At 70.9% G+C, this 114,002-nt stretch carries 96 protein-coding genes and 1 tRNA gene (1 of these 97 cut by a window edge); 47 read left to right on the forward strand and 50 right to left on the reverse strand.

The window, feature by feature from the left end:
* The 7 genes from BKK80_RS29560 to BKK80_RS29590 all read right to left on the reverse strand — a co-directional run.
* Window positions 1-619, reverse strand: partial view of a tripartite tricarboxylate transporter substrate binding protein gene (locus tag BKK80_RS29560; protein ID WP_236903830.1) — the 5' portion only. 377 nt of this gene lie to the left of the window's left edge; only the first 619 of its 996 coding nucleotides appear in the window; the start codon lies at window positions 617-619; its stop codon lies off the left edge, out of view.
* Between the two features lie 14 nt (window positions 620-633).
* Window positions 634-2,103, reverse strand: a complete 1,470-nt coding sequence (locus tag BKK80_RS29565) for an MmgE/PrpD family protein (protein ID WP_083384466.1) — start codon at window positions 2,101-2,103, stop codon at window positions 634-636.
* Window positions 2,104-2,250: 147 nt separating this feature from the next.
* Entirely contained in the window at window positions 2,251-3,255 is a 1,005-nt protein-coding gene (locus BKK80_RS29570; RefSeq protein ID WP_071019136.1) for a tripartite tricarboxylate transporter substrate binding protein, read from the reverse strand.
* Window positions 3,256-3,338: 83 nt separating this feature from the next.
* Window positions 3,339-3,953: a YbhB/YbcL family Raf kinase inhibitor-like protein gene (locus tag BKK80_RS29575; protein WP_083384465.1), complete on the reverse strand. Its 615-nt coding sequence runs from the start codon at window positions 3,951-3,953 to the stop codon at window positions 3,339-3,341.
* On the reverse strand, window positions 3,950-4,663 hold the full coding sequence (gene leuD, locus BKK80_RS29580; protein WP_157903366.1) for a 3-isopropylmalate dehydratase small subunit: 714 nt from the start codon (window positions 4,661-4,663) through the stop codon (window positions 3,950-3,952). The genes BKK80_RS29575 and leuD overlap by 4 nt, the downstream gene beginning before the upstream one ends.
* A complete protein-coding gene (locus tag BKK80_RS29585) occupies window positions 4,660-6,057 on the reverse strand; it encodes a 3-isopropylmalate dehydratase large subunit (protein WP_071072384.1) in 1,398 nt (465 codons plus the stop codon). The genes leuD and BKK80_RS29585 overlap by 4 nt, the downstream gene beginning before the upstream one ends.
* Window positions 6,054-6,968, reverse strand: a complete 915-nt coding sequence (locus BKK80_RS29590) for an isocitrate lyase/PEP mutase family protein (RefSeq protein WP_084545808.1) — start codon at window positions 6,966-6,968, stop codon at window positions 6,054-6,056. The genes BKK80_RS29585 and BKK80_RS29590 overlap by 4 nt, the downstream gene beginning before the upstream one ends.
* A 198-nt stretch (window positions 6,969-7,166) precedes the next feature.
* On the opposite strand from BKK80_RS29590, the gene BKK80_RS29595 reads away from it, so the two are divergent.
* Window positions 7,167-7,979, forward strand: coding sequence for a GntR family transcriptional regulator (locus tag BKK80_RS29595; protein WP_071072386.1), 813 nt, complete (start codon window positions 7,167-7,169; stop codon window positions 7,977-7,979).
* Between the two features lie 155 nt (window positions 7,980-8,134).
* Entirely contained in the window at window positions 8,135-9,307 is a 1,173-nt protein-coding gene (gene dinB / locus BKK80_RS29600; protein WP_071019130.1) for a DNA polymerase IV, read from the forward strand.
* 86 nt (window positions 9,308-9,393) lie between these two features.
* On the opposite strand, the gene BKK80_RS29605 is transcribed toward dinB, so the two are convergent.
* Window positions 9,394-10,329: a LysR family transcriptional regulator gene (locus BKK80_RS29605; RefSeq protein ID WP_071022398.1), complete on the reverse strand. Its 936-nt coding sequence runs from the start codon at window positions 10,327-10,329 to the stop codon at window positions 9,394-9,396.
* A gap of 269 nt (window positions 10,330-10,598) precedes the next feature.
* Between BKK80_RS29605 and BKK80_RS29610 the strand changes: the two genes are divergently transcribed.
* Complete coding sequence (locus BKK80_RS29610; RefSeq protein ID WP_071072388.1) at window positions 10,599-11,525, forward strand: DMT family transporter; 927 nt, start codon at window positions 10,599-10,601, stop codon at window positions 11,523-11,525.
* Window positions 11,526-11,670: 145 nt separating this feature from the next.
* Here BKK80_RS29610 and BKK80_RS29615 read toward each other — a convergent pair whose 3' ends face one another.
* From BKK80_RS29615 to BKK80_RS29625, 3 genes are all read right to left on the reverse strand, one after another.
* The gene (locus BKK80_RS29615; RefSeq protein WP_071072391.1) at window positions 11,671-12,528 is read right to left on the reverse strand and encodes a ProQ/FinO family protein; all 858 of its coding nucleotides are present in this window, start codon (window positions 12,526-12,528) and stop codon (window positions 11,671-11,673) included.
* A gap of 114 nt (window positions 12,529-12,642) precedes the next feature.
* Window positions 12,643-13,362, reverse strand: coding sequence for a GntR family transcriptional regulator (locus BKK80_RS29620; RefSeq protein ID WP_071019125.1), 720 nt, complete (start codon window positions 13,360-13,362; stop codon window positions 12,643-12,645).
* A gap of 3 nt (window positions 13,363-13,365) precedes the next feature.
* A complete protein-coding gene (locus BKK80_RS29625; RefSeq protein ID WP_071072393.1) occupies window positions 13,366-15,162 on the reverse strand; it encodes an IlvD/Edd family dehydratase in 1,797 nt (598 codons plus the stop codon).
* A gap of 252 nt (window positions 15,163-15,414) precedes the next feature.
* On the opposite strand from BKK80_RS29625, the gene BKK80_RS29630 reads away from it, so the two are divergent.
* Window positions 15,415-16,437: a tripartite tricarboxylate transporter substrate binding protein gene (locus BKK80_RS29630; protein WP_071072395.1), complete on the forward strand. Its 1,023-nt coding sequence runs from the start codon at window positions 15,415-15,417 to the stop codon at window positions 16,435-16,437.
* Between the two features lie 53 nt (window positions 16,438-16,490).
* On the opposite strand, the gene BKK80_RS29635 is transcribed toward BKK80_RS29630, so the two are convergent.
* Window positions 16,491-16,826 (reverse strand): antibiotic biosynthesis monooxygenase family protein, encoded by a 336-nt coding sequence (locus BKK80_RS29635; RefSeq protein ID WP_071019119.1) that lies wholly within the window; start codon window positions 16,824-16,826, stop codon window positions 16,491-16,493.
* Window positions 16,827-16,932: 106 nt separating this feature from the next.
* Window positions 16,933-17,577: a LysE family translocator gene (locus BKK80_RS29640; protein ID WP_071019117.1), complete on the reverse strand. Its 645-nt coding sequence runs from the start codon at window positions 17,575-17,577 to the stop codon at window positions 16,933-16,935.
* Between the two features lie 128 nt (window positions 17,578-17,705).
* On the opposite strand from BKK80_RS29640, the gene BKK80_RS29645 reads away from it, so the two are divergent.
* The 10 genes from BKK80_RS29645 to BKK80_RS29690 all read left to right on the forward strand — a co-directional run bounded on the left by BKK80_RS29645 (window position 17,706) and on the right by BKK80_RS29690 (window position 29,744).
* Window positions 17,706-19,037, forward strand: coding sequence for an aminotransferase-like domain-containing protein (locus BKK80_RS29645; protein WP_071072397.1), 1,332 nt, complete (start codon window positions 17,706-17,708; stop codon window positions 19,035-19,037).
* 153 nt (window positions 19,038-19,190) lie between these two features.
* A complete protein-coding gene (fdnG, locus tag BKK80_RS29655) occupies window positions 19,191-22,259 on the forward strand; it encodes a formate dehydrogenase-N subunit alpha (RefSeq protein ID WP_156811456.1) in 3,069 nt (1,022 codons plus the stop codon).
* 10 nt (window positions 22,260-22,269) lie between these two features.
* The gene (gene fdxH / locus BKK80_RS29660) at window positions 22,270-23,214 is read left to right on the forward strand and encodes a formate dehydrogenase subunit beta (RefSeq protein WP_071019109.1); all 945 of its coding nucleotides are present in this window, start codon (window positions 22,270-22,272) and stop codon (window positions 23,212-23,214) included.
* Window positions 23,201-23,842, forward strand: a complete 642-nt coding sequence (locus BKK80_RS29665; protein WP_071019108.1) for a formate dehydrogenase subunit gamma — start codon at window positions 23,201-23,203, stop codon at window positions 23,840-23,842. Before fdxH ends, BKK80_RS29665 begins: the two co-directional genes overlap by 14 nt.
* A 54-nt stretch (window positions 23,843-23,896) precedes the next feature.
* The gene (fdhE, locus tag BKK80_RS29670) at window positions 23,897-24,838 is read left to right on the forward strand and encodes a formate dehydrogenase accessory protein FdhE (RefSeq protein WP_071072399.1); all 942 of its coding nucleotides are present in this window, start codon (window positions 23,897-23,899) and stop codon (window positions 24,836-24,838) included.
* Window positions 24,828-26,258, forward strand: a complete 1,431-nt coding sequence (gene selA / locus BKK80_RS29675; protein WP_071072401.1) for an L-seryl-tRNA(Sec) selenium transferase — start codon at window positions 24,828-24,830, stop codon at window positions 26,256-26,258. The genes fdhE and selA overlap by 11 nt, the downstream gene beginning before the upstream one ends.
* Window positions 26,255-28,222 (forward strand): selenocysteine-specific translation elongation factor, encoded by a 1,968-nt coding sequence (gene selB / locus BKK80_RS29680; RefSeq protein ID WP_071072403.1) that lies wholly within the window; start codon window positions 26,255-26,257, stop codon window positions 28,220-28,222. Before selA ends, selB begins: the two co-directional genes overlap by 4 nt.
* Window positions 28,223-28,318 (forward strand) — tRNA-Sec (locus BKK80_RS36795).
* Window positions 28,319-28,824: 506 nt separating this feature from the next.
* Window positions 28,825-29,124 (forward strand): hypothetical protein, encoded by a 300-nt coding sequence (locus BKK80_RS29685; protein ID WP_071019100.1) that lies wholly within the window; start codon window positions 28,825-28,827, stop codon window positions 29,122-29,124.
* 302 nt (window positions 29,125-29,426) lie between these two features.
* Window positions 29,427-29,744: a hypothetical protein gene (locus BKK80_RS29690; protein ID WP_071019098.1), complete on the forward strand. Its 318-nt coding sequence runs from the start codon at window positions 29,427-29,429 to the stop codon at window positions 29,742-29,744.
* 478 nt (window positions 29,745-30,222) lie between these two features.
* Here BKK80_RS29690 and BKK80_RS29695 read toward each other — a convergent pair whose 3' ends face one another.
* Both BKK80_RS29695 and BKK80_RS29700 read right to left on the reverse strand, forming a co-directional pair.
* Window positions 30,223-30,480: a hypothetical protein gene (locus BKK80_RS29695; RefSeq protein ID WP_071072405.1), complete on the reverse strand. Its 258-nt coding sequence runs from the start codon at window positions 30,478-30,480 to the stop codon at window positions 30,223-30,225.
* A gap of 239 nt (window positions 30,481-30,719) precedes the next feature.
* Window positions 30,720-30,932 carry a hypothetical protein gene (locus tag BKK80_RS29700; protein WP_156811455.1) on the reverse strand — a complete coding sequence of 71 codons (213 nt, stop codon included), beginning with the start codon at window positions 30,930-30,932 and terminating at the stop codon, window positions 30,720-30,722.
* Window positions 30,933-31,397: 465 nt separating this feature from the next.
* Between BKK80_RS29700 and fdhD the strand changes: the two genes are divergently transcribed.
* The 8 genes from fdhD to BKK80_RS29740 all read left to right on the forward strand — a co-directional run bounded on the left by fdhD (window position 31,398) and on the right by BKK80_RS29740 (window position 42,357).
* On the forward strand, window positions 31,398-32,219 hold the full coding sequence (gene fdhD, locus BKK80_RS29705; RefSeq protein WP_071019095.1) for a formate dehydrogenase accessory sulfurtransferase FdhD: 822 nt from the start codon (window positions 31,398-31,400) through the stop codon (window positions 32,217-32,219).
* Window positions 32,220-32,392: 173 nt separating this feature from the next.
* A complete protein-coding gene (locus tag BKK80_RS29710; protein WP_071019093.1) occupies window positions 32,393-33,520 on the forward strand; it encodes a transglutaminase-like domain-containing protein in 1,128 nt (375 codons plus the stop codon).
* 865 nt (window positions 33,521-34,385) lie between these two features.
* The gene (locus tag BKK80_RS29715; protein ID WP_071072407.1) at window positions 34,386-35,630 is read left to right on the forward strand and encodes an efflux RND transporter periplasmic adaptor subunit; all 1,245 of its coding nucleotides are present in this window, start codon (window positions 34,386-34,388) and stop codon (window positions 35,628-35,630) included.
* Window positions 35,631-35,645: 15 nt separating this feature from the next.
* Complete coding sequence (locus tag BKK80_RS29720) at window positions 35,646-38,828, forward strand: efflux RND transporter permease subunit (protein WP_071038606.1); 3,183 nt, start codon at window positions 35,646-35,648, stop codon at window positions 38,826-38,828.
* Window position 38,829: 1 nt separating this feature from the next.
* Complete coding sequence (locus tag BKK80_RS29725; RefSeq protein WP_071038607.1) at window positions 38,830-40,347, forward strand: efflux transporter outer membrane subunit; 1,518 nt, start codon at window positions 38,830-38,832, stop codon at window positions 40,345-40,347.
* A 170-nt stretch (window positions 40,348-40,517) separates the two neighbouring features.
* A complete protein-coding gene (locus BKK80_RS29730) occupies window positions 40,518-40,763 on the forward strand; it encodes a hypothetical protein (protein WP_071019085.1) in 246 nt (81 codons plus the stop codon).
* 239 nt (window positions 40,764-41,002) lie between these two features.
* A complete protein-coding gene (locus BKK80_RS29735) occupies window positions 41,003-41,578 on the forward strand; it encodes an AAA family ATPase (protein ID WP_071072409.1) in 576 nt (191 codons plus the stop codon).
* Between the two features lie 107 nt (window positions 41,579-41,685).
* The gene (locus BKK80_RS29740; protein WP_071072411.1) at window positions 41,686-42,357 is read left to right on the forward strand and encodes a DUF2459 domain-containing protein; all 672 of its coding nucleotides are present in this window, start codon (window positions 41,686-41,688) and stop codon (window positions 42,355-42,357) included.
* Here the strand turns inward: BKK80_RS29740 and BKK80_RS36800 are convergent.
* From BKK80_RS36800 to BKK80_RS29765, 6 genes are all read right to left on the reverse strand, one after another.
* The gene (locus BKK80_RS36800) at window positions 42,346-42,498 is read right to left on the reverse strand and encodes a hypothetical protein (RefSeq protein ID WP_156811454.1); all 153 of its coding nucleotides are present in this window, start codon (window positions 42,496-42,498) and stop codon (window positions 42,346-42,348) included. The genes BKK80_RS29740 and BKK80_RS36800 overlap by 12 nt on opposite strands.
* Window positions 42,499-42,689: 191 nt before the next feature.
* Window positions 42,690-43,940, reverse strand: coding sequence for an alanine transaminase (gene alaC / locus BKK80_RS29745; protein WP_071038610.1), 1,251 nt, complete (start codon window positions 43,938-43,940; stop codon window positions 42,690-42,692).
* Between the two features lie 77 nt (window positions 43,941-44,017).
* Complete coding sequence (locus BKK80_RS29750) at window positions 44,018-44,575, reverse strand: 2-thiouracil desulfurase family protein (protein ID WP_071019078.1); 558 nt, start codon at window positions 44,573-44,575, stop codon at window positions 44,018-44,020.
* A gap of 80 nt (window positions 44,576-44,655) precedes the next feature.
* A complete protein-coding gene (locus tag BKK80_RS29755; protein WP_071038612.1) occupies window positions 44,656-45,714 on the reverse strand; it encodes a porin in 1,059 nt (352 codons plus the stop codon).
* 346 nt (window positions 45,715-46,060) lie between these two features.
* The gene (locus tag BKK80_RS29760) at window positions 46,061-46,975 is read right to left on the reverse strand and encodes a LysR family transcriptional regulator (protein ID WP_071019075.1); all 915 of its coding nucleotides are present in this window, start codon (window positions 46,973-46,975) and stop codon (window positions 46,061-46,063) included.
* 41 nt (window positions 46,976-47,016) lie between these two features.
* Window positions 47,017-47,394 (reverse strand): MerR family transcriptional regulator, encoded by a 378-nt coding sequence (locus BKK80_RS29765; RefSeq protein ID WP_071072413.1) that lies wholly within the window; start codon window positions 47,392-47,394, stop codon window positions 47,017-47,019.
* A 164-nt stretch (window positions 47,395-47,558) separates the two neighbouring features.
* Between BKK80_RS29765 and BKK80_RS29770 the strand changes: the two genes are divergently transcribed.
* On the forward strand, window positions 47,559-48,017 hold the full coding sequence (locus BKK80_RS29770) for a hypothetical protein (RefSeq protein ID WP_071019072.1): 459 nt from the start codon (window positions 47,559-47,561) through the stop codon (window positions 48,015-48,017).
* Between the two features lie 26 nt (window positions 48,018-48,043).
* Here BKK80_RS29770 and BKK80_RS29775 read toward each other — a convergent pair whose 3' ends face one another.
* Entirely contained in the window at window positions 48,044-49,429 is a 1,386-nt protein-coding gene (locus tag BKK80_RS29775) for a DUF1501 domain-containing protein (protein ID WP_071073417.1), read from the reverse strand.
* 37 nt (window positions 49,430-49,466) lie between these two features.
* On the reverse strand, window positions 49,467-51,098 hold the full coding sequence (locus BKK80_RS29780; RefSeq protein WP_071072415.1) for a DUF1800 domain-containing protein: 1,632 nt from the start codon (window positions 51,096-51,098) through the stop codon (window positions 49,467-49,469).
* Between the two features lie 358 nt (window positions 51,099-51,456).
* Here BKK80_RS29780 and BKK80_RS29785 point away from each other — a divergent pair, with 358 nt between their 5' ends.
* Window positions 51,457-52,842 (forward strand): amino acid permease, encoded by a 1,386-nt coding sequence (locus tag BKK80_RS29785; RefSeq protein WP_071019068.1) that lies wholly within the window; start codon window positions 51,457-51,459, stop codon window positions 52,840-52,842.
* Between the two features lie 47 nt (window positions 52,843-52,889).
* On the opposite strand, the gene BKK80_RS29790 is transcribed toward BKK80_RS29785, so the two are convergent.
* Entirely contained in the window at window positions 52,890-53,837 is a 948-nt protein-coding gene (locus tag BKK80_RS29790; protein ID WP_071019066.1) for a bestrophin family protein, read from the reverse strand.
* A 186-nt stretch (window positions 53,838-54,023) separates the two neighbouring features.
* The gene (gene pdxR, locus BKK80_RS29795) at window positions 54,024-55,508 is read right to left on the reverse strand and encodes a MocR-like pyridoxine biosynthesis transcription factor PdxR (RefSeq protein ID WP_071072417.1); all 1,485 of its coding nucleotides are present in this window, start codon (window positions 55,506-55,508) and stop codon (window positions 54,024-54,026) included.
* Between the two features lie 267 nt (window positions 55,509-55,775).
* On the opposite strand from pdxR, the gene BKK80_RS29800 reads away from it, so the two are divergent.
* A complete protein-coding gene (locus tag BKK80_RS29800; protein ID WP_071072419.1) occupies window positions 55,776-56,984 on the forward strand; it encodes a benzoate/H(+) symporter BenE family transporter in 1,209 nt (402 codons plus the stop codon).
* A gap of 81 nt (window positions 56,985-57,065) precedes the next feature.
* Here BKK80_RS29800 and BKK80_RS29805 read toward each other — a convergent pair whose 3' ends face one another.
* From BKK80_RS29805 to BKK80_RS29820, 4 genes are all read right to left on the reverse strand, one after another.
* Complete coding sequence (locus BKK80_RS29805; RefSeq protein ID WP_071019061.1) at window positions 57,066-57,383, reverse strand: zinc ribbon domain-containing protein; 318 nt, start codon at window positions 57,381-57,383, stop codon at window positions 57,066-57,068.
* A 128-nt stretch (window positions 57,384-57,511) separates the two neighbouring features.
* Window positions 57,512-58,744, reverse strand: coding sequence for a formamidase (gene fmdA / locus BKK80_RS29810; RefSeq protein WP_071019059.1), 1,233 nt, complete (start codon window positions 58,742-58,744; stop codon window positions 57,512-57,514).
* A gap of 126 nt (window positions 58,745-58,870) precedes the next feature.
* Window positions 58,871-59,383, reverse strand: coding sequence for an AmiS/UreI family transporter (locus BKK80_RS29815; RefSeq protein WP_071019058.1), 513 nt, complete (start codon window positions 59,381-59,383; stop codon window positions 58,871-58,873).
* A gap of 435 nt (window positions 59,384-59,818) precedes the next feature.
* Window positions 59,819-60,979 (reverse strand): helix-turn-helix transcriptional regulator, encoded by a 1,161-nt coding sequence (locus BKK80_RS29820; RefSeq protein WP_071019056.1) that lies wholly within the window; start codon window positions 60,977-60,979, stop codon window positions 59,819-59,821.
* A gap of 252 nt (window positions 60,980-61,231) precedes the next feature.
* Between BKK80_RS29820 and BKK80_RS29825 the strand changes: the two genes are divergently transcribed.
* The 4 genes from BKK80_RS29825 (at window position 61,232) to BKK80_RS29840 (ending at window position 67,578) form a co-directional block, all read left to right on the forward strand.
* The gene (locus BKK80_RS29825; RefSeq protein ID WP_071072421.1) at window positions 61,232-63,952 is read left to right on the forward strand and encodes an ATP-binding protein; all 2,721 of its coding nucleotides are present in this window, start codon (window positions 61,232-61,234) and stop codon (window positions 63,950-63,952) included.
* Window positions 63,949-65,289, forward strand: coding sequence for an EAL domain-containing response regulator (locus BKK80_RS29830; RefSeq protein ID WP_071038618.1), 1,341 nt, complete (start codon window positions 63,949-63,951; stop codon window positions 65,287-65,289). The genes BKK80_RS29825 and BKK80_RS29830 overlap by 4 nt, the downstream gene beginning before the upstream one ends.
* A 152-nt stretch (window positions 65,290-65,441) precedes the next feature.
* A complete protein-coding gene (locus BKK80_RS29835) occupies window positions 65,442-66,410 on the forward strand; it encodes an aminomethyltransferase (protein ID WP_083384461.1) in 969 nt (322 codons plus the stop codon).
* A gap of 4 nt (window positions 66,411-66,414) precedes the next feature.
* On the forward strand, window positions 66,415-67,578 hold the full coding sequence (locus BKK80_RS29840) for a glycosyltransferase (RefSeq protein WP_071019051.1): 1,164 nt from the start codon (window positions 66,415-66,417) through the stop codon (window positions 67,576-67,578).
* Window positions 67,579-67,628: 50 nt separating this feature from the next.
* Here the strand turns inward: BKK80_RS29840 and hpnA are convergent, their stop codons facing one another.
* Window positions 67,629-68,630: a hopanoid-associated sugar epimerase gene (hpnA, locus tag BKK80_RS29845; RefSeq protein ID WP_071038619.1), complete on the reverse strand. Its 1,002-nt coding sequence runs from the start codon at window positions 68,628-68,630 to the stop codon at window positions 67,629-67,631.
* Window positions 68,631-68,803: 173 nt separating this feature from the next.
* Between hpnA and ispH the strand changes: the two genes are divergently transcribed.
* Genes ispH through BKK80_RS29875 form a run of 6 tightly spaced genes read left to right on the forward strand, consistent with a single transcriptional unit; the run spans window position 68,804 to window position 75,481 of the window.
* Window positions 68,804-69,799 (forward strand): 4-hydroxy-3-methylbut-2-enyl diphosphate reductase, encoded by a 996-nt coding sequence (gene ispH / locus BKK80_RS29850; RefSeq protein WP_071019046.1) that lies wholly within the window; start codon window positions 68,804-68,806, stop codon window positions 69,797-69,799.
* A gap of 17 nt (window positions 69,800-69,816) precedes the next feature.
* Window positions 69,817-70,980 (forward strand): adenosyl-hopene transferase HpnH, encoded by a 1,164-nt coding sequence (gene hpnH / locus BKK80_RS29855; protein WP_071019044.1) that lies wholly within the window; start codon window positions 69,817-69,819, stop codon window positions 70,978-70,980.
* Between the two features lie 5 nt (window positions 70,981-70,985).
* Entirely contained in the window at window positions 70,986-72,170 is a 1,185-nt protein-coding gene (gene hpnI, locus BKK80_RS29860; protein ID WP_071019042.1) for a bacteriohopanetetrol glucosamine biosynthesis glycosyltransferase HpnI, read from the forward strand.
* Window positions 72,167-73,600, forward strand: coding sequence for a hopanoid biosynthesis associated radical SAM protein HpnJ (gene hpnJ, locus BKK80_RS29865; protein ID WP_071019041.1), 1,434 nt, complete (start codon window positions 72,167-72,169; stop codon window positions 73,598-73,600). Before hpnI ends, hpnJ begins: the two co-directional genes overlap by 4 nt.
* Before the next feature lie 32 nt (window positions 73,601-73,632).
* A complete protein-coding gene (gene hpnK, locus BKK80_RS29870; RefSeq protein ID WP_236903998.1) occupies window positions 73,633-74,448 on the forward strand; it encodes a hopanoid biosynthesis-associated protein HpnK in 816 nt (271 codons plus the stop codon).
* Between the two features lie 7 nt (window positions 74,449-74,455).
* A complete protein-coding gene (locus BKK80_RS29875; protein ID WP_071072424.1) occupies window positions 74,456-75,481 on the forward strand; it encodes a lysylphosphatidylglycerol synthase domain-containing protein in 1,026 nt (341 codons plus the stop codon).
* A gap of 56 nt (window positions 75,482-75,537) precedes the next feature.
* On the opposite strand, the gene BKK80_RS29880 is transcribed toward BKK80_RS29875, so the two are convergent.
* Complete coding sequence (locus tag BKK80_RS29880) at window positions 75,538-76,176, reverse strand: MlaC/ttg2D family ABC transporter substrate-binding protein (RefSeq protein WP_071019036.1); 639 nt, start codon at window positions 76,174-76,176, stop codon at window positions 75,538-75,540.
* 287 nt (window positions 76,177-76,463) lie between these two features.
* On the opposite strand from BKK80_RS29880, the gene hpnN reads away from it, so the two are divergent.
* Both hpnN and BKK80_RS29890 read left to right on the forward strand, forming a co-directional pair.
* Entirely contained in the window at window positions 76,464-79,196 is a 2,733-nt protein-coding gene (gene hpnN / locus BKK80_RS29885; RefSeq protein ID WP_084545810.1) for a hopanoid transporter HpnN, read from the forward strand.
* 26 nt (window positions 79,197-79,222) lie between these two features.
* Window positions 79,223-80,038: an MlaA family lipoprotein gene (locus BKK80_RS29890; RefSeq protein WP_071019034.1), complete on the forward strand. Its 816-nt coding sequence runs from the start codon at window positions 79,223-79,225 to the stop codon at window positions 80,036-80,038.
* 49 nt (window positions 80,039-80,087) lie between these two features.
* On the opposite strand, the gene BKK80_RS29895 is transcribed toward BKK80_RS29890, so the two are convergent.
* Window positions 80,088-80,765 (reverse strand): TetR/AcrR family transcriptional regulator, encoded by a 678-nt coding sequence (locus tag BKK80_RS29895; protein ID WP_071019032.1) that lies wholly within the window; start codon window positions 80,763-80,765, stop codon window positions 80,088-80,090.
* A 94-nt stretch (window positions 80,766-80,859) separates the two neighbouring features.
* Here BKK80_RS29895 and BKK80_RS37605 point away from each other — a divergent pair, with 94 nt between their 5' ends.
* Window positions 80,860-83,148, forward strand: coding sequence for an NAD(P)/FAD-dependent oxidoreductase (locus BKK80_RS37605; protein WP_083384459.1), 2,289 nt, complete (start codon window positions 80,860-80,862; stop codon window positions 83,146-83,148).
* The gene (locus tag BKK80_RS29905; RefSeq protein ID WP_071072426.1) at window positions 83,145-84,122 is read left to right on the forward strand and encodes an alpha/beta fold hydrolase; all 978 of its coding nucleotides are present in this window, start codon (window positions 83,145-83,147) and stop codon (window positions 84,120-84,122) included. Before BKK80_RS37605 ends, BKK80_RS29905 begins: the two co-directional genes overlap by 4 nt.
* Window positions 84,123-84,174: 52 nt before the next feature.
* On the opposite strand, the gene BKK80_RS29910 is transcribed toward BKK80_RS29905, so the two are convergent.
* The 5 genes from BKK80_RS29910 to BKK80_RS29930 form a co-directional block, all read right to left on the reverse strand.
* Window positions 84,175-85,161, reverse strand: a complete 987-nt coding sequence (locus BKK80_RS29910) for a TonB family protein (protein ID WP_071072428.1) — start codon at window positions 85,159-85,161, stop codon at window positions 84,175-84,177.
* A 192-nt stretch (window positions 85,162-85,353) separates the two neighbouring features.
* Window positions 85,354-86,448, reverse strand: a complete 1,095-nt coding sequence (locus BKK80_RS29915; RefSeq protein WP_071072430.1) for a CaiB/BaiF CoA transferase family protein — start codon at window positions 86,446-86,448, stop codon at window positions 85,354-85,356.
* A 14-nt stretch (window positions 86,449-86,462) separates the two neighbouring features.
* Entirely contained in the window at window positions 86,463-87,440 is a 978-nt protein-coding gene (locus BKK80_RS29920) for a tripartite tricarboxylate transporter substrate-binding protein (protein ID WP_071072433.1), read from the reverse strand.
* Entirely contained in the window at window positions 87,437-88,621 is a 1,185-nt protein-coding gene (locus tag BKK80_RS29925) for an acyl-CoA dehydrogenase family protein (protein ID WP_071072435.1), read from the reverse strand. The genes BKK80_RS29920 and BKK80_RS29925 overlap by 4 nt, the downstream gene beginning before the upstream one ends.
* Before the next feature lie 14 nt (window positions 88,622-88,635).
* On the reverse strand, window positions 88,636-90,189 hold the full coding sequence (locus BKK80_RS29930) for an AMP-binding protein (protein WP_071072437.1): 1,554 nt from the start codon (window positions 90,187-90,189) through the stop codon (window positions 88,636-88,638).
* Window positions 90,190-90,288: 99 nt separating this feature from the next.
* Here BKK80_RS29930 and BKK80_RS29935 point away from each other — a divergent pair, with 99 nt between their 5' ends.
* Together BKK80_RS29935 and BKK80_RS36805 are read left to right on the forward strand one after the other, a co-directional pair.
* Window positions 90,289-91,191, forward strand: a complete 903-nt coding sequence (locus BKK80_RS29935; protein WP_071019018.1) for a LysR family transcriptional regulator — start codon at window positions 90,289-90,291, stop codon at window positions 91,189-91,191.
* A gap of 322 nt (window positions 91,192-91,513) precedes the next feature.
* On the forward strand, window positions 91,514-91,717 hold the full coding sequence (locus tag BKK80_RS36805; RefSeq protein WP_084084975.1) for a hypothetical protein: 204 nt from the start codon (window positions 91,514-91,516) through the stop codon (window positions 91,715-91,717).
* 12 nt (window positions 91,718-91,729) lie between these two features.
* On the opposite strand, the gene BKK80_RS29945 is transcribed toward BKK80_RS36805, so the two are convergent.
* The 4 genes from BKK80_RS29945 to BKK80_RS37045 form a co-directional block, all read right to left on the reverse strand.
* Window positions 91,730-94,168 (reverse strand): CHASE2 domain-containing protein, encoded by a 2,439-nt coding sequence (locus tag BKK80_RS29945; protein ID WP_236903831.1) that lies wholly within the window; start codon window positions 94,166-94,168, stop codon window positions 91,730-91,732.
* Window positions 94,158-95,852, reverse strand: a complete 1,695-nt coding sequence (locus BKK80_RS29950) for a FecR family protein (RefSeq protein WP_162287361.1) — start codon at window positions 95,850-95,852, stop codon at window positions 94,158-94,160. Before BKK80_RS29950 ends, BKK80_RS29945 begins: the two co-directional genes overlap by 11 nt.
* Before the next feature lie 4 nt (window positions 95,853-95,856).
* The gene (locus tag BKK80_RS29955) at window positions 95,857-96,567 is read right to left on the reverse strand and encodes a response regulator transcription factor (RefSeq protein ID WP_071019013.1); all 711 of its coding nucleotides are present in this window, start codon (window positions 96,565-96,567) and stop codon (window positions 95,857-95,859) included.
* Between the two features lie 142 nt (window positions 96,568-96,709).
* The gene (locus BKK80_RS37045; protein ID WP_071038626.1) at window positions 96,710-96,892 is read right to left on the reverse strand and encodes a hypothetical protein; all 183 of its coding nucleotides are present in this window, start codon (window positions 96,890-96,892) and stop codon (window positions 96,710-96,712) included.
* 804 nt (window positions 96,893-97,696) lie between these two features.
* Between BKK80_RS37045 and cysK the strand changes: the two genes are divergently transcribed.
* The gene (gene cysK / locus BKK80_RS29965) at window positions 97,697-98,614 is read left to right on the forward strand and encodes a cysteine synthase A (RefSeq protein ID WP_071019010.1); all 918 of its coding nucleotides are present in this window, start codon (window positions 97,697-97,699) and stop codon (window positions 98,612-98,614) included.
* 98 nt (window positions 98,615-98,712) lie between these two features.
* Here cysK and BKK80_RS29970 read toward each other — a convergent pair whose 3' ends face one another.
* The 6 genes from BKK80_RS29970 to BKK80_RS29995 form a co-directional block, all read right to left on the reverse strand.
* Window positions 98,713-99,405, reverse strand: a complete 693-nt coding sequence (locus BKK80_RS29970; RefSeq protein ID WP_083384456.1) for a phosphorylase — start codon at window positions 99,403-99,405, stop codon at window positions 98,713-98,715.
* The gene (gene shc, locus BKK80_RS29975) at window positions 99,393-101,426 is read right to left on the reverse strand and encodes a squalene--hopene cyclase (protein ID WP_071072439.1); all 2,034 of its coding nucleotides are present in this window, start codon (window positions 101,424-101,426) and stop codon (window positions 99,393-99,395) included. The genes BKK80_RS29970 and shc overlap by 13 nt, the downstream gene beginning before the upstream one ends.
* Window positions 101,427-101,617: 191 nt before the next feature.
* Window positions 101,618-102,385, reverse strand: a complete 768-nt coding sequence (hpnD, locus tag BKK80_RS29980; RefSeq protein ID WP_231908095.1) for a presqualene diphosphate synthase HpnD — start codon at window positions 102,383-102,385, stop codon at window positions 101,618-101,620.
* 378 nt (window positions 102,386-102,763) lie between these two features.
* Complete coding sequence (locus tag BKK80_RS29985; RefSeq protein ID WP_236903834.1) at window positions 102,764-103,336, reverse strand: BON domain-containing protein; 573 nt, start codon at window positions 103,334-103,336, stop codon at window positions 102,764-102,766.
* Window positions 103,337-103,473: 137 nt separating this feature from the next.
* Window positions 103,474-103,677: a cold-shock protein gene (locus tag BKK80_RS29990; RefSeq protein ID WP_008650922.1), complete on the reverse strand. Its 204-nt coding sequence runs from the start codon at window positions 103,675-103,677 to the stop codon at window positions 103,474-103,476.
* Window positions 103,678-103,994: 317 nt separating this feature from the next.
* Window positions 103,995-105,290: an Hsp70 family protein gene (locus BKK80_RS29995; RefSeq protein ID WP_071072441.1), complete on the reverse strand. Its 1,296-nt coding sequence runs from the start codon at window positions 105,288-105,290 to the stop codon at window positions 103,995-103,997.
* A gap of 238 nt (window positions 105,291-105,528) precedes the next feature.
* On the opposite strand from BKK80_RS29995, the gene BKK80_RS30000 reads away from it, so the two are divergent.
* From BKK80_RS30000 to BKK80_RS30010, 3 genes are read left to right on the forward strand one after another with little or no spacing between them, the layout of a single operon-like run.
* Window positions 105,529-106,515: a Bug family tripartite tricarboxylate transporter substrate binding protein gene (locus BKK80_RS30000; protein ID WP_157903428.1), complete on the forward strand. Its 987-nt coding sequence runs from the start codon at window positions 105,529-105,531 to the stop codon at window positions 106,513-106,515.
* 45 nt (window positions 106,516-106,560) lie between these two features.
* Window positions 106,561-107,760 carry a CaiB/BaiF CoA transferase family protein gene (locus BKK80_RS30005; protein WP_071019003.1) on the forward strand — a complete coding sequence of 400 codons (1,200 nt, stop codon included), beginning with the start codon at window positions 106,561-106,563 and terminating at the stop codon, window positions 107,758-107,760.
* On the forward strand, window positions 107,757-108,650 hold the full coding sequence (locus tag BKK80_RS30010) for a citryl-CoA lyase (protein ID WP_231908093.1): 894 nt from the start codon (window positions 107,757-107,759) through the stop codon (window positions 108,648-108,650). The genes BKK80_RS30005 and BKK80_RS30010 overlap by 4 nt, the downstream gene beginning before the upstream one ends.
* 69 nt (window positions 108,651-108,719) lie before the next feature.
* Here BKK80_RS30010 and BKK80_RS30015 read toward each other — a convergent pair whose 3' ends face one another.
* The 3 genes from BKK80_RS30015 to BKK80_RS30025 all read right to left on the reverse strand — a co-directional run bounded on the left by BKK80_RS30015 (window position 108,720) and on the right by BKK80_RS30025 (window position 111,874).
* Complete coding sequence (locus BKK80_RS30015; protein WP_157903368.1) at window positions 108,720-109,958, reverse strand: GGDEF domain-containing protein; 1,239 nt, start codon at window positions 109,956-109,958, stop codon at window positions 108,720-108,722.
* 147 nt (window positions 109,959-110,105) lie between these two features.
* On the reverse strand, window positions 110,106-110,834 hold the full coding sequence (locus BKK80_RS30020) for an IclR family transcriptional regulator (RefSeq protein WP_071019001.1): 729 nt from the start codon (window positions 110,832-110,834) through the stop codon (window positions 110,106-110,108).
* Window positions 110,835-110,896: 62 nt separating this feature from the next.
* The gene (locus tag BKK80_RS30025) at window positions 110,897-111,874 is read right to left on the reverse strand and encodes a LysR substrate-binding domain-containing protein (RefSeq protein WP_071072445.1); all 978 of its coding nucleotides are present in this window, start codon (window positions 111,872-111,874) and stop codon (window positions 110,897-110,899) included.
* A 199-nt stretch (window positions 111,875-112,073) separates the two neighbouring features.
* On the opposite strand from BKK80_RS30025, the gene BKK80_RS30030 reads away from it, so the two are divergent.
* Together BKK80_RS30030 and BKK80_RS30035 are read left to right on the forward strand one after the other, a co-directional pair.
* Window positions 112,074-113,291 (forward strand): MFS transporter, encoded by a 1,218-nt coding sequence (locus BKK80_RS30030; RefSeq protein WP_071018999.1) that lies wholly within the window; start codon window positions 112,074-112,076, stop codon window positions 113,289-113,291.
* Between the two features lie 3 nt (window positions 113,292-113,294).
* Window positions 113,295-113,951, forward strand: a complete 657-nt coding sequence (locus BKK80_RS30035; protein WP_071072447.1) for a DNA-3-methyladenine glycosylase — start codon at window positions 113,295-113,297, stop codon at window positions 113,949-113,951.
* The last annotated feature ends 51 nt before the right edge of the window (window positions 113,952-114,002 follow it).

The following is a 114,002-nucleotide window of genomic DNA, read 5'->3' on the forward strand; positions in this document are numbered from 1 at the left end:
CGATCTGGCCGCCCATGACGGCGTTCAGCGTCTCCATGCCGCTCTTGTAGTGCACCACCGTGACCGGCACGCCCAGCGCCTGGCGCATCATCTCGGCGACGAAATGGCCGGTGCTGCCGAGCCCGGCGGTGCCGAAGGCGATGCCGCCCCTGGCCTTGGCATAGGCCTGCAGCGACTTCAGGTCGTTAAAGGACGCGCCCGCCGCGGCGACGATCACCGAGGGCGCCGAGCTGATGCTCGCCACCGGCACCAGGGCGTCGTCGGCATAGGGCATGCGGGCACGCAGCAAGGCGTTGGACACCGCGCCATTGCCCGCAACCAGCAGGGTGTAGCCGTCCGGCGCGCTGCGCGCCACCAGCTCCGCGCCGATCAGCCCGCCGGCGCCCGGCTTGTTGTCGACGATCACGCTCTGGCCCAGCTGGCGCGCCAGCGCCTTGGCCAGCAGGCGGGTATTGGTATCGCCGGCGCCGCCGGCCGAGAATGGCAGCACCAGCCGGATCGGCCGCGCCGGCCAGGCCGCCTCGGCCCGCGCCGGCGCGCCGCGCAGTCCGGCCAGCGCCAGCGGCAGCAGCGCCACCATCCCCAGGCAGGCACGCCTTCTGTTCAGGGTCGTCGCCATGGTCCGCTCCCGGCTCATGCGAAGGCGGCGCCGACCGGCGGCGCCAGCAGGGCCATCAGTTCGCGCACGTCGCCGAGCGTCTCCAGTCCGGCCACCATCTGCTCGATGGCCTGCTGGCGGGCGGGCGCGACCAGGCCGTCGGTAAGCGCGCGGAACTTGGCGGCGACCTCCGCGTTCGACTGCGGCGCCTCGATCGCGCGCGACGCGCGCCGCTGCACTTCGATGCGCTGGCCGTCGGTGAAGGTCACCGCCAGACGCACGCGCCCGCGCGCCTGGGCACCGCCGGCGTCGAGGGCCGCGTCGTGGCGCACCTCGATGCGGGGCAGCAGCGCCCACACATCGTCGGCATCGATGCGCGCGGGGGTGAACTGTGCCACCAGCGCGGCGCCGTCGAGCACCGCCACGGCGAGCGCGTAGCCGATGTGCATCTGCGCGCCGATCGGCGTGAACGGGCGCTGCGGCGGCCACCAGCCGTGATGGTAGACCGCATGCGTGACGTCGACCTCGATGCGCGCGATCTCCGGCGCGCGCAGCGGGCGCTGCGCGCCGACGTCGAACAGCGCATCGAGCGGGGCGTGGATGCCACCCATGGCCGCATAGGGCTTGATCACCATGCGCTCCACTTCCCAGCGCTCGCCGAGGCCGTCGGCAAGCTGGCCGGCATCGGGCGCATGGCCCTCGCCGAAGGTCGAGAGGAAGCCGCCGTACTCGCGCTCGAACACACGCTTGATGCCGGTATAGCCACCCGCCGCCAGCAGCGCCGCGTAGAGGCCGTTGCGCGCCGCGAAGCCGTGGTGCATGCGCTTGCTCATGGCCTCGTACTGGGCCGCCATCAGGCCGGCCGACTGCGTCGCGGCCAGGCCCAGCGCATCTTCGAAGCGGGCCGCGTCCAGCCCCAGCAGCTTGCCCACCGCGGCGGCCGCGGCGTGGGTGCCGAACACCGCGCCCGAATGCCAGCCGCGCGACAGCATCTGCGCGCCGTGCAGGGCCAGCCCCACGCGCGGGCCGACCTCGAAGCCGGCCATGGCCGCCTCCAGCAGGCCCGCCCCGCTCACCCGCGGCTCTCCTTCCGCCGCCGCCCACAAGGCCGGCAGCACCAGCGAGGCGCTGTGCAGCGGCGCGAGCGGATGGTAGTCGTCCAGTTCGAAGCCCTGGATGAAGGTACCGTTGAGCAGGGCCGCCCCCGGCGCGCTGGTGCGCGCGCCCCAACCGACGATGGTGCGGTCGCCCTCGCCTTCGGTACGGCGCACGATGCCCGCCGCGACGCGCGACCAGGGCAGCTGCGCGCCGACGATGGCGCAGCCGATGCCGTCCAGGATCAGGGCCTTGGCGCGTTCGCGCGCGCTGGCGCTGGCCTGCTCCAGGCGGAAGCCGGCCAGCCAGTGGGCGAGGCGCCCGGTCGGCCCGGCCGGATCGGTGGCCGCCTGGCCGGTGGCGCCGGCGTGCGCCGGGGCGGAACCCGGTACGGAAGAATGGGAGGTCATGGCAGGTCCTTGCGAGTGAGCGGGTGAGCGGGTGAGCGGGTGCGCCGGCGAGCGCACCCGGGATTCGACGTCCGTGCCCGACCCGGGGCCGGCACGGCAGACGTGTTCCGGTCGAGCGTTGCATCGAGCGCTCGATCAAGCGGACCTTCAGTCGAGCGGATAGTGCTTGACCAGCTCCGCGACGTGCGCGCTGTCGCGCCGCACTTCCTCGGCGAACTCGGCCGGCGTGTTCGCCACCGGCTCGGCACCGGCGTTGGCGATCGCCTTGCGCACGTCGGCGTCCTTGACCGCTTCGCGCAGCGCCGCGACGATGCCCTGCGTGATGGCGGGCGGCGTCCCCTTGGGCGCAAACAGGCCATACCAGGTCACCGAGCGGAACTGCGGATAGCCGGCCTCGGCCGTCGTCGGCACATCGGGCAGCGCCGCCGCACGGCGGTCGCCCTGCGTGGCCAGGATGCGCAGCGTGCCGGCCCGGTGGTGCGGCAGCGCGCTGGCGATGCTGGTGAGAGCCATGTTCACGTTGTTGGCGACCAGGTCGGTGACGATGGCGCCGGTACCTCGGTAGTTGACGATCACCAGGCGCGGCAGGCCCGCCTCGTCGGCAAGCTGCTGGCCGGACAGCCGCGCCAGGTTCTCGCCCGTGCCGAGCGAGCACTGCGGCGCGGTGCGGCAGTAGCGCACCAGCTCGCCGAAGGTCTTGACCGGCAGCCTGGCACTGACCACCACCGCGGCGGGCGACTGCGAGACAGCGCTGACCGGCTCCAGCCGGGCGAGCGGGTCGACACCCTTGAGGCTGGGCGTATAGCGCGTCGCCAGCAGGCCCGGCACCTGCAGCAGCAGCGTATAGCCGTCGGGACGGGCCTCCATCACGCGCCGCGTGCCGATCAGGCCGTCGGCGCCCGGCAGGTTCTCCACCACCACCGGCTGCCCCCACATCGCGCCGAGCTGGCGCGAGACGGCCCGGGCGGTGGCGTCGGTGCCGCCACCCGCGACATAGGGCACCACCAGGGTCACCGGACGCTGGGGCTTCCACGGCGCGGCGGGCGCCGCCTCGGCGCTCGCCAGCGCGGGCGCCGCCAGCAGGGCGGCGACGGCCGCGCCCAGGGCGAGCCGTCGCGCCGGCCGGCGCGGCTTCGGGTCTTGTATCGACATCTTGTCTCCTGTCATCGTCTTGTCGTCGGATCCTCATGGATCCTGCTTGTCCTGCTTGTCCTGCTTGTCCATCGCGCCGCCGGTCAGGCTGGCGCGCCCACTGCCCGGGCCCGCCAGTCACGCTGGAACACGCCATCGAGCCGGCCGCGCGCCATCGCATGCGCACGCAGCCACGGCCGCAGCGCATCCGCCGCCAGCCCGGGCGGCGGCGGCGCCGACAGCGCGAACAGCTGGAACACATAGCGGTGCGGGCCGTGGCCGGGCAGCGGGCGCGGTCCGTCGTAGCCGGTGCCGCCGAGGCCGTTGCGCGCCAGGACCACGCCCTGCGGCGCGCGGCCCGGCGCCAGGGCGCCCTCGGGCAGCCCGTTCACCGCCGCCGGGCCCCAGGCCAGCGCGTGCGCGATGGCGTGCGGCAGCGGCACGTCGGGGTCTTCCACCAGCAGCAACCAGTGGCTGGCACCGGCTGGCAATGCCCGCCAGCGCAAGTCCGGCGACAGGTTGCCGCCCACGCCCCGGCCGGCGTGGCGCAGCGCCAGGCTGGCACCGGCGGCGAAGCTGTCGCTGTGCAGCGCCAAGGCTGCCGGCAGCGCCGCCAGCACCGGGTCCGCCTGCGCCAGCGTGGCGTCGCCGGCATGGCGGCCGCGCAGCAGCAGCCCGATCCAGCGCAGTACCCAGGGATGGCGCATGTCCGCCGTCATGGCAGGCTCCGCGCCTGCGCCTGCGCCTGCGTTGCCGGGGCTGGCGGCGGCACCTGCCCGTCCGCCCGCCCTGCCATCTGCCCTGCCATCTGCCCTGCCACCTGCCAGGCCCAGGGCCGGCGGCTGCGGTCCTGCTGCTGCCAGGCGCGGATGGCGGGATCGTCCTGCAAAGTCAGCCCGATGTCGTCCAGCCCGAGCAGCAGCGCCTGGCGCCGCAGCGCGTCGATCGGGAAGGGACTGGCCACGCCGTCGGGCGCGGTCAGCGTGGCGGCCTCCAGGTCCACGCGCAGCGGTGCGCCGCCGGCGCACTGCGCGGCCAGGGCCTGCACGGCTTCCAGCGGCAAGCGGATCGGCAGCACACCGTTCTGGAAGCAGTTGCTGTAGAAGATGTCGCCGAAGCTCGGCGCGATCACGCAGCGCACGCCCATGCCCATCAGCGCCCACACCGCGCCCTCGCGCGACGAGCCGCAGCCGAAGTTGGGCCCGGCCAGCAGGATGGGCGCGCCGCGGAAGGCGGCCTGGTTGAGCAGGCAGCCCGGGTCCTCGCTGCCGTCCTCGCGGTAGCGCAGGGCCTCCAGCGCCCAGGGGCCGAGCTGGTCGCGCGCCAGGCTGGTCAGCCGCTCGATGCGGACGATGACATCGGTATCGACGTTGGCGAGCATCAGCGGCACGGCGGCGCCGCTGACCACGGTGAAAGGCTGCAGGCTCATGCAAGGCTCCTGACATCGGTGATGCGGCCGGTGACGGCGGCGGCCGCGGCCATCGCCGGGCTGGCCAGGTGGGTGCGCGCCCCGGGGCCCTGGCGGCCGACGAAGTTGCGGTTGGAGGTGGATACCGAGCGCTGTCCCGGCGGCACCTGCTCGCCGTTGGCGGCCACGCACATGCTGCAGCCGGGCTCGCGCCAGCTGAAGCCGGCCGACTCGAACACCTCGCGCAGGCCTTCGGCCTCAGCCGCCGCCTTGACCGCCACCGAGCCCGGCACGACCCAGGCGGTGACGCCGGGCGCGACGCGGCGCCCGCGCAGCACCGCGGCGGCGGCGCGCAGGTCGGACAGGCGCGAGTTGGCACAGGAACCGATGAAGACCCAGTCCACCGGCGTGCCGGCGATCGGCGCGCCGGGCTCCAGTCCCATGTAGGCGAGCGCGTCGGCATAGGCCTGCGCGGCGGCGCCGGCGGCCGCCGGCACGGGGATGCGCGCGTCCACCGCGATGGCGTGCTCCGGGCTGGTGCCCCAGGTGATGGTGGGCACGACCTCGGCCGCGTCGATGCATTCATCGCGGTCGAAGACCGCGCCGGCGTCGCTGGCCAGGGTGCGCCATGCCGCCGCCGCCTGCTCGAACGCGGCGCCGGCCGGCGCATAGGGACGGCCGCGCAGCCAGTCGATGGTGCGCTCGTCCGGGGCGATCAGCGCGAAGCGCGCGCCCAGCTCGACCGCCAGGTTGCACAGGGTCAGCCGTGCCTCCACCTCCAGCGCGCGCACGGCGCTGCCGGCGAACTCGATGGCATGGCCGGCCCCGGCCGCCGCGCCGAAGCGGGCGATCAGGTGCAGCGCCAGGTCCTTGGCGCTGACGCCGGGCGCCAGCGCGCCTTCGCAGCGGATACGCATGCGGCGCGGCTTCTGCAGGCGCAAGGCCTGCGTGGCCAGCGCATGCGTGCTCTCCGACGAGCCGACGCCGAAGGCCAGCGCCCCGACCCCGCCATTGGTACAGGTGTGGCTGTCGCCGCAGACCACGGTCAGGCCGGGCAGCACGATGCCGAGTTCGGGGCCGCTCACGTGCACGATGCCCTGGCCGGGCTCGCCGAGATCGAACAGTGTCACGCCGGCCGCGGCCGCGCGCTCGCGCAGCGCGCTCCACAGCCGCGCGCCGGGCAGGTAGGTGGTGCCGTCGCGCCCGGGCTGGCTGGACACCGCGTGGTCGGGCGTGGCGAAGACCAGGGCGGGGTCGTGCAGCGGCAGGCCGCGCGCCGCCACCTCGGCCAGCGCCGGCGGGCCGGACAGGTCGTGCAGCAGGTGGCGGTCAATGTGCAGCAGCGCCCAGCCGTCGCCCAGTTCGCGCACCACATGCGCATCCCAGAGCTTGTCGAACAGCGTGGCCGGGTTCATGCCGGCCTCGCGGCGTCGCTGCTGCCGGGGGTGGCGGGAGCAATGGCGAGCGCCGGTGCACCCGCATTGAAGCGCTGGCGCAGGGCGTCCCACTCGTCGGCGCCGAAGCGGCGGAAGGTCTGCGCCACGCCCGCCGACACCGGCGGCGCGCTGTGCGTCGCCTTCAGTTCCGCCAGCGCGCGGTCGCCCGCCTCGATCGCGGCCTTCAGCATCAGGCCCGGCAGGATGGCCAGCTTGTAGCCCATGGCCTCGGCCTCGTGCAGGTCGAAGATCGGCGTGCGTCCGCCGGGCACCACGTTGAGCAGGCAGGGGCCCTGCACGCGGGCCGGTACCGCGGCCACTTCCTCCAGCGTCTGCGCGGCTTCGACGAAGGCCATGTCGGCGCCGGCGGCGAGCGCCGCCTTGGCGCGCCAGATGGCCTCGTCCAGGCCCAGCACGGCGCGCGCGTCGGTGCGCGCGATGATGACGAAATCCGCCGTGCGGCGCGCCTGCGCCGCCGCCCGCACCAGCGAGACGAAGGCTTCGCGCGAAACCACCTCCTTGCCGTCGAGGTGGCCGCAGCGCTTGGGCGCGACCTGGTCCTCGATATGGATGCCGGCCACGCCGCGGCTCTCGTACTCGCGCACGGTGCGCGTCACGTTCAGTTCGTTGCCGTAGCCGGTATCGGCGTCGGCGATCAGCGGGATGGCGATGGCGCGCGCCATCACCGCGGCGTTCTCCACCATCTCGCTCAGGGTCAGCAGGCCGAAATCGGGAAAGCCGCGCGCGGCCGAGGTCCCGGCTCCGGTCATGTAGGCGGCGGCGAAGCCGGCCTGCTCGATCAGGCGCGCGCCGATGGCGTCATAGGCGCCCGGCGCGATCAGCATGCCGGGTGCCTGCAGGCGCTGGCGCAACAAGGTGGCGGGGTGCATGGTGCGGGCGGTCTCCTCTTGCGGGTAGGCGAATGCCCCCGGGACGGGGGACCGGGGCAGCGTGTGCCTCTCGCCTGTGTTTATGTGTTTATATTCTAATAACAACTAACCAGCAAGGTCAACCGGAACCGGGCGGAGCGGCCAGGGATCCGCGCCACCCTTGTGCTATGCTCCCCGACGCCACCGATCCATCACCCCATGCCCCGCAACACCGCTGACGCAACGCCCGCCCCGCTGCCCCGCATCCCTGGTACCTCCCTGCACCGGCAGCTCTTCCTGGTGCTGCGCGACGAGATCTCGCGCGGCGTCTACGCGCAGACCGGCGCGCTGCCCAAGGAAGAGGCGATCTGCGAGCGCTTCGGCGTCTCGCGCATCACGGTAAGGCGCGCGCTGGCCGACCTCGCCGCGCTCGGGCTGGTGGAGCGGCGCCACGGCCTCGGCACCTTCGTGCGCGCCGGCACGCCGGCGGGGCGCAGCAGTCCCAGCCTGGGCATGATCGACAGCCTGCGCCGCGCGGCGCTGGAAACCGAGGTCGAGGTGCTCGAGGTGGCCCAGGCCGAGCCGCCGCCGGATATCGCCGCGCTGCTGCAGCTCGCGCCCGGCGAGCACGCCGTGCATGCCCTGCGCCTGCGCAGCCTGCAGGGCGAGCCGGTCATGCTGACCGACGCCTGGGTGCCGGCCGCGCTGGGCAAGCGGGTCTCGGCGGCAGCGCTGCGCAAGCATGCGCTGTTCGAGATCCTGATGGCGCAAGGGGTGAAGTTCGGCCGCGTGGTGCAGGAAATCAGCGCCCAGGCTGCCGATCCCCGCTGTGCCCGCTGGCTGCGCACCGAAGTCGGCGCGCCGCTGCTGAAGCTGGTGCGCCTGCTGCACGATCCCGCGGAGCTCCCGGTGCAGCACCTGACGGTGCTGCTGTCGCCGGAACGCAGCCGCATCCTGATGGACATCCCCTCCGAGAAGATCAACACGCTGAGCGCGGGACAGATCGTCCACGATATCGGCCGGCAGGACTGAGTGCGCGGCGCGGCCGGCGCGGGCACCAGGGCGTTGGGCCAGGTCCTATCGTCCAGCGGGGAAATTTCCCATATACTGTATATTCATACAGTCAATTGGAAGCCGTGGCCGCATGCTGCCACGCACCCCTCCGCCCGCCTCGCCGCCCAGCCGTCATGCTGTCCGCCACCCGCCGCATCGCCCACCTCGACATGGACGCCTTCTACGCGTCGGTCGAGCTGCTGCGCTACCCCGAACTGCGCGGCCAGCCGGTGGTGATCGGCGGCGGGCGCAATGCCGTGCCGGAGGTGCTGGCCGACGGCAGCCGCCGCTTCGCGCGCCTGCGCGACTACGTCGGACGGGGCGTGGTCACTACCTCGACCTACGAAGCGCGCGCCTTCGGCGTGTTCTCCGCCATGGGTATGATGAAGGCCGCCCAGCTCGCCCCGGACGCGATCCTGCTGCCGACCGACTTCGAGGCCTACCGCCACTACTCGCGCTTGTTCAAGGCGGCGGTGGCGCGCTTCACCGACCAGATCGAGGACCGCGGCATCGACGAGATCTACATCGACCTGAGCGCGGTGCAGGGCGAGGCCGCCGAGGTTGCCGGGCGCATCAAGCAGGCCGTGCGCGAAGCCACCGGCCTGAGCTGCTCGATCTGCGTGGCGCCGAACAAGCTGCTGGCCAAGATCGGCTCCGAGCTGGACAAGCCGGACGGACTGACGCTGCTGCGCATGGAAGACGTGCCGCTGCGCATCTGGCCGCTGCCGGTACGCAAGGTCAACGGCATCGGGCCCAAGGCGAGCGAGAAGCTGGCCGCGCTGGGCATCGGCACCGTGGGCGAGCTGGCGCGCGCCGACCTGGGGCTGCTGCAGGAGCATTTCGGCCGCAGCTACACCGCCTGGCTGGCGCAGACGGCGCAGGGCTTCGACGAGCGGGCCGTGGTGGTCAGTTCCGAGCCCAAGTCAATCAGCCGCGAGACCACCTTCGAACGCGACCTGCACCCGCGCCGCGACCGCCCGCTGCTGTCGGAAGCCTTCACGGGGCTATGCCTGCGCGTGGCGGACGACCTGCGGCGCAAGGGCTATGTCGGGCGCACCATCGGCATCAAGCTGCGCTATGACGATTTCCGCACGGTGACGCGCGACCTGACCCTGCCGGAGCCCTCGGCCGACGGCGCGGCCATTCGCCGCGCGGCCACCGAATGCCTGCGCCGCGTGCCGCTCGACCGCAAGCTGCGGCTGCTGGGCGTGCGCGTCAGCGCGCTGCTGCCGGTGGAGGAAGCGGCGGGGCTGGCAGCGCTGCCGATCCAGGCCGAACTGCCGTTCGACGCGGCGGACGGCGGCTGAGCCGGGCCGGCGCACGGCCATGTACGCCACGGGCCGGCCGCACACCCCGGCCTTTCTCCCCTCTGCCTTTCTCCCCTGGCCGCCGCTCAACGCGGGGCGCGCAAACGGGCATCCAGGAAGTCGATCAGCGCCCTGACCTTGGGCGGCAGGAAGCGGTTGGGCGGATGCAGCAGCCAGACCGTGCCCACGTAGGCGCGCGCCTCCAGGGTCCAGTCGGCCAGCACGCGCACCACCTCGCCCCGCTGCAGCGCCTGCGCGGCGGCGAAGTCCGGCAGGCTGGCGATGCCCAGTCCCTGCTGCGCCGCCTCCAGCCGCGCGCTGGCGTGATTGGCGGCATAGCGCCCGCGCACCTCCACGCTCACCGGCGCCGCCGCCTCGGCCGGCGCCGTGCGGCGGAAGCGCCAGCGCTTGTCATCGGCCGTCTCGCCCAGGAACAGGCAGTCGTGCGCGGCCAGCTCGCGCGGATGGCGCGGCTCGCCGCGCGCGGCGAGATAGGCGCGCGATGCGCACAGCACCCACTCGACGCGGCCCAGGCGCCGGCCGGCCAGGCCGGGTGGCGGCTGGTCGGTCAGGCGGATCACCAGGTCGAGGTCGTCGTCGAGCGGATCCAGCGTGGCATCGGAAAACACCAGCCGCAGGTCCACATCGGGACAGGCGCGCAGGAAATCCGGCACCAGCGGATGGATCACGGTCTTGGCGTAGGCGGTCGGCGCGCTCAGGCTGACGCGCCCGGCCGGCCGCGCCGCCAGGGCGCCGGCCGCATCGACGGCGCCGGCCGCCGCGCCGACCAGCTCGCGGCAGTGGCGGTAGACCTGCTCGCCCGAGGCGGTGACACGCACCTTGCGTGTCGAGCGCTCCAGCAGGCGCGTGGCCAGCGCATCTTCCAGCCGCTTGATCTGCCGGCTGACCGTCGACGGCGTGGTGCCGAGCTGGCGCGCCGCCAGCGAGAAATTGCCGGCATCGACCACGCGGGCGAACACGGCCATGTCGGGCAGCAGCGCAAACAGCTCGTTGGGGTTCATTGCGGGTTCCTTGGCGGATTCTTTGCCGCTGTATGCGCCGATGCGTGCGCCGATGCATGCGTCGATGCGCTTTCCAGGGACGCGCGCGCGCCGGCAGGGCGGGCCGATCTGTGCGAGACAGGCATAAAAGATTTGCACCACGACCGGATTATCACCATCGATGCAATACAAGACAATGCTCTCCGTCCGCCCGCCTGCGCACCCGGCGGCCGGCCACGTTCCCGCGCCATCGCGCGTCCTCCGATCCTGCCCTATCCGTCCTGCCTGCCATGTCCGCCAGAACCGCCACCGCCTCCCTGCTGCCCGACCTGATGCTGCTGACCGTTGCCGCCGTCTGGGGCAGCAGCTACGGCGTGGTCAAGGACGCGCTCGCCGTCTATCCGGTGCTGGGCCTGCTGGCGCTGCGCTTCGGCCTCACCTCCGCGCTGCTGCTGCCGGCGCTGCGCCACCTGCGGCACTGCGACGGCCGCACCGTGGCCGGCATGCTCGGCACCGGCGTGCTGCTGCTGGCCATCTTCCTGTGCGAGACCTTCGGCGTGATGCAGACCCAGGCCTCCCATGCCGCCTTCCTGATCAGCCTGTGCGTGGTGCTGACGCCGTTCGCCGAGTGGCTGCTGCTGGGCCGCATGCCGGCGCGGCGCGAGTGGGCTGCCGTGGCGCTGTCGCTGCTGGGCGCCGCCCTGCTCACCGGCGGCTCTCTGCGCCTGCAGGCCGGCGACGTGCTGATGCTGGCCGCGGCCCTGCTGCGCGCCGTCATTGTCTGCGTGACCAAGCGCATGATGCGCGAGCGCGCGGGCCGGGCCGTGCCGCCCGCGCTGCTGCTGACCGCCGTGCAGTCGGGCGTGGTCGCGCTGGGCAGCGCGGCGGTGCTGCTGGGCGTGCCCGCCCAATGGCAGGCGCTACCGGCGCCAAGCCTGCATGCGGGCTTCTGGGCCAGCGTGGTCTACCTGGTGGGGGCCTGCACCTTGTTTGCCTTCTTCGCGCAGAACTACGCGATCCGGCGCAGCCAGCCCACCCGCGTGGCGCTGCTGATGGGCAGCGAGCCCGCCTTCGGCGCCCTGTTCGCCTGTCTGTGGCTGGGCGAACGGATCGCGCCGGCGGGCTGGGCCGGCGGCGCGCTGATCGTCGGGGCGTCGCTGCTGGCGACGGTGCGCTGGCGCCGCCTGCCGCGGGCCGGCCTGGCGCTGGAATCCTGACTTGAGGGGTGCCGCGCGGCCGGCGGGCACGAGGCAATCGTGCCGGGGCAGCGGTAGAAGGAAAGGCGGGACCGCGGCAAAGGGCGGTGCCGTGCCGCTGTGCCGCGCGACAGCCAAGAGCGCCGCCTGCGGCGCCCTTGCGCGATCAGGCCGAAGTGGAGGTGGGGGTGGAGGTGGAGGTGGCCTCGAAGACAGCCGGTTCGCCAGCGGCGGCAACCGGTGCGTCTGCCACAGATGCCACAGGTGCCACGGACTCGGCGGCCACCGGCTCTGCGGGCATCGTTTCGGTCTGCGGCTGCGCGGCCGGCGCGGCTTGCGCGGGCTGAGCCGCGGCTTCCTGGCCTTCCACCGGCTGGCCTTCGGCCGGCTTGCCGCCCGCCTGGGCCGGGCGACGCTGGCCGCGCGCGCGGCGCTCGCCACGCTCGCCGCCCTTCTCGCCGCCCTTCTCGCCGCCCTTCTCGCCGCCGTTCTCACCACCCTTGCCGCCGCCCTTGCCACCACGCGGGCGGCGCGCGGACAGCCACTTGGCGCGCTGGGCCTGTGCCGCCGTCACTTCGCCGGCCGCGTTGCCTTGCAGGTCGACGCGTGCCGCGCCGGCCACCATGCAGGTCCAGTAGCGGCTGCCCTGGCACCAGGTGGCGAGCGCTTCCTTGATCTGCGCTTCATCCAGGCCCAGCTTGGCGGACTGCTGCACGAGGTCGTGCATGATGCCCAGCTTGAGGGGCAGCTTGGGCTCGGGCTTCTTGGGGAAGGCCTTGGGGAAATGCTTCTGCAGGCGCCGGATCGCTTCGATCACCGGGTCGACCGGCTCGGCCTTGGCCTTGCCCTCGGGACGGCCCTTCGCTTCCGGGCGGCCCTTCGCTTCCGGGCGTGCCTTGGCATCCGGGCGCGCCTTGGCCTTGGCTGGCGGCTTGCCCTGCTGCGCCGGCTTGGCGGCGGCCGCGTTCTGCTTGGCCTGTGCCACGAGTTGCGCCTTCAAGGCGGCAAGTTGTTCGAAACCCATAGTGCGTCTGATCGGAAAACAGACGCCCATTCTAGCAGGCTGCCGCGACCTTCCGCCCTGCCACCGGCCGGCCCGGCCGGCACCGGTGGCGCGGGCCACCGGTGCGGCAGATGCTCAGCGCGTGAGCGCGCCGCCGGCGCGCTCACGCTGGGCGGCGAGGTAGGCGTCACGCGAGGGCTGCAGGTGCTGCCGGCACAACGCGACCAGCTCCTCGCGGCGTCCCGCGCGCAGCGCGTCGATCATGGCCCAGTGTTCCTGGCGCGCGCGCTCGCGGTAGGCAGCGGTGGCCAGCGAGCCGAAGCGGATCGGATGGGTGCGCCGCGCATACTCGGCGATGGCCTGCAGCAGCACGGTGTTGCCGGCCAGTGCAAACAGCTCGCGATGGAACTGCTGGTTGATGCGGAAGACCGCGTGCGCATCGCCTGCGGCGACGGCGGCGTCATGGCGCCGCTGCACCGCCACCAGCGCCTGCAGCCGCACCGGCGGCACGGGCAGCGGGATCAGCGCGGCGGCCTGTGCTTCCAGCAGCTCGCGCAGGCCGAACAGTTCCACCACTTCTTCCGGCTCGAAGGCGCGCACCAGCGCGCCGACATTGCGCCGGCGCTCGACCGCGCCCATCTGTTCGAGCGCGGACAGCGCCTGGCGCACCACATGGCGCTTCAGGCCGAAGCGCTCCATCAGGTCGTCCTCGACCAGGCGCTCGCGCGGATGCAGGCGCCCGAAGACGATGTCCTCTTCCAGGGCGTCGATGGCACGCTGCAGCGCATCGGGCACGTCGGGTGCATCGGACGCGTCGGGTGCGTCGGGTGCACCGTCCAGGGCTTGGTCCGCCATCGCTCAGCGCTCGCGCGGTACCGTGTCCACGGTGCCGCCGGCCCGCAGGAAGTCGAAGTCCACGCCCTGGTCGGCCTGCGTCACGGTTTCCAGGAAGAGCTTGCGGTAGCCGCGCTCGGCGCGCGGGCGCACCACCGGTTGCTCGGCCGCCCGGCGCGCCAGTTCCGCGTCGTCGACCAGCAGCGCCAGCTCGCGCCGCGCCACCGACAGGCGGATGCGATCGCCGCTGCGCACCAGGGCGAGCGGTCCGCCGATGGCGGCCTCCGGCGTCACGTGCAGCACGATGGTGCCGGCCGCGGTGCCGCTCATGCGGCCGTCCGACACGCGCACCATGTCCTTGACGCCGGCCCGCGCCAGCTTCTTCGGGATCGGCATGTAGCCCGCCTCGGGCATGCCCGGCGCGCCGGTGGGGCCGATGCGCTTGAGCACCAGGATGTCGTCGGCCTTGACGTCGAGGGCCTCATCGTCGATGCGGTGCGCCATGTCCTCGGCGTCCTCGAACACGACCGCTCGCCCCTCGTGCTCCATCAGGGCGGGGTTGGCCGCCGACTGCTTGATGATGGCGCCGCCCGGCGCCAGGTTGCCGCGCAGCACCGCCAGGCCGCCGGCCGGGTAGATCGGCTCGGCGCGGCTGCGGATGACCTCCTGGGCGAATGGCGGCGGCGCGGCGTCCAGCTCCTCGCCCAGCGTGCGGCCCGACACGGTCAGCGCATCGAGGTGCAGCAGGGGCCGCAGCTCGCGCAGCAGCGCCGGCATGCCGCCCGCCTTGTGGAAGTCCTCCATATAGTGCTGGCCCGAAGGTTTCAGGTCGACCAGCACCGGTGTCTCGCGGCTCATGCGGTCCAGGCCGGCCAGGTCGATGTCGATGCCGAGGCGGCCGGCGATGGCGGTCAGGTGCACGATACCGTTGGTCGAGCCGCCGATGGCCAGCAGCACGCGCAGCGCGTTCTCGATCGACTTGCCGGTCAGGATGCGGTCCGGCGTCAGGCGCGCGGCCGCCATCGCCACCGCGGTGGTGCCGGTGCGCTCGGCCACGCGGATGCGGTCGGCCGTGACCGCGGGCGCCGAGGCGCCGCCCGACACCATGATGCCCATGGCTTCGGCCAAGCACGCCATGGTGCTGGCCGTGCCCATCACCGAGCAGGTGCCGACGCTGGCCACCAGCTGGTTGTTGACGTCGGCGATCTCGGTGCCGTCGATCTCCTCGGCACGGAAACGGCCCCAGTAGCGGCGGCAGTCGGTACAGGCGCCGACGCGCTCGCCGCGGTGCGCGCCGGTCAGCATCGAGCCGGTCACCAGCTGGATCGCCGGCACGCCGGCCGACGCCGCGCCCATCAGCTGGGCCGGCACGGTCTTGTCGCAGCCGCCGATCAGCACCACCGCGTCCATCGGCTGGGCGCGGATCATCTCCTCGGTGTCCATCGACATGAGGTTGCGCAGGTACATGCTGGTGGGCGCCGAAAAGCTCTCATGCACCGAGATGGTCGGGAAGTCCACCGGCAGGCCGCCGGCCAGCATGACGCCGCGCTTGACCGCCTCCACCAGCTGCGGTGCGTTGCCGTGGCAGGGGTTGTAGCTGCTGCCGGTGTTGACGATGCCGATCACCGGCCGCGACAAGGCGTCGTCGGTGTAGCCGGCGCCCTTGATGAAGGCCTTGCGCAGGAACAGCGAGAAGCCGGTATCGCCGTAGTTGGTCAGCCCCTTGGCCAGGCCCTCCGCCGATGGCTGTGATCCACCACTCTCTTGCGATGAATCCTGGGATGAGGCCGGAGGGACGGGGGGACGGTCGGACGAAGACATCCGTGATCTCCAATAATATTATTGATAATCTCGGGCGAGAGCATAGCCTGCGTGGCTGCGCGTGCGCAAGCCCGGCAACGGCCTCGGTTTATTGATTGAAATACAAGATCAGTCGATAGAAAGATTCTGATTCTTCTATCAAGAGGTGCCTCATACACTACGTCCCGATGCTGAGCCGGGCGGCATCGGCACGGCGGTCCCACGCCGCCGTCCTTCCCTTCGAATCCAATCAGCCCGGCACAGGAGACCTTCATGTCCAGCCTCTTGCGCAGGCACGGCCGCGCGCGCCCGGGTGCGCGGCGCGCCCTGCTCGTGTCCACGCTGGCCGCGTGCGCCGGCCTGCTGCTGGCGCCGGCCCTCGCCGCCGCGTCCGACTATCCCAACAAGCCGATCCGCCTGGTGGTGCCCTACCCGCCCGGCGGCGCCACCGACGTCATCGGCCGCACGCTGGCGCAGCAACTCACCACCGCGCTCGGCCAGCAGGTGGTGGTGGACAACCGCGCCGGCGCGGCGGGCAATATCGGTGCCGAACTGGTGGCCAAGTCGCCGGCCGACGGCTACACCTTGCTGATGGGGGCCCTGACCAGCCACGCCATCAACGCCGCCCTGTACAAGAGCCGCGTGCCCTACGACCTGGAGAAGAGCTTCGCGCCGGTCGCCATCGTCGGCACGGTGCCGCTGGTGTTCGTGGTCAATCCCTCGGTCAAGGCCAACACGCTGGCGCAACTGGTCGAGCTGGCCAAGGCCAAGCCCGGCAGCCTCACCTTCGGCTCGGCCGGCAACGGCTCGCCGCAGCACCTGGCCGGCGAGCTGTTCAAGCGCATGACCGGCGCCGACATGCTGCACGTGCCGTACAAGGGCAGCGGTCCGGCCATGACCGATCTGATGGGCGGGCAGGTGCTGAGCATGGTGGAAACGGTGCCGGCGGCGCAGTCCTTCATCAAGAGCGGCAAGATCCGCGCGCTGGCGGTGACCAGCGGCGAGCGGGTCAGCACGCTGCCCGACGTGCCCACCGCGGCCGAAGCCGGCCTGAAGGACTTCGAGGTCAGCTCGATGTTCGGCATCGTCGCCCCGGCCGGCACGCCGGCGCCGGTGATCAACCGCCTCAGCGCCGACCTGAAGAAGATCCTGGCCGAGCCCGAAGTGAAGGCCGCCCTGCTCAAGCAAGGCGCGATCGCCGCCTGGACCACGCCGGCGCAGGCCGGCAGCCGGATCAAGGCCGAGATGACGCGCTGGAGCGCGGTCATCCGTGACGCCGGCGTCAAGCCCGAATGACACCGGCTTGAGACCGGGCCGGAGCCCGGGCGATGCGCGCGGCCCCGGCCGCCTCAGCCGCCCGCCCGGCGGCTGTCCGGCACCGGATGGGCCAGCGTGCCGTCGCCGTAGGCCCGCTCGACATGCGAGACCACCACGTGGTAGCCCTCGTACCAGCGGCGGTACTGGCGCTTGGCCTCGAGATGGCGCGGATGGCGGGCGAAGGCTTCCAGCGCGGCGCGGTCGTGCCAGTAGTAGCTGGCGTTGACCAGCATGCCGTCGGCCGAGCGCCAGGATTCGGCGCCGGCGAAGCCGGGCAGGTCTGCCGCGATTTCGTCGAGGACGGCGCTCAATTGCCGGAAGGTGTCATCGGCCTGTCCGGGCCGGTAGATGAAGGCGGCGATATACATGGTCTGCCTGGGTCGGGAAACGAGAGGAAGGACTTCACGGGAACGGGACGAAGGGGACGAAGGGGACGAAGTGACCGCAAGGCAGCCGCGCCCGCCCCGTCCGCCCTCATGCCGCGCGCTGCAGCAGGAGGCGCACCGCCAGGCCCGCCATCAGCAAGGCCAGCGCGACCGACTGCAGGCGCGCCAGCCCGGGCCGCGCTCGCGGCAGGCGCCGCAGGCTCGCGCCGAGCGCGCCCAGCAAGGCGTGGTAGAGCAGGCTGATCGCCGAGAGCAGGGCGCCCAGCACAAGCAGTTGCGACGCCACCGGCCCCTGCCCCGGCACCACGAACTGCGGCAGGAACACCAGGAAGAACAGCAGCGCCTTCGGATTGAGCAGGCAGTTCAGCAGGCCGCGCACGAACACCGCGGCGGCCCCCGCCGGCCGGCTGGCGCCTGCCGCGGTGCCGCCCCCGCCGCCGGCGCCGCGCGCCGGGCGCAGCGCCTTGGCGGCCAGCCACAGCAGGTAGGCCGCGCCGGCGTAGCGGATCAGGTCCAGGGCAGGCGCCCAGGCCACCACCACGGCGGTCACGCCGCTCGCGGTCAAGGCGGTGAGCAACAGGTCCGCGCCGGCGATGCCCAGCGCCGCGGCAACGCCACCGCGCAGGCCGCAGGCGGCGCCATGCGCCATGACGAAGGCCGTATTGGGGCCGGGAGAGAGCATCAGCATCAGGACGGCGCCGCAGAACAGCGACAGGGTGGCGGGATCGGGCATCGTGGGGTCGGCGCAAGAAGGTGGCGAAGGGAATGGCCGCAGCGTAGACTCCGGATGCAGTACGAACAAGAAATTGTCCTAGATACACCCCGCCCGCCCACCCGCTCTCCCCTCGCCCGCCGACACCCATGGCCCCGCCCCGCTACCGCAGCATCGTCGATGCCTTCGCCGCGCGCATCCACGACGGTGAATTGCCGCCCGGCACGCGCCTGCCGGCGGTGCGGCAACTGATGCGGCAGCACGGCATCGCCCTGGCCACCGCCTCGCGCGTCTACGCGGAGCTGGAGGCCGCCGGCCTGGCGGTGGGCGAAACCGGCCGCGGCACCTTCGTGCGCGACACCTCCCTGCCGCGCGGCCTGGGGCTGGAGCAACGGCCCCTGCCCTCCGGCGCGGTCGACCTGACCTTCAACTATCCGGCGCTGCCCGATCAGGCGGAACTGCTGCGCGAGGGCCTGCGCGCCATCGCCGCCTCGGGCGATCTCGACGCCCTGCTGCACTCGGCGCCGCAGGGCGGGCGCCCGCACGAAAGGGAGACCGTCGCGCGCCACCTGCGCAACCGGGGCATCCGCGTGCCGGCCGCGCAGGTGCTGATCGTCAACGGCGCCCAGCAGGGGCTGGCGGTGGCCGCCATGGCGCTGCTGCGGCCGGGCGACCTGCTGGCCATCGACGCCTTGACCTACCCGGGCATGAAGACGCTGGCCGAATCCTGCCGCCTCGAGCTGGCGCCGCTGCCCATCAGCAGCGGCGGCACCGGCGGCACCGACCTCGACCGGCTGGAGGCGCTGTGCCGGCGCCGCCCGGTGCGCGCCGTCTACACCATGCCGACCTTGCACAATCCGCTCGGCCACGTGATGCCCGAGGCCGAGCGCGCCCGGCTGGCCGCCATCGCGCGGCGGCACGACCTGCTGATCATCGAGGACGGCGCCTACGCCTTCCTGGCCGAACCCGCTCCCGCCCCGGTCTTCTGCCACGCGCCGGAGCGCACGCTCTACGTGTCGGGGCTGTCCAAGAGCGTCGCCTCGGGACTGCGCCTGGGCTTCGTGGCGGCGCCGCCCGGACTGGTGCCGGCGCTGGAGCGCGCCATCCGCGTGTCGACCTGGAACACGCCGTCGCTGATGGTGGCGCTCGCCTGCCGCTGGATCGAGTCGGGCACCGTCGATGCGCTGGAGATGCGCAAGCGGCGCGACGCGCGGCAGCGCCAGCGGCTGGCACGGCGCCTGCTGCAGGGCTGCGCGATCACCGCCCACCCGGGTGCCTACTACCTGTGGCTGGCGCTCTCCGACGACCGGCGCGCCGACGGCGTGGCGGCCGCGCTGGCGCGACAGGGCGTGCTGGTGACGACGGCGGAGCCCTTCTGCGCCGGGCCGGCGGTGCCGCAGGCCCTGCGCCTCGCGCTGGGCTCGATCGCGCTGCCGGCGCTGGAGGATGCCTTGCGCAAGGTCGCCGCGCTGGCCGCCTGACGCCCCGCCCCGCCATGCTGCACCGCACCGGGCGCACGCGCCGCGGCCGAAGTCGGGGCAGATCCCCATAGTGGGTGTTGCGCCACTTGGCCTATACTGAACCAGCGATGTCGCCTGCGCTCAGCCAAGGCGCCATGACGAGGAGGTGTCCCCATGGTCATGATGAACCGGCGCCAGTTCCTGAAGGTCACTGGCGCCTCGCTAGCGGGCTCGAGCCTGGCGCTGATGGGCTTCGCGCCCGACACCGCACTGGCCGAGGTACGCGCCTACAAGCTGGCGCGCGCCACCGAGACGCGCAACACCTGCCCCTACTGCTCGGTGGCCTGCGGGCTGCTGATGTACAGCCTGGGCGACGGCGCCAAGAACGCCAAGGCCAGCATCATCCATATCGAGGGCGACCCCGACCATCCGGTCAACCGCGGCACGCTCTGTCCCAAGGGCGCCGCCCTGATCGACTTCGTGCACAGTCCCAGCCGCCTGGTGCAGCCCGAGTACCGCGCGCCGGGCTCGGACAAGTGGCAGCCGATCGCCTGGGACGACGCGCTGGACCGCATCGCCCGGCTGATGAAGCAGGACCGCGACGCCAACTTCGTCGAGAAGACGGCCGACGGCCGCACCGTCAACCGCTGGCTGACCACCGGCATGCTGGCCGCCTCGGCCAGCAGCAACGAGGTCGGCTACCTGACGCACAAGGTCGTCCGCAGCTTCGGCATTCTGGGATTCGACAACCAGGCGCGTGTCTGACACGGCCCGACGGTGGCAGGTCTTGCCCCGACGTTCGGCCGTGGAGCGATGACGAACCATTGGGTCGACATCAAGAACGCGGACGTGATCCTGATCATGGGCGGCAATGCGGCCGAGGCCCACCCTTGCGGTTTCAAGTGGGTGACCGAGGCCAAGGCGCACAACAAGGCGCGCCTGATCGTGGTCGACCCGCGCTTCACCCGTTCCGCCTCGGTGGCCGATCTCTACGTGCCGATACGCACCGGCACCGACATCGTCTTCCTTGGCGGCGTGATCCGCTACCTGCTGGCCAACGACAAGATCCAGCACGAGTACGTCAGGAACTACACCGACTTCAGCTTCATCGTGCGCGAGGACTTCTCCTTCGAACGCGGCCTGTTCTCGGGCTACGACGCCGAGAAGCGCACCTATGACAAGGCCTCGTGGGACTACGAGAAGGGCGAGGACGGCTTCGTCAAGACCGACCCGACGCTGGGCCATCCGCGCTGCGTCTACAACCTGCTCAAGCAGCACTACGCGCGCTATACGCCGGAGATGGTGGAACGGGTCTGCGGCACGCCGCGCGACAAGTTCCAGGCCGTGTGCGACCTGCTGGCCTCCACCGCCGTGCCCACGCGCGCCATGACCATCCTGTATGCGCTGGGCTGGACGCAGCACTCGATCGGCTCGCAGATCATCCGTACCGGCGCCATGGTGCAGCTGCTGCTGGGCAATATCGGCGTCGCCGGCGGCGGCATGAACGCGCTGCGCGGCCACTCCAATATCCAGGGGCTGACCGACCTGGGCCTGATGTCCAACCTGCTGCCCGGCTACATGACACTGCCGACCGAGCAGGAGCAGGACTACGACCAGTACATCGAGGCACGCGCCTCCAAGCCGCTGCGGCCCAACCAGCTCAGCTACTGGCAGAACTACGGCAAGTTCCACGTCAGCCTGATGAAGGCCTGGTGGGGCGACGCCGCCACCGCGGAGAACCGCTGGGCCTTCGATTACCTGCCCAAGCTCGACAAGCCCTACGACCTGCTGCAGGTCGTGGAGCTGATGAACCAGGACAAGATGACCGGCTACATCGCGCAGGGCTTTAACCCGCTGGCCGCGGCACCGAACAAGGCCAAGGTGATGCGCGGGCTGTCGCGCCTGAAGTTCCTGGTGGTGATGGATCCGCTGGCCACCGAGACCTCCGAATTCTGGCGCCACGCCGGCGAATACAACGACGTCGACCCGGCGCAGATCCAGACCGAGGTGTTCCGCCTGCCGACCACCTGCTTCGCCGAGGAAGACGGCTCCCTGGTGAATTCCGGGCGCTGGCTGCAATGGCACTGGAAGGGCGCCGAGCCGCCCGGACTGGCGCGCACCGACATCGAGATCATGTCGGGCCTGTTCCTGCGCCTGCGCGAGCTGTACCGGAAAGACGGCGGCAAGTTCCCCGATCCCATCGTCAAGCTGTCGTGGCCCTATGCCCGGCCGGACAGCCCGACGCCCGAGGAAATCGCCAAGGAGTATTCGGGACGCGCGCTCACCGATCTCGCCGATCCGAAGGACCCGGCCAAGATCCTGCACCGCGCCGGCGAGCAGCTGTCCGGCTTCGCCGAGCTGCGCGACGATGGCAGCACGCTGAGCGGCTGCTGGATCTTCTGCGGCGCGTGGACCCAGGCCGGCAACCAGATGGCGCGGCGCGACAATGCCGATCCCACCGGCATCGGCCAGACCCTCAACTGGGCCTGGGCCTGGCCGGCCAACCGGCGCGTGCTGTACAACCGGGCCTCCTGCGACACGGCCGGCAAGCCCTTCAATCCGGCGCGCAAGCTGATCGGCTGGAACGGCAAGAGCTGGGGCGGCGCCGATGTGCCGGACTTCAAGATCGACGAAGACCCGGGCCAAGGCATGGGGCCCTTCATCATGCTGCCCGAAGGCGTGGCGCGCTTCTTCGCCCGCGCCAATATGGCCGAGGGCCCCTTCCCCGAGCACTACGAGCCCTTCGAGACCCCGCTCGGCTACAACCTGATGAACGGCAAGCGCCCCGAGGCCGTCAGCAATCCGGCCGCGCGCGTCTTCCCCGGCGACTGGGCCAACTTCGGCAAGGCCGATGCCTTCCCGCACGTGGCCACCACCTACCGGCTGACCGAGCACTTCCACTACTGGACCAAGCACGCCCGCATCAATGCGGTGCTGCAGCCCGAGCAGTTCGTCGAGATCGGCGAGGCGCTGGCCAAGGAGATCGGCATCGTCGCCGGTGACCGTGTCAAGGTCAGTTCCAAGCGCGGCTATATCAAGGCCGTGGCACTGGTGACCAAGCGCATCAAGCCGCTGCAGATCGACGGCCGCACCGTGCACACCGTCGGCGTGCCGATCCACTGGGGCTTCACCGGCTTGGCCAGGCCCGGCTTCCTGGCCAACACGCTGACGCCCTTCGTCGCCGACGGCAACTCGCAGACGCCGGAATTCAAGTCCTTCCTGGTGAAGGTCGAGAAGGCATAGGAGAGGCGCGATGGCACTGCAATCCCTGGACATCAAGCGCCGCTCGGCCACCACCACGCCGCCGCCGCAGGCGCGCCAGACGGCCTCCGGCGAGGTCGCCAAGCTGATCGACACCACCAAGTGCATCGGCTGCAAGGCCTGCCAAGCGGCCTGCATGGAATGGAACGACCTGCGCGACGAGGTCGGCACCAACGTCGGCGTCTACGACAACCCGGCCGACCTGTCGGCGCAGTCGTGGACCGTGATGCGCTTCGCCGAGTACGAGAATCCCAATGGCAACTTCGAGTGGCTGATCCGCAAGGACGGCTGCATGCACTGCGAGGATCCGGGCTGCCTGAAGGCCTGCCCCTCGCCCGGCGCGATCGTGCAGTACACCAACGGCATCGTGGACTTCCACGAGGAGAACTGCATCGGCTGCGGCTACTGCATCACCGGCTGCCCGTTCAACATCCCGCGCCTGTCCAAGACCGATCACAAGGCCTACAAGTGCACGCTGTGCTCCGACCGCGTGGGCGTGGGGCAGGAGCCGGCCTGCGTCAAGACCTGCCCGACCGGCGCCATCGTGTTCGGCACCAAGGAGGCGATGAAAGACCACGCGGCCGAGCGCATCGAGGACCTGAAGTCGCGCGGTTTCGACAAGGCCGGCCTGTACGACCCGGCCGGCGTGGGCGGCACCCATGTGATGTATGTGCTGCACCATGCGGACCAGCCCTCGCTTTACCACGGGCTGCCGGACCAGCCCCGCATCAGCCCGCTGGTGGGCCTGTGGAAAGGCGTGGCCAAGCCGCTGGCGGTGGCCGGCATGGTGCTGACCGCGCTGGCGGGCTTCTTCCACTACATCCGCGTCGGACCCAACGAGACCGGGCCGGAGGACGAGGAGGCAGCCGGCCAGGCCCTGGAGGGCCGCGAACCGGGGCCGCAGCAAGACCGGGAGGACCACCATGAAGCCCGCTGACAAGCCCGGCCTGATCGTCCGCTACACTGCCGGCGAGCGCACCACGCACTGGATCGTCGCCATCGCCTTCGTGCTGCTGGCGCTGTCGGGACTGGCGCTGTTCCACCCGTCGATGTTCTGGCTGAGCAACCTGTTCGGCGGCGGCACCTGGACGCGCATCCTGCATCCGTTCCTCGGCATCGTCATGGTGCTGGCCTTCGCCGTGCTGGCGCTGCGCATGTGGCGCCACAACCTGCTGACGCGCGCCGACCGCGCCTGGCTGGCGCACCTGGGCGACGTGGTCAACAACCGCGAGGAGGCGCTGCCCGAGGTCGGCCGCTACAACGGCGGGCAGAAACTGCTGTTCTTCGTCATGGTGATCAGCCTGCTGTTGCTGCTGGCCAGCGGCATGGTGATCTGGCGCACCTATTTCTCGCAGTACTTTCCCGTCGGCATGATCCGTGCCGCTTCGCTGCTGCATGCCGTTTGCGCCTTCGTGCTGATTTGCGGCATCATTGTCCACATCTATGCGGCGCTGTGGATCCAGGGCACGGTCGGAGCGATGACGCGTGGCACGGTGACGCGCGGATGGGCCTGGAAGCACCATCGCGGATGGTTCCGCGAGGTCTTCCGGCAAGGCGACAAATAGCGCCGGCCGGATGCGCGAGCGCCGGCCGGCTCCCCTCCCCTCGGTGGACCGCCCATGGCGCAGCGCATCCTGCAACCCCACGAAATCGAGTCGCTCGACCACGTCGCACTGGCCAGGCTGCGCCTGCCGCGGCACGGCGATGTCTTCTCCGCCCGCGCCGCCCGGCTGCGGCAGTTGAGCGGCGGCAATCCGATCGGCCCCTACCTCGAAGCCATGGCCGTGCTGGCGGCGGCACAGCATGAAATCGCCCAGACCCTGGCGGTTCCGGCGCCCGATCCGCGCGACATCGAACTGGCGCTGGCCCACGGCATGCCGCCGCTGACCGCGGCCGGCGGCCAGGGCCACGGCGCCTGGCGCGGCGCGCTGGCCGGCCTGCTCAGCCGGCTCGACCAGGCGCCTGCCCTGCCGCCGCCGGCACGGCAGGCGCTGGCGCGCCTCGGCACGCTGCCGGCGCGCGAGCTGGAAGACCAGGTCCAGGCCCTGCTGGCCGGACGCGACGACGGCATCGACGCCGCCCTCGCGCCCTTCCTGATGGCCGCGCTGCAGGTCAGCTGGACGCACCAGGCCGGGCAGCTGCGCGAGCAGGACGTGCCGCTGCTGGAGGTGGCCGGCGTCTGCCCGGTGTGCGGTTCGCTGCCGGTGGCCAGCATCGTGCGCATCGGCGGCCGCTTCCAGGGCCTGCGCTACCTGCACTGCGGCCTGTGCGCCAGCGAGTGGCACATGGTGCGCGTCAAGTGCAGCCACTGCGAATCCACCGAAGGCATCGCCTACTACACCGTCGACGGCGCCGGCGAAGCGGTCAAGGCCGAGTCCTGCGACCACTGCCACAGCTACCGCAAGATCTGCTACATGGAAAAGGATCCGCAGGTCGAGCCGCTGGCCGACGACCTCGCCACGCTGACCCTGGACGTGCTGATGGGCGAGGCCGGCTATGCCCGCGCCAGCGCCAATCCGCTGCTGTGGCAGCCGGGCCGGGAGGCCGCCGATGGACGCTAGCGCGCCGTTGCTGGCGGGGCCGGTGGACATCCCCTCGGTCGACCGCCTGCTCAACGCCGAACCCCTGCAACCGCTGCTGGCGCGCTACGGCCGCAGCCAGGTGACCGCCGCGCTGCGCCGGCTGCTCGACGACTACCGCGCGCGTGCCGTGGCCGGGCAGCTGCTGCGGCCGGCGCTGGAAGACGCCGCGCTGGCGCAGGCGCTGACGGCCACCCTGGACGATGCCGCGCGCCCGCGCCTGCGCGCCGTCTACAACCTGACCGGCACGGTACTGCACACCAACCTGGGCCGCGCCCTGCTGCCGCAGGAAGCGGTGGCCGAGGTGGCACGGGCGTTGACCGCGCCGGCCAACCTGGAATTCGATCTCGACAGCGGCGGCCGCGGCGACCGCGACGACCTGGTCGAAGACCTGCTGTGCGAGCTGACCGGTGCCGAGGCGGCGACGGTGGTCAACAACAACGCCGCCGCCGTGCTGCTGATGCTGAACACGCTGGCGCAGCGGCGCGAAGTGGTGGTGTCGCGCGGCGAACTGGTCGAGATCGGTGGCGCCTTCCGCATTCCCGACATCATGCAGCGCGCCGGCACGCGCCTGGTCGAGATCGGCACCACCAACCGCACCCATCCGCACGACTATGCCGGCGCGATCGGCGCGCGCACCGCGCTGCTGATGAAGGTGCACTGCAGCAACTACCAGATCACCGGCTTCACCCGCAGCGTGGAGGTGGACGAGGTGGTGGCGCTGGCCCGCCCGCACGGCCTGCCGGTGGTGGTGGACCTGGGCAGCGGCACCCTGGTCGACCTGCGCCGCTGGGGCCTGCCCGGCGAGACCACGGTGCGCGAGACCATCGCCGCCGGCGCCGACCTGGTCACCTTCAGCGGCGACAAGCTGCTGGGCGGCCCGCAGGCCGGCCTGATCGTCGGCCGCGCAGACCTGATCCGCAAGATCAAGAAGAACCCGCTCAAGCGCGCGCTGCGCGTGGGCAAGCTGACGCTGGCCGCGCTGGAGCCGGTGCTGCGGCTGTACCGCGCGCCCGAGCTGCTGGCGCAGACCTTGCCGACCCTGCGCCTGCTGACCCGTCCCGCCGCCGCGCTGCAGGCCCAGGCCCAGCGCCTGTGCCCGCTGCTGGCACCGGCGCTGGGCGCGGAGTACCGGATCGAGGCCGCGCCGATGTTCAGCCAGATCGGCAGCGGCGCGCTGCCGCTCAGCCAGGTCCCCAGCCACGGCCTGCGCATCGCCGCCGCGGCCGGCCGGCGCGCCGGCGCGGGCAAGCCGCTGCAGCGCCTGGAAGCGGCCCTGCGCGCGCTGCCGCGCCCGGTCATCGGCCGCATCGGCGAACAGGCCCTGTGGCTGGACCTGCGTTGCCTGGAAGAAGACGAGGAGGCCGGCTTCGTCGCCCAGTGGCAGGCCCTGCGGCCATGATCGTCGGCACCGCCGGCCATATCGACCATGGCAAGACCACGCTGGTGCGCGCACTGACCGGCGTCGACACCGACCGCCTCAAGGAAGAGAAGGCACGCGGCATCTCCATCGAGCTGGGCTACGCCTACACGCCGCTGCCGGGCGGCGAGGTGCTCGGCTATATCGACGTGCCCGGCCACGAACGCCTGATCCATACCATGGCGGCCGGCGCCAGCGGCATCGACCTGGCCCTGCTGGTGGTGGCCGCCGACGACGGCGTGATGCCGCAGACCCGCGAGCACGTGGCCATCCTCGCATTGCTCGGCGTACGCGCGGCGGTGGTGGCGCTGAGCAAGGCGGACCGCGTCGAGCCGCCGCGGCTGGAGGCCGTGCGCGCGGAGATCTCGGCCTTGCTGGCGGACACGCCCTTCGCCGGCGCGCCGGTGTTCGCGCTGGCCGCCACCCGGGCCGGCGATGCCGGCGTGGCGGCGCTGCGCGCCCATCTGCATGCGGCCGCGCTGGCGCTGCCGCCGCGTGCCGCCGACGGCCCCTTCCGCCTGGCCGTCGACCGTGTGTTCACGCTGGCCGGCCACGGCACCGTGGTGACCGGCACGGTCTTCGGTGGCCAGGTCCGCGTCGGCGACAGCGTGCGCCTGGCGCCCTCCGGCCTGCCCGCACGCGTGCGCAGCATCCACGCCCAGCAGCAGCCGGCCGAGGCCGGCCATGCCGGGCAGCGCTGCGCCCTCAATCTCGCCGGCATCGACAAGGACGCCATCGCGCGCGGCGACTGGGTGCTCGACCCGGTCCTGCTGGCACCCACCACGCGCCTCGACGTGCGGCTGGCCCTGCTGCCCGGCAGCGGCCACCGCCTTGCGCACTGGGCCCCGCTCCACATCCACCTGGGCACCACGCACCGGCTTGCCAACATCGTGCTGCTGGAGGGCGACACCATCGAGCCCGGCGCGCAGGCCTTCGCCCAGCTCGTGTTCGCCGCCCCGCTCTGCGCCTGGCCGGGCGACCGCTTCATCGCGCGCAATCCTCAGGCCACCCGCACCGTGGGGGGCGGCGTGGTGCTGGACCCGTTCGCGCCGGAACGCCGGCGCCGCGCGCCGCAACGGCTGGCCTACCTGCGCGCCCTGCAGCAGATGGCCGGCGGCAGCGGCCTGGCGCCGCTGCTGGCGCAGGCGCCGCGCGGCATCACGGTCGCGCGCCTGCGCTGCCTCGCCGCCGGCGCGCCCGGCGGCTGGCGCCTGCCAGCCGACGCGCTGCGCATCGGCGCGCCGACCCAGGACGAGGCCAGCCTCATCCTCGCCGAGCACTGGCAGGCCCTGCAGACGCGCGTGCTGGAAGCGCTGGCGGCCTTCCACGCGCGCCAGCCGGACGAGCCCGGCCCGGACGCTGGCACGCTACGCCGCATCGCCTTCGCCGGCACGCCGGTGCCGGACCCGCTCTGGCTCGGCCTGCTCGACGCCCTGGCCGGGCGCGGCGCCCTGCGCCGCCAGGGCGCCTGGCTGCAACTGCCCACGCACTCCGCCAGTCTGAGCGCCGCCGAACAAGCCTTGCAGCCGCGCGTGATGCCGCTGCTGGAGGCCGGCGCCTATGATCCCCCCTGGGTACGCGACCTCGCCGCCGCGCTCCAGGTGCCGGAAGACGCGATGCGGCAACTGCTGCGCAAGCTGGCGCGCCAGGGCCAGGTGCACCAGGTCGTGCGCGACCTGTTCTATACGCACGCGCACGTCCAGGCGCTGGCCGCCCTGGTGAGCGGGCTGGTGGCACACCACGGCAGCGTCGACGCGGCACGGTTCCGCGACGCCGTCGGCCTCGGGCGCAAGCGGGCCATCCAGGTTTTGGAGTTCCTCGACCGCGTCGGTTACACTCGCCGGGTTGGCAATGCGCGCATGCTGCGCCCCGACGGCCAGTGGCAGCAGGGGCAGGCGAACGGCGCAGCGGTCCCGTCCGCAGCCGCTCACGACGAAGGGCCATGAGGAAGGCAGGCGTATCCGGTGATGCGGCCGGGCTTCAAACCCGGTTGGGGGCGTCAGCCGTTCCCAGGTAGGTTCGACTCCTACTGCTTTCCGCCACAAGATTTCCGGCGCTCTGGTGGAGACCGAAGGGAGCGAGGAACGGGGGTGGCCTGTGGTTTTCTGCCATGCCCGCTCGAGTGCCCGCTCGAGTGCTCATCGTTGGCGCTCCTCGTTCGCGCTCCTCGTTGCATGCCGCGCGCCTGCGCCCTTGCAGCTTCATGGCATCGCCGGAGTGCCCCTGTGCCGCCAACTCACAGTGGTTGTTCGGCATCCGTCCCACTGAGATCCCACCGAGGCGCCACGCCGTCGCCGGAAGACGCCCTCACGACCAGACTCGCCATCCGATCACCGGTTCACCTTGGCGTTCTTCTCCGTGCCGCCCAAGCAGCGCAGCCGCAGTGCCCAGTCATGACAAGCAAGGGAAGGCACCGCTTTTCCCACCCCGCTCTTTAGAGGGATTGGATGCCAGGCCAGGGCTCGTTCACCATGGGCTGGTGACCGCCGCCCTGCCTTCGGCGAGCGGCATCGACTTCTTCGCACTCTTGGGATAAGGAAGCCGCGCCATGCCTGTCATCACTCGGAGCGACCTGCAATACGAATACAGTTGGACGCCTGTGAATGGCGACAACCCCAAGCTGACCGGGAAACCGGATGACGTGCTTTTGAATCGCAAGGAGGGGTACGAGGTGCTGGCCTTTCTGGTCCACTTCTGCCGGAGCTGGAACGATGCCGATGGCAAGCCATTGACCCGGGCCCATGCGCTCAAGGCCGAACGCCTGATCCACCTGCATTTGCCGAGTGACGTCCGCTCGAGAATGGATGTGTCCGAATGGCTCGCTGACAACTGGGAGAGCTACACCTGATGCGTGGGTAAGGGCGCTTTCGTTGAAATCTGTTCCGGAGCGACACAAGCACGCCGACCCGGTCGGCAAGCAGGGCGACCGGGTGGTCGGCCGCATGTCGGCGCATGTCGGCGCATGTCGGCGCATGTCGCATGCAGCAGTCCGGAACGGCAATGCCATGACCGGATCGGCTGGCAGCAGCCTGCCGATCGGTGGGTGACGTCATCTGCGCGTGGCATTGCAGCCGACGGCCAGCGCTGGACCAGAGCAGCGGCCACCGCGCTATACTGTATATTCATACAGTACACAGCAAGTGGCGCATCATGGGCAACCCGAAACTCCGCATCGCCAACGACGATCCCTGCGACACGTACGTCCCCGCTACCCACCCCGCAAACGGCATCCTGGCGCGCGTCCCGAGCGACTTCGTCCACGTGGCAAGACAGACGCTCGGCCCCGCCGCTGCTGACGGACTCGCGCATGCCGAGGTGGTGATCGACGCCGGCGAGGCCGGCACCGTCCGGATCTTCTTCGAGCGGAAGCTGGCCCGCCATCACAAGAGCTACTACCACTACTGGATCGCCTATCGCGCCGAACCGGTCACGCCCGACACGGCGAACGCCGATGCCGACCACGCGTAGCGACCATTCCCGCAGCGTTCCGCCGGCGCTGACCGAGGCAGCGCTACGCGCGCCCTGCCGGCCTGCCCCGGAGCTAAGCCGACGGCCGGCATCGCTGCCGCTTTACCCCACCTTCGTATGCACCAGACTTGTGCAGGGTAACAAGTTTGATACAAACACCGAAAATGTCACGCAGCAGCGTTTTCATGCTGCCACTCCCGGTGGGCAAAGGTGCTCCCGCGCCTTTGCCCCGCTTTTTCCATCGGTCACCGGCCAGCACCCGGGCCGAAGCTGGCCTGCAGCGCGGCGGCACACAGCCCAGCCGCCTGCCCCGGTTCATCGAGCAGCGGCCGACAGGGAGTGCCCGGTGCACGGGAAATCGCGCACCACGGCCGCCGCGCCGGACATGAGCGGTCCACTCCGCCTCCAATAATGAAAAACGCCCGCTCGCGGCGGGCGAGCCGCCAGGACGGCGGCAAGAAATCCTCGGTTCTGACGGCTACGCTGCTATCGACACGTCATGCACGATGTGGGTGCTGACCAGGATGCGAAGCGCGTCGACGTCCAATTCGTGCGACTGGATCGGCAGGCGGAAAAGGCGCAACCTGGGAAAGATCGTGGTCGCCATTTCCGTGCACCGGCCGAGTGACTCAAATCGACCGAAATCCCACAAGGCGGCACCGCAGACTTGCACCAGGCGATTCCCGCCGGACGTCAGTGGATATGTTGCAATGAATCGATCAAATGACTGCCTCATCTACCTCTCCTGCTACTCCAACCTCGGAGCGCCCCCCGGTCTTTCAATTCCCTTTCCTCTTTCCTCTTTCAATTTCCATTCATTCAGGATAGTTGACGGATTCCGTCCAGCCATGGAGCCTTACCTCCTGTTGCTCTCCTGCCTTGCATTTGCAGAAGTTGCTGCGTATCCATTTCCGCCTATCGTTCATCGACGGCGTCTCGACACGCGGCGTGAATCCGGGCTCGCCGGGAGCAGGCTCACGCTGAGGAAATCAAGGCATCGACATGTCTCTGGGCCCAGGACAGGCCGCCCGACTGAGCATCGCTGCACTGCGCGAAGCTACCGAACGCTTCGGACTCGGCAATCACATGGTCGCCGAGCCGTACCCGTCCGAGGGCCGCGAACCTGCCGGCCCCGGAGGGTTTTGCAAAGCCTTCGACGATGTAGTTGTGGTACCACTGAATGGACATGCGCATAGCTCCGGCTATTTCTATCCCAAGGCCCGCAATCTCAGACATGGTCTGGCGAAGACTACTACAGCGCAGCCTGAAAGGTTCCGATATGCCCCCTACTTTCCGGGGAGGCCCGCATGGAATCCGTGCGCATGTGCCAAAGCGATGGGAAGGGTGGAATCCCGGGTTTCGACAATGCGCGACACATTGACGAAGGCGGGCGGACAATGCCGGCAATCAAAGGAAAGTGTGCCCAGCGAGAACTGCGCGCGCCGATACGGGTGGCCTGTCACCGTTTGCCGATCCTGCGTTGCCCCTCTCCGATCCCCCCGTGTCTTCGTTGATGTCGGGCCATCGCACTGTGATAATGTTCGGGCAACCTGGGCTTCAAACCCGGTCGGGGACGCCAGCCGTTCCCAGGCAGGTTCGACGCCCACTGCTTTCCGCCAGTGAGCCGACGGCGATACCAGAAAGGAAGCCCCGATGCGCCTTGAGCCCCAATCCGAACGCACCGGCAGCCAGCGCCGCGCCATCGTCCGGCACCAGGGCGATGCCTTTACCGCGGGCGCCGATGACGTCAGCGAGGAATTTCCGGTCGCCCTGGTCTTCAACGGCATCTCCCACGCGGTCATGATGGCCACGCCGCGCGATCTGGAGGCTTTCGGCACCGGCTTCGCGCTCACCGAGGGCCTGGTCGCGCGGGTCGGCGACATCCATGACATCGAAGTGCTGCTGCACGCGGACAGCGCCGAGGTGCAGCTCACCATCGCCCAGCAGGCCTTCCTGGCCTTGAAAGACCGGCGCCGCACACTGGCCGGACGCACCGGCTGCGGATTGTGCGGCATCGAAAGCCTGCAGATGCTGGATCTGCTGCCGGCGCCGGTGCCGCGGCCGCTGCCGGCGCTGCCGCTCGACGCGGTGCTGGCGCGTGCCTGGCGCGAGCTGCCGGCGCACCAGACCCTGATGGCGGCCACCGGAGGCGTGCATGCCGCCGCCTGGTGCACGCTCGATGGCGGCATCCTGCACGCCTTCGAGGACGTCGGCCGGCACAACGCCCTGGACAAGCTGGTCGGACACCTCGCGCACGCCGGTGTCGACATGAGCCGGGGCTTCGTCTTCCTGTCCAGCCGCGCCAGCTACGAGCTGGTGCGCAAGGCCGCGCGCATGGGCATCCCGATGGTGGCGACGATTTCCGCGCCCACCTCGCTGGCCATCGATATCGCGCAGCAGGCCGGCATGCGGCTGGTCAGCTTCTGCCGCCACAGCGGCTTCGTCGAGTACACCGGCGGCGCGGCTGCCTCCTAGCAGGCAGCAACCTGCTGCCTGCGGCCTGCCCGGCGGCACGCAACGGCCGCCCGTTCCCGCGCCGCCCCCCTCCCACGGAATCCTCCCTAACTGGCCGGCGCCGCCTACTATGCAATGACGGCGCATGGCCGCCCTGGCGTATGCGCGGCAACCTGACGAGTGGAGGAAGGCTCATGGACCGTCGTGCATTCTTGCGGCTGGGGGCGGGCACCCCGGCACTGGCAGGCCTCAGCGGCCTTGGACTGGGGCTTCCGGCCATGGCCGCCGCGCCGGCGCCGGATGCGGCACCGGCCGGCCTTGGATGGCGCACCTACGAGATCGTCACCGAGGTCGCGCTGCCCGCGCAGGCCGCGCCGGCCAGCGTCTGGCTGCCTGCAACGGGCGGCAAGCTCGGCGACTACCAGCGCACGCTGGCAACGCGCTGGGAGGCCCCGGCGGGACAGGCGCGTGCCGCACTGGCGCCGGGATACGATGTGCGCATGGTCGTGGTGGGCTGGCCGGAGGCCACCGACGGGCCGCTGCGCGCCACGCTCACCCAGGTGGTGGCGCTGCGCGACCGCGCGGTGGACCTGGGCCAGGCGCCCTCGCCCGCCGTGCCGCGCGAGTCGGCCGCCGTCCTGCGCGAATACCTGCGGCCGACCCGGCTGCTGCCCCTCGACGGCATCGTGCGCGACACCGCGCTGCAGGTCACAGCCGGCGCCGGCGACGACGTGGCCAAGGCCCGCGCGCTCTACCAATGGGTGGTCGACCATACCTGCCGCGATGCCAGCGTGCGCGGCTGCGGCACCGGCGACGTGGCGGCCATGCTGCGCACCGGGGGCATCATGAACGGCAAGTGCGCGGACATCAACGCACTGTTCGTGGCCCTGTCGCGCGCCGTCGGCATCCCGGCGCGCGACGCCTACGGCGTGCGCGTCGACCTGTCGCAGCACGGCTTCAAGGCCCTGGGCAAGGACGGCGATATTTCGAAGGCCCAGCATTGCCGCGCCGAGTTCTACACGGCCGGCTACGGCTGGGTGCCGGTCGATCCCGCCGACGTGCGCAAGGTCGCGCTGGAAGAGGCGCCGGGTGGCCTGCCGATGGACCACGCCAAGGTGCGCGCGGCGCGCGCCCTGCTGTTCGGCGCCTGGGAGATGAACTGGGTGGCCTACAACCATGGGCACGACGTGGCATTGCCGGGCAGCGGCGCGCCGCCGGTACCCTTCCTGATGTATCCGAACGGGCACACGGTGGCCGGCACGCTCGACAGCGTGGATCCGGACGCCTTCGGCTACCGCATCCGCTCGCGGCGCCTGGCCTGACACCCGCGCCGGACCCGCGAACCCGCCATGCACCGGCGGGCACCGGCAAGGACGGCAGGCGCTCGGCCTCGGCGGCACCGGCCTCGGCCGCGCGCCGCCGGGATCGCGCGATAGAGCACGATCCCTGCTTCCCCCCTTCCGGCGTCGGCACGCTGCCGCCGCCGTGCTGGCCGCCGTGCTCCGAGGCCACCGCGGGTGCCGACATGGCGTGGTCGACCTCCCTGAGCAGCAGCCACGCATGCCGGCGGGACATGCCCGGACGCCTGGCGGCGGCGCTCATGGAACCGTGACCCGTTCCTTGCATTGTCTCCGGCGTGACCTAAAGTGATGTAACGGATGCCGCCGTGATCCGGCGGCCGGGTCGAAGACGCCGTGGCAGGAGCCGCATCGGCTTCGGCGGCAAGGCGGCCCCGGGCGCGATCCGCGTGCGGCAGCCGGCAACCGCGCCCTCTGCGCAGGGCGCCTTTCACTGATCGAGCATGACGCGTCTCCCACCCCACCGCCTGCCCGCCCACCGCGCCCTCAACGCCGCGGCTCTGCCGCACCGGCAGGAATAGCCGCCGACCACCGACAAGGAACTGCCTGCCTAGCCAGATGCACCGCCTGCACCGGTGACGACATGCCACCCTCCCGGACCGGAACCGCGACCCGTTCTTCCTCCGGCCGGCACCGCCGCATGCGGCGCGCCGGCCTCCTGCAGTACTCCATGCGCCCGCGCGGCCATGCCTGTCATGCGCCTGACGCGCCAACAGCGCAGCATCTCCCCAGCGGTGCGCATGGCCGCGCCGGCCATGCCGCAGCGTGGTGCGGGTCCGCCATCCCGCCAGCCGGTCCAGCCCAACCGTATTGAAACCGAGGTTCCTCTATGCGCGTCGAACGGGTTTCCTCTCTCCTGGTCTGTGCGGCGGCGGCCGCCGCACTGTCGGCATGCGGGAAGAAGCAGGCCGCCCCGCAGGCGCCGATGCCGGAGGCCGGCGTCTATACGGTGCAGACGACACCGGTTCCCGTCGTCAGCGAACTGCCCGGCCGCACCAATGCCTTCCTGGTGGCCCAGGTGCGCGCCCGCGTGGATGGCATCGTGCTGCGCCGGGTCTTCACCGAAGGCGATGACGTCAAGGCCGGGCAGTTGCTGTACAAGATCGACCCGCAGCCCTACATCGCCGCACTGAACAGCGCCAAGGCCGCGCTGGCGAAGGCCGAAGCCAACGTGGCCACCCAGCAGGCCCTGGTGCAGCGCTACAAGGTGCTGGTCGCCGGCAACGCCGTCAGCAAGCAGGACTACGACAATGCCGTGGCAGCGCTGGGACAGGCCCAGGCCGACGTGGCGGCCGGCAAGGCCGCCGTGCAGACTGCGCAGATCAACCTGGGCTACACCGACGTAACCTCGCCGATCACCGGCCGCATCGGCCTGTCGCAGGTGACCCCCGGCGCCTACGTGCAGGCCAGCCAGGCCACGCTGCTGGCCACGGTCCAGCAGCTCGACCCGATCTACGTCAACCTGACCCAGTCCAGCGTGGATGGCCTCAAGCTGCGCCGCCAGATCCAGGAGGGGCGCCTGCAGGTGAACGGCGCCAATGCCGCCAAGGTCGCGCTGGTGCTGGAGGACGGGCGCAGCTACGGCGCGTCCGGCAAGCTGCAGTTCACCGACGTCAGCGTCGACCAGACCACCGGCTCGGTCACCGTGCGGGCCATCTTCCCCAATAAGGACGGCGTGCTGCTGCCCGGCATGTTCGTGCGCGCCCGCATCGACCAGGGCACCAACGACCGCGCCATCATCGTGCCGCAGATCGGCGTCACCCACGACCAGAAGGGGCAGCCGGTGGCGCTGGTGCTCGACAAGGACAACAAGGTCGCGCAGCGCAAGCTGGTCACGGCCGGCACCTATGGCAGCTACTGGGTGATCGACAGCGGCCTGAGCCCGGGCGAGCGCGTGGTCGTCAACGGCGTGGAGAAGGTCAAGCCGGGCATGACCGTCAAGCCGGTGGCGCCCAGGCTGCCGGCCGGGCCGGCCTCGGGGGCGCAGGCGGCCCCGCCAGTTTCCGCGCCCGCCACGGCGGGCGCCTCGGCCCCGGCCCCGGCGGCCCCGGCTTCCGCCCCGGCGGCGCGATAGACGGGAGCCGGCGCCATGGCAAAGTTCTTCATCGACCATCCGATCTTCGCCTGGGTCATCGCCATCATCCTGATGCTGGCCGGCGTGGCCTCCATCATCACGCTGCCGATCGCGCAGTACCCGACCATCGCGCCGCCCGCGGTGCAGATCAGCGCCAACTATCCCGGCGCCTCGGCCAAGACCGTCGAGAACACGGTGACGCAGGTGATCGAGCAGCAGATGAGCGGCCTCGACCACCTGCTCTACCTGTCCTCGACCAGCGATGACTCCGGCACCGCCACCATCACGCTCACCTTCGCCGCCGGCACCAACCCGGACATCGCGCAGGTGCAGGTGCAGAACAAGCTGCAGCTCGCCACGCCGCTGCTGCCGCAGGTGGTGCAGCAGCTCGGCACCAAGGTGACCAAGTCGAGCAGCAGCTTCCTGCTGGTGCTCGCCTTCGTCTCCAAGGACGGCAGCATGAACCGCTACGACCTGTCGAACTACGTGGCCTCCAACGTGCTCGACCCGATCAGCCGCATCGACGGCGTCGGCACGGTCACGCTGTTCGGCTCGCAGTACGCCATGCGCATCTGGCTGGACCCGACCAAGCTGAACAACTACAGCCTGACGCCGCTGGACATCACCGCGGCCGTGCAGGCGCAGAACGTGCAGATCGCCGGCGGCAGCCTGGGCGGCACGCCGTCCGTGCCCGGCCAGATGCTGCAGGCCACCATCACCGAGGCCACGCTGCTGCAGACCCCCGCGCAATTCGGCGACATCCTGCTCAAGGTAAACACCGACGGCTCGCAGGTGCGCCTGCGCGACGTGGCCCGCATCGAACTCGGTGGCGAGACCTACAACTTCGACACGCAGTACAACGGCCAGCCGACCGCCGCCTTCGGCATCCAGCTCGCCACCGGCGCCAATGCGCTGAACACCGCCAAGGCCGTGCGCGAGAAGATCGCCGCCTTGTCCAGGTACTTCCCCAGCGGCCTGGTGGTGGAATTCCCGTACGACACCACGCCCTTCGTCAAGCTGTCGATCGAGGAAGTGGTCAAGACGCTGCTGGAAGGCATCGTGCTGGTGTTCCTGGTGATGTACCTGTTCCTGCAGAACCTGCGCGCCACCCTGATCCCCACCATCGCCGTGCCGGTGGTGCTGCTGGGTACCTTCGCCGTGATGGCGGTGGTGGGCTTCTCCATCAATACCTTGTCGATGTTCGGGCTGGTGCTGGCCATCGGCCTGCTGGTGGACGACGCCATCGTGGTGGTGGAGAACGTCGAGCGCGTGATGGCCGAGGAGGGACTGTCGCCGCGCGACGCCACCCGCAAGGCCATGGAGCAGATCACCGGCGCGCTGGTGGGCGTGGCGCTGGTGCTGTCGGCCGTGTTCGTGCCGGTCGCCTTCTCCGGCGGCTCGGTCGGCGCCATCTACCGGCAGTTCTCGCTGACCATCGTCTCGGCCATGATCCTGTCCGTGATGGTCGCGCTGATCCTGACCCCGGCCCTGTGCGCTTCCATGCTCAAGCCCATCCCGCAGGGCCACCACGAGGAGAAGAAAGGCTTCTTCGGCTGGTTCAACCGCACCTTCACCGCCAGCCAGCAGCGTTACCACGGCGGCGTGAAGCACGTGATCCGCCGCTCCGGGCGCTGGCTGATCATCTACCTGATGGTGATCGCGGTGGTGGCGGTGCTGTTCCTCAAGCTGCCGAAATCCTTCCTGCCGGAGGAGGACCAGGGCTCCATGTTCGTGCTGGTGCAGGCCCCGGTCGGCTCCACCCAGGAGCGCACGCAGAAGGTGCTGGACGATGTGCGCCGCTACCTGCTGGAAGACGAACGCGATTCGGTGGAGGCGGTGCTGACGGTGAACGGCTTCAGCTTCGCGGGCCGCGGCCAGAACTCGGGCCTGGCCTTCGTGCGCATGCGCGACTGGAGCCAGCGCAAGACGGCGAACCTCAAGGTGCCGGCCCTGGTCGGCCGCATGTTCGCCCACTTCGCGCCCTACAAGGACGCCAATGTGTTCCCGGTCAACCCGCCCTCGATCCCCGAGCTGGGCACCGCTTCCGGCTTCGACTTCGAGCTGCAGGACCGCGCCGGCCTCGGCCACGAGAAGTTGATGGAGGCGCGCAACATGCTGCTGGGCATGGCGGCCAAGGACCCCTCGCTGGCGCAGGTGCGGCCCAACGGCCTCAACGACACGCCGCAGTTCAAGATCAACATCGACCGCGAGAAGGCCAACGCGCTGGGCCTCACCACCAGCAGCATCGACCAGACCTTCTCCATCGCCTGGGCATCGTCCTACGTCAATAACTTCCTCGACCTGGACAACCGCATCAAGAAGGTCTACGCCCAGGGCGACGCGCGCTTCCGCATGAACCCGGACGACCTGAGCTACTGGTACGTGCGCAACGCCGCCGGCACCATGGTGCCGTTCAGCGCCTTCAGCAGCGGCCAGTGGATCTACGGTTCGCCCAAGCTGGAGCGCTACAACGGCATTCCCGCGGTGGAAATCCAGGGCGCGGCGGCACCGGGCAAGTCCACCGGACAGGCCATGACCGCGGTCGAAGCCATCGCCGCCAAGCTGCCCGATGGCATCGGCTACGAATGGACCGGCCTGTCCTACCAGGAGCGGCAGTCGGGCTCGCAGGCGCCGATCCTGTACGGCATCTCGATCCTGTTCGTGTTCCTGTGCCTGGCCGCGCTCTACGAGAGCTGGTCGATCCCCTTCTCGGTGATCATGGTGGTGCCGCTCGGCGTGGTCGGCGCGCTGCTGGCGACCACGCTGCGCGGACTGGAGAACGACGTGTTCTTCCAGGTCGGCCTGCTGACCACGGTCGGCCTGTCGGCCAAGAACGCCATCCTGATCGTGGAATTCGCACGCGATCTGCGCGACCAGGGCCTGTCCGCGGTCGAGGCAGCGGTGGAAGCGGCGCGCCTGCGGCTGCGCCCGATCCTGATGACCTCGCTGGCCTTCATCCTCGGCGTCACGCCGCTGGCGGTCAGCAACGGCGCGGGCTCGGGCAGCCAGCACGCGATCGGCACCGGCGTGATCGGCGGCATGGTGACCGCCACCTTCCTCGCCATCTTCATGATCCCGATGTTCTTCGTCGTGATCAGCCGCTTCAGCAAGCAGAAGGTCGAGCCGGCACGGGCCACGCCGCCCGGTGCGGGCGGACCCGGCGCCGGCGGCACGGCCGTGCCCACGGAAGGACCTTGAGATGCGCAGACAAAGCCTGATCGCCGCCTGCACCGCCGTGCTCGCCGCCGGCTGCACGCTCGCGCCCCGCTACGAGCGTCCCGCCGCGCCGGTCGACGCGGATTTCCCGCGCGGCGGCGTCTACGACCACCAGCCGGAGGCGGCCGGCGCCGCCGACAAGAGCCGCAGCGCCGCGGGCCTGGCCGCGCCCGAGATCGGCTGGCGCGATTTCTTCGCCGACGCACGCCTGCAGCAGCTGGTCGAACTGGCGCTGCGCAACAACCGTAACCTGCGCGTGGCGGTGCTCAATATCGAAGCCTCCCGCGCGCAGTACCAGATCGCGCGCGCCGCGCTGTTCCCCGCGCTCAGCGCGGCCGGCTCGATGACCCGGACGCGCACGCCCAAGGACCTGACCCTGAGCGGCAAGCCGATCACCACGGAATATTCGGTCGGCCTCGACGTCTCCTGGGAGATCGACTTTTTCGGCCGCGTCCGCAGCCTCAAGGACCAGGCGCTGGCGCAGTATTTCGCCCAGGCCGAGAACCGCAAGGCGGCGGAGATCGCGCTGGTGTCGGCGGTGGCCGACCAGTACCTGACCATGCTGGCCTACGACGATGCGCTCACCGTCACGCGCAACACCCTGGCGACGGCACAGGAGTCATTCCGCATCACCAAGCTGCAGTTCGACACCGGCACCGGCTCCGAGCTGGCCCTGCGCCAGGCCGAGGGCGTGGTCGAGCAGGCGCGCGCCAACCTCGAGTCGCAGCAGCGGCTGCGCGCCCAGGCCGAGAATGCGCTGGTGCTGCTGGTGGGCGAGCCGCTGCCGGCCGATCTGCCTGCCGGCCTGGCGCTGGACAGCCAGGACCTGCTGGCCGACATTCCGCCCGGGCTTCCATCCGACCTGCTCGCGCGCCGCCCCGACATCGCCGCCGCCGAGCAGGTGCTGCGCGGTGCCAACGCCAATATCGGCGCCGCGCGCGCGGCCTTCTTCCCGCGCGTGACGCTGACCGGCAGCGGCGGCACGCTGTCGCCCACCTTCGGCGGCCTGTTCAAGCCGGGCTCCGCCGCATGGTCGTTCACGCCGCAGATCACCCTGCCCATCTTCGAGGGCGGGCAGAACGTCGCCAACCTCGACCTGGCGCACGTGCAGAAACGCATCGACATCGCCAACTACGAGAAGGCGATCCAGACCGCCTTCCGCGAAGTCGCCGACGGGCTCGCCGCGCGCGGCACCTATGACAACCAGATCCGCTCGCTGGCGCTCTTCACCAGCACCCAGCGCCGGCGCCTGGAGTTGTCCGAAATGCGCTACCGCAGCGGGGTCGACAGCTACCTGAGCGTGCTGACGGCGCAGACCGATTTCTACTCGGCCCAGCAGCAGCTGATCACGGCCCGGCTGCAGCGCCTGACCAACCTGGTCGACCTGTACCAGGCGCTGGGCGGCGGCTGGCTGGAGCACACCGGCGACACGCCGCGCCCGTCCGATGCAGCGGTCGACTACGCGCAAGCGCCCGGCCGCGCCGCCGGCAAGCTGCCATGACTTGACCAAAGTCAGAGGCGGATACATCACTATCGGCCAAAATGATGCTTTGGCTCACCAACGACTGGCTTCACGCGGCATCGCGCCCTGCTCACCGCAGCACCCGGGCCGCCGGCGCCAGGCGGCACAACTAGGACATCCAGCGCATGAGAACGCTCGGCTATAGAATCATGGGTATCGCGATCGCCCTCGCAGTGGTCGGCCTGCTGATCGCCATCCCCTTCAGCGAAGTGCCCGGCAACCCCCACCTGTTCCGGTTGATGCTGGAAGGCTATCGCATCCACCTGATCCCCGACGGCTCCTCGCCCACCGGTTACCTGGTCAACCTGATGAGCGGCGACTGGCTGTTGCTGTGCTCCGGAGTCTTCCTTACAGGCTTCGTGATCGCCACGCTCGGCCACGTGCGCCGGACCTGAAGCGGCGCCGGCGCGGCGCGCGCCTTGCGCGCCGCAACGATCGCCGCCCGCCTCGCCGCTCCCTCGCACTACTGCGCAGCCGCCGCCCCGCTTCGCCCTCCCGCGCGCGCTCCTCTCCTGCGCTGCTCTCCTGCGCTGCTCTCCTGCGCTCCCCCTCCTGCGCGTCCCCGATTCCCAGCCCGGCAGGCGTCGCGACAGCGTGACGCTGCCCCCGGCACCCTCCTGCCCAGCCCTTTGCCATGCCCACCACATCCGTTGCCGACACCTCCGCATCATCCCGCTTCATCGTACTGACCGGCGGCCCCGGCGCCGGCAAGACGACCCTGCTGGAAGCCCTCGCCGGCGCCGGCTATGCCTGCAGCGAAGAAGCGGGGCGCGGCATCATCCGGGACCAGGTCGCCATCGGCGGCAACGCGCTGCCCTGGTGCGATGCGACGGCCTTCGCCGAAGCCATGCTGGCCTGGGAGATGCGCTCCTATCATCTCGCCGGCCGCCAGCCCGGCCTGGTCTTCTTCGACCGCGGCATGCCGGACGTGGCCGGCTACCTGCGCCTGAGCGGGCTGCCTGTGCCCGCGCACGTCGAGCGCGCCGCGCGCATCTTCCGCTATCGCCCTCAGGTCTTCCTGCTGCCGCCCTGGCGCGAGATCTTCACGCAGGACGCCGAACGCCGGCAGAGCTACGAAGAGGCCGTGCGTACCTGCGAAGCGATGCGGGCCACTTACGCGGCCTATGGCTACCAACTGGTCGAGGTGCCGCCGGGCAGCGTCGCCCGGCGGGCAGCGTTCGTGCTGGAGCAGGCGGGCGCCCTGTCCTGATGCGCTCGCGTTCCGGGCTTGCGGCAGGCAGCGGTGCGCCGCCTACACTTCCCGCAGGGCCATGCGATGCATGGTCCATCGACAGGAACCTATCGACAGGAGCCCAGTTGCGCCGGAACGGTCCGCCCTGCCCCACACCGCGTCCGCGCCTGCTGGCGCTGGCAATGCTGCTGCTCGCCGGCTGCGCGTCGGCCCCGCCCCCCGTGCCGGGCGGTCCGCCGGTGACCCGCATCGCCGTGATCGCGCGCGGCTGGCACACCGACATCTGCCTGGCGTACCCCGATGCGGGCGAGCGCGTGCGGGCACTGGCCAGTGGATTCGACGGCGCGCGCTTTCTCTGCTTCGGTTTCGGCGAGCGGCAATTCGTCATGGCGCGCGAGCATGGCGTGCTGGCCACGCTTTCAGCGCTGCTGCCGAGCCGGGCCGCGCTGCTGATGACGGTGCTGAACGCGCCGCCGGAAGCCGCCTTCGGCGCGAGGGAGGTAGTCAATCTCGAAGTCGGCGAGAAGGGTCTGGATGGCCTGCAGGCCTATCTGCGCGCCTCCGTGCAGGACACCGCTGACGGACAAGCCATGCGCCTTGGCGATGGCCCGTATCCGGGCAGTGTGTTCTTCGCCGCCACCGGCACCTACGATGCCTTCTTCACCTGCAATACCTGGACGGCCGAGGGGCTGCGCGCGGCGGCGCTCCCGGTCGACGGCAACATCCTGCTCTCCGGCACGCTGATGCGGCAGGCGCGCGGGCTGGCGCGGCAGCAGGCGCCGGCACTAGCACGGTGACGGCGTGCACACCGTGGCACCTTGCGGCGGCACCACGACGGTTGTCTTTGCTGGGGGATTGGGGTCGCTGCTGCTGAAGGACACGCAGCCCGCCAGGGCCAGCGGCAGCAGCGCCGCGATCAGGATGGCATACCGTTGCATCGTGGTTCTCCCATGGCCCGGCGGCAAGCGGCCGGGCCGATTGAACGACAATGAATCCAGTATAGGCAGCGACGACTGCGCCACGCCCGGCCGGTCCCGCTCCGGGTGCCCATCGAGACACTCCGGGGCGGCAGCCGGCCGCGCCGGACGGCGCCAGCCGCACATGGCGCCCGATATGCGCTGGACGAGGCTCAGCCCTTGGCCTTGCCCGGCTGCGGATGGTGCTCGTCCACCGGTACCTTGACCAGCCCGTCGGCGCGGAACATGGCCTTGATGCCGCGCACCGCCTGGCGGATACGCGACTCGTTCTCGATCAGCGCGAAGCGCACGTACTCGTCGCCGTAGTCGCCGAAGCCGATGCCGGGCGACACGCACACCTTGGCCTTGGCCAGCAGCTGCTTGGAGAACTCGAGCGAACCCAGCGCACGGTAGGGCTCCGGGATGCGCGCCCAGATGTACATCGACGCCTTGGGGATCTCCACCGGCCAGCCGGACTCGATCAGCCCGCGCGCCAGCACGTCGCGGCGCGACTGGTATTGCGCCGCGATCTCCTTCACGCATTGCTGGTCGCCTTCGAGCGCGGCGATCGCGGCCACCTGCAGCGGCGTGAAGGTGCCGTAGTCGTGATAGCTCTTGATGCGCGTGAGCGCCGCCACCAGGTCCGGATTGCCGACCATGAAGCCGATGCGCCAGCCCGCCATGTTGTAGCTCTTGGACAGCGTGAAGAACTCCACCGCGATGTCCTTCGCCCCCGGCACCTGCATGATCGACGGCGCCTTCCAGCCGTCGAAGACGATGTCGGCATAGGCCAGGTCGTGCACCACGAAGATATCGTGCTTGCGCGCCAGCGCGATGACGCGCTCGAAGAAGTCCAGCTCGACGCATTGCGCGGTCGGGTTGGAGGGAAAGCCCAGCACGATCATCTTGGGCTTGGGATAGCTGCCGCGGATCGCGCTTTCCAGCTCGGCGAAGAAGTCCACCCCGGGCGTCAGCGGCACCGAGCGGATATCCGCGCCGGCGATCACCGCCCCGTAGATGTGGATCGGGTAGCTGGGATCGGGCACCAGCACGGTATCGCCGCGGTCGAGCGTGGCCAGCATCAGGTGGGCCAGGCCTTCCTTGGAACCGATGGTGACGATGGCTTCGCTGTCGGGGTCGATATCGACCTCGTAGCGTTCGCGGTACCAGTGCGAGATGGCGCGGCGCAGGCGCGGGATGCCCTTGGAGGCCGAATAGCCGTGGGTGTCGGCGCGCTGGGCGGCCTCGGTGAGCTTGGCCACGATATGCGGCGGCGTGGCACCGTCGGGGTTGCCCATGCTCATGTCGATGATGTCCTCGCCACGGCGGCGGGCGGCCATCTTCAACTCGGCGGTGATATTGAAAACGTAGGGGGGAAGGCGATCGATGCGCGCAAAGCGGCGCTTGCCCGAAGCGGCAGACATGGAGTTCCTTTCAACGTAAGCGCCCGGAACCGTCCGAGCGACGCGTCCTGCCGTTGGTGCGGCAGGCGGAACACATCTTAGCGAGGAAGACCGGAAGCGGCAAGCGTTGAATCGGCGCCGGCGTCTTCCGCAACGGCATCGGCAACGGCGCGCAGCAAGGCATCGACCTCGTCCTCGTTCCACACCATGAGCCCGGCCTCGGCCAGCAACGCGGCGGCCACGCCCTGCCCCGCACGGTGCGCACCGGTGAAGCTGCCGTCGTAATGCGCGCGGTTGCCACAGGAGGGACTGAATGCCTTCAACAGGGCATGTCGGCAGCCGCGCTCGCGCGCGAGCGCCAGGGCCTGCTGCGCACCGGATACAAAGGCTGCGCTGACGTCGCCGCCGCTGCGCTCGCGCACCACGGCGACGCCGGCCAGCACCTGCGGCCCGCTGCCGCCGACGATTTCCGCCGGCGGTCGCGGCACCGGCAGGCCGCCCAGCAGCTCGGGACAGGCCGGCACCAGTTCGAAGACCTCGCGCAGCCGCGCCAGCACGGCATCCGGCTGCGCCTTGCCCTGGCCGTCGTAGCGCACGGGCCGGCCCAGCAGGCAGGAACTGATCAGCAAGGCGGGACGGGAAGCGGCAGGCGGCATGCGGTACGGACCGGGACGTAGGAAAGCCGCCCCAGTCTACACCAGCCGCCGCCGCGCCCCGTTCCTTGCGGGCGCTCCGCTCAGAAGCGGTGGCGCAGGCCGATGGTGGCGCCGGCCTGGTTCTGGCCGGCGACCACGGTGCCGTTGCCGCTCAGGCCCAGCGCCGAGCCGTTCTTGTTCTTGGTGTAGCCCAGCATCGCGTAGGCGTCGGTGCGCTTGGACAGCGAGTAGTCGGCCACCAGCGCGAACAGCCACGGATCGGCGCCGCTGTTCTTGGTGTCGGTGTAGTAGGCCGCGCCGGTCAGCATCAGCGCCGGCATCACGCGGTACTGCGCGCCGAGCCAGTAGACGTTGTTGCGGGTCACCGCGGCGGTGGCGCTGGCGGTGCCTTCGTCGCGCAGCCAGCGGTAGCCGGCGAAGACCTTGGCATCGCCGAAGGCGTAGGACGCGCCCACGGCCACGCGGCGGGCCGCGCGGTCCTGCAGCGCCGCGCTGGCGCCCTGGAACTGGTCATAGGCCACGCCGGCCGAGAACGGGCCGTTGCCGTACGACACGCCGCCGCCGAAGTTCTTGGCGGCCTTGAAGGCGCCCGGGGTCTCGCCGTTGTTGTCGCGGCCGAAGCTGTAGAAGGCGGTGGCGGTCAGGCCGCCGAACTTGCCGGTGTACTTGACAGCGTTGTCGGCACGGCCGTTGAACAGCGAGTCGACGCTGTTCAGCGAGTAGCGCGGGCCCACGCCCATCGGATCGTAGGCGCCGAACAGGTCGTACAGCGCGTTCTGCTGGCGGCCCAGCGTGACGGCGCCGAAGTCGCCTTGCACGCCGACGTAGGCCTGGCGGCCGAACAGGCGGTTGCCCTGGCCGGACATGCCGGTGTCGAGGTCGAAGCCGCTTTCCAGCACGAAGATGCCCTTGAGGTTGTTACCCAGGTCTTCGGTGCCGCGCAGGCCCCAGCGCGACCCGGACAGGTTGCCCGAGTTCATGCGATAGACGGTCTCGCTGCCGTTGTTGGCAGCCGGGGCGTGGCTGGCCACTTCGATGCCGGCATCGACGATGCCGTAGAGCGTCACGTTGGACGCGGCCTGGGCGTAGGCCCCGCCGGAGACCGCGGCGGCGGCCAATGCAAGGAGAGCTTTCTTCACTGTATTCACTCGGTCTTTTTTTGTCGGATGACGATCCCCGCCCGCACCGCATCGGGCCGATCGGCCGGCATGGCGCGAGCGCCCTCCCGGCGCATCCGGAACCGCGAGGAACCGGGCACCACGGAAGCAGCTGACGACGGAACGCGCCGCGACATCGGCAGGAATCGACGGGCTGATCGCGGTGAAGACGTGGCTGGCACATCCCCGCCCCATGCTGCCGTGCTGCGCTGCTGCACCGGGTCACCGCGACAGTGAGCGCATTGTGACGGTGTTCTGTGAAAGAAATATGTCGCTTTGTCTCTGTCGCCAGACAGGCAGCGCGCCCTGCGGGGCGCGCCGGCGGCATTCAGGCCGGGAAGGGATAGGCGGCGTCGAAGGCGGCGAAGCGCGCCTCCAGGAACTCGATCAGCCGGCGCTGGCGATAGGCCGGAAAACGGTTGCGCAGGAACACGAGCTGCAGCGGCAGGGCCTGCCCGTACCAGTCGCGCAGCAGCAGTTCGAGCCGGCCGTCGCGGATGTCGGCGGCAACGTCGAACCAGCTCTTGAAGGCGATGCCGTGCCCGCCCAGCGCCCAGTCGCGCACCACCGCGCCGTCGTCGCTGGTGCGGCGCCCGCTCGCTTCGACCTCCACCTGCTGGCTGCCCGACTGGAAGCGCCAGCGCATGCGCGCCTGTCCTCCGGGCGCCAGGCACAGCAGTTGGTGGCGGGCGAGCTGCTCGGGCGACGCCGGCCTGCCGGCGCGCGCGAGGTATGAGGGGGCGGCCACCGCCACGCGCCGCGTGGTGGTGAGCTGGCGCCGCACCAGGCTGGAGTCTTCGAGCCAGCCGACGCGCACGGCCAGGTCCACATTGCTGCGGAAGAGGTCGGCCAGGGTATCGCCGATGGACAATTCCAGCGAAAGCTGCGGGTGGGTCTCGAGGAAATCGTCGAGCCAGCCGCGCAGCCAGCTGCGCCCCAGGTCCGACGGCGCCGACAGGCGCAGCGGCCCGGCCAGCTCTTCGCGTTGCTCGGCCAGGGCGCCCTCGCCTTCTTCCAGTGCGGCCAATGCCCTGCGCGCGGCGTCCAGGAACAGCCGGCCCTCCTCGGTCAGGCGCATGCGGCGGGTGGTGCGGGCAAACAGCCGCGCATTGAGACGCTGCTCCAGCCGGATCAGCGCGGCGCTGGCGGTGGCGGCGGTACGGTCGAGTTCGCGTGCCGCCGCGGAAAGGTTCTCCAGTTCGGCCGTGCGCACGAAGAGCTTGAGGTCGTCGAGGGAATACATGTTGGACGGGCGGGCATGGCCCGGCGATGGGTCGGGAAAGGTCAGAGAAGGTCGGGGCCGGTCAGGACCGCCGGTGCAAAAGGGCAAGGCTGGCCGATGCGCGCCGCCAGCTCGCCGCGCAGCGCGCCCAGCTCGGCCAGGCGTGCGTCGATCACCGCCAGCTTGGCGCGCAGCAGCGCCGACAAGGTCTCGGCGGGATCCTCCGCCGCCCGCAGCGTGGCGCCGTGCGCGGCGATTTCGGCCAGCGAAAAACCCAGCGCCTGCGCGACGCGCACGTAGCGCAGCCACTCCACCGTCTCCGGCGGGAAGTCCCGATAGCCATTGGCCAGCCGCCGTCCCTTTAGCAAGCCCACCTTTTCATAAAACCGCACCGCGTCGCGCGACAGTCCTGCCCGCTCGGCCAGCTCTCCAATGCGCATCCAGCGCCTCCACTCGTCCTGGCGCCACCCCGCCGGCGGCGCTTGACCCTGGAGCTTACTCCATGCCCCAGCCTTGCGGCACGTCTCACCCCGTGCCGGCGCGGCGGCCGGCGACGGCCGCCCGGCCTTCCCTTCCCGTCGAGACGACCGACAAGGAGCTGACCATGAACCACCCCCTCCCCACCTCGCTTGCAGGCAAACGCTACCTGCGCCTCGTGCGTGCCAGTGCCTGGTACGACCTGCTGGTCACTGCCGGCTTTGCCACACCCTGGAGCCTGGCCTGGCTGCATGCCGCCCTCTCGGCCGCCGGTGCCGCCAGCGGCCTGGGCGCGCTGCCGCCGCTGGACCTGATGCAGACGCTGTTCGCCAACCTGCTCGGTTCCGTGGTGGTGGTCTGGGCCCTGCTGCGGCTGCGCCGGCCATTGCCCTCGCACGGCGGCTACGATGCCGCCGCGCGCGCGCTGTTCGCGGCATGGCAGGCCTATGCGCTCGCCTGCGGCGGACCGCGGCTGCTGTGGATCTTCCTCGTCTTCGAGATCGCCTGGGGCGTGGCGCAGGCCCTGCCGTGGCTGGCCGCCGGCTGGCAGGCACGCGATACGGCGGCGCCCGCCCGCCGCCCCTGACGGCGCAGGCGGGCCGGCCCTGCCGCTCAGACCAGGCCGATGTCGCGCGGCCGCGCGCCCGGGAACACCTGGGCCAGGCGGGACTCGTCGAGTCCATACAGCCGCTGGAACAAGCCGCCCAGCACGGCCCGGTACTCGTTGAGGACAGGCCAGTCGCGGTTCTGGTTGAGCGTGCGCTCTTCCACCGCCACCTGGTCACCGGCGATGCGCCCGCCGCGCACGGTGCCGCCCGCCACCCAGTAGACGGTGCCGTGCCCGTGGTCGGTGCCGCGCGTGCCGTTCTCGCGGAAGGTGCGGCCGAACTCCGAGATCACCACCACCGTGGTCTTGCTCCAGGCCGGCCCCATCTCCTCGGCGAAACCGGCCAGGCCGCGCCCGAGATTGTCCAGCAGGTTGGCCAGCTGTCCCTGCGCCGCGCCCTGGTTCACATGGGTATCCCAGCCGCCCACGTCGATGAAGGCGAGGTTGAACTTGTCCCGCATCAGGCCGGCCATGCGGCGCGCTTCCAGTTCGAAGCCCTTGGCGCTGAGCGCGTGCCGGTTGGCTGCCTGCATCTCCTCCAGGCGCGCGGCCAGCGTGCCGCCGGCGCCGGTGGTGCCAGTGGTGCCGCTGGTGCCGCTGGTGCCGTCGCCCATGGCTGCCGCCGGCATGGCGGCGCGGCGCTGCATGGCCTCGGCTTCCTGCGCCACGGCCTGGCGCAGCTCGAAGCCCTCGTCGATCAGCGGCTCGAAGCGCGTACCCCGGTACATCTGCGCCAGCAGGCGTGCCTGGCGTGCGTCGAAGGGCGCGCGTCCGGTGCCCTTGAGCGAGACATTGGGCACGTCGCGCGTGCCCGACAGCACGGTCGGCATGCCGTCGGTGAAGGCGACCGGCGCAGTGCGCCCGCCCATCGCCAGCGCCAGCCGGTTCAGGAAGCCGCTGCCGCGCGCAGCGCCGGCGGCGGCCAGCGCCGACGGCAGCCCTGCCTCGATGCCGTCCTGCGTCTCGAAATGGCTGCGCGACAGGTCGGCGGTACCGGCGAACGGCAGGAAGGCGAGCTGCTGCCGCTGCCACAGCGGCAGCATGCTGTCGCGCAGCGCGGGGTGCAGCGCCCAGCTGCCGATGCCACGGGCGCCGGCATCGGCCTCGAAGCCGGCCGCCAGCGCCAGCGCCGCCGCCGGATCCGGCGGCGCACCGGCGGCGAGCGGGGCGCGGATGGCGATGGTGGGCCGCACCGCGCGATAGAAGTCGCTGCCGGCAGGCACCAGCACGCTGCAGGCGTCATAGCCGCCGCGCAGGAACACCAGCAGGAAGCGCGCGTCCGCCTGCGCCGGCAACGCATAGGCGCGCGACACGATGCCGGGCCACGCCAGCGCCGCGCCGGCGGCGCCGAGGCCGGATGCGGCCCCCTTCAACCAGTCTCTGCGGTTCATGATCGACTCCGTGGAGCGCATGCGCGCCGGGGCCCCTTCATCGCTGCATCCATTCGGGCGAGGCCAGCAGCAGCGTGTTCCACTCGGCCTGGCTGGTCGCCTGCGCCAGCGCCGTGCGCGTGCCGGCACCGAGCGTGTGCTCGATGGCCTCGAAATAGAGGCGATTGCCCGGCATCGGAAAACCGGCGGCCGGCAGCGGCTTGCCATCGTCACCCTGGAACAGGCCGGCCGGGCCGCTGCCGATCGCGCGCGCGATCTCGAAACGCTTGACCAGTTGCCCCGAGCTGGCCCAGGCACTCTCCGCCAGCGGGTAGCCGTCCGGTGTCACGCGCCCGTAGAGCGGCTCGCCGAGCTGCTGCAGCCAACCCACCGCCGGCCGTACGTTGGCCACCGGCCGTCCGTCGTAGGCCAGGCGCAGCGAGGACACCACGAACACCATCGGGTCCTTGAACTTGCGCCCCGCGCCGGCGGCCGCCCGGTCCATCTCGGGCGACAGGAACAGCGTCCTCAGCACGGCGCCGATATCGCCGCGGCTATGCATGAAGGTATCGGCCATGCGCGCGACCAGCGCAGGCGGCGGCTCGTCGGCCAGGAAGCAGGCAGCCAGCTTGGCCGACAGGTAGCGCGCGGTGGCAGGCTCGGCGGCCAGGATGTCCACCGCCTGCTCGACCTCGCGGAAGCCGCCGGGCGCGATCGGGTGGCCGAGCAGCGTCTTCGCGCCGTAGTCGTGCCGTGCCGGATTGAAGGCGAACAGCCCTTGCGCGCGGTAATCCGCCTGCCGCTGCGGCGGCAACCTGGGGGGCTGCCCGCTCACCTCCAGCCCCACCCCGGTCAGCACGCGCGCCAGCTCCTGCACGTCCTGCTGCGTATAGCGCGAGCCGCTGGGCCCGCCCGATACGCCGAGCGTGTGCAGTTCCATCAGTTCACGCGCGTAGTTCTCGTTGAGATGGCCGGCCGCGCTCTGCGCGTTGTCGAGGTATTCGAGCATGGCCGGCGCGGTCACCGTGGCCAGCAGCAGGTCGCGGAAGCGGCCCAGCGCGCGCGGGCGCACCACCTTGTCCTCGTAGTCGCCCAGGGTCCAGCGCACCGTGCCCTTGCCGGAGTAGACGCTGAAATGGTTCATCCAGAACCAGGTCATCTGCTCGCGCAATTGCGCCGGCGAGCCGAGCGCGCGCAGCAGGTGGCGCCGCGCGGTGTCCAGCACCAGGTCACTGCCCAACCGGGTGATCGCATCGCTCGCCTGACGCTTGGCGTCCTCGTCCGCGAGTCCCTTGATGCGCTGCTGCTCGGCCACCACCGCGCGGTAGCGCTCGGTGCCGTCCATCTGCGACACGCTCAGCGCCGCGATGGGGCCGGCGAGCGCGGGCGGGTCGGCTGCCGGCAGGCGCAGTTGTTCGTCCAGGAAGCGCTCGCGCCCGAGCCGCTGCAGGCGGGCGATACTGGCCTGGTCGGCGCCGAAGGTGACGCGGTCGAGCCAGCGCAGGTCGGCGGCGCTGAGCGCGGCCGCGCCGCCCTGGGAGCCCGCGCCGGACTGGCCTGCAGCGCAGGCTCCGAGCAGGGCCACGGCCGCCGCGGCCGGCAACAGGGCCGCGCGCCGCGCAAGCCACCTGGCGGCCGCCGCCAGCCCGGTGGCGCAAGCGCCGCCGCTACGGCATCGGACTTGGCTCATGAGGCGCATGGCTCGGATCGCTCCCGCAAGGTCTGGACACCGCACTGACGCGCCGACCCCGGTCCCGGTTGACCACCGCGCCGCCAGGAAACCCCTGCATCACATCCGTCCGCGCGGCGAGCCGGCGGAGAACGCGCCTCGCATCTTGTGCCAAGCAGCGCGGAAAACCGCCATCCTCCTTTCGTGGATTTGGCAGATTGATGAATCTTCTGCCATCATCCGACTTTTTTCGGCAAGAGAATGCCGTCCACGCGGCGCCACGACCTGGCTTCCGCGCGCCGCGCACTCCACTGCCCCCTGCGGCTCCGCCCCACAAGGGCCGGAGCCGTCCGTCGATACCATCGGAGACAACGAAGACATGGGTGAACACCAAACGGAGCAACTGCAGCGCGGCCTGGGCGAGCGCCACATCCGCCTGATGGCGCTGGGCTCGGCGATCGGCGTCGGGCTCTTCCTGGGATCGGGGGCCGCCATCCGCATGGCGGGTCCGGCCATCATGCTGGCCTATGCCCTGGGCGGCGCGATGATCTTCCTGATCATGCGCGCGCTCGGCGAGATGGCCGTGCACCATCCCGTGGCCGGCTCCTTCTGCCGCTACGCGCAGGACTACCTCGGCCCGCTGGCCGGCTACCTGACCGGCTGGAACTACTGGTTCGTGTGGCTGGTGACCTGCATCGCCGAGATCACGGCGGTGGGCATCTACATGGGCATCTGGTTCCCCGACGTGCCGCGCTGGATCTGGGCGCTTGCCGCGCTCGCCGCGATGGGCTCCGTCAACCTGCTGGCGGTCAAGGCCTACGGCGAGTTCGAGTTCTGGTTCGCCATGATCAAGGTGGTCACCATCGTGGCGCTGCTGGCGGCCGGCGGTGCCATGATCGTGTTCGGCCTGGGCAACGGCGGCGTGCCGGTCGGCATCGGCAACCTGTGGGCGCATGGCGGCTTCCTGCCCAACGGCGCCGGCGGCGTGCTGATGTCGCTGCAGATGGTGATGTTCGCCTACCTCGGCGTCGAGATGGTCGGACTGACCGCGGGCGAGGCCAGCAATCCCGCCAAGTCCATCCCGCAGGCCATCAACTCGGTGTTCTGGCGCATCCTGATCTTCTACGTCGGCGCGCTGTTCGTGATCCTGTCGCTCTACCCCTGGGACGGCATCGGCACCCAGGGCAGCCCCTTCGTGATGACCTTCGAGCGCCTGGGCATCCGCACCGCCGCCGGCATCATCAACTTCGTGGTGCTGACGGCCGCGCTGTCCTCCTGCAACGGCGGCATCTTCAGCACCGCGCGCATGCTCTACAGCCTCGCCGTGCAAGGCCAGGCCCCGCGCGCTTTCGCCAAGGTCGACCGCAACGGCGTGCCGCGCCGCGCGGTGCTGGTCTCGATGGCGGCGCTGCTCGGCGGCGTGGCCCTCAACTACCTGGTACCGGAAAAGGTCTTCGTCTGGGTCACCTCGATCTCGACCTTCGGCGCAGTCTGGACCTGGGCCGTGATCCTGGTGGCGCAGATGCAGTTCCGCCGCAGCCTGTCGCCGGCACAGCGCAAGGCGCTCGCCTTCCGCATGCCCTTCTGGCCCTACGGCTCGTGGATCGCGCTCGCCTTCCTGGCCGGCGTGGTGGCGCTGATGGCCTATTTCCCCGATACGCGCGTGGCGCTGTACGTCGGGCCGGCCTGGCTGCTGCTGCTGGTCGTGCTGTACCGCCGCCTGGACGGCGACGGCCGCCAGCCGGCCGCTGCGCCGCGCGGCTGACCTGCGGCCCGCGCCGGTCCGCCAAAGGGGCCGGCGCGGGCCCGGCTTCAGCGCAGCACGAAATCCACCGCCACCGGCGGCGCCGGCAGGTCGCGCTCGCCCAGCGTCTCGCGCAGGGTCGCTTCGATGGTCAGCGAGATCGCCTCCAGCGCGAGGTCGTTGGGCGCGGTGCCGAACGGCTCCTCCAGCTGCGCCGCCAGCGCCTCGAGCGCGAAGAAGGTGTAGGCGATGAAGGCGACGATCAGCGGCGTGGTCGGCCCGATCGAATCGAGCAGGCCGAACGGCAGCAGCAGGCAGTAGAGATAGGTCGTGCGATGCAGGATCACCGCGTAGGTGAAGGGAATCGGCGTGCCGGCGATACGCTCGCAGCCGCCCAGCACCTCGGTGAGACGTTCCAGCGGACGCTCCATCGCCGCCGCCAGCACTGGATCGAGCCGACCCCGGCGCCGCATGTCGCGCAGCCATTCCCCCGCCATCAGCAGCAGCACGGCAGGCTGGAAGCGCGCCTGCGCCACGCGCGCGCAATCTTCCGGCGACAGCAGGCGCGCCATGTCCTGGCCCGGCGCCGAGCCGCGCAACTGGTGCCGCAGCGCGTGCGCGAAGGCCGCCAGCCGGTAGACGAAGGGGCGCGCGCGTGCCGCCGCTTCCTCACCATCGGCACCATCGGCGCCATCCACCCCATCGGACAGCGTGCAGGCCTGCCGCGCCAGCGTGCGCGACGCATTCAGCAGGCTGCCCCACAGCCCGCGCGCCTCCCAGTAGCGCGCGTAGCTCGTGTTGTTGCGGAAGCCGAGGAAGATCGCCAGCGTCAGTCCGATCAGCGAGAACGGCACGAAGGTCAACGGGATCTTCAAGGAGAACAGCCTGCCGTGCAGCAGCGTCACCAGCACGGCGAAGCCGGTGGTCAGGGCAAGTTGCGGCGCAATGGCCGGCAGCACCGAGCCGCGCAGCAGGAACAGCATGCGCAGCCAGTTGGGGCGGGGACGGATGATCATGGCGGCCTGCGATAGCCGGCGGCACGCCGCCCGCAGCGCCGCTGCGAGCCCGCCCGCCAGGCGCGGGCGGCCGTCCGCCGGGAAATCACTCTAGCACAAGGGGATCGCGCCGCACCGGCCGTTTGCGCCCGGTGTTCGAAAGACCGGGTGATCCGGCGAATCCAGGAATCAGGTCACGGGAGGCCTTCACCGATCCAGCGCGCGAAGCACATTGGCGAGCTTCCTGACCGCCACTTCCAGTTCTTTCGGGGCATAGGCAGCAAACCCCATGAGAAAGCCGGACTCGGACCGGCTGGACGCATGCAGGGCCGTCAGTCCCAGCAGGTCGATGCCGGCCCGGCGCGCGGCATCGATGGCTTTGCGCTCCGGGATGTCGCGCAGCAAGACGCATGGCATCTGCATGCCACCGCTGGGCACCCGCGGTTCAACGAAACCGGACAAGTGCCTGCGCACGAGCTGCTCCAGCACATCGCGCCGCTCGCCGTAGACGCCACGCATGGTGCGCACATGCGCACCGAAGTGCCCGCCCTCCATGAAGCGCGCCAGCGTCAGTTGCGGGATGGCGGCGCTATGCCCGTCCTGCAGCGTGCGGGCAACCGTCATCGGTGCCACGAGCTGCGGCGGCAGGACCATGTAGCCGATGCGCAGGCCTGGGAACATAGACTTGGTGAAGGTGCCGATGTAGATCGTCCGGTCGTGCGCGTCGAGACCCTGCACGCATGCCGTGGGCCTTCCTGCATAGTGGAATTCGCTGTCGTAGTCGTCCTCGATGATCCAGGCCTGGTTCCGCCGTGCCCAGTCGATGATGGCGAGACGCCGGTCGAGCGCCAGGGTCGCCCCGGTCGGGAACTGGTGGGAAGGCGTCAGGAACACTGCCTTGGCAGGCTGCGCGGCATCCTGCAGCGACTCCACCCGCATCCCCTGCGCATCCAGCGGAACCGGTACGCATTCCAGGCCAGCGGTGTCGAACGCCCTGCGCGCGCCGTGATATACGGGGTCTTCGATGAAGATCCGGTCACCGGCATCGAGCAGCACGGCCGCGCACAGTGCCAGGGCCTGCTGCGAACTGGTCAACACCAGGACGCGCGCGGGCGTGGCGCTGGCGCCGCGCTCCAGATTGACGTAATCCGCGATGGCTCGCCGCAACGGTTCCATGCCCTGCGGGTCGCCATGCGTCAGGGCAAGCGTTCCCTGCTCCTTCAACACTTGCCGCTGCAGCCGCTCCCAGGTCTGCAAAGGAAAACTGCGCGTTTCGGGTACGCCCGGGGCGAAGGGACGCGGCGCCAGCGTTTCGCGCACACCCCCACTTTGGAACATGGCCGCACCGCGCTGGCTGAGGCGCGGCGACTCGCGCTGCCGTATATGGCGCTGAGCCGCGCCATGCCTCGGCGACAACTGCGCCCGCTGCGAGACGAAGCTGCCGCTGCCTACCCGCCGGTCGATAAACCCTTCCGCCTGCAACTGGCTGTATGCAGCCTCCACCGTGTCCCTGGAAACGCCCAGCGATTGCGCGAGCGCCCGCGAGGCGGGCAGAGGCTTGCCGATGTCCAGCGCGCCGTCGAGGATCAGCTGCCGGATGGCGCGCTGGATGCGTGCATGCAGCGACAAGGCGCCATGAGCCGGATCACCCATCCAGGCTTTGACGGATTCGAGTTGGGCGTGCTTGAACAATGGCTGGGTATCTCACCGGAAGAACGGCGTGGACATGCCCGCCATCTTAAGGCCAAGGCGAGAACGACCACTCGACAGGATCCGGAAGACACCAGCAGGCCATGCTGGCTTTGGAGGAAGTCGGGGTCGGGGCCGGGCGTGGGCATGCCCGGCGATTGGTCGGCTGACAGTCGAGAAATTGGCTGGGTACAACATGCCATTTCGAGGTTAAAAAAGTAGCTTCCCGACAACGTTCAAGAACCGATCTTGCAGGAGTCAGAAAAGGCCATGTTGCGCGCCACCTCACCGTCTCCCATCCGTCTGGGCGATCTCGCCCATCCTGTCGTGGCCGGCCTGGTCTCGGTCATCGTGAACTACGGCGGCACCTTCATTCTGGTGTTCCAGGCCGCCAAAGCGGCCGGCCTGGGCCCGGAGCTGACGGCCTCTTGGGTGTGGTCGGTCTCGCTCGGCGTGGGAGTGACCGGCCTCATCCTCAGTTGGGTCGCCCGCGAGCCTGTCATCACGGCCTGGTCAACGCCGGCGGCCGCGTTCCTCGTCACGGCGCTGGCGACCACGCCCTACGCGGAAGCTGTCGGTGCGTATCTGATCTCCGCCGCGGCCTTCGTGCTGCTCGGGCTGACAGGCTGCTTCGAGCGGGTCATCCGCCTGATCCCGCCGGGTGTGGCCGCCGGCCTGCTGGCTGGCATCCTGCTGCAATTCGGCATCGGCGCCTTTGGCGGCATGAGCGTCGATCCGCTCTTGGCGGGGATGCTGATCGTGGCCTACACCGTACTCAAGCGATTCACCGCGCGCTATGCCGTGGTCGGCATTCTGGTGCTGGGGCTGGCTTTCCTCCTCATCCAGGATCGCGTCGGCCTGTCCGGGCTGACGCTGAAGTTCGCCGCACCCGTGTTCACCATGCCGGCGTTCTCGCTCAATGCGCTGTTGAGCGTGGCCTTGCCGCTGTTTCTCATCACGCTGACCGGCCAATATATGCCCGGCATGCTGGTCCTGCGCAACGATGGCTTCAAGACCAGTGCCAACCCCATCGTGACCATCACTGGGCTCGGCTCGCTGCTGATGGCGCCGTTCGGTTCGCATGCGTTCAACCTTGCCGCGATCACGGCGGCGATCTGCACCGGCCCGGAGGCACACGAAGACCCCTCCAAGCGTTGGATCGCCGGCTTCGCCGCGGGCGTCTTCTACATCCTCGTCGGCGTGTTCGGCGTGACCCTGGCCGCCGTCTTCATGGCCTTCCCGCCTACCTTCATCACCACCCTGGCGGGCCTGGCGCTGCTGGGTGCGATTGGCGGCAGCCTCGCTGGCGCCATGGCCGATGCCAGGACCCGTGAAGCCTCGCTGATCACCTTCCTGGCAGCCGCTGCCAATATCAAGATGCTTGGCGTCGGCGGCGCGTTCTGGGGCTTGCTGATCGGCCTGACGGCCTATGCGGTGCTCAACGGCCGGTGGTCCCGCCCCGCGCCGCAACCCAGGTGAGCGCCATCTTCCGCGTGGGCACGACGGCAGAGCCTGCGCGGTTCGTCCGTGAGCGGCCCCAGCAGTGCCGGGACCAGCGACCTAATGGCTGATCATCCAGGGACGCTTGCCCGGATAGGATTTCGCCGCGTCCGTTGCGGGCTTGGCCGCGGCCGTGCCGCAACCGCATCCCGGGCCGTGGCGATGGCCCTGCGACAGCGCCGGCGCGTGCGCGCTGCGCTCGTTGCCGGCATGCGCGCGCCGCTGGGCAGGTGGCATCAGGGCCAGCATGGTCAGGCTTACCATGCGCTTCGCCTCGGCCCCGCAGTCCGGGCAGGCCTGCGGCGCGTCGCGATCGGCCACGCGCCGCATGGCGGAAAACGCTCCGCAGCCGGCGCACTCGTACTCGTAGATCGGCATCTCCCTTCTCCTTCGCTCCGTTTCCCTCGCACTGTTTCGCTTGTCCTGTCGCCCGCGCTGCCCGCGCGCGGCGCGTCGGCGGCTGGCGTCCCGCCACCCGCTTGCCAGCGGGACGCCAGCCGCCGCGCTCAACGGCGGTCAGGCGAGATCAGCACGTCCGCGCCGCCGTGGATATGGCGCACCGGACCGTTCGCGTCGGGCCGGATGTCGAAGTCGAAGATCTGCGTGGGCAGCCACAAGGTCGCGCACGAATTGGGGATGTCGACCACACCGCTGATATGGCCCTGCACCGGCGCGGTACCGAGGATGGCGTAGGCCTGCGCACGCGAGTAGCCGAACTTGGTCATGTACTCGATCGCATTGAGGCAAGCCTGGCGGTAGGCCACGTTGACGTCGAGGTAGTGCTGGCGCCCGCCCTCGTCCACCGAGATGCCTTCGAAGATCAGGTAGTCGTTGTAGGCCGGCGTGATCGGGCTCGGCTTGAAGATCGGATTCCTGATGCCGTACTTGGCCATGCCGTCGCGGATGACGTCCACGCGCATATGGACCCAGCCTGCCATCTCGATGGCGCCGCAGAAGGTGATCTCGCCATCGCCTTGGCTGAAGTGCAGGTCGCCCACCGAGAGACCGGCGCCGTCGACATAGACCGGGAAGTAGATGCGCGAGCCGCGCGAGAGATCCTTGATATCGCAGTTGCCGCCATGCTCGCGCGGCGGAACCGTGCGCGCGCCGGCCGCGGCCGCCTGCTGGCGCGCGTCGCCGCGCAGCCGGCCCATGTGGGCGGTGGCGGCGAAGGGCGGATTGGCGAGCGGCGGCACGCGCTGCGGATCGGTATCGATCAGGGCCTGCTCGCGTTCGTTCCAGGCGTGCAGCAGCGCGGGGTCGGGCAGGCAGCCGATCAGGCCGGGATGGATCAGCCCGGCAAAGCGCACGCCCGGCACGTGGCGCGAGGAGGTGAACATGCCGTGGAAATCCCAGATCGACTTCTGCGCCTGCGGGAAGTGGTCGGTGAGGAAGCCGCCGCCGTTCTGCTTGGAGAAGAAGCCGTTGAAGCCCCACTGGCTGTCCGGCTTGGCGCCGATGTCGAGCAGGTCGACCACCAGCAGGTCGCCGGGCTTGACGCCGCGCACGCCTACCGGCCCCGAAAGGAAATGGACGATGGACAGGTCGATGTCGCGCACGTCGTCGGCCGACTCGTTGTTCTGGATGAAGCCGCCGGTCCAGTCATAGGTTTCCAGGACGAAATCGTCGCCCGGGTTGACCCAGCAGGCCATCGGGATATCCGGGTGCCAGCGGTTGTGGACATTCTCGTTCTCGTAAGCCGACTGCTTGAGGTCGACCCGGATGAGGGTGTCTGCCATATGCCTGTCTCCTTGGAGTGGGTCCGGTCGGGTGCCGGTTGAAAGTTCCGGTTCAGGGTGCCGGTTCAGGGCGGACCGGGCCGGAGCGCCGGTCGGGAAAGAAAGCGGGGAACGCCGCCGGCAGCGCTACTTCAGCGCGCCACTGAGCAGCAGGTAGCCGGGCAGCCAGCCGGTGACGATGCCCGCCAGCACGGTGGCGACGCCGGTCAGCCTGAGGATCGGGCGCTGCAGCGCCAGCAGCACGAAGTAGAGGAACCACAGCACGCCCCAGCCCACCCAGCACCAGGCGAACCAGATGTCCCAGATGCTGGCCGCCTGCTGCAGGGAATCGATCGCCACCGGCACCACCGTGATGGAGACGAACAGGCTGAACCAGCCCAGTCCCCGGCCGTCGGCGCCGTTGAACCGGTTCAGCGCCACCCACAGGTAGGTGAAGGTGAACAGCAGCGTCAGCGCGCCCGCCTTGATCGAGGCGGTGCCGGCGTCGCTGCCGAAGATGAGCTGCAGCGACACCAGCATGGTCACGCCGCCGGAGAAGATATTGACCACCCAGATCTCACGGTCGCCGATCCTGCCGAGCAGCCATAAGCCATTGAGGAACAGCACCGCGCCTACGTACAGCAAGGTCAGGCCTAGCATGTCGTCTCCTCCGGGTTGCCTTCGTTATCGTTGTCGTTGTGGTCGTTGTCGTGGTTGCCGCCGTGCGCGCGGCTCGCCTCAGCGTTCGGTCCGGCCCGGCGGCACGCCGGGTTTGGGGGCGGGCGCGAAGGCAGCGGCACGCCTGTGGCGAACGGATCCACTATAGGCAGGCGGCCGCCGCGGCGAATCCCTCGCGGCGACGATTCGCGCCTCACCCTGCCGGACGAGGCCGCCTCCCCCAGGCGGGTGAGGCGGGCGGCACGGATGGAGCGGATGCCGGACCGGACCCATGGCGCGCGCACCGGCAAGCGTCATGGCGCGCTGGGAGGCAATGCGTCGCAACGCAGGCCTGAGAGCCGGTCTGAGGGTCGAGCGGAAGTACGGCGGACGGCGCGGCACGCATCGGCCAGGCGGGCGCCCGCCCGGGCGGCGCGCTCAGGCGTGCGGGCAGTGCTGCGCGTGCAGCCGCACCAGTTCCATCTGCCCGTGCGTATCGGTCTTCTGGAAGATCTGCTTGAGGTGGCTGCGCACCGTGTTCTCCGACACGTGCAGGGCCTGCGCGAGCGAGGCGATCGAATGGCCGGCGAAGACCAGGGCGCTGACGCGCGCCTGTGCCTCGCTCAGCTTGAAGTGGCGCGCGAACTGGCAATCCTGGTGCGCGTGCTCGGCGCCCTGGCGGCGCGCGCTGACCACCAGCAGGGCGCGCGGCCGGCCAGGCCCGCCATGCAGCCAGGCGCCGGCCGGCTGCAGGTTCAGCGTGGTGGGCAGCGTCCCGCCGGGCGCCGACACGGACAGCACCTGGGTCGGCGCGGATCCCGCCTGGCGGCCGCCGGCCGTTCCGCCCTCCGCGGGCAGCCGCGCCATCGCCGCCAGCATCTCGCGCAAGGCGCGCTGGTCGGCCGGCATCACCGCCGCCAGGTGCTCGCCATCGCGGTACAGCCCGCTGCCCTGCCCGCACAGGCCATGGGCGTTGCGGTTGGCATAGACGATGCGCCCGTCGGGCTCGACCAGGAAAGTCGCCGCGGCATGGCTGTCGACGATGCGCATCAGCGCCGCGCCCACGTCGTCGGCGCGGCGGCGCTGCCAGCGGTTGTCGAGCGCCAGCGCCACATGCGCCAGCACTCCCCGGAACTCGGCCTTCTCGCGCGCGCCGAAGCGGCGCTGGCCTTCTTCCCGGTAAAGCTCCAGGTAGCAGAGATGCTCGCCGTCGCGCGCCACCACGCCGAACAGGCGATGCAGGTAGCCGTAGGGCTGCAGTACCGCCTGGTAGTAGTCGGTGCGGCACAACTCGCGGCTGCCCAGCACGTCTTCGCCGGTGCTGACCTGCAGCGGCTGGCAGGCGTCGGCGAAGAGAAACCAGGGGTTGCGCGGGGCGTAGTCGGCGAAGCTGCGTGCAAAGCCGTCGTCGGCGGGCGCGCCGTGCAGGAGTTCGCTTCGGCCGCTGGCCAGGTGGCGCCGCGCCAGCAGCGCTGCCGCCGCGCCGAGGCGCTCGCACAATTGCGTCATGACGCCGTGCCAGGCGGCATCGTCGCGCGCGGCGTGGATGCGGTAGAGCAGTTCGCCCGTCTCGGGCGGATCGGCGTCGTGCGCTGCCAAGCGCGGCTCCTCCTGGTATCCCGGCGCAGCGCGGGGGGGCGTGGGTCGGCGCCGCAATGACGCGGACCGGATCTTTGCCGGGAAGTGTTTGCGCGCGCCCGGCAAAAGTCAAGGCGCGCATACCCTCGGCGCACCGCATTGCGCGGCGCGGCGAATCCGACAATAATCGGGGCGCCTGCCTGCGCCGCCGCGCGCCATGGCCCCTCGCCCCGCAGCATTCCCGAGCGCGCCCGCCGCGCCGACGCCCACGCCATGCGCATTCGACGAGAGTACCAATCCTGGGTCGCGAACGAGACGCTCGAGGATTACGCACTGCGCTATGCGGCCCGCTCGTACCGGCGCTGGACACCGTTCACGCTCGCCAACACCGCGCTGGGCGGCGCTTCTTTCCTGGCGCTGGAGGCGATCGGCGCCAGCGTGACCCTGAGCTTCGGCTTCCAGAACGCCTTCCCCGCCATCCTGCTGGCCTGCCTGCTGATCTTCCTGGTCGGCCTGCCGGTGGCCTACCACGCCAGCACGGCGAACGTCGACATCGACCTGCTCACGCGCGGCGCCGGCTTCGGCTATGCCGGTTCGACCGTCACCTCGCTGATCTACGCCTCCTTCACCTTCATCTTCTTCGCGCTGGAATCGGCCATCCTGGCCCAGGCCCTGGCGCTCGCCACCGGCCTGGACCTTACGCTCGGCTACCTGATCTGCTCACTGGCCATCGTGCCGCTGGTCTTCTTCGGCGTGACCCTGATCAACAGGCTGCAGATGTGGACCCAGCCGCTGTGGGCCGTCCTGCTGGTCCTGCCCTTCGCCTACATCCTCGGCCACGACCCGCACGTGTTCTCGCAGTGGGCGGCCTTCACCGGCCTGTCCGGCGGCACGGCGCGCTTCGACCTGCTGGCCTTCGGCGCCGCCACCGGCGTGCTGTTCTCGCTGATGGGTCAGATCGGCGAGCAGGTCGACTACCTGCGCTTCCTGCCCGACCGCAGCCGCGCCAACCGGCGCGCCTGGTGGAGCGCCCTGCTGCTGGCCGGTCCGGGCTGGATCCTGATCGGCGGACTCAAGGTCATGGCCGGCAGCCTGCTGGCGGTACTGGCGCTGAACGCCGGCATCCACAGCCGGCAGGCGATGGAGCCCATCCATATGTACCTGTGGGCCTACGGCCAGGTGTTCGACCGCCCCGAGGTGGTGCTGGGGGTGGCGCTGCTGTTCGTGCTCGTCTCGCAGATCAAGATCAACGTGACCAATGCTTACGCCGGTTCGCTGGCCTGGTCCAACGTCTTCGTGCGGCTGGCGCACTACCATCCCGGGCGCGTGGTCTGGCTGGTGTTCAATGTCGTGATCGCCCTGCTGCTGACGCTGCTCGGCATCTTCGCCACGCTGGAGGCGGTGCTCAGCGTCTACGCGATCGTCGTGACCGCATGGCTTGGGGCGCTGGTGGCCGACCTGGTCGTGCTCAAGCCGCTCGGCATCAGCCCGCGCCACGTGGAATTCCGCCGGGCCTACCTGCACGCCTTCAACCCGGTCGGCTGCGGGGCCATGCTGGCCGCCTCGCTGGCCGGCCTCGGCGCCTACGCGGGACTGTTCGGCGCCACCGCCCGCGCCTACGCCGCCTTCCTGGCGCTGGCGGCATCCTTCTGCTGCGCCGTGGCCATCGCCTATGCCACCGGCGGCCGCTACTACATCGCGCGCGACAACAGCCGCTTCCGCGCGCACCGCGCCGACGAGCCGATCCGCTGCTGCGTCTGCGAGCGCGACTACGAAGCGCCCGACATGGCGCACTGCCCGTTCTACGGCGGCCCGATCTGTTCGCTGTGCTGCGGCCTGGACAACCACTGCCACGATGCCTGCAAGCGGCCCGCCGACGCCCCGGCCCGCGCGCACCGCGCGGGCCCGGCGGGCATGCTGGCGCCGCGCTTCACCGGGCGCCTGGCACGCTTCCTGGCGCTCTTCCTGACGGCGGCCGCGGCCATGGGCGCGCTGTTCCTGCTGGCCTGGCGCCTGATGGACGGCGCCGCCGCCTCGTCCGCGACACCATTCGCCGAACTGCTGCTGCGCGTCTACGCGGCGACCTTGCCCTTGCTGGCCTTCGGCGCCTGGTGGATCGTGCTGTCGCACGAAAGCCGCGAGCTGGCGCGGGCGGAACTGCTGGAGTCGCTGCGCCATCTCGAATCGGCGCGCAAGCACCTCGTCGAGTCGGAGAAGATGGCCTCGCTCGGCGGCCTGGTCGCCGGCGTCGCGCATGAAATCAACACGCCGGTCGGCATCGCCGTCAGCGCCGCCTCCTACCTGCAGGACCGTACCGATGCGGTGCTGGCGCGGCAGGCGCGCGGCGAGCTGCAGCCGGGCGAGCTCGAGCGCTACCTGGAAGACGCGGCGCAATCGGCCAGGCTGCTGCTGTCCAACGCCAACCGCGCCGCCCAGCTGGTGCAGAGCTTCAAGCAGGTGGCCGTCGACCAGGCCAGCGAGAAGCGGCGCCGCTTCGATCTCGGCGATTACCTGCGCGAGACCGCGACCAGCCTGCGGCCCGGCCTGCGCGACACCCGCGTGCGGCTGCTGGTCGACTGCCCCGCCGGCATCGTCATGGACAGCTACCCCGGCCCGATCGCGCAGATCCTCACCAATCTCGTGATGAACTCGCTGCAGCATGGCTTCGGCGACAGCCGCGCCGGCACCATCCGCATCGCGGCCCGCCGCGACGAGGACGACGGCATCGCGCTGAGCCATGCCGACGACGGCTGCGGCATCCCGCGCGCGCTGCACGAGAAGATCTTCGAACCCTTCTACACCTCGCGCCGCGGCCAGGGCGGCAGCGGCCTGGGCCTGCACCTGGTCTACAACCTGGTCACGCAGCGGCTGGGCGGCACCATCGCGGTGGCCGAGCGGGCCGGCGGCGGCGTCGAATTCACCGTGCGCATGCCGCGCGTCACGCCCTCGGCCAGGGCCACCATTCCAATCGTTCCCGCCGGGAATCCCACATGAGTCCAAGCTCCCCGATGCCCGAGCCGCTGTCGACCCTGCCGCCGTGGCAGGTGCTGCTGGTCGACGACGAACCCGCCGTGCACGACGTCACCCGCCTGGTCCTGCGCGACCTCAGCTTCGGCGGCCGGCCGGTGGTCTTCCACAGCGCCTACAGCGGCGAGCAGTGCCTGGCCCACCTGTCGGCGCATCCCGATACGGCGCTGGTGCTGCTGGACGTCGTGATGGAGACCGACCAGGCCGGCCTGGAGGTGGTGCACCGCATCCGCCGCGAACTGCGCAACGCCGACGTGCAGATCGTGCTGCGCACCGGCCACCCCGGCATGGCGCCCGAAGCCGAGGTGGTGCTGGATTATGAAATCAATGGCTACTTCGTCAAGACCGAGCTGACGGCGCGCAAGCTGGCCTCGGTGGTGATCGCAGGGCTGCGCAGCTACCAGTACGTGCGCGCGCTGCAGCAAGCGCACCTGCCACCGCCCGCAGCGGCGCCCACGCACGATCCGCGCACCGAGGAAGACGTCGCACGGGCCCTGCGCGAACGGCGCTACCGGCTGCAGGCCCAGTGCCAGGTCGACCTCGCGCGCGGTACCGTCGCCGCCGTGGCACTGCTGCCCGAGTGGCCGCAGGCGGACGGCTGGCTGCCCCACGCCGCCCTCGCCACCCGCCTACGCGGCACGGCGTTGCTGGAGCCGATGCACGCCGCGCTGCTGCGCGACGCCTGCGCGCTGGCCGGCGCATGGCGCGCGGCGCCACTGCGGCCCCGCGCCGCGGGGGAAGCGGCAGCCGCGGCGGCCGAGCCGCCGCCACGCATCAGCGTGCCCGTCCTGCTGCCCGCGGCCGGCGCCGGCGCCATCCTGCAGGCACTGCCGGAGCAGGTCCGCCAGGCCCTGGACGAGGCCGGCCTGCCAGCCGGCGCGCTGGACCTGCTGCTGTCCGGCCACCTGCCAGACGGGAGCGGGGCCTGGGATATGCCGGGCGGCGACGCGGAAACCGCGCGCCTGGCCTGCTCCCGGCTGCGCGACCAAGGCGTGACCATCACGCTGGGCGACGTCGGCAGCGGCCCCATCTCGCTGGCCCACCTGCGCCGCCTGCAGCCGGACCGCATGCAGATCGCGCGCTCCCATGTGGACGGGGTGGCGGCCGATCCGGAGCGCAGCGCGATTGCGCGCGCCGTCATCGCGCTGGCGCACACGCTCGGCGTGCAGTCCCTGGCGGACGGCATCGCCAGCGCGGCCGACCTGGAGTTCTTCAAATGGGAAGGCTGCGACCAGGGCCAGGGAGACCTGCTGGGGCCGCCGTGCCCGGTGGCCGAGTGGCTGCACGCGCCGCCGGCCGGCTGACGGCCGCCACGCCCGCTCAGGCGCCTGTACGACGCGCACGCCGGCGCCTCGCGCGGCGCTGACTGCCCATTTCCGCCCGCCGCGCGAGGCAAGCCGCGGCGGTCCCGGTTACAATCGCCCCCGTGCAATTCTCTCTTTGCCCGAGGAACAGGATGTCCGACGCTCTAGACGCGCCGCCGCGTGAACCGCGGGCGGGCGCCGAGGACAGGGCCGCGGCCGTGGCGACTACCATCGCCCGCAAGGCCATCGAACAGGCCGACCACGCCATGCGCAACTGGATGGATCCGGAGCCGGGTCCGCTGCGCATCGGCTCCGAGCAGCACCTGCGCATGTTCTGCAACATGCTGCTGCAGACCCACAACCCCTACAGGCCGGCCGTGATCGAATGGCCGGCGCTCACGCCCGAGGCACTGCAGCGCGTGACTTCCCTGCCGATCTGGGACATCGCCGTGCAGACCGAGGGGCGCGCCTCGATCCGTGTCAAGACCTTCGCCCGGACCGTGGCCCACCCGCTGCTGCGCAGCGCGCTGGAGATGGACGGCGGCGAGGAGGCGCGCCACAAGGAGGTGCTGTCCAAGCTGGTCGAGGCCTATGGCATTCCGCTCGCGCCGGAACCCGACTACCCGCCGCCCGCCGATCCGGAATGGGGCTGGCTGGTGACCGGCTACAGCGAGTGCATCGACAGCTTCTTCGCCTTCGGCCTGTTCGCCGCCGCCAGGCGCTCCGGCTTCTTCCCGGCGGAACTGGTCGAGACCTTCGAGCCGGTGATCCAGGAAGAGGGGCGCCATATCCTTTTCTTCGTCAACTGGGCCGCCTGGTATCGCCGCAACCTGCCGTGGTGGCGCCGCCCGCTGTTCGCGCTCAAGGTGGCACGGGTGTGGGCCTTCCTGGTCTGGGAACGTATCGGCATCGCGCGCGGCATCGACGCCGACGGCGTGGCGCGGGATGCCAGCTTCACCATGAGCGGCAGCGCGGCGCTGGGCGAGGCCATGTCGGCCGCCGCCATGATCGATCTCTGCCTGGCCGAGAACGAGAAGCGCATGGCGGGCTATGATACGCGCCTGCTGCGCCCGGATACCGTGCCCCGCCTGGCCCGTTTTGCCCGCCGTTTCCTACGTTGATTCCATGTTCCTGAAGATTGCTTTTGCGCTGGCGCTGGTGTCGCTGGCAATCTGGTGCGTATTGCTGGGCGCACGCGCCGGTTTCTGGCGCGTGCGCAAGCCGGCGCCCTCCCCCAGGCCCGTCCTGTGGCCGGAAGTGATCGGCATCGTGCCGGCGCGCAATGAAGCCGACGTGATCGGCCGCGCCGTCGCCGGCATGCTCGGCCAGCGCTACGCGGGCAGGCTGCGCCTGGTGGTGGTCGACGACCACAGCGACGACGGCACTGCCGCCATCGCACGCCAGGCCGCGGCCGATATCGGCCGCGCGGACGCACTCACCGTGGTGTCGGCGCGCGACCTTCCCGCCGGCTGGAGCGGCAAGGTGTGGGCGCAGTCCGAAGGACTGGCGGCGGCCGACGCGATCGCGCCCGAGGCCCGCTATATCTGGCTCACGGACGCCGACATCCACCATGGGCCGGGCGTGCTGGCCGAACTGGTGGCGCGCGCCGAGCACGAGCAGCGCGACCTCGTCTCGCTGATGGTGCGGCTGCGCTGCGCTTCCTGGTGGGAACGCTTCATCGTGCCCGCCTTCATCTTCTTCTTCGCCAAGCTCTACCCCTTCGCCAGCATCCGCAATCCGCGCAGCAAGGTGGCGGGCGCGGCCGGCGGCTGCATGCTGGCCCGGCGCAGCGCGCTGGCGCGCATCGGCGGCTTTGCCGCCATCCGGCACGAACTGATCGACGATTGCAGCCTGGCGGCGCAGATCAAGCGCGGCGGCCCGATCTGCCTGGACCTGGCCGACGACAGCATCTCGCTGCGGCCCTATGACGACTGGCGCAGCCTGTGGGACATGATCGCCCGCAGTGCCTATACCCAGTTGCACTATTCGCCGTGGATGCTGGCCGGCGCCTGCCTGGGCATGGTGCTGACCTACCTGGCGCCGCCGCTGCTCGCGCTCGGTGGCCTGGCCGCCGGCGCGCTGCTGTGGCCGGCCTGGCTGGCCTGGGCGATGATGAGCCTGGCCTACCTGCCGATGCTGCGCGAGTACCGCCAGCCGGCCTGGCTGGCACCGCTGCTGCCCGCCACCGCCCTGTTCTATCTGGGCGCCACCATCGACTCGGCGCGCCGCTACTGGCTGCGCCGCGGCGGGCAGTGGAAGGGCCGCGCGCAGGCTCCCGTCCGTTCCTGAACCGTCCCGGATCCCGGAAGCCCCGCCACACCCGCCCTGCCGTGCCTGCCTTACCCCAGATAGCCAGCCTGCCGGAACCAGTCCAGCGCGTCGCGCAGGGCCTCCTGGTACGGCCGGGCGCGGTAGCCCAGCTCGCGCGCGGCCTTGTCCGAGCGGAAAAACATGCGGTATCGCGACATGGCGAGCCCGTCCAGGGTGATGAAGGGCTCCTTGCCGGTCACGCGGGCCACCGCCTCGGCCACGTGCGCCAGCGGGTACAGCGGCCAGCGCGGCAGTTGCACCGTCGGTGCGCGCCGGCCGCTCAAGCCGGCGATATCGCGCAGCATCTGTTGCAATGTGACGTCTTGACCACCCAAGATATAGCGCTCGCCGATGCGGCCCCGCTCCAGCGCCAGCATATGGCCCTCGGCCACGTCATCCACATGGGCCAGGTTCAGGCCGGTATCGACGAAGGCCGGGATCTTGCCGGTGGCCGCCTCGACGATGATGCGGCCGGTGGGCGTGGGGCGCACGTCGCGCGGCCCGATCGGCGTGGAGGGGTTGACGATCACGGCCGGCAGGCCCTCTTCGGCCACCATGCGCTCGACCGCGCGCTCGGCCAGCACCTTGCTGCGCTTGTACGCGCCGATGGCCTCGTCCGGCCGCATGCCGGCGGTCTCGTCCACCGGCGCGGTGGCACCCGCCACGCGCAGCGTGGCGACGCTGCTGGTGTAGATGATGCGCTCGACCCCGGCGGCGCGGGCGGCCCGCATCACGGTCTCGGTGCCTGCCAGGTTGGTGCGCACGATCTCCTCGGGATCCGGTGCCCAGAGCCGGTAGTCCGCCGCCACGTGGAACAGGTAGCGCACCCCGTCCAGCGCACGCGCCATGGCCTGGGCATCGCGCATATCACCTTCGACCACCTGCAGCGGCAGGCCTTCCAGATTGCGGCGCGGGCTCGAGGCGCGTACCAGCGCGCGCACCTCGAAGCCGCGGGAGAGTGCCTGACGCGCCACGGCGGAGCCGAGGAAACCAGATGCACCTGTAACGAAAACTACATTTTTTACCGTCATGAGTCCTGTTGCGGTAGTGTCGCGGGCAAACCGGTCAACGGCCTGCCCTGCAGGGCGGCCGGACAAAGAAACCGGCAGCGGTATATAGTAACCACCGTGTTACGGAAATGTGATTCCGGAACAGCAATATTAATTTGTCTTTCACACCCATCCTTGGGTCGGGGGTTTTTTGTATGCAAGTGATTCTTGCCCAGCCCCGGGGCTTTTGTGCCGGCGTGGTGCGCGCCATCGAAATTGTCGACCGCGCCCTCGTCAAGCACGGCGCCCCGGTGTTCGTGCGGCACGAAATCGTGCACAATAAGCAGGTTGTCGAGGGGTTGAAGCGCAAGGGCGCGAAATTCGTCGAGGAACTGGACACGGTGCCTTCTGGCGCCGTGACCATTTTCAGTGCCCACGGGGTGTCCAGGCAAGTCGAGGCGGAAGCGCGCACGCGCGAACTGCACGCCATCGACGCCACCTGTCCGCTGGTCATCAAGGTGCATACGCAGGGCCGCCAGTACGCGGCCAGCGGCCGTGCCGTGATCCTGATCGGGCATGCCGGCCACCCCGAGGTGGAAGGCACGATGGGCCAGATCCCGGGCAAGGTCATCCTGGTGCAGAACGCGGCGGAGGCGGAAACGCTGGACCTGCCGCGTGACGCTCCGCTCGCCTACGTCACGCAGACGACGCTGAGCGTGGACGATACACGGGGTATCATCGCGGCGCTGGAGCGCCGCTTCACCGACATCGTCGGCCCGGACACCCGCGACATCTGCTATGCGACGCAAAACCGCCAGAGTGCGGTGCGTGAGCTGTCCAAGCACGTCGACGTGATCCTGGTGGTCGGCGCGACCAACAGCTCGAATTCCAATCGCCTGCGCGAGATCGGTGCCGAGAGTGGCGTGCCGAGCTACCTGCTTGCCGAAGGCAGTGAGCTGGATCCGGCCTGGGTGCGAGACGCGGCAGTGGTCGGCATCAGTGCCGGCGCTTCCGCGCCCGAGGAGATGGTGGAGGACGTGATCGCCGCGCTGCGCCGGCTGGGACCGGTCGACGTGTCGACCATGGAGGGTATCGAGGAACACGCCGAGTTCCGCCTGCCCGCCGAACTCGCCGACGCCCGCCCTGACACCGCGGCCGCCCGACAAACCGAACCGCAGCCGGCCCCGCTCAGCGTGGCCGACTGCACTTGAGAACTAGGAACACCGCCTTGGCCATTCCTTTCCTGCAGGTTGCCCGCGTGGGCACCTATATCGTGCGCAAGCACCTGTCCGGACAGAAGCGCTACCCGCTGGCGCTGATGCTCGAGCCCCTGTTCCGCTGCAACCTGGCCTGCAACGGCTGCGGCAAGATCGACTATCCGGATCCCATCCTGAACCAGCGCCTGTCGGTGCAGGAGTGCCTGGAGGCGGTCGACGAGTGCGGCGCGCCGGTGGTCTCCATCGCCGGCGGCGAGCCGCTGCTGCACAAGGACATGCCGGAGATCGTGCGCGGCATCATCGCGCGGCGCCGCTTCGTCTACCTGTGCACGAACGCGCTGCTGATGGAAAAGAAGATGGACCAGTACGAGCCCAGCCCGTACTTCGTCTGGTCGGTCCACCTGGACGGCGACCGCGAGGCGCACGATCACTCGGTCAGCCAGGAAGGCGTCTACGACAAGGCCGTCGAAGCCATCCGCGCGGCCAAGCAGCGCGGCTTCCGCGTCAACATCAACTGCACGCTGTTCAACGACGCCCAGCCGGAGCGCGTGGCGGCCTTCTTCGACACGGTCAAGGCCATGGGCGTGGACGGCATCACCGTCTCGCCGGGCTACGCCTATGAGCGCGCCCCGGACCAGCAGCACTTCCTGAACCGCGGCAAGACCAAGCAGCTGTTCCGCGACATCCTCAGCCGCGGCCGCGGCAAGAAGTGGTCGTTCAGCCAGTCGACCATGTTCCTCGACTTCCTGGCCGGCAACCAGACCTACCACTGCACGCCCTGGGGCAACCCGGCACGCACGGTGTTCGGCTGGCAGCGCCCGTGCTACCTGGTCGGCGAAGGCTACGTCAAGACCTTCAAGGAACTGATGGAGACCACCGACTGGGACGCCTACGGCACCGGCAACTATGAGAAGTGCGCCGACTGCATGGTGCACAGCGGCTACGAGGCGACCGCGGTGGCGGACACCTTCGCCCACCCGCTCAAGGCGCTCGGCGTGAGCCTGCGCGGCGTGCGCACCGACGGCCCGATGGCGCCGGACATCCCCCTCGACAAGCAGCGTCCCGCCGAGTACGTGTTCTCGCGCCACGTCGAGATCAAGCTGGCCGAGATCGGCCGCGCCAAGCCGTCCAAGGGCGGCAAGGCAGCCGCCAACCAGGCCGCGGAAGCCGCCTGAGGACGATGGCGGCAGCCTGGCCGACCCTGCTTGGCAGCGCGCTCGCCTCGGTGGCGGCGGGCTATGCCCTGGCCGCCGCCTGGGCCGGCCGGCGCGCGCCCGCGGCCTGGCCGGCGCCGGCCGCGCCGCGTCCGGTCAGCGTGCTCAAGCCGCTGTGCGGCGCCGAGCCGCGCCTGTACGAGAACCTGGCCGGCCTGTGCCGCCAGACGCATCCGTGCTACCAGATCGTGTTCGGCGTGCGCGACGCCGCCGACCCGGCCATCGCCGTGGTCGAGCGGCTGCGCGCCGACTTCCCCGCCTGCGACATCGCCCTGGTGGTGGATCCGCGCGTGCACGGCAGCAACCTCAAGGTCAGCAACCTGATCAACCTGTTCGCCGCCGCGCGCCACGATGACCTGGTGCTGGCCGACAGCGACATCGCCGTGCCGCCCGACTACCTGGTGCGCGTGGCGGCGCCGCTGGCCGACCCGCAGGTCGGCGTGGTCACCTGCCTGTACCGCGGGCGCCCGGTCGGCGGCCTGTGGTCGCGCCTGGGCGCCGGCTTCATCGATGGCTGGTTCGCGCCGTCGGTGCGCATCGCCCATGCCGGCGGCTCGCGCCGCTTCGCCTTCGGCGCCACCATCGCGCTGCGCCGCGGCACGCTGGCCGCCATCGGCGGCTTCGAAGCGCTGTCCGACCGCCTGGCCGACGACTTCTGGCTGGGCGAACTCGCGCGCCAGCTCGGCCTGCGCACGGTGCTGTCCGAGGTCGTGGTCGGCACCGACGTGACCGAGACGCGCCTGGCCGAGCTGTGGAGCCACGAGCTGCGCTGGCTGCGCACGATCCGCTCGCTGAACCCGGCCGGCTTCAGTTTCACCTTCATTACCTTCACCTGGCCGATGCTGGCGCTGGGCCTCGCCCTGGCGCCGCTGCCGGCGGTGCTGGCCATCGCCGCCGCCGGCGCGGCCGCGCGCAGCGTGCTCGCCGGCAGCGCCGGCGACGCGCTGCTGGCACCGCTGCGCGACATGCTGCTGCTGGCCGAATGGGCTGCCGCCCTGCCCGGCAAGCGCGTGCGCTGGCGCGACCAGGTGATGTCGACCCAAGACCGGCCCGCCACGGCGGCGGCCGCGCCACGTGCGCAGGCCGCCCGCCCGGAACCCGACAAACTCAACCCAGCCGCAAACGGCATCGTTTCCCGCAAGCCGCTATGACCGCCGCAAAGAAAACACTGTTCCTGCAAGCCCCCTCCTTCGACGGATTCGATGGCGGCGCCGGCTCGCGCTACCAAGCCAAGCGCGAAATCAAGTCCTTCTGGTACCCGACCTGGCTGGCGCAGCCGGCGGCCCTGATCCCGGGCAGCCGCGTGCTCGATGCGCCCGCCGACGAGCTGACCGTGCAGCAGACGCTGGACATCGCCGTCGACTACGACCTCGTCATCATCCACACCTCGACGCCCTCCTTCCCGACCGACGCCAAGTTCGCCGAGGAACTGAAGAAGCGCAAGCCCGGCGTGATGATCGGCATGGTCGGCGCCAAGCCGGCGGTGGACCCGGGCGGCACGCTGGGCGCCAGCGACGCCATCGACTTCGTCTGCCGCGAGGAATTCGACTACACCTGCATGGAAGTCGCGCAGGGCAAGCCGCTCAAGGACGTGCTCGGCCTCAGCTACAAGCTGGCCGACGGCTCGCACGAGCACAACGGCCCGCGCCCGATGATCGAGAACATGGACGAACTGCCCTTCGTCGCCCCGATCTACAAGCGCGACCTGAAGATCGACAACTACTTCATCGGCTACCTGAAGCACCCCTATGTGTCGATCTACACGGGCCGCGGCTGCCGCTCGAAGTGCACCTTCTGCCTGTGGCCGCAGACCGTCGGTGGCCACCGCTACCGCACCCGCTCGGCGGAGAACGTGATCGCCGAGGTGAAGTGGATCAAGGAGAACATGCCCGAGGTCAAGGAGATCATGTTCGACGACGACACCTTCACCGACTTCAAGCCCCGCGTGGAAGAGATCGCACGCGGCCTGGGCAAGCTGGGCGTGACCTGGTCCTGCAACGCCAAGGCCAACGTGCCGTACAGCACGCTGAAGATCATGAAGGAAAACGGCCTGCGCCTGCTGCTGGTGGGCTACGAGTCGGGCGACGACCAGATCCTGCACAACATCAAGAAGGGCCTGCGCACCGACATCGCGCGCCGCTTCACCGAGGACTGCCGCAAGCTGGGCATCCAGATCCACGGCACCTTCATCCTGGGCCTGCCCGGCGAGACGCGCGAGACCATCGAGAAGACCATCGAGTACGCCAAGGAGATCAACCCGCACACCATCCAGGTGTCGCTGGCCGCGCCCTACCCCGGCACGCGCCTGTACGACCAGGCCGTGGAGAACGGCTGGCTGGAGGAGAACAAGGTGATCAACCTGGTCAACGACAAGGGCGTGCAGCTCGCGGCGATCAGCTATCCGCACCTCAGCAAGGAAGAGATCTACCACGGCGTGGAGACCTTCTATAAGCGCTTCTACTTCCGCCCCAGCAAGATCTGGGAGATCGTGCGCGAGATGCTGGGCAGCTGGGACATGATGAAGCGCCGCCTGCGCGAAGGCGTGGAGTTCTTCCGCTTCCTGCGCTCGCACGAGGCCTGATCCTGGAACAGCCTGCCCACCCCGCCCGCGCACTGATCGTCACCGCCGACGACTTCGGCCTCACCACCGGGGTCAACGAGGCGGTCGAACTGGCGCACTGCGACGGCGTGCTCAACGCGGCCAGCCTGATGGTGGGCGCGCCGGCGGCGGCCGACGCGGTGGCGCGGGCGCGCCGCCTGCCGGCACTGCGCGTCGGCCTGCACGTGGTGCTGGCCGACGGTCCTGCGGTGCTGCCGCGCAGCGCGATCCCCGACCTGGTCGACGCCGAGGGCCGCTTCGGCTCAGCCATGGCGCGCGACGGCTGCCGTTTCTTCTTCCTGCCGCACGTGCGGCGGCAGCTGGAGGCCGAGATCCGCGCGCAGTTCGAGGCCTATGCGGCCACCGGGCTGCCGCTCGACCATGTCAACACGCACAAGCATTTCCACCTGCACCCGACGGTGCTGTCGCTGATCCTGCGCATCGGCCGCGCCTACGGCCTGCGCGCCATGCGGCTGCCGCTGGAAAACGGCGCACCGCTGCTGCTGCGCCCCTGGCTGGCGCTGCTGCGCCGGCGCCTGCGCGCCGCCGGTGTCGCCCACAACGACTACGTGGTGGGCATCGCCAACAGCGGCGGCATGGACGAGACGGTGCTGCTCGATGCCCTGCGCCGGCTGCCGCCGGGCGTGGGCGAGATCTACCTGCACCCGGGCGTGGAGTCCGGTGCGCGCGTCACGCAATCGATGGCTGGCTACCGCCACGCCGACGAACTCGCGGCCCTGTTGTCGCCGCGCGTGCGTGCCGCGATGGATGAAGTGGCGCCACGGCGCGGCGGCTTTGCCGACGTGTTCGGCGGCCTGGCGCCCGCCTGAAGCAAAGATGAAACGGATTGCCTATCTCACCGGCCTGTTCGGCCTGCTCGGCCTGACCGCCCTGGTGGCACACCAGGGTGTCGGCGACGTCGCGCACATCCTGGCGCAGGGCGGCTGGCTGCTGTTGCTGCTGGTGCCCTTCCACGCCGTGCCGCTGCTGCTCGATGCGCAGGGCTGGCGCGTGCTGCTGGCGCCGGCCGATCCCGGCCGCCGTGCCGGCCTGGGTTTCCTGTGGTGGATCGCGGCCGTGCGCGAGGCGGTCGGCCGCCTGCTGCCCACCGCCAGCATCGGCGGCGAACTGGTCGGCATCCGCCTGGCACGCCTGCGCGTGCACGACACCACGGCCGTCGCGGCAAGCGTGGTGGTCGAAGTGATGGTGACGCTGCTGGCCCAATACCTGTTCTCGGTGCTGGGCGTGTTGATGCTGCTGCTGGCCATGGACACCGGCGGCCATGCCACCGTGATCCTGGCCGGCCTGCTGCTGTCGCTGCCGGTGCCGGTGCTGTTCGCGCTCTCGCTGCGCCACAGCGCCATCTTCGAGAAGCTGGAAGGCGCGGCCAAGCGCATCTTCGGCGAGGACCACCGCATCGCCGTGATGATCGACGGCGCGCGCCTCGACGCCCAGATCCGGCGGCTGAACCAGCGCCGCGGCGTGCTGCTGCGGGCCCTGGCCTGGCAGTTCGCCGGCATGCTGGCGGGTACGCTGGAAGTGTGGTTCGCGCTGCATCTGCTGGGCCACCCGGTACCCTTGTGGCAGGCGCTGGCCATCGAGGCCCTGACCCAGGCCGTGCGCCATGTCGCCTTCTTCGTGCCGGCCGGCCTCGGCGTGCAGGAGGCCGTGGTGCTGCTGCTGGGCCACATGCTGGGCGTGGACCCGCAGACCTCGATGTCGCTGGCCCTGGTCAAGCGGGCGCGGGAAATCCTCTTCGGCGTGCCGGCACTGCTGTCCTGGCAATGGCTGGAACTGCACCGCTGGCGCCGTGGCGCGCCCAAGGCGGCGCCGACCGACGCGCGCGAGGCGCCGCTGCCCTGAACCGCCGTGGCCGGCCCGCCTCGCGGCGGCCGGCCACGCAGGCGGTCGGCCGCCGATCAGGCGTCGGCGGCCTGCTTGGCGTTGTGGTTGATCAGGTACTTGACCAGGCCGTCGACACCGCTGCGCGCGACGATGTCGGCGAACTGCTTGCGGTAGACCTCGATCAGCCAGGCCCCCATCATATTGATGTCGTAGATGCGCCAGCCGCTGGGCGTGCGCTGCAGGCGATAGTCGATCTGCATCTCGTCGCCGTTGTTCATCACGCGCGTCTGCACCACCACGTCGTTCGGTCCCTGCGCAGCCTGTGCCGGCTGGTAGCGGAACTTGACGTTCTGGTCGCGCAACTGCGACAGCGAGACGGCATAGCTGCGCACCAGCAGCGCTTCGAACTGCTGGTGGAGCTGCGTGCGCTGCTCCGGCGTGGCGTCCTTCCAGGCTGCGCCGACGGCCAGCCGGGTGGTACGCTGGAAATCGGTGAACGGCAGGAACTGGCGCTGGACCACCGCGGTGATCTTGGCCAGGTCACCGCTGCGCGTCTCGGGGTTCGACTGGATCGTGGTGATCACGCCTTCGACGGCGGCCCGCACCAGTTTGTCCGGGCTGGCCGTGGCGCGGTCGATGGCCTGCGCCTGCACGGTGGATACCACGGCGACGGCGGCCAGCGGGATCAGGGAAACGATGCGATGGGTATTCATGCTGGAGGTGGAGGCTGGAAACTAGAAACGAGGAACGAGGAACGAGGAACTTGAGGCTTGGGCTTGAGCCCCGGGACGGGCGCGGGAGGCCCGCGTGACGGTGGCGGGCAGGGCCGGCCCCGCCGCCAGGAAACCTGATCTTGAGCCGGTCAGTAACGAAGAAGTATAGCCGAGCGGCTTGCCGGCCCGCCGCGAGGCACAGCAATCACATTGCGACTGCGCCAGCGGCACTCCCCCACCCCCACGCGGGTATACTCCCGGCTGCCGTACTGCACGCCACCCCTCACATGCTCACGTCGCTGCTCACCCGGATCGTCAAATTCTCTACGTCACGCGCCTGGAGCGTGATCGTCCTGGCCGGGCTGCTGAGCTTGCTCAGCGGCGTCTACGTGGCACGGCACTTCGCCATCAATACCGACATCGGCCGCCTGCTGGAATCCAGGCAGCCGTGGGCCCAGCGCGATGCCGCCATCGGCAAGGCCTTCCCGCAGCGCGAGCAGATGATCCTCGCGGTGGTCCAGGCACCCGCGCTCGAACTGGCCGATGCCGCCGCCAACGAACTGGCCGCCGCGCTGCGCCAGCAGCCGGCACGCTTCCATGCGGTCAGCCAGCCCGGCGGCGGCGAGTTCTTCGGCCGCAACGGCCTGCTGTTCCTCGATACCGGCGCGGTCAAGGAAACCACCGCGCAGCTGGGCGAGGCCCGGCCCCTGCTCAATGCGCTCGCGCGCGATCCTTCGCTGCGCGGCCTCTCCGATACGCTCTCGACCACGCTGGCGCTGCCGCTGCAGCTCGGCCAGGTCAAGCTGTCCGACATGGCCACCCTGCTCGGCCAGGGCGCCGGCGCGGTCGAGGGCGTGCTGGCGCACAAGCCGGCCGCCCTGTCGTGGATGGGCCTGCTCGACGCCGACATGCGGCCGGGCCCCGACGGCCTCGCGCGCAGCTTTGTCACGGTCAGTCCGGTGCTCGACTACAGCGACCTGGAAGCCGGCGCCGCGGCCTCGGCGGCGATCCGTGCCGCGGCGGCCAAGCTGCGCCTGGCCGAACGCTTCGGTGCCGAGGTGCGGCTGACCGGGCCGCAGCCGCTGGCCGACGACGAGTTCGCCTCGGTCAGCGAGGGGGCCGCGCTGAACGGCGCCCTGACCGTGCTGGCGGTAATCCTGATCCTCTGGATGGCACTGCGCTCCAAGCGGCTGATCATCGCCGTGCTGATCAGCCTGTTCGCCGGCTTGCTGATGACCGCCGCGCTGGGCCTGGCCATGGTGGGCGCGCTCAATATGATCTCGGTGGCCTTCGCCGTGCTCTTCGTCGGCCTGGGCGTGGACTTCGGCATCCAGTTCGGCGTGCGCTACCGCGCCGAGCGCCATGTGGACGACAGCGTCGACGTGGGCACGGCGCTGGAGCGCGCCGCGCGCGTCTCGGCCATGCCGCTGGCGCTGGCCGCCGCCGCCACCGCCGCCGCCTTCTTCTGCTTCCTGCCCACCGACTACCGCGGCGTGGCGGAACTGGGCAAGATCGCCGGCGTCGGCATGATCGTGGCCTTCCTCGGCACCTTCACACTGCTGCCGGCGCTGATCTCGCTGATGCGGCCCGAGGGCGGCCGCGTCGCACCGGGGGTGCGCTGGCTGGCGCCCGCCGACGCCTTCTTCGAACGCCACCGCAAACCGGTGCTGCTCGCCACCAGCGCCGCCATCCTGCTGGCCTCGCCGCTGCTGCTGCACCTGCGCTTCGACTTCGACCCGCTCCACCTGAAAGACCCGCACTCCGAATCGATGGCCACGCTGCTGGCGCTGAAGGATGCGCCGCAGGCCGGCACCGACGACGTCAGCGTGCTGGCGCCCTCGCTGGACGCCGCCCGGCAGGTCGCCGGCAAGCTGTCGGCGCTGCCCGAGGTGGCGCGCGTGATCACGCTGCAGACCTTCATCCCGGCCGACCAGGGGCCCAAGCTCGAAGCCATCGCGGCCGCCGCGGCCAATCTGCAGCCGGTGCTGCGGCAGGCCTCTTCGCCGCCGGCCACCGACGCACTGCGCGTGGCCTCGCTGAAGCAGGCCGCGCGCCAGCTCGGGCTCGCCGCCGAGGACCATCCGGGCCCGGGCGCGGCCGAGGCCGCACGCCTCGGCAAGGCACTCAGGCAGCTCGCCGCCGCCGATGCCGCCACGCGCGACCGCGCGGAACAGGCGCTCAGCCTGCCGCTGCGCCTGGCACTGGCGCGCCTGGACCTGGCGCTGTCGCCGCAGCCGGTCAGCCAGCAAAGCCTGCCACCGGCGCTGGTGCGCGACTGGCTGGCGCCCGACGGCCGCGCCCTGGTCGGCATCAGCCCGAAACTGCCGCCTGCCGGCGGCGCCGGCCAGGACAGCGCGCGCGAGCAGGCGCTCGGCCGCTTCATCGAAGCCGTGCAGCGGGTCGAGCCGGCGGCCACCGGCGGTCCGATCGTGATCCGCGGCTCGGCCGACACCATCATGACGGCCTTCGCCCACGCCGGCATCTGGGCCGTGCTGTCGATCACCGTGCTGCTGTGGATCGCCCTGCGCCGCGTCGGCGACGTGCTGCGCACCCTGGTGCCGCTGCTGGTGTCGGCCGTGGTAACGCTGGAGATGTGCGTGGCGTTCGGCATCGCGCTGAACTTCGCCAACGTGATCGCGCTGCCGCTGCTGCTCGGCATCGGCGTGGCTTTCAAGATCTACTATGTGATCGCCTGGCGGGCGGGCAAGACCCACCTGCTGCAATCCAGCCTGACGCACGCTGTGCTGTTCAGCGCCGCCACCACCGCCACCGCCTTCGGCAGCCTGTGGCTGTCGAGCCACCCCGGCACGTCCAGCATGGGCAAGCTGCTGGCGCTGGCGCTGGCCTGCACGCTGGCGGGCGCGGTGTTCTTCCAGCCGATGCTGATGGGCCGCCCGCGCCAGCGCGCCGGCGCCCGCCCCGGCACGGCCCCGGCGGACCCGGTGGCCGGCAGCGGCCAGCCCGGCAAGCGCCGCCGCAAACGCAGGAACAAGGCCAAGACCTCCTCGCCGGCGCGCTGAGCCGGCACGAACCCAAGACCAGAGCCATGCGCCGTACCTTTCCGCTTCTCCGCCCCCATCCGCTGCCCGTGCTGGCCGCCACCGCCCTGCTCTGCGCGGGCTGCGCGAGCGGTCCGCAGGCCTCGCCCGACGATCCGCTCGAGCCGCTCAACCGCGCCGTCTACCAGGTCAACGACAAGGTCGACACCTATGTGGCCCAGCCTGTCGCCAAGGGCTACAAGGCGGTGACGCCGCAACCGGTGCGCAGCGCCGTGACCAACTTCTTCGCCAACATCGGCGACGTCGGCAACGTGGTCAACAACCTGCTGCAGGGCAAGGCCGTGGATGCCACCGAGAGCTTCATGCGGGTGACCATCAACACGGTGTTCGGCATCGGCGGCCTGTTCGACGTAGCCACACCGGCCGGCCTGAACCGCCATTCGCAGGACTTCGGCCTGACCATGGGCGTGTGGGGCCTGCCGTCCGGCCCCTATCTGGTGCTGCCCTTCTTCGGCCCCAGCTCCGTGCGCGACGGTGTCGGCCTGGGCGCCAACTTCCTGCTCGACCCGACCACCTACATCGATCCGGTCTGGCGCTACAGCCTGTTCGCCGTCAACGTGGTCGACACCCGCGCCAACCTGCTGGGCGCCACCGACCTGCTGTCGCTGGCGGCGCTCGACAAGTACGCCTTCACGCGCGATGCCTACCTGCAGCGCCGGCGCTACCTGATCGAAGGCAGCCGCGCCGACAAGAACCTGCCCAACTACGAGGACAGCGAAAGCGAAGGCGAAGGCCAGGCGGCACCCAAGCCCGCCGGCGCCGCGCCCGCCGCACCCGCTCAGCCGGAACCGGCCAAGCCCTGACGCCCATCCCCGATTCCCATCCCGCACGCACGCGGCGCTGCCGCGCGCTTCAAACGCCCGCCTGAAGACAAGGCGCCGTGCCACCGGCCGGCGCCGCCTGTTGCGCCAGCACCACTGGCTTGCGCGTGATCACCAGGGCCAGCTGCAGCGCGGTGGCGGCCACCTGCTCGACCGCGGGCGCATAGCCGTTGCGGATCCAGCGCAGCGCGACATGCATGATGCCGCCGGTGGCGCCGGCCAGCAGCAGCGCATCCGGCTCCTCGCCGGCCGGCAGCAGGGCTTGCGCGAGCAGGCTGCCCAGCCCGCGCAAGGAGGCGTCCAGCGCCTCGTCCACCTGCTTGCTGACGCCCTGGATCTCCACCAGGAACACCCGCGCCGAGCGCGGATCGCGCTGCAGCGCGCCGAAATAGGCCTGCAGCATCGCCAGCGCGCGGCGCCGGCCGCTGCGGCCGGCCGCCTCGCCGGCCGCGACCAGCTGCTGCAGCAGCACCTGGGTCACCGTCTCGAAGGACGCTGCCAGCAAGGCCTCGCTGTTGGCGAAGGATTCATAGAAATAGCGCTCGGTCAGGCCGGCGGCCTCGCAGACCGCCTTGACGGTGGAATGCTGGTAGCCGCGCTCGCCATACACCTGGATGGCGGCGGCAACCAGCTGGCAGCGGCGCTGGGCGCGCCGCTCATCGGCATCGGCGCCGCGGTAGCGGCGGGCGGGGGAAAGCTCGGAGGTCATGCCGCCATTATGACATTCCCTATTGTCAGATTGGGTTGTCATAAGGAATCTGACAACCTAAAGTGTCAGAAGCGCATTTCATCCGGACCTCTCCATGACTGCCACCGCCCCCCAAGACTCACCGCTCGACGTCCTCATCGTCGGCGCCGGCCTGTCCGGCATCGGCGCCGCCCGCCAACTGCAGCAGCGCTGCCCCGGCAAGCGCTATGCCATCCTCGAGGCGCGCGCGTCGATGGGGGGCACCTGGGACCTGTTCCGCTATCCGGGCATCCGCTCGGATTCCGACATGTACACGCTGGGCTATCGCTTCAAGCCCTGGAAAGGCGCCAAGGCCATCGCCGACGGCCCTTCGATCCTCTCCTACATCCGCGAGACCGCCGACGAAGCGGGCATCACCCGGCACATCCGCTTCGGTCACAAGGTGATCCGCGCGGACTGGGACAGCGGCGCGGCCTGCTGGACGGTCGAGGCCGAACGCGCCGCCGACGGCAGCCGGGTGCAGTGGCGGGCGCGCCTGCTCTATGTCTGCGCCGGCTACTACAGCTACGCCGAAGGCCATCGGCCGGCCTTCGCCGGCGAGGAGAACTTCCGCGGCCGCATGGTGCATCCGCAGTTCTGGGACCCGTCGATCGACTATGCCGGCAAGCGCGTGGTGGTGATCGGCAGCGGCGCCACCGCCGTCACGCTGGTGCCGGCGATGGCGCAGAGCGCCGCCCACGTCACCATGCTGCAGCGCTCCCCCACCTATATCGTGGCGCGGCCGGGCCAGGACGCCATCGCGCACAAGCTGCGCCGCCTGCTGCCGGAGGGCCTGGCCTACGGCATCACGCGCTGGAAGAACGTGCTGCTGGGGATGTTCTTCTTCCAGCTGGCGCGCCGCCGCCCCGAGCAGGTCAAGCTGCGCATGGTCGGCATGGCCGCCGAACAGCTCGGCCCCGGCGTCGACGTCGGCACGCACTTCACGCCGCGCTACAAACCCTGGGACCAGCGCGTGTGCCTGGTGCCCGACGGCGACCTGTTCCGCGAACTGCGCGACGGCCGCGCCTCGGTCGTCACCGACACCATCGCGCGCTTCACCGAGCACGGCATCCAGCTCGACTCGGGCAAGGAACTGGCGGCCGACGTGGTGGTGGTCGCCACCGGCCTCAAGCTCAATATGCTGGGCGACATCGCCATCACCGTCGACGGCCAGCGGCGCGTGCCGGCCGAATCGATCGCCTACAAGGGCATGATGCTGAGCGACGTGCCGAACATGGTGCTGGCCTTCGGCTACACCAATGCCTCGTGGACACTGAAGGCCGACCTGACCGCCGAGTACGTGTGCCGCCTGCTGCGCTACATGGACCGCCACGGCCGCCGCATCGCGGTGGCGCGCCGCGACGGCCAGGTGCAGGCCGAGCCCTTCCTCGACTTCACCTCGGGCTACGTGCAGCGCGCCGCCAGCGTGCTGCCCAGGCAGGGCGACCGCAAGCCCTGGCGCGTGTACCAGAACTACTTCATGGACATGCTGACCATCCGCTACGGCCGCATCGACGACGGCGTGATGCAGTTCGACGCGCCGCTCGGCGCGCAGATGCAGCTCAAGGGTCGGGTGGCGGTGCTGACCGGCGCGGGCAGCGGCATCGGCCGCGCGCTGGCGCAGGCGCTGGCGCTGCGCGGCTGCCACCTGGCCCTCGCCGACCGCGATCGCGCCGGCCTGGAGCAGACTGCCGCGCTGCCGGAGCTGCGCCAGGTACGCGTGAGCCTGCACGTGCTCGACGTGGCCGACCGCGAGGCCGTGGCCGCGCTGCCGGTGGCGGTGATGGCCGAGCACGGCCGCGTCGACCTGCTGGTCAACAACGCCGGCGTGGCGCTGGGCGGCAGCTTCGAAGAGGTCAGCGAGTCCGACTTCGACTGGCTGATGTCGATCAACTTCCAGGGCGTGGTGCGCATGACGCGTGCCTTCCTGCCCCTGCTGCGCCGCAGCGACGATGCCCGCATCGTCAACCTGTCGAGCCTGTTCGGCCTGATCTCGCCGCCGGGGCAGGCTGCCTACTCGGCCAGCAAGTTCGCCGTGCGCGGCTTCTCCAACGCACTGCGGCACGAGCTGGCCGACAGCCGCATCGGCGTGACCGTGGTGCATCCGGGCGGCATCGCCACCTCGATCGCGCGCAATGCCCGCGTGGCCGGCGACATCCCGCGCGAACAGGTCGAACAACGCCTGAAGCGCACGGAAAAGCTGCTGCGCATGCCGCCGGCCAAGGCCGCGGATATCATCCTGCGTGGCATCGAGAAACGCCGCTCACGCGTGCTGGTCGGCAGCGACGCGGTGGTGCTTTCCCTGCTGGAGCGGCTTGCGCCGGTCCGTTACTGGAACCTGATCGGCCGGAGCCTGCAATCATGAGCGTCCTCACCACCATCCTCCTCGCCATGCTCGCGCTGCTGCTCGTGCTGGGCGCCAGCCTGGCCTGGTTCACCGGCCGCATCGCGCGGCGCATCGAACAGGGCATGCCGCCCACCGGCCGCTTCGTCGACGTGCCGGGCGCGCGCCTGCACGTGGTCGAGCGCGGCCAGGGTCCGGCCATCCTGCTGGTGCACGGCCTGTCCGGCCAGCTCGGCAACTTTGCCTACGGCATGATCGAGCCCTTGGCGCGCGACTTCCGCGTGATTGCGGTGGACCGCCCGGGCTCCGGCTATTCGACGCGCCAGCCCGGCACCGGCGCCGACCTGCCGACCCAGGCCGCCGCGCTGGCCGCGCTGATCGACCGGCTCGGCCTGGAACGCCCGCTGGTGGTCGGCCACTCGCTGGGCGGCGCGATCGCGCTGGCCCTGGCGCTCGGCCACCCGGGGCGCGTCGGCGGACTGGCCCTGCTGGCCCCGCTCACGCATCCGCCCGAAAGCGTGCCGGCGGTATTCAAGGCGCTCGCCACCGAGCGCCCCTGGCTGCGCCGGCTGATCGCCTGGACACTGGCGGTGCCGATGTCGATCGCCCGCCGCGAGCAGGTCATGTCGATCGTGTTCGGTCCCGACCCGGTACCGGAAGACTTCGCCACGCGCGGCGGCGGCCTGCTGGCGCTGCGGCCCAGCCACTTCATCGCCGCCTCGGAGGACCTGGTGGCGGCCGGCCACAGCCTGCCGCCGCAGGTGCCGGCCTATGCCGGTCTGCGCCTGCCGCTCAGCATCCTGTACGGACGCGAAGACCGCATCCTCGATCCGGCGCACAACGGCGAGGCGCTCGCCGCCAAGGTGCCGGGCGCCCGGCTGGTGCTGGTGCCGGGCGGGCACATGCTGCCGATCACGGCGGTGGACACCAGCGTGCGCTTCGTGCGCGAGGCCGCCACGCAGCTACACCGGCCCGAGGCGGTCGCCGTGGGCTGAGCGCGGCGCCGCCGCGCAGGCACCGGACGCGGCCTGCCACGGCCCGCCGCGCTCAGGCGGGGCGCTCGTTCTGCAGCGGGTAGGTGCCGGGCGGCACCAGTTCCTTCAGGCAGGCGTCACGCGCCTGCCGGCTGGCCACGAAGAGATAGGGCGCGACCGCGTCGTTGATGCGCTTGAGGCCGCCCCCGTCGAGAAAGGCCCTCAGGTCGGGGCTTTCCAGCATGCGGTTGGCCTCCAGCGCATCCGCACCGGTGATGCCGGCAGCCTCCAGCGCCTTGCCGGCCAGCGTCGCCTCCTTGACCTTGCGGCCCAGCGGCGAGTTCAGCAGGCGCGCCAGCTTGAGCATCAGGTCCGGATCGGACAGCACCATGGCGAAGCCGGGCCGCACCACCTGCTCCAGTACCGGCCCCGACAAGTGCCCGCGCGTGCATTCGACAAAGCGTGCCTTCGGCACCGGCCCGATCCGCTCGGGCAGCCTGGCGAAGGCCTTGTCCATGCCCGCCGTCACCACCGCGTCCACGTCATAAGCGCGCACCAGCACGCTGAGCGCCTCGTCGTAATTGGCGGGAAACACCTGCGGCGGCGGTGCGGCGCGCTGCTCGCTGTTCAGGGTCAAGGGTTCGGCCTGCGGCCGCGAGGCGCCGCCGCCGTCGGCAAGGTGGAACTCGAAGCGCGCCAGCGCGCTGCCGCGCACCGGGGCACCGCTGGCCGCATCGCGGAAGGGCTGGCACCTGGCCCGGCCCGCCGCGGCCAGCGCGGCGTCGTCGAAGGCCGCCTGGCCGGAGCCCTGCCGTACCTGGGCGAACTCGATGCTGCCGTCCAGGCCCAGCACCAGCTCGACCTGCACCCCTCCGCTGGCGTGGGCCGCGCGCAGGGCCGGCGGGAACACCGGCGGCTCGAGCTGGCAAGTGGTGGTGGCATGGGTGGCGGGATCGCGCAGCGGCATGGCAAGCGTCACGGCGCCACATAGAGCGGGCGCGGCGAGCCAGGCCGCCAGCAGCAGGGAACGCGGTGACGGCAGCTTGTGCGACCGTGGCATATGAGCTCCTGGGCGTGCGGGCGCGACCGTGCGTTGCATGAGGGGGTGGCTCTTGACGGCGTGATCCGGCGTGATCCGGCATATTCGGCGGCGCCTGCCTGGGCGACGCCATCGTTTCCATCATACCCAGATTGCGCCCTGTCGGCGCACCCGCTCCCGCCGTCCCCGCCGCCACCCAGCCGCCACCCAGCGTCAGGTTCCGCCCAGCGGGGGCACCTCCATGCCGCTGTCGGGCAGGCCGAGCGAGAACTTGACGGGAAAGCGCAGCGCGATCCCCTTCTCCTCCGGCAGCGAGCGGATCATGCCGCGCGCCTGCACATGGGGGTCGTCGAACAGCGCTTGTGCCTCGAGCACGGGCGAGAACGGCAGGTCCCGCCCGGCAAAGGCCGCCTCCCATTCCGCCAGCGTGCCGCCCAGGAAGATGCCCTTGAGCATGGCGTGGACCTCTTCCTTGTAGCGCATCCTGCCCGCGCGCGTGGCGAAACGCGGATCGTGCAGCGCGGGATGCGCCGCGCCCAGGGCCTCGCCCAGCGCCAGCCAGAACTTGTTCTCCAGGATGCCCAGCGCCAGCCAGCGGCCGTCGCGGGTGGCGAACAGGTCGTTGTCCGGCAGCACGCTGGGCGCGTCCAGCGGCTTGTCCGCGTGCGCGCGCGCGGCCCAGGCGCCGTGCGCCGTCCAGGACAGGATGGCGTCATGGATCGAGACGTCGAGATGCTGGCCGCGCCCATGCCGGCGCGCGCTCATCACCGCCACGGCCAGCGCCAGCGCGGCGTAGCCCGAGGCCGCGTAGTCCGACACGCGGGTGCGCGGGCGCGAGACCTTGTCCTCCACCTGCGCCGGCACCGACCAGTAGCCTGCCAGCGCCAGGTAGTTGAGATCGTGGCCGGCATGGTCGGCATAGGGCCCGTCCTGCCCGAACCCCGAGATCGAGCACAGCACGATGGCCGGGTTGACCGCGGACAGCGCCGCATAGTCCAGCCCCAGCCGCCGCAGCACGCCCGGGCGGAAGCCCTCGACCACGGCATCCGCCCCGCGTACCAGCGCGAGGAAATCCGCCTTGCCCTGCGCGCTCTTCAGGTCGAGCGCGAGCGCGCGCTTGCCGCGGTTGAACTGCGCGAACACCGCCGCGCCGAGCTGGCGCGAGGTGTCCCCCGTACCAGGCTGCTCCACCTTGACCACCTCGGCACCGAGTTGCATCAGCAAGGTGGTCGCATGGGGACCCGGCAGCAGCTGGCTCAGGTCGATGATCTTCACGTCCTTCAGGCAGGACCACTCCGCTTTCTCCATCGCACCAGCTCCGATCAGGTCGACTCCATGCCGATCTCGTTCATCAACGCGCCGTAGCGGCGGGCGTCGCCGGCCACCAGCGCGGCGAATTCGGCCGGCGAAGGGCTGCGGCGCAGTTCGCCCGCCGTGGCGCGCAACTGTGTGTCGAACGCCCCGCTGGCCTGCACCTGGCCGACCGCGGCGAACAGGCGCTGCAGCAGCGGCGCCGGCAGCCCGGCGGGCGCGAACAGCCCGCTCCAGTTGTCGATGACGAAACCCGGCGGCAGCGCCTCGGCCAGCGTCGGCACCTCGGGGAAGTACGGCGAGCGGGCCGGCGACGACACCGCCAGGGCGCGCAGCTGCCCGTTGTGCAGGTACTGCGCGGCGGTGCCGAGCACCGGCATGCCGAAGTCGGTCTGCCCGCTCAGCATCGCGGCGACCAGTTCGGTGGCGCCCTTATAAGGCACGTGCAGGGCCCGGGTCCCGCTCTGGTGCGGCAGCATCTCGACGGCAAGATGGGCGATGCTGCCCTTGCCGCCGGAACCGAAGCTGAATCCGCCCGGCTTGCGCCGCAGCGCGGCCACCAGGTCGGCCACGCTGCGGTACGGCGCCGATGCCGGCACCGCCAGCACGGTGGGCCCGCCCGCCAGCGCGGCGATCGGCGTGAAATCGCGCGCAGGATCGTAGGGCGGGCGGCGGAAGGTGTGCACATTGATCACGTGCGTGTTGGCCAGCACGCCCAGCGTGTAGCCGTCGGGCGCGGCGCGCTTGAGCATGCCGGCGCCGATCACGCCGCCCGCGCCGGCCGCGTTCTCCACCACCACCGGCTGCCCCAGGCGCTGGCGCAGGCCCTCGGCCAGCACGCGCGCCGTGCTGTCAGGCGCGCTGCCGGCCAGGAAGGGCACCAGCAGGCGGAGCGGGCGCTTCGGGTAGCCGGCGTCCGCGCGCGCCGGGCCGGCCAGGCCGCCCAGCGCCGCCGCCCCGGCCAGCGTCAGCCATTGCCTGCGGTTCATGACGGTTCTCCCTGCGCCGGCTGCAGGATGGCGCGCGCGATGGTGTTGCGCTGGATCTCGCTGGTGCCGGTGAAGACGCGGAACATGCGCAGCTTGCGGAAGGCCTGCTCGACCGGGTGGCCGCGCGTGACGCCCACGTTGCCGTGGATCTGCACCGCCTTGTCGGCCACCTCGAAGCAGCGTTCGGAGACGAACAGCTTGCAGGCCGCGGCCTTCATGCGCAGGTCGGCGCCGGCATCGGCCAGCGCGGCGGTCTGCGCGATCATGCTCTCGCAGGCCCACAGCGCGGCCGCCATGTCAGCCAGCATGTGCTGGATGGCCTGGAAGCGCGCGATCGGGCCGCCGAACTGGCGGCGCTGGCCGGCGTACTGCAGCGACGAGCGGTAGGCGCGCATGGCCAGTCCCAGCATGCTCGGGCAATGCAGCAGCCGGTTCACGTTGATGCGCGACATGCCCAGCTTGAAGCCGTTGCCCTCGCCGCCCAGGATGTTGGCGCGCGGCACGCGCACGTCGGTGAAGGTGATGTCGGCGTCGATGTGCTGGCCGGACATCGGCACATAGTCCTGGCTGACCTTGACCCCGGGCAGGTCAAGGTCGACCAGCACCGCGGAGATCGCCGGCGGCGAGGCGCCGGCGTCGGTGACGCACATGACGATGGCGAAGTCGGCGAAGGGCGCACCGCTGATGTAGTGCTTGCCGCCATCGATGCGCAGCATGTCGCCGTCGGCCACGGCGCTGGTGGTGATGCTCTGCGCGTCCGAGCCCGAGTGCAATTCGGTCAAGGCAAAACAGACGGATTTCTCGCCGCGGATCACCGGCTTGAAGTAGCGTTCGAGCTGGTCCGGCGTGGCGTACTTGAGCATATTGCCGACGCGCGGCGGGCCGCCCAGGTCGCCCAGCACGTGCGGCGCCAGCACGGCGCCGCTGGCGGCCAGGTCGGCCTTGAGCGCACACTGGGCGGCGATGCTCAGGCCCTGCCCGCCCAGCGCCACCGGCAGGCAGGCCTGGTAGAAGCCCAGCTCGCTGGAGCGGCGCCATACCCCCTGCAGCACCTCGCGCGGCCAGGGCGCCTCGGCGTCCAGGCCCAGCTCGCGCTCGAGCGGCACCAGTTCCTCCTCGACGTAGCGCCGCATGCGCGCGCGCAGGTCGACCAGGGCGGGATCGGTCAGATGATCGAACATGGCTTGCTTCCTCCTCAGTTCACGCGGCGGGCCACGCCCTGCCAGTACGGCTCGCGCACGACCTTGCGCGCCACCTTGCCGCTCGGGTTCTTGGGCAGTTCGCCGACGAACTCGACCGAGCGCGGCGTCTTGTAGTCGGCGATGCGCTCGCGGCAGTGCGCGATCAGCGCGGCGGCCTCGAGCGCGCGCCCCGGGCGCAGCGCCACCACGGCCTTGACGCTCTCGCCCCAGGTCGCGTCGGGCACGCTGATGACGCAGGCTTCCATCACGTCGGGGTGCTGGTAGAGCACGGCCTCCACCTCGGTCGGATAGACGTTGAAGCCGCCCGAGATGATCATGTCCTTCTTGCGGTCGACCAGGTAGATGAAGCCCTCCTCGTCCACCCGCGCCAGGTCGCCGGTGCGCAGCCAGCCGTCGACCAGCACCTCGCGCGTCAGCTCCGGCTCGCCCCAGTAGCCCTGGAACACATCCTCGCCACGGATCACGATCTCGCCGATGGCGTCGCCCTCCACCTCCCGCCCCTGCTCGTCGACCACGCGCACCTCGGTCTCGCCGTGCGGGCGCCCGCAGGAGGCCAGCCGCCCGGGCCGGCCGGCGATCGCCTCGGCATGGTCGGCGGTGGACAGCCGCGTCACGCCCGAGGTCGACTCGCTGGCGCCGTAGCCCTGCGACAGGATCGGCCCGATGCGCTCCCAGGCCTCGCGGATGCGCGCCGGCGCCATCGGCGCGGCGCCATAGCTCAGCGTCTTCAGGCTGCTCAGGTCGGCCTGCTCCAGCGCCGGATCCGCCAGCAGCATGTGGATCATCGCCGGCACCATGAACACATGGGTGATGCGCAGGCGCGCCACCTCGGCCAGGAAATGGGCCGGCTCGAAGCGATCGAACAGGACCAGCGTGGCGCCGCAGTACAGGAAGGGCTGCATCAGCATGCCGGAGGCATGGGTGACCGGGCCGATCAGGGCCAGGCGGTCGCCCGGCCGCGCCTGCCGGTCCATGCCCAGCAGCATCTTGCGCAGCGACGCCATGCGATTGCCGTAGCTCTGCACGGCGGCCTTGATGCGGCCGGTGGAGCCCGAGGAAAAATGCAGCACGGCGGCATCGGCCGCCGCCGCACGATGCGGCGGCCGGCTGGTGCCGCCACGCGCCAGCAGGTCCTCGTAGCCGAGGTAGCCGGCCGCCGGCCCGCCCAGCGCCACGAAGGCCTCGACCGCGGCGAAGCCCGGCGTGGTGCGCGCGTAGCCGGTATAGCCGTCGCCGCCGATGAAGGCGCGCGGCGTGCAGTTCTCCACCACGTCGCTGGCCTCGGCGGCGGTGAAGCGCGGATTCAGCGCCGCCTTGACCAGGCCGGACTTGTACAGCGCGCATTCGATCTCGACCAGTTCCGCGCAGTTGCGCGACTGCACCGCGACGCGGTCGCCGGGGCGCAGGCCGAGGCCCAGCAGGGCGTTGGCCAGCCGGGTGGAACGCTCGTCGAGCTGGCGGAAGCTGAGCACGCGCTCGCGATGCATGACCGCGGGCCGGTCGCCCCAGTAGCGCGCGGCCCGCTGCAGGAAGAGGGCAAAAGCCATCGTTGTCTCCTTGATGTATCCGGCCCCCAGTCTGTAAGATGCCCCCCATTCCTACAATGGCGCATCAGCTATCAAGCCATAACCATAAGGAATGCAAAGATGGAGACCCGCGACCTGGAATACCTGCTGGCGATCCCCCTGCACGGCAGCATCGGCCGCGCGGCGGAGGCGCTCGGGCTGAGCCAGCCGGCGCTGACCAAGGCCTTGCAGCGCGTGGAAGCGCAGGCAGGCCTGCCGCTGTTCGAGCGCAGTGCCAATGGCATGCGTCCGACCCAGGCGGGAGCGCGCTTTCTCGAACGCGCGCGCCGCATCCAGCTCGAGTACGACGATGCGCTGCAGGAAATGCAGGGCATCCGCACCGGCCAGCTCGGCATGCTGCGGCTGGGCTACTCCCCCTCCATCCCGGAGGCGCTGGTGCTGGATGCCTGCCGCCAGCTGCTGCGCGAGCGCCCCGCCGGCCGGCTGCGCCTGCACCGGCGGCTGGCACGCGAGCTGACCGACTCGCTGCAGGCCGGTGAACTCGATCTCGTCGTGGCCCCCCTGCCCCGCCAGCATGCCGATGCCTTCGCCGCCACACTGCTGTTCGACGACAGCCTGGCCGTGCTGGCCGACCCGGCGCACCCGCTGCATGGCCGCGGTCCGCTGCGGCTGGCGGACCTGGCGGAGCAGGAATGGCTGCTGCCGGAGCCCCACATCGTGCTGCGCCAGCAGGTCGACGCCGCCTTCCGCCAGCGCGGCCTGGGCGAGCCGAAGCTGCGCATCGAAATCGATTTCGGCAGTACCTCGCTGTTCCAGCTGGTCGCCGGCACACACCTGCTCACCATCGCCGGCACGCGTGACGGTGCCGCGCATGGTGGGCTGAGAGCGCTGCCGCTGCGGCAGGGAGAACTGGACCTGGGGCGCCGCATCGGCGCGATCTCGCGGGTCGGCGCGTACCTGTCGCCGCTGGCGCAACGGATGATCGAACTGCTGCGGGAAGGCAGCGCGCACAAGCGCGGCTGAAGGGATAGGCGCGTAACGCGCGACGGTGGACCGGCATGGCGGCCAGGCGCGGCGCCGGGAAAAAAGTCGTGCCCGCCCGGCTACTGCTGTGCGGGGGGACCGGGCGGGCACGAAAACCGCGCGGATCGAGGCCGGTCCGGCAGTGCGGCGATATTACTGAGGGTCGCTGTGCGGCACTGCCAACAATTGTGTCGACCGCCAGGCACGTGCGGCCCGTCATGTGTGCCGCACAAGGCATTGCAATTGTTTGCAGTAGCCTGCCGGGCGCGGCCTTAGACTGCGGTGCTTATTCCGTGGAATGCAAGAAAGGAGCGGCTTCGCCATGAACCGCACGAAGGTGATCGGGTATCTCGCCCTCGGCATGGTCGCCGTGGCGCTGACGGCAGTGCTTTGCGTCACGCTGCAGCAGGGCAAGGAAGCGGGCGAGGCCCGCAAGATCAAGCAGATGGAAAGCCGCGTGACCGGCCTCGCCGCGCCCGGCTCCGCGGGCGCCGAGGGTGCCGCCACGCAGGCGGCGCGCCGCTAACCCGCTAACCCGCTAGCCGCCGGACGCTGGCCGCTGGCCGGACTCCGGCGGCGCCGGCAGGCGCATGATGAAGGTGGCGCCGGCGCCCCGCTCGCTCTCCACCGCCATGGTGCCGCCGTGCCGCTGCACCACGGTGCGCACGAACACCAGGCCCAGCCCCACGCCGCCCGGCGTGCCGTGCTCACCCTCGTGCAGCCGGCTGAAGGGCCGGAACAGCCTGGCCTGGTCCTCTACCGCGATGCCGGGCCCCTGGTCGGAAACGCGGATCGCATAGGTGCCCGCCTCCCGGGCCAGGCTCACAGCGACGGTGCCGCCGTCCGGGCTGAACTTGATGGCATTGCCGACCAGGTTGGCCACGGCGCGCGCCAGCAGCGCCGGTTCCGCCATCATCACGCAAGCCTCCTCGCAGATATCCAGCGCCAGCTCGATGCGGCGCGCGCTGGCCTGCGCCCACAGCGCATCGGTGGCGTCGAGTACCAGGCCGGCCAGGTCCGATTCCAGCAGGCGCAGTGGCTGCGTCTCGGCGCGCGCCAGCCGGATGAAGTCGTCGGCCAGGTCCAGCGTGCGCCGCGCCAGGCCGCCGATGCGGGCCAGCAGTGCGGGCTGCGGCAGCGCCTTGGCGGCATCGGCCTGCAGTTCGAGCAGCGCCAGGATGGAGGCCTGCGGCGAGCGCATGTCGTGCGAGAGGAAGCGCAGCGTCTGCTCGCGCTGCCGTTCGGCGCGGCGCACCTCGGAAATGTCGATCAGGCTGACGATCACCCCGGCCAGCCCCCCATTGCTGCTGCGCAGCGCGGCGCCGCGCAGCAGGAAGGGACGCTCGTCGCCGCTGCTCAGTTCCACGCCGCCTTCCTCCACCTCGCCCTGGCTGCCCTCGCCGGTCGACAGCGCTGCATGCAGGCCCTCCCAATAGGCCAGTCCGGGGCCGGCCACGGGAAACAGCCGGGTCAGCAACTCGTGCACGTCGGCCGGCACGCCCGTCTCCCCTTCGCCTGCGCTACGCCCACCCGCGGCCGCACAGAGCATGGCGCAGCGCCGGTTGGCCAGCAGCACGCGGCCCTCCGGCGTGCAGATCACGGTGGCCTCGGGCAGGCTCTCCAGCGCGTCCGAGAGGAACTGGCGCAGGTCGCGCAGGCGCGAGCTCATGCGGTAGACCGCTTCCATGCGGTGGTCGAGCGAACGGCCGGCCGGCCCACGCGGCGGCGACGCCCCGAGCAGGCCGGGCTCGGCCTCCAGCCGGGCGGCTTCCTGGGCCAGGAAGCGCAGCACCGCCTCCTGGCGCCGCCAGCTCCACAGCGGGTAGAACAGCAGGCAGCCGACGATGGCGGAGGCCGGGGCGAACCAGAGGTGCGCCAGGCCCATCAGCAGCAGGCTGGCGGCGAAGGCCGCGCCGGCCAGCAGCACGCTGATCAGCAGTGCCGCGCGCGGCGCCAGCATCAGCGCGGCGAGCGCCGCCAGCAGGATCGGCAGCAAGGTGCCGAGCCAGAACCAGGGTGCCGCCACCGCCACGATCGCGCTGCCCTGCTCCAGGGCCTGGATGGTGTTGGTCAGGATCTCGACGCCGCTCATGCCGCGGCCGTCGCGCGACACCGGGGTCGGGAACACGTCGCCGAGCCCGGTGGCCGCCGCGCCCACCAGCACCGCCTTGCCGCGGAACACTTCGGGCGGCACCGCGCCCGACAGCACGTCGCGCACGGATACGCGCGGAAAGGTGCCGGGCGGGCCGGCGAAGGGGATGCGCACCAGGTAGCGCCGCTGCCAGTCGCCGTCGGCGCGGAAGGGATCGGGAGCGTTCTCGTGACGGTAGTCCGCCACCGGGCGCGCGCTGCGGCCGAATCCGGCGATCACCGCCGAGAAATGCGTCAGCAAGGCGCCGGGCAGCCCCTCCTGCAGGAATACCTGGCGCGCCACGCCGTCCACGTCGACCGCCATGTCGATATGGCCGATGCCGGCGGCGCCCAGCCAGGGCAGCGGATAGCGGATGGTCCAGCTGCCGCCGACGGCCTCCGCCAGGGCCGGCAGCACCACGTTGCCGGCACGCGCCATGCTGCGCGCCAGCGCCATGTCGTCGCCCGGCGAGCGCAGGTCAGGCTCCGAGAGGATGATGTCCAGGCCGATCACGCGCGGCTTGCCGGCGGCGATGTGATCGATCAGGTCGGCCAGCACCGCGCGCCGCCACGGCCAGCGGCCGATCGAGGTGATGCTGGCATCGTCGATGGCGACGATCATGATGTCCGGCTGCGGCGCATGGGCCTGTGCCGCGATGCCGATGTCGTAGACCGCCAGGTCCGCCCGCTGGGTCCACTGCCAGTGCGCGGCGGCGATCGCCAGCACGGCCACCGCGGCGCTCAGCAGCCACCAGTCGAGCAGCGTGCGGCGCCGGTACGGCGCCAGGTAGGCGGCCAGCGCGCCGCGCAGCCCGCCAGGAGATGTGCCGGGCCGGCTATTGTCCACGGCGGATCATGCCGCCGGCGCTGGCAACCGGCTGGCCGGTGCCATCGCGCAGGTACTGCACGACTTCGATCCGCTGCGGCGCCGAGAAGGCTGCCTCGCTGACGGCTGCTTTACCGCCGCCCTTCCCCTCTCGCGCCACGCGCACGTAGTAGAAGCCCGAGCCCGGGCGCGGCAGCGCCACCTCGTTGGTCTCGGTATGCGCGTCGACCAGCGGATGGGTGAAACGTGCCTCGTCCGCCAGCTGCACGCGATAGCCCGCTGCGGCTGCCGCGCCGGCGGCAGGCCAGCGGATGCGCAGCGTGTCGCCGCCATCGTCGGCCAGGCTGGGCTGGGGTGGCGGCGGCTCCACCGTGAACGGCACCGACTCCGACCACGGGCCGGGCTGGCCCGCGGCGTCGAGCGAGCGCACCCGCCACCACCATCTGCCGAGCGCCAGTTCGCGGCCGGCCTCGGTCTGCTCGCTGCGCAGCGGCTGCACCGCCGCATCGCGGAAATCGCTGTCGCCGGCCACTTCGTATTCGTAGGCCCGCACGCCTCCGTCCACGTGGGCCCAGGCGAAGCCGACCTGCTGCCCGTACTGCGAGGAATCCTTGCCGGGACGCAGCATGAACGGCGCCGGCGGAGTCAAGCGGACGACAAAACGCTGCACCGAGGCCGGCCCGGTCAGGCGCTGCGCGCCGATGGCGCTGACGCCCACGTAGAGCACCCCCTCGGGCAGGTCGGCCAGCGTGGCCTGCTGGCCTGCGACCCGCTGCGTGGACAGCCACTCGGTCTGTTCGGCATCGCGCGACACCACCACGCGGTAGCCGCTGGCCCCCGCGACCGGCTGCCACTGCAGCGGCGCCGTGGCGCCCAGCACCGGCTGCGGCAACGCGCCCAGCTGCGGCGGCGGCGGCAGGGGCACCGGCGCGGCAAGCTTGCCGCCGCCGGACGCCGACACACCATAGCCGGCGCCCACCCGGGCCGCCGCGCCGGCCTTGCCAACCTTGCCGGCGCCCGTGATGCCGGCCACGCCGACGATGCCCTGCAGCACCTCGCTGCGGTTGCCCGCATCGTCGGCCGCCACCCGGTAACGCGTGCCGCGCACGCCGGTCACCATCATCGGCGTGCGCATCTCGAAGCGGCCCACGCCGGTGCCGCCCGGCGCCACCTGGGCCTCGGCGCCGCCGCGCCCGACCTCCAGCATGGAGTCGGTCAGCCCGGTCTTGGCGAAGGCGCGCAGGCGGCGCACCTGGACCGCGCTGGACGGCGGCAGGGTCAGGCGCGAGCGGTCGGACAGCTCGATCGTCACCAGGCCGTCGACGCCGGTCTCGATGCGGGCCGCCTCGGCCAGTTGCGTTCCGGCACGCAGCGGCGCGCCGTCGGCGCGCACGTCGCCGTGCACCGCCACCGCGCGGGCGCTGCCGGCCTGCTCGGCAATGTATTTCAGGGGAATGCGCAGGCGCGTGCCCGGCTGCAGCCGGTACGGGTCGCCGACCCGGTTCAGCTGCTGCAGCATGCGCCAGCCGTCGAGCCGTGTCATGTAGCGGTCCGCCAGGCCGATCAGGGTATCGCCCCGCTCCACGAGGTAGATGAAGTCCTCGCCTTCGGTTCCGGCCGGACCGGCCCACACCCGCGTGACCGCTACGGCACAGAGAGCCGCCACCCCGCAAGCCGCCAGCGCCAGCCGGGCGCCGGCACGCACCCCTTCACTCCGCCTGCTCATCCGCTGCATTCACGCTCTCGAAACGGTAACCATGGGAATAGACGGATGTCAGCCTGACCCCGTTCTCCGGGCGCAGGGACAGCTTGATGCGCAGCCGCGACATATGGGTGTCGAGCGTGCGCGAGCCCGCGCCGATGCTGCGGCCCCACACCGCCTGCTCCACCACCTCCCGCGACAGCAGGCGGCCGATGTTGCGGAACAGGAAAAGCGCCAGCTCGAACTCGCGCGGCGACACTTCGACGGGCTCACCGCCCACCAGCACGGTGCGCGCGCCGGCGTCCAGGCAGTAGTTGCCCTGGCGGACGATCTGTTCCTGCTGGGCGGCCTCGGGATAGGCGCGGCGCAGCAGCGCCTGCACGCGCGCGTTCAGTTCCGCGCGCCGGATCGGCTTGATCATGTAGTCGTCGGCGCCCACGGTCAGGCCGGCGACGATGTCTTCTTCCTGGGAGCGGCTGGTGACGAACAGGATCGGCGGCAGGCGCCCGGAGTTCTGCCGCACCCAGGACACGATCTCCGGACCGGCGATGTCGGGCAGTTGCCAGTCGACCAGCAGCAGGTCGAAGACCTGGTCGCGCAGGGCCCGCAACAGGCTCCTGCCGTCGCCGAAGCTGGTGCATTCGTGGCCGGCGTCCACCAGGATCTGCCGGATCAGCTCGGATTGGTCTTTGTCATCCTCGACCGAGGCAATTCTCATACTTCCCTCTTCTGCCTCCGCCGCGCCCACCTGGCACGGCTCCGGAAACGCGCCAGGGCGCCTTTCCTGCGCATGGTACATAACAGCCCCCCCTTCCGTCGACCCTGCCGGGCGGGGGACTGCTCCCGGTTGCCGGTGGCCTTCATTGCCGGATGAAGGTCTCGTATTCCAGCCTGCCCGGCCTGCGATCGAGCAGCTGCAGCGCCGCGCCACCACCCTCGGCAGGGCCGCGGCGAAGCCATGGCCGTACCAGGTCGGGCCCCGGCTCCAGCGTCAACCGCGCCAGACAGGGGTTCAGCATCAGGAACAGCGCGTTCAGCGGCACCTCGTGGCGCTGCTCCAGGCAGAAGTCGAGATTGAGCCCCCGGCAGCGCCAGCACCCAGCGGCCCGCCGCGAACAGCAGCCGTGCGGCGATCGCCTGCACCTTGACGACCCCGTACCGGCCCAGGCGGACGGTGAGCGCCATGATGCCGCGCAGTTCGAAACCGAAGCCGGCCATCTCCGTGCCCCCCGTACATCGGGCTGCGCGGCGAGCGTGGCAGTTCGATGCCGTCGGGGATGGTGCTGGAGCGCTGCGCCGGCCTCTTAGCAGGCACGGCCCAAGGTGTCGGAGACGTGCACGCACGGCTCGCGGAAATTCGCGCAAATCGCTGGCCTGCGGCCCATCGCGCTGGAACGCATAGCGGCTGCCACGGATCCACTGGCTCTGGAACAGGTCGATCTTGCGTTCCCTGGTGTCGATGCCGTGTCGGACACCGGCAGCGGGCGCCGCTGGCGCGGAGCGGACTTCGAAGGAGAATCCCAGGGCGCTGCGGAAGACGATTCCGACCAACGCGCTCAGTGCCCCGCTTCAGCAAATGAGCCAAAGAAGACCTTTGGCTTGAGAATTTTCCCCGTGATGACGCCGAATGTTAGCGTTTGAAGTCAATGGCTACTGTCAACAACTGTGTCCCGAGCACAGCGATCCACGCCCATCGACACGCCCGGCAGGCGCGCAGCCGCAGCGCGGAACCTGCCGCCACGCCGGACCGATGGCCCGCCAAAGCCGCTAGAATCACGCCGGCGAACCGGCACGCCGGCATTCGGACGCGCCGCCAGGCACCAGGCACCAGTCAACGGAGAAACCAGATGAAGGTCGACAATATCCTGCACACCATTGGCGGCACGCCGCACATCCGCATCCAGCGCCTGTTCGGCGACCAGCATCGCGTCTGGATCAAGTCGGAGCGCAGCAATCCGGGCGGCTCGATCAAGGACCGCATCGCCCTGGCCATGATCGAGGCCGCCGAGCAGGACGGCCGCCTCAAGCCGGGCGGCACCATCATCGAGCCCACCTCGGGCAATACCGGCATCGGCCTGGCCATGGTGGCCGCGGTCAAGGGCTACAAGCTGGTGCTGGTGATGCCGGACAGCATGTCGATCGAGCGCCGCCGCCTGATGCTGGCCTACGGCGCCACCTTCGAACTGACTCCGCGCGAGAAAGGCATGAAGGGCGCTATCGCCCGCGCCGAGGAACTGGTCGCGTCCACCCCGGGCGCCTGGATGCCGCAGCAGTTCGAGAATCCGGCCAACGTGGCCGTGCATGAGCGCACCACCGCGCGCGAGATCCTGGCCGACTTCCCCGAAGGCGTCGACGTGCTGATCACCGGCGTCGGTACCGGTGGCCATATCACGGGCTGCGCGCGCGTGCTGAAGGATGCCTGGCCCAAGCTCAAGGTCTATGCCGTCGAGCCGACCGCCTCGCCGGTGCTGTCCGGCGGCGCGCCCGCGCCGCACCCGATCCAGGGCATCGGCGCCGGCTTCGTGCCGCGCATCCTCGACAGCGGGCTGCTCGACGGCATCATCCAGGTCGATGCCGAGCCGGCACGCGAGATGGCACGCCGCGCCGCGCGCGAGGAAGGCCTGCTGGTGGGGATCTCTTCCGGTGCCACGCTGGCGGCGATCGCGCACAAGCTGCCCGAGCTGCCGGCCGGCGCCACGGTGCTGGGCTTCAACTACGATACCGGCGAACGGTACCTGACGGTGGAAGGGTTCCTGCCCGCCTGAGCGCCTGATCCCTGCCCTCGCGCTCCCGGCAGGCCCGCTGCCGGGAGCGGCAGGGCTTGCAGGATGCGGCCCGGCACGGAAGGCCGGGCGCCCTCCGCTCAGCCTGCCGGCAGGGCAAACCCCGCGCCGACCCTTCCCCGCACGGACTTCAGCGTCGCCCGCGCCGCGGACGCGTCGCGCGCCAGCCGCAGCAGGCCGCCGATCTGCCCGGGCGCGCGCAGCAGGCTGCGCAGCACGGCCGGCACGTCGGTGCTGCCGTCGGCCGCCATGCCCGCCAGCGCAGCCGGCGGCACGGCACGGTCGGCCGGATCGATCACCACCCGGCAGGCGGCGAAGCGCAGGCCGCGGGCCTGGGCGAAACGCGCCGCAAGATGGGATTCCATGTCGACGCCGAGCGCGCCGGTGCGCTGGTGCAGCGCGCGCTTGCCGGCCAGGTCGGTGACCGCGGCATCGGCGCCGGCCAGGCTGCCGACGCGCGCCTGCGGCAAGGCCCGGCGCAGCGCGCCGAGCCAGTCGGCGTCGGCGGGGTGCAGGCTGGTGCCGTCATGCACGCCGTCGGCCAGCACCACGGCGCCGGGCGCCAGTCCCGGCTCCAGGCCGCCGGCCACACCGAAGCTGATCACGCCCGCGCAGCGGGGCCAGTCACCCTGCTCCAATGCCGCCTGCAGGGCGCCGGCGCGGAAGCCGTAGAGCGTGGCGACACCGGGCGCGGCCGCCAGCCGCGCCTCGAAGTCCATGCCGCACACGACCAGCACGGACGCGTCGCGCCCGCCGGGACTTACATGCCCCATGCCACGTGGCGGCTGCCGGCGCGCCGCAGGTTGCGGTAGCGCGCCAGCGCCCACAGCGGGAAGAAGCGCGCGTAGCCGTGGTAGCGCAGGTAGAACACGCGCGGGAAGCCGGTGGCGGTGAAGTGCGCCTCGGCCCAGAAGCCGTCCTCCTGCTGCGTGGCCTGCAGGTAAGCAATGCCGCGCGCGACGGCCGGATGCGCCACGGCGCCGGCCGCCATCAGCGCCATCAGCGCCCACGCGGTCTGCGACGCCGTGCTCGGCGCGCGCTCGTAGCCGTGGTATTCCAGCTTGTAGCTGGCGCCGTCCTCGCCCCAGCCGCCATCGTCGTTCTGGATGCCGACCAGCCAATCTGCCGCGCGTTGCATCTCCGGCGCGTCCGGCTTCAGGCCCGCGGCATTGAGGGCGCACAGGGCACTCCAGGTGCCGTAGATATAGTTCATGCCCCAGCGGCCATACCAGCTGCCGTCCGGCAACTGTTCGGCCAGCAGGTAGCGCAGCGCACGCGCCGCCGCGCTGCAGCGCTCGGGCATCTCGCCGAGCTGGGCCAGCATCGACAGGCAGCGCGCCGACACGTCGGCGGTGGGCGGGTCGAGCAGCGCCCCGTGGTCGGAGAAGGGGATGTTGTTCAGGTACAGGTGGGTGTTCTCGGGCTCGAAAGCGCCCCAGCCGCCGTCACTGCTCTGCATGCCCACGATCCATTCGGTGGCGCGCGCGATGCTGTCGGCAAAGCGCTCGCGCTGCCCGAGCGGCACCGGCGCGTCGACGCGCGCCGCGCGGTCCATGGCCATCGCCACCACCGCGGTGTCGTCGACGTCGGGATAGTAGTCATTGGCGTACTGGAAGGCCCAGCCGCCGGGGCGCACGTCTGGGCGGCGCACGGTCCAGTCGCCCTTCACCTCGAGCACCTGCAGCGGGCGCAGCCATTGCAGGCCGCGCTCGGCCGCCGCGGTGGCGCGCTCGCCGCCGGCTTCCAGCAGCGCGTGGCTGGCCAGCGCGGTGTCCCACACCGGCGACAGGCAGGGCTGGCAGTAGGCTTCGTCGTGGGCCTCGTCCCCGGCTTCGTGGACCACCAGCAGGTGTTCGATCGATTCGCGCGCGATCGCGCGGTCGGGGTGGTCCGCCGGCACGCCCAGTACGTCGAACATCATCACCGAGTTGGCCATCGCGGGGAAGATCGCGCCGAGCCCGTCCTTGCCGTTCAGGCGCTCGACCACGAAGGCGCGCGCGCGCTCGATGGCGCGCCGGCGCAGCGCGTCGGGGAAGAGCGGCTCGGCCACGCGCAGCACGCCATCCAGCATGCTGAACGCGGTGAACCAGAAACGGCTCTGGTGCGGCGCCTTGGGCAGCAGCCGCGTGGCCTGGCACGGCCGCAGGAACAGCTCGTCGATGCCGATCTTGCGCGGGTTGCGTGCCTGCGGGCGCAGGCTGTTCAGCACCAGCAGCGGCACGATCACGGTGCGGGCCCAGTACGACACCTTGGACAGGTGGAAAGGAAACCACTCCGGCAGCAGCATGATCTCGACCGGCATCATCGGCACCGCGCGCCACGGCATCACGCCATACAGCGCCAGCAGCGTGCGCGTGAAGACGTTGCTGGCCTCCGCGCCGCCCATGCGATGGATGGCAGCGCGCGCGCGCTGCATAGGCTCGGCGTCCGGCGACTCGCCGATCATCTTCAGCGCGAAATAAGCCTTGACGCTGGCGCTGACGTCGGACGCGCCGTCATGGAACAGCGGCCAGCCGCCGTCGGCATTCTGGATGCGGCGCAGGTAGCGGCCGATGCGGGCCTCCAGCCGGGCGTCGGCGTTCTCGCCGAGGTAGTGCACCAGCAGGACGTACTCGGACGGGATGGTGGCATCTGCCTCGAGTTCGAACACCCAGTGGCCATCGGCTTTCTGGAGCGCGAGCAGCGCGTCGGTGGCGCCGGCGATCGCCCGCTCGAGCGCATCGTCGCGGGCCGCATCCTGCGCGGCGCCGGCGTCCGGGGCGGGGGAACTCTTGGAAACTGCTAGCTGGGTCATGGTCGGCAGAACCCTCTTCTTACTCTGACTTTCAAACTGCGGTATTCAAACTACGGCCGTCGAACTGCGGTCTTCGAACGACGCGGACGACTGGCTTCGAACAGATGCCGAACGGCTTCCGTGGCGCGGGCGGCTGCCGGTCGATGCCCGCACCCGGACATCTCCGGCATGGCCGCGCGCGGCCTGCCCGCTCAGCCCAGCGCGTGGCGCAGCACCAGCCACAGCAGGCGCACGCGCGGCACCTTGGCGCGCGCACGCGGCGCATTCCAGCCACGCGCCAGCATGCGCACCAGGATCTCGTGGTAGACGGCGGCCATGATGCGCGGCGAGCGCACCTGCCGCGCCGGGCAGCGCGCCATGATGGCGTGCGACCGGTCATAGTGCGCCTGCGCCTCGCGCGCCAGCCCGGCGCAGACCTGCCCGATGGCGGGATGGGCGATCACCTCGCGCGGCTCGCCCGCCGGGATGCCCGCCTGCGCCAGCGCCTCGGCCGGCAGGTAGAGGCGGCCCAGCTCGGCGTCCTCGTCGATGTCGCGCAGGATATTGGTCAACTGCAGGGCCCGGCCCAGGTGGTAGGCGAGCGCCACGCCGTCCTCGCGGCCCATGCCGAACACGCGCACCGCCAGCCGCCCCACGGCGCTGGCGACGCGGTCGCAGTACAGGTCCAGCGTGGCGGCGTCCGGCGCGCGGATATCGGCCACCACGTCCATCGTCATGCCGTCGATCACGGCCAGGAAATCGGCCTGCTCCAGGTCGTAGCGGGCGATCTGCCTGGCCAGTTCGGCCAGGGCCGCGGGCGGCGCGCCGGCATAGCAGGCGGCGATGTCGCGGCGCCAGGCATCCAGGCCGGCCAGCCGCGCCGCATGCGGCGCGTCGCCGTCGGCGATGTCGTCCACCGCGCGGCAGAAGGCGTAGATATGGAACATGGCCTCGCGCTGTGGCGCGGGCAGGATCCGCATGGCCGCATGGAAAGAACTGCTCGACGAGACGACATTCGCCTCGGACGGCATGCTCGGCGCTGCGATTTCGGTACCAGACACGTCACTCCTCGGCACGCTCTGAGCCATCCGGCAGGCAAGGCGGCGGCAAGCAGGCCGTTCGTGATGAGCCGGCGAGGCCAACAGCGAGTGCCCTGGCCTGGAGCAGGCCGCGGGGGCCGCAGGCAGGGCTGGCGCGTCATCGTGGAACAGCCGCTTGGCATGCCGGTCGTGCAAGCAGCGGATGGCGGAATTGGGGGTGGGCCGGATTATAGCAACATCGCCGCGGCCGGCCCGGCGCTCACGGGCAGGCCGGGCGGCCGGAACGCACAGCACGCGGCGGCGCGGCCCGCGCGCGCGTCACTTCGGCGCAGCCGCGGCCGGATGAAACAAGGGGTACGGCACACCGCGCGCCGGCGTGGCGGTGGTCTGGTCGATCACGCGCTCGGCGTCGGCGACCTCGCGCAGCGCGGCGAAGAAGGCCGCCGCGGGGAAATCCGGCGCGGTGCAGCCCTGCACCAGGATCCAGCGGGCGCTCACCGTGATCCACAGGGAGCTGCGGCGCCAGGCCGGCAGCTGCAGGTCCAGCGTGTGCAGGCGGCGCTGCAGGCTGTCGGCGACATCCTTGTCATATTGGTAGGCGTTGGGCAGGCGGCAGCGCCCCTCCAGCCAGCAGTGGTTGCCATGCTCGATGCGATGGTGCGACTCGCGCATCCACTCGGCCTCGCTGACGCGCGGCCCGGCCGGTTCCGGGCAGGCGGGCACGGCCGCGCTGACCTGCAGGAAGGGATCGTTGCCGCGGTTGAGCAAGGCGGTGTCGTCCGCCCACGCGGACGGCGCCGCGGCGCAGGCAACGGTCAGCAGGGCGCCGATGCCTGCGCGCCGCAGCGCGCACGGCAACCGGCGGGACGCGGTAGACCTGGCAGCGGCCATGGGTACCTCTCCACTTGGAAGGGCGGCGGCAACGGCACGCGGGACGGCCCCGGGGCGCACCCGGCGCCACAAAAAAACAAGCCCCGCACGGGGCGGGGCTTGTCCTTGTCGGCAGTATCAGCCGGCGTTCAAGCGGCTCAGATCGCCTGGATCTTGGTGGCCTGCTCGCCCTTCTGACCCATGGCCTTGACGTAGCGGACCTTCTGGCCTTCCTTCAGCGACTTGAAGCCATTGCCTTCGATCGCGGAGAAGTGCGCGAACAGGTCGTTGCCGCCTGCGTCCGGGGTGATGAAGCCAAAGCCCTTAGCGTCGTTGAACCACTTAACGGTACCGGTTTCCATTTTGTTTGTTACCTCAGATTTCAAATAAGCTCGTTTTGCTCACCAAGCATGATGCCCAGAGAATGGTGGCGGCCGGAGCCTAACAACCACACACTGCGCCAGTATGTCAGCGAACCAACGATACGCCCGACAATAAAGTCACCAGATGGTGCACATGCGAGTGCCCATTTTCAACGAATTCGCTCGGCTGTCAATCGGGAAAGGCCTGAGAAAATATGTCTTGGCGCAAAAAGTCATTCAATATTTCCAACAACAGAGATTAGCGCCATCTACTTCCCCCGCGAACGGGGCATATCTTCGGCGATCGACCCGTGCTTTCAGCCGAACTTGCGTGCCGCGTCAAGCGCCAGGCCCGCGCCGATCCCCCCGAATACGTCACCTTCGACGCAGCGCGCCTGCGGCAGCTGGGCCGCCAGGCGCTGCCGCAGCAGCGGGACCGAACTGGAGCCGCCGGCAAACAAAATCGTGTCAACCTCGCCGGCATCCACCCCGGCACTCTGCAGCAAATCCGCCACGGTGCGCTCCACCTTGCCGACCAGGCGGACAATGGCCTCGTCAAAATCGGCGCGCCCCACCTCCAGGCTCTCCCCCGGGGCAATCCGGCCCAGGTCCAGGCGCGCTGCCGTTTCGGCCGACAATATGATCTTGGCCGACTCCACCTGCAGGGCCAGCCAGTGGCCGGCGCGTTGCCGGATCAGCGTGAGCAGGCGGTCCAGCGGCGCCTTGTCGCCGGCGTCGCGGTAGTTGTCCATGACATGCGCCCAGGCCTTGCGCGTGTAGACCTGGTTGATGGTGTGCCAGCTCGCCAGGTCGAAGTACAGTCCCGAAGGCATGGCCTTGCCGTTGCGCAGCGAGCTGCCCAGCCCCAGCAGCGGCATCGCGCTGGCCAGGCTGAGGCTGCGGTCGAAGTCGGTGCCGCCGATATGCACGCCCGCACTGGCAAGGATGTCGTCGCGCCGGTCAGCCAGCCCGGCGCGCCGGGGAGACAGGCGCAGCAGCGAGAAGTCGGACGTACCGCCGCCGATGTCGGCCACCAGCACCAGTTCCTCGCCGCCGATACGCGCTTCGTAGTCGAAGGCGGCTGCGATCGGCTCGAACTGGAAGGCGATGTCGCGGAAACCGGCCGCGCGCGCGATGTCTTCGAGCGTCTGCTGCGCCACCCGGTCGGCTTCATCGTCCTCGTCGATGAAGCGCACCGGCCGGCCCAGCACGGCCTGCGTGAACTCGCGGCCGGCGGCCGCCTCGGCGCGGCGCTTGAGTTCGCCGATGAACTGCGCCAGCAAGCCGCGGAACGGCATGGCCTGTCCCATGACCTCGGTGCAGTCATCCATCATCGAGGTGCCCAGCAGGCTCTTCAGCGAGCGCATCATGCGCCCCTCGTAGCCTGCCAGGTAATCGTCCAGCGCCGCGCGGCCGTAGCTGACCAGCGGGTCCTCCGCATGGAAGAAGACGATGGACGGCAGCGACGACTTGCCCTCCTCCAGCGGCAGCAAGGCGGCTTCGCCGGGCCGGTACCAGCCCACCGTCGAATTCGACGTGCCGAAATCCACACCGCACGCCTGTGCCTGCCTGTCCTGCCAACCCCCGCTCTGCAACGTCAAACCCCGCTCCATCAATCCGCGCCGGAATACACCCGGCCGCCCGGGCACCGGCGGCGGGCGCGCGCTGCCGGCCGGACATTGTAGTGGCAAGCGGCGCCGCGCACCCGGAACTTGACAGCGGCGGTTCCGCTCCCTATTCTCGCATCGTTCTTTTGAAAAGATCGTTGTTCTATTCTACAGAATATTGAGTGGAAGACGACCTGGCCGGCCGCGCACCGCGCCTGCCCCGCCCCATGCACCTGGAGACATGATGAAGCACCCCTACTCCCCCCTGCGCCGGCTCTTGTGCCTGTTCGGCGCGGCCTGCCTGGCCGCCCCCGCCCTGCCCGCGCTCGCCGCCGGCGACTACCCGGCCCAGCCGGTGCGGCTGGTGGTACCGTTCCCGCCGGCCGGCGGCACCGATGTGATGGCGCGCCTGGTCTTCAACAAGATCGGCACCGATGCGCACTGGAACGTGGTGGTGGAGAACCGCGCCGGCGCCGGCGGCAACATCGGCCTGGACGCGGTCGCCAAGGCCAAGCCCGACGGCTACACCCTCGGCATGGGGCAGACCGCCAACCTGGCGATCAACCCCAGCCTCTATCCGCGCATGCCCTACGACGTGCTGAAGGATTTCGCGCCGGTGGCCCTGGTGTCGGCCCAGCCCGTGGTGCTGGTGGTGCGCGCCGACGCGCCGTTCAAGACCGTGGCCGACCTGGTCGGCGCGGCCAAGGGGCGCACGCTGTCGATGGCCTCTGCCGGCACCGGCACCGTGGGCCACCTGACCGGCGAGATGTTCGCCCGCCGCGCCGGCATCAGGGTGCTGCACGTGCCGTACAAGGGCGCCTCGCCCGCGCTGACCGACCTGCTCGGCGGCCAGACCGACTTCTACTTCGCCACGCCGCCGATCGCGCTGCCGATGATCAAGGCCGGCAAGCTGCGCGCCCTGGCCGTGACCTCGGCCAAGCGTTCCGCGCTGCTGCCGGCGGTGCCGACCGTGATCGAATCCGGCTACGCCGGCTTCCAGGCCGAGGACTGGAAGGCGGTGGTGGCGCCGGCCGGCACGCCCGCCGAGGTGATCCGCCGCGTCAATGAACAGACCAACAAGGCACTGGCCTCGCCCGACACCATCAGCAAGATGCGCGCCGAAGGCAGCGAACCGCGCGGCGGCACGCCGGCCGAGCTGGCCGCCTTCATCAAGGCGGAGCACGCGCGCTGGGGCGCCATCGTGCGCGAATCGGGCGCGCATGTAGAGTAAGGCGCGCCACCCGCCCGCCACGCAATCCCTTTCGATACCAGACAGATGCATAAACCGCTACGCCATATCCGCGTGCTCGACCTGACCAATGTGCTGGCCGGGCCGTTCTGCTGCCACCAGCTGGCGCACATGGGCGCCGAGGTGATCAAGGTCGAGACGCCCGGCACCGGCGACCTGGCGCGCCAGCTCGGCGCCGATCCGGAACTGAACCGCCGCCTGATGGGGGTGTCTTTCCTGGCACAGAATCCCGGCAAGCGCTCGATCACGGTCAACTTCAAGCACGCGCGCGGCAAGGAAGTCTTCCGCAAGCTGGTCGCCAGCGCCGACGTGGTGGTGGAGAACTTCCGCCCCGGCGTGATGGACCGCCTGGGACTGGGCTATGCCGCGCTCAAGGAAGTCAACCCGCGCCTGATCTACTGCGCGATCTCCGGCTTCGGCCAGGACGGCCCGCTGAGCGGACTGCCGGCCTACGACCAGATCATCCAGGGCATGGCCGGCGTGATGCACATCACCGGAGACCCGGACACCGCGCCCTACCGGGTCGGCTATCCGGTCTCGGACACCATCGGCGGCATGACCGCGGCCTTCGCCATCGCCGCCTCCCTGGCCGACCGGGAGCGCGAGACCGGCTACTTCCTCGATGTCTCCATGCTCGAGTCCACGCTCTGCACCATGGGCTGGGTGGTCTCCAACCACCTGATCGCCGGCAAGGCGCCGGTGCCGATGGGCAACGAGAACATGACGGCCAGCCCCTCCGGCACCTTCCGCACCGGCGACGGCCTGCTCAATATCGCCGCCAACAAGCAGGAGCAGTTCGAAGCGGTCTGCCGCGTGGTGGGCCGCCCCGAGCTGGCGGCGGATCCCCGCTTCGCCGAGCGCCAGGCCCGGCTGCAGCACCGCGCCGAGCTGACGCGCGAACTGGAGGCGGAACTGGCCAAGGGCAGCGCCGACGACTGGTGGCAGCGCCTCAACGAGGCCGGCGTGCCGGCCGGTCCGGTACTGAGCGTGCCGGAAGCGCTCGCGCACCCGCAGGTGGCCACGCGCGGCATGGTCGGCACCTTCCCGGCGGCACCGGGCGTGGAGCGCGATATCCGCCTGGTGCGCACCGGCTTCAAGGTCAACGGCGCGGCGCCGGCGGTCGACACGCCGCCGCCCGAACTCGGCCAGCACACCCGCGACATCCTTGCCCAGCTCGGCTACGACGACGCCGAGATCGAATCCCTGAAAGAGGAACGAGCCATATGAAGGAAGCCATGATGAACCAAGGCATGAAAGCCGCCGCCGACGACGGCGGCATCGACGCCGGCCAGCGCCTGTCGCAGGACTGGTGGCACACCGGCATCATCGACATGCGGCCCGGCGAGATCCGCTACCGCGGCTATCCCATCGAGCAGCTGATCGGGCAGGTCTCCTTCGCCCAGATGATCTGGCTGATGCTGCGCGGCGAGCTGCCCGGGCGCGGCCAGGGCGAGCTGCTCGACGCGGCCCTGATGTCCGCGGTCGACCACGGCCCGCAGGCGCCCAGCATCGCCATCGCGCGCATGGCGGCCACCTGCGGCGTCGGCCTCAACAACGCGATGGCCTCGGCGGTGAACGTGCTGGGCGACGTGCACGGCGGCGCCGGCGAGCAGGCTGTGGAGCTGTACCAGGAGATCGCGCGCCGCATCGACACCGGCCTGCCGCAACAGGAAGCCGTGCAGGGGGCGCTGCAGGACTGGCGCGAGGCGCATGGCAAGTTCGTGTCCGGCTTCGGACACCGCTTCCACCCGCTCGATCCGCGCGCCCCGCGCCTGCTCGAACTGGTCGACCGCGCCGCCGCCGACGGCGTGGTGTCGGGCCGCTATGCCGGCATCGCGCGCGCGATCGAGGCCGAACTGGGCGCGGGCCGCAGCAAGCCGATCCCGATGAACATCGACGGTGCCACCGCGGTGATCTACGCGGAGCTGGGCTTTCCGGCGCCGCTGGCGCGCGGGCTGTTCTGCCTGTCGCGCTCGGTCGGCATCCTCGCCCATGCCTGGGAACAGACCCAGCAGGGCGGCCGCAACAAGGGCCCGATCCCGCGCCAGTTCATCTGGACCTACGACGGCCATCCGCCGCGCGATGTACCGCCGCAGGACCGACCGCCGCAGGACTGAAGCCTGCGCATCGCGGCCGGTGCAGGAGCGCCGGCCGCTCTCCCATCGATTGCCCTGCCGCCCTGCCCCTCAGGCCGGCTGCAGCGCGCCATCCTCGTCGGCGTCCTCGTCCCCATCCTCATCGCGCACCGGCATGCCCAGGCTCGACGCCAGTACGAGGCGGTCGCGCCCGCGCTGCTTGGCGACATAGAGCGCCCGGTCCGCCGCAGCGAACAGGCCTTGCCACAGGGCCTCGCGGCTGCCGTCGGCGCCGTCGATCTGGGCCACGCCGATACTGACCGTGGCGCTGCCGCGCCGCCCCGGCAGGTCGATGGCCCTGACCTTGCGCAGGATGCGGTTGGCCAGGGCGCAGGCCTGTCCCTCGTCGGTGTAGGGACAGAGGATGCAGAACTCCTCGCCGCCGTAGCGGCCGGCCACGTCGGAAGCCCGCCGCGAATGGTCGATGGCCTGCGCGATCTGGCGCAGCACGGCATCGCCCACGTGGTGTCCGTGGCTGTCGTTGACCTGCTTGAAATAATCGACGTCGATGGCCAGGCAGGTCAGCGGCTCGCCGCCGCGCTGCCAGCGCGCGATCAAGGCGTCGGCGGCCTGGTCGAGCGCGCCGCGGTTCAGCAGGCCGGTCAGCGCGTCCAGGCGGGCGCCGCTCTCATTGCGCGCGATGATCTGCTCGGTGGCCAGCAGCGTGCAGCCGAAGCAGCCAAGCAGCGAGCCCACCAGCGGCAGCGCCACCCACAGCGCGCGCGAGCTGTCGGCGACGAAGAACAGCGACTGGCCGGAGGCATCGACACCCAGGGCGTGCACCATGCCGGCGGCCTGGGTCAGCAGTTGCAGCAGGCAGCCCAGCACCGCCAGCGGCGCGCCGATACTGCGTTGCGACACGCCCGAATTCAGCAGCGACAACAGGGTCAGCAGCGACACCGTGCCCAGCATGCCGAAGCCGGACAACTGCAGCAGCGCGACCGCGTTGTGCTGCTGTGAGGCGTACAGCAGCACGGCCAGGGCCAGCAGCGCGGCCACGCGCAGCAGCGTGCGCCGCTCCGGCAGCCCGTAATAGACCCGGACGCCGAGGAAGATCGCCAGCCGGCCCAGCAGGAAGGCCCAGCCCGCCAGGGCGATCAAGGTGTAGGAGCCGGTGCCGATGGTGGAGGCCAGCGCCATGCCGGCACCGGCCACCAGCGCATAGCCGGCAGCCCAGATCCGGCCGGCCTCGCTCGCGCGCAGCGCCACCGCCAGCCCGGCCGCCATGACCAGCATGCTGGAGAACACCACCATCATGACGACTACCAGAGTTTGCTGGACCAGGTACACGGATGCCCTCTTTAGTATCCCGCGCGTGCTGCCGCCCCCTGTCCCCGGGGGGCGGCGGCCAGGCTGGATCATATCCGCCTTGCACAGGGGGGCACACCCCACTAAGGGTCCGGTCGGCCACACCGCTCGCCCCAGGGCGGCGGACCGTCAATCCGGGTAGGGAAATACCCCGCCCAGCTCCGCGCTCAGCACGCGCGCGGCGCGCAGCACGCTGGCACGGAACGATGCATCGAAACGCGGTGTCGGGCAGGTCAGCGTCAGCGCGCCCTTGAGCTCGCCGCCGGGCCCGAACACCGGCGACGACACGCCGGCGATGTCCGGGCTGCGGTCGCCGACCAGCTCGACCACGCCTTCGTCACGGATCTTCTGGTACAACTCGCCGCGCGCGCCGGAGAAGGCGCGCAGCACGCGCCCGCCGGCGCCACGGTTGCGCGGCAACAGGTCGCCGGCGCGGATATGGTCACGCACCGGCTGCGGTGAATCGACACGATACAGGCAGAGACGGTGCTCGCCCTGATCGACATGGAAGGCGGCGCTCTCGCGCGTATCCTGCACCAGTTGGCGCAGCACCGGCATCACCACCGCCTCCAGCGAGAACGAGGCCGCGTAGACGGCATGCAGCCGCGCCACCTCCGGACCGAGGCCATAGCGGCCGTCCCCGTGGCGCACGACCAGGCGCGCGTGCTCGAGCGAGGCCAGCAGCCGCAGCAGCGTGCTCTTGTACAGGCCGCTGCGCTGGGCCAGTTCGGCCAGCCCCAATGTGGTATCGCCCAGCCGGAACGCGGACAGCACGAAGAGCGCGCGGTCGACCGCGGCCGCCCCGCCAGGCGCGGCGTGCTTGTCGGCTTCGGAGAGTTGGGCGGCTTTACGTGGCATGCGCGGGGAGGCTCGAGGGTGGCGCCGCGCGTGCACCGGGCGCGGCGGCGAAGCTGCGCATTCTACCGCAGCGCCTGTTCCGGCGGACGCCGCGCGGCGGCCTCGCGCAAGGCCCGCAGGAAACCCTCGGTGGCCGGCCCGAGCTCGCCGCCACTGCGGCGCAGCACGCCGATCGGCTCCTCGGTGCCCTGGCTGTCCAGCGGCAGCCGCACCAGCACGCCCTGCGCGATGGCGCGCCGCGCCGCCGACAAGGGCGCCAGCCAGACCGCGTCGGTCGCCAGCGCGGTCATCTGTCCCAGCAAGGCATCGGAAGTCTCCAGGCAGCCCGCCGGCAGCGGCAGGCCGTGGCGCGCCAGCAGGCTTTCGGCGCTGTGGCGCGGCACCGAACCGGCCGCCGGCAGCACCAGCGGGCAGGCCAGCGCCTCGGCCAGCAGCGGGTGGCGGGCGGCGGCCAGCGGATGGCCGGCACGCACCGCCAGCACCAGCGGCTCGGTGCCGAGCATCTCGAACCACAATCCCTCCATGGCGGCCGGATCGTCCATGCGGCCCAGCACCACGTCGAGGCGGTCCGCCTTCAGCCACTCGATCAGCGGGCGGTTCATGCCCGTCTGCACCGCCACGGCGATGTCCGGATGGGCCTGGCGGAAGGCCGTCAGCACATCGAACAGCAGGTCCGGCACCACGCTGGGCAGGGCGCCCAGCCGGATGCGCTCGACCGCCGCCGGACCATCGCTGACGCTGCGCGCGGCCTCGTCGAGGTCATCGAGCACACGCAGCGCGTGGCGCAGGAAGCGCATGCCGGCCGCGGTCAGGTCGGTGCCCGCGCGCTTGCGCACCAGCAGGCGCGCGCCGACCAGTTCCTCCAGCTCGCTCAGCGTCTTGGACACGGCGGGCTGGGTCAGTCCCAGCTTCTCGCCGGCCAGGCCCAGGTGCTGCAACTGGGCCACCGCGACGAAACAGTGCAGGTGGCGCAGGCGCACGCGCTTGCGGAAGGCCTCATGGCTGGGGCCGGCCCCTCCCGGATCGCGACGGAAATTCATGGAAACCCCGTCCATTGGCAAATTTTCATGAATATTCCCCAAAAACAAGGCGCTACTTATACTGCGCGCAGGATTCACCGGCAACCGGTATCATCCCGGATGGCCCGGCCGCCGTCGGCCGGGCCCGGCAGGATCCTCCAGGTGCCGCACCGCGCACCCGCCTGCCACCGTTCCGTCGCTCCCGCCCCTGTCGTCCCTTATGCCACCCACCGCCACGACTCTCGAAGCCTCGCCCCAGGGCGAGCCCGGGAGCGGCAGCCTCAGCCTGCGCATCCTCGCCATCGTCTTCTTCAACTTCGTGGCCTACCTGGCCGTCGGCCTGCCCATCGCCGTCGTACCCGGCTTCGTCCACGACTCGCTCGGCTACGGCACCGTGCTGGCCGGCCTGGCCGTCAGCATCCAGTACCTGGCCACGCTGCTGAGCCGGGCCTATGCCGGCCACCTGTGCGATGTCCAGGGCCCGAAGCGCTCAGTGGTGACGGGCCTGGCGCTGTGCGCCGGCAGCGGTGCCCTGACCCTGGTGGCCGGCCTGTTCGCGCACACGCCCGCGCTCGGCCTGGCCTGGCTGTTCGCCGGCCGGCTCGTGCTCGGCGCCGGCGAAAGCCTGGTCACCACCGGCACCATCGCCTGGGGCATCGGCAGCGTCGGCGCGCGCCACACCGGCCGGGTCATCTCCTGGAACGGCATCACCACCTACGGCGCCCTGGCCCTGGGCGCGCCGCTGGGCGTGATGCTGGGCCACGCATGGGGCCTGCCGGCCATCGGCGCGGTGACCACCTTGCTGGCCGGCGTGGCCCTGCTGCTGGCGCGCCGCAAGGCCGCCGTCCCCACCGTGGCCGGCGAGCGCCTGCCCTTCCGCCGCGTGTTCCGCGCCATGACGCCCTTCGGCCTGTGCCTGGCGCTGGGCTCGGTCGGCTTCGGCACCATCACCGCCTTCGTCACCCTGCTGTTCGCCAGCCACGGCTGGGACCACGCCGCGCTGGCCCTGACCCTGCTCGGCGCCTGCTTCGTGCTGGCGCGGCTGCTGCTGGCCGACGCCATCGGCCGCTTCGGCGGCTATCCCGTGGCGCTGGCCTCCTTTGCCGTCGAAGCCTGCGGGCTCGCCTTGATCGCGCTGGCGGCCACGCCGGCCATGGCCCTGGCCGGCGCCGCCGTGACCGGCTTCGGTTTCGCGCTGGTGTTCCCCGCGCTGGGCATGGAAGCGGTGCGCCTGGTGCCGCAGTCCAACCGCGGCTCGGCACTTGGGGCCTATGCGCTTTTCCTCGACCTGGCGCTCGGGCTGACCGGCCCGGTGGCCGGCTGGCTGGCCAAGCACCAGGGCTATGGGGCGGTCTACCTGTTCGCCGCCGTGTCCGCGCTGCTGGCGCTGGGGCTCAGCGTGGCCCTGTCCATGCGCCGGGACCCGGCGGCAGACTGAACCATGCCTGCCAGCGCCCCGCCCGCCAGCCCGTTGCCCGCCCTGCGCCCGCTGCGGCGCGACGAGCTGCCGGCCGACGCGGTCGGCCTGGCGCGCTACCTGCTGGACAAGGTGCTGGTCCACGACCTGCCGGAAGGCCGCCTGGCCGGGCGCATCGTCGAGACCGAGGCCTATCCGGTGGGCGACCCGGCCAGCTACGCCTACCGCGGGCGCACACGCGCCAATGGCGCCATGTTCCTGGCCCCGGGCCACGCCCATGTGCGGCTGCTGTACGGCCTGTCCTGGACCCTCAATATCTCGGCCGAGGCCGAGGGCATCGGCGCCGGCATCCTGGTGCGCGCGCTGGAACCGCTGGCGGGGCTGGAGGCCATGCGCCAGCGCCGGCCGGCCGCGCGCCCGCTCGACCTGGCACGCGGTCCCGGGCGCCTGGGCGCGGCCATGGCGATCGGGCCCGGGCTGGACTGCGTCGACCTGTGCACGGGCGCGGGGCTCTGGCTGGCAGACCGTGCCACTGCGGCCGGCGATTGCGGCACCGTCGGCGTGGCACGCCGCATCGGCCTGTCGCGCGCAGCCGATCTGCCGCTGCGCTTCTTCGTGGCGGACAACCCTTATGTCAGCGGCCCGAGGGCGGCACTGCGGGAAGCGCAGGGCCAGGCCTGAACTTTCCGGCGAAACCGCGAGGCAGGCCCCATACCGGGCACCTCGGCGGCC

Source organism: Cupriavidus malaysiensis, assembly GCF_001854325.1.
In the GTDB taxonomy this organism is placed as follows: Bacteria; Pseudomonadota; Gammaproteobacteria; order Burkholderiales; family Burkholderiaceae; genus Cupriavidus; species Cupriavidus malaysiensis.

Coding starts and splice junctions, on each gene's coding strand:
- BKK80_RS29775 (WP_071073417.1), bottom strand. CDS start 49,429: ATGAACCGCAGAGACTGGTTGAAGGGGGCCGCATCCGGCCTCGGCGCC.
- BKK80_RS29610 (WP_071072388.1), top strand. CDS start 10,599: ATGTCCGCCAGAACCGCCACCGCCTCCCTGCTGCCCGACCTGATGCTG.
- BKK80_RS29725 (WP_071038607.1), top strand. CDS start 38,830: ATGCGCAGACAAAGCCTGATCGCCGCCTGCACCGCCGTGCTCGCCGCC.
- BKK80_RS29770 (WP_071019072.1), top strand. CDS start 47,559: ATGAACCACCCCCTCCCCACCTCGCTTGCAGGCAAACGCTACCTGCGC.
- BKK80_RS30025 (WP_071072445.1), bottom strand. CDS start 111,874: ATGAATTTCCGTCGCGATCCGGGAGGGGCCGGCCCCAGCCATGAGGCC.
- BKK80_RS36800 (WP_156811454.1), bottom strand. CDS start 42,498: ATGCAACGGTATGCCATCCTGATCGCGGCGCTGCTGCCGCTGGCCCTG.
- BKK80_RS29590 (WP_084545808.1), bottom strand. CDS start 6,968: ATGCACCCCGCCACCTTGTTGCGCCAGCGCCTGCAGGCACCCGGCATG.
- BKK80_RS29575 (WP_083384465.1), bottom strand. CDS start 3,953: ATGACGGCGGACATGCGCCATCCCTGGGTACTGCGCTGGATCGGGCTG.
- BKK80_RS29920 (WP_071072433.1), bottom strand. CDS start 87,440: ATGAACCGCAGGCAATGGCTGACGCTGGCCGGGGCGGCGGCGCTGGGC.
- BKK80_RS29815 (WP_071019058.1), bottom strand. CDS start 59,383: ATGCTAGGCCTGACCTTGCTGTACGTAGGCGCGGTGCTGTTCCTCAAT.
- fmdA (WP_071019059.1), bottom strand. CDS start 58,744: ATGGCAGACACCCTCATCCGGGTCGACCTCAAGCAGTCGGCTTACGAG.
- BKK80_RS29565 (WP_083384466.1), bottom strand. CDS start 2,103: ATGACCTCCCATTCTTCCGTACCGGGTTCCGCCCCGGCGCACGCCGGC.
- BKK80_RS29875 (WP_071072424.1), top strand. CDS start 74,456: ATGAAACGGATTGCCTATCTCACCGGCCTGTTCGGCCTGCTCGGCCTG.
- dinB (WP_071019130.1), top strand. CDS start 8,135: ATGCTGTCCGCCACCCGCCGCATCGCCCACCTCGACATGGACGCCTTC.
- fdhE (WP_071072399.1), top strand. CDS start 23,897: ATGGCGCAGCGCATCCTGCAACCCCACGAAATCGAGTCGCTCGACCAC.
- BKK80_RS30005 (WP_071019003.1), top strand. CDS start 106,561: ATGCATAAACCGCTACGCCATATCCGCGTGCTCGACCTGACCAATGTG.
- BKK80_RS37605 (WP_083384459.1), top strand. CDS start 80,860: ATGACTGCCACCGCCCCCCAAGACTCACCGCTCGACGTCCTCATCGTC.
- hpnJ (WP_071019041.1), top strand. CDS start 72,167: ATGACCGCCGCAAAGAAAACACTGTTCCTGCAAGCCCCCTCCTTCGAC.
- BKK80_RS29710 (WP_071019093.1), top strand. CDS start 32,393: ATGGACCGTCGTGCATTCTTGCGGCTGGGGGCGGGCACCCCGGCACTG.
- cysK (WP_071019010.1), top strand. CDS start 97,697: ATGAAGGTCGACAATATCCTGCACACCATTGGCGGCACGCCGCACATC.
- BKK80_RS30000 (WP_157903428.1), top strand. CDS start 105,529: ATGAAGCACCCCTACTCCCCCCTGCGCCGGCTCTTGTGCCTGTTCGGC.
- BKK80_RS29970 (WP_083384456.1), bottom strand. CDS start 99,405: ATGGGGCATGTAAGTCCCGGCGGGCGCGACGCGTCCGTGCTGGTCGTG.
- fdxH (WP_071019109.1), top strand. CDS start 22,270: ATGGCACTGCAATCCCTGGACATCAAGCGCCGCTCGGCCACCACCACG.
- BKK80_RS29715 (WP_071072407.1), top strand. CDS start 34,386: ATGCGCGTCGAACGGGTTTCCTCTCTCCTGGTCTGTGCGGCGGCGGCC.
- BKK80_RS29895 (WP_071019032.1), bottom strand. CDS start 80,765: ATGACCTCCGAGCTTTCCCCCGCCCGCCGCTACCGCGGCGCCGATGCC.
- BKK80_RS29640 (WP_071019117.1), bottom strand. CDS start 17,577: ATGCCCGATCCCGCCACCCTGTCGCTGTTCTGCGGCGCCGTCCTGATG.
- BKK80_RS29930 (WP_071072437.1), bottom strand. CDS start 90,189: ATGGCTTTTGCCCTCTTCCTGCAGCGGGCCGCGCGCTACTGGGGCGAC.
- BKK80_RS30035 (WP_071072447.1), top strand. CDS start 113,295: ATGCCTGCCAGCGCCCCGCCCGCCAGCCCGTTGCCCGCCCTGCGCCCG.
- BKK80_RS30010 (WP_231908093.1), top strand. CDS start 107,757: ATGAAGGAAGCCATGATGAACCAAGGCATGAAAGCCGCCGCCGACGAC.
- BKK80_RS29615 (WP_071072391.1), bottom strand. CDS start 12,528: ATGGGTTTCGAACAACTTGCCGCCTTGAAGGCGCAACTCGTGGCACAG.
- leuD (WP_157903366.1), bottom strand. CDS start 4,663: ATGAGCCTGCAGCCTTTCACCGTGGTCAGCGGCGCCGCCGTGCCGCTG.
- BKK80_RS29595 (WP_071072386.1), top strand. CDS start 7,167: ATGCCCCGCAACACCGCTGACGCAACGCCCGCCCCGCTGCCCCGCATC.
- BKK80_RS29720 (WP_071038606.1), top strand. CDS start 35,646: ATGGCAAAGTTCTTCATCGACCATCCGATCTTCGCCTGGGTCATCGCC.
- BKK80_RS29635 (WP_071019119.1), bottom strand. CDS start 16,826: ATGTATATCGCCGCCTTCATCTACCGGCCCGGACAGGCCGATGACACC.
- selA (WP_071072401.1), top strand. CDS start 24,828: ATGGACGCTAGCGCGCCGTTGCTGGCGGGGCCGGTGGACATCCCCTCG.
- BKK80_RS29830 (WP_071038618.1), top strand. CDS start 63,949: ATGAGTCCAAGCTCCCCGATGCCCGAGCCGCTGTCGACCCTGCCGCCG.
- BKK80_RS29730 (WP_071019085.1), top strand. CDS start 40,518: ATGGGTATCGCGATCGCCCTCGCAGTGGTCGGCCTGCTGATCGCCATC.
- BKK80_RS29685 (WP_071019100.1), top strand. CDS start 28,825: ATGCCTGTCATCACTCGGAGCGACCTGCAATACGAATACAGTTGGACG.
- BKK80_RS29665 (WP_071019108.1), top strand. CDS start 23,201: ATGAAGCCCGCTGACAAGCCCGGCCTGATCGTCCGCTACACTGCCGGC.
- BKK80_RS29935 (WP_071019018.1), top strand. CDS start 90,289: ATGGAGACCCGCGACCTGGAATACCTGCTGGCGATCCCCCTGCACGGC.
- selB (WP_071072403.1), top strand. CDS start 26,255: ATGATCGTCGGCACCGCCGGCCATATCGACCATGGCAAGACCACGCTG.
- BKK80_RS29905 (WP_071072426.1), top strand. CDS start 83,145: ATGAGCGTCCTCACCACCATCCTCCTCGCCATGCTCGCGCTGCTGCTC.
- BKK80_RS29890 (WP_071019034.1), top strand. CDS start 79,223: ATGCGCCGTACCTTTCCGCTTCTCCGCCCCCATCCGCTGCCCGTGCTG.
- BKK80_RS29800 (WP_071072419.1), top strand. CDS start 55,776: ATGTTGCGCGCCACCTCACCGTCTCCCATCCGTCTGGGCGATCTCGCC.
- BKK80_RS29700 (WP_156811455.1), bottom strand. CDS start 30,932: ATGTCCATTCAGTGGTACCACAACTACATCGTCGAAGGCTTTGCAAAA.
- BKK80_RS29630 (WP_071072395.1), top strand. CDS start 15,415: ATGTCCAGCCTCTTGCGCAGGCACGGCCGCGCGCGCCCGGGTGCGCGG.
- BKK80_RS29825 (WP_071072421.1), top strand. CDS start 61,232: ATGCGCATTCGACGAGAGTACCAATCCTGGGTCGCGAACGAGACGCTC.
- BKK80_RS29750 (WP_071019078.1), bottom strand. CDS start 44,575: ATGCCGCCTGCCGCTTCCCGTCCCGCCTTGCTGATCAGTTCCTGCCTG.
- BKK80_RS29605 (WP_071022398.1), bottom strand. CDS start 10,329: ATGAACCCCAACGAGCTGTTTGCGCTGCTGCCCGACATGGCCGTGTTC.
- BKK80_RS29910 (WP_071072428.1), bottom strand. CDS start 85,161: ATGCCACGGTCGCACAAGCTGCCGTCACCGCGTTCCCTGCTGCTGGCG.
- BKK80_RS29625 (WP_071072393.1), bottom strand. CDS start 15,162: ATGTCTTCGTCCGACCGTCCCCCCGTCCCTCCGGCCTCATCCCAGGAT.
- BKK80_RS29955 (WP_071019013.1), bottom strand. CDS start 96,567: ATGAGAATTGCCTCGGTCGAGGATGACAAAGACCAATCCGAGCTGATC.
- BKK80_RS29880 (WP_071019036.1), bottom strand. CDS start 76,176: ATGAATACCCATCGCATCGTTTCCCTGATCCCGCTGGCCGCCGTCGCC.
- BKK80_RS29990 (WP_008650922.1), bottom strand. CDS start 103,677: ATGGAAACCGGTACCGTTAAGTGGTTCAACGACGCTAAGGGCTTTGGC.
- BKK80_RS29620 (WP_071019125.1), bottom strand. CDS start 13,362: ATGGCGGACCAAGCCCTGGACGGTGCACCCGACGCACCCGACGCGTCC.
- hpnA (WP_071038619.1), bottom strand. CDS start 68,630: ATGACGGTAAAAAATGTAGTTTTCGTTACAGGTGCATCTGGTTTCCTC.
- BKK80_RS29570 (WP_071019136.1), bottom strand. CDS start 3,255: ATGTCGATACAAGACCCGAAGCCGCGCCGGCCGGCGCGACGGCTCGCC.
- BKK80_RS29835 (WP_083384461.1), top strand. CDS start 65,442: ATGTCCGACGCTCTAGACGCGCCGCCGCGTGAACCGCGGGCGGGCGCC.
- hpnN (WP_084545810.1), top strand. CDS start 76,464: ATGCTCACGTCGCTGCTCACCCGGATCGTCAAATTCTCTACGTCACGC.
- BKK80_RS29765 (WP_071072413.1), bottom strand. CDS start 47,394: ATGCGCATTGGAGAGCTGGCCGAGCGGGCAGGACTGTCGCGCGACGCG.
- BKK80_RS30020 (WP_071019001.1), bottom strand. CDS start 110,834: ATGCCACGTAAAGCCGCCCAACTCTCCGAAGCCGACAAGCACGCCGCG.
- BKK80_RS29790 (WP_071019066.1), bottom strand. CDS start 53,837: ATGATCATCCGTCCCCGCCCCAACTGGCTGCGCATGCTGTTCCTGCTG.
- BKK80_RS29915 (WP_071072430.1), bottom strand. CDS start 86,448: ATGGAGAAAGCGGAGTGGTCCTGCCTGAAGGACGTGAAGATCATCGAC.
- BKK80_RS29735 (WP_071072409.1), top strand. CDS start 41,003: ATGCCCACCACATCCGTTGCCGACACCTCCGCATCATCCCGCTTCATC.
- BKK80_RS29805 (WP_071019061.1), bottom strand. CDS start 57,383: ATGCCGATCTACGAGTACGAGTGCGCCGGCTGCGGAGCGTTTTCCGCC.
- BKK80_RS30030 (WP_071018999.1), top strand. CDS start 112,074: ATGCCACCCACCGCCACGACTCTCGAAGCCTCGCCCCAGGGCGAGCCC.
- BKK80_RS29995 (WP_071072441.1), bottom strand. CDS start 105,290: ATGGAGCGGGGTTTGACGTTGCAGAGCGGGGGTTGGCAGGACAGGCAG.
- BKK80_RS29840 (WP_071019051.1), top strand. CDS start 66,415: ATGTTCCTGAAGATTGCTTTTGCGCTGGCGCTGGTGTCGCTGGCAATC.
- BKK80_RS36805 (WP_084084975.1), top strand. CDS start 91,514: ATGAACCGCACGAAGGTGATCGGGTATCTCGCCCTCGGCATGGTCGCC.
- ispH (WP_071019046.1), top strand. CDS start 68,804: ATGCAAGTGATTCTTGCCCAGCCCCGGGGCTTTTGTGCCGGCGTGGTG.
- BKK80_RS29780 (WP_071072415.1), bottom strand. CDS start 51,098: ATGAGCCAAGTCCGATGCCGTAGCGGCGGCGCTTGCGCCACCGGGCTG.
- fdhD (WP_071019095.1), top strand. CDS start 31,398: ATGCGCCTTGAGCCCCAATCCGAACGCACCGGCAGCCAGCGCCGCGCC.
- BKK80_RS29925 (WP_071072435.1), bottom strand. CDS start 88,621: ATGTTCGATCATCTGACCGATCCCGCCCTGGTCGACCTGCGCGCGCGC.
- hpnD (WP_231908095.1), bottom strand. CDS start 102,385: ATGCGGATCCTGCCCGCGCCACAGCGCGAGGCCATGTTCCATATCTAC.
- BKK80_RS29760 (WP_071019075.1), bottom strand. CDS start 46,975: ATGTATTCCCTCGACGACCTCAAGCTCTTCGTGCGCACGGCCGAACTG.
- BKK80_RS29985 (WP_236903834.1), bottom strand. CDS start 103,336: ATGGCCGCTGCCAGGTCTACCGCGTCCCGCCGGTTGCCGTGCGCGCTG.
- BKK80_RS29695 (WP_071072405.1), bottom strand. CDS start 30,480: ATGAGGCAGTCATTTGATCGATTCATTGCAACATATCCACTGACGTCC.
- shc (WP_071072439.1), bottom strand. CDS start 101,426: ATGACCCAGCTAGCAGTTTCCAAGAGTTCCCCCGCCCCGGACGCCGGC.
- hpnI (WP_071019042.1), top strand. CDS start 70,986: ATGGCGGCAGCCTGGCCGACCCTGCTTGGCAGCGCGCTCGCCTCGGTG.
- alaC (WP_071038610.1), bottom strand. CDS start 43,940: ATGTCTGCCGCTTCGGGCAAGCGCCGCTTTGCGCGCATCGATCGCCTT.
- BKK80_RS29645 (WP_071072397.1), top strand. CDS start 17,706: ATGGCCCCGCCCCGCTACCGCAGCATCGTCGATGCCTTCGCCGCGCGC.
- BKK80_RS29785 (WP_071019068.1), top strand. CDS start 51,457: ATGGGTGAACACCAAACGGAGCAACTGCAGCGCGGCCTGGGCGAGCGC.
- BKK80_RS29690 (WP_071019098.1), top strand. CDS start 29,427: ATGGGCAACCCGAAACTCCGCATCGCCAACGACGATCCCTGCGACACG.
- BKK80_RS29585 (WP_071072384.1), bottom strand. CDS start 6,057: ATGAACCCGGCCACGCTGTTCGACAAGCTCTGGGATGCGCATGTGGTG.